The sequence below is a fragment of the Pseudactinotalea sp. HY158 genome (genome assembly GCF_009660225.1).
Lineage (GTDB): Bacteria > Actinomycetota > Actinomycetes > Actinomycetales > Beutenbergiaceae > HY158.
Genome location: NZ_CP045920.1, coordinates 3,440,271 through 3,555,613, shown reverse-complemented (window position 1 = coordinate 3,555,613; position 115,343 = coordinate 3,440,271). Strand labels below are relative to the sequence as shown.

Sequence of the window (115,343 nt, the reverse complement as noted above, 5' to 3'; positions counted from 1 at the left end):
GGATCGGCGACGAGGACTATATCCACCGCTTTCCCGAGGAATACGGTCGTGTTCTGGAGCCGGGCGAGATCATCTGGCTCGCGGGGCAGACGATGGTCAATCGTTGTGTCGACCTCGAGCCGGGCTACACGATGAAGACTTGGTCTTCCTTCACGCATGAGTACCGGTTCCAGGTCGGTCCGCGCGAAAATCTCCAGGAATTGAGTACACGGCTGCTCCAGGCGGCGACGCGGCGGCTCCATGACGCGCTTTACAGCACGCAGGCGATCCGTGCCGGGACGGCGCAAGGGTACTTCCGGGTGATCGACAACCTTCCGTACGCGCCGCTCGTCGAGCGTCAGTTGCAGCGAGGCCTCTACTACTTCGAGTGCCGCGAGATGGCCCATTATGAGATGGTTCGCAGCGACCTGGTCATCGATGGCGTCTTCGACTCGGAGGCCGCAGTGGACGACGCGATTGAGTCGATGCGTGCGGGGCTGCGAGAGACGAGGCTTCGAGAGTTCGTGGAGCCTCTCGGGCGGGGCGAGGAGTGGAAGCGTTCGCGGACGTGGTCCAAGGCTGGAACCGCCCGGTATGTGCGCGCGTCGCAGTGGCAGGTACTGCTGCGTGAGAGCGCGACGTCGACGTTACAACGTTCGATCGGCTGAGCGACCTTACGGGGGTGGTGAGCATGTCACACGATCCAGATGTCACTGGCGGGCCCGCACGGCTCGGACCGGAGTACTCGGACACGGCCGATGGTCAACTGGAGAGTTACCGCGACCAATTGGAGACTCCCGAGTACGTTGCGGACTTGACCAGTGCGGCCGCGACCTACCTGGCCGGAGCCGAACGGTTCGAGCCCGGCACGCCGGTCGAGTGGCGGGACCTCCTGCGGAGTATGAGGCTGCCCGACTACGGCGCGCCCGCCGTGTTCATCCGGTATCTGGACCAGACCGATTACGCGCGAGCGGGTGCCGGGATGTTCGGAGAGCTGCGAATGCTGGACGACTGCCTCATCGGGATCCTCGATGGCGAGCGGGACCTCGTGGTGATTCCCGTCGAAAGCCGCCGGTTGATGCCGTGGCGTGGCGCGGCCGGCGACGGGGATTGACACATGCCTGCGGTGGGCCGGAATCGGGCCCGAACCGGCCGCGCCCCAGGCCATACGGCTCGACGAGCAGAGCCCGACGGTCCGGGCGGAAGGAGCACGTGACCGAGACGACCAGCCGGCGCATGCTGGTCGAGCCGGTCCGTGAATGTCGCTCACGGCTGGATGGATCCAGGCGGCTCAACCCGGGCTCGCCCGGGTGCTTGTGGACGGCGCCCGGCCCGGCTTCGTGATCGCGTTCCGCATTCCTGGCTACCCTCGTCGGATGGAGACGGTCGGCTCGATCGCAGCAGCAGGGGCCGGTGAGGGATGAGCCTCGTGGCGCACCTGCCCGAGCTGTCGGCGCTCGCCTGGGCGGCGCTCGTGCTGGCCGCGGTCGCGACCGGGGTGAGCAAGGCGGCCGTGCCGGCGGTCGGCGCGATCGGGGTCGTGCTCGCCGCGGCGGTCATCCCGGCGCGTGAGTCGACGGGCACGATGCTCGTGCTCTTCCTGCTCGGCGACGTGTTCGCGCTCACGGCCTACGGCCGCCATGCCCACTGGTCGATGCTCGCGCGGATGGCGCCCAACGTCGTGCTCGGGATGGTGCTCGGCTTCGCCTTCCTCGCGGTCGCCGACGATCAGGGCACCGCGATCGCCATCGGGCTCATCCTCCTCGCGCTCATGGGCCTGGGCCTCGTGCAGCGGGCGGCGCAGCAGCGTGCGGGCCGGGCGAGCGCCGATGAAGCGATCGCCGCCGAGCGGCGTGGGGCGGTGGGAACCGGGCGTATGGACGACGCGGGGTCCGGTCCCCGGGGTGCGTCACCGGCCGTATCGGCGGGAGACGCCGGGTCGGCCGGCTCGGCGAGTGAGGCCGGAGGGCCGGAGGGCACGGCGAGCGGTGCCGAAGGCGGGGAACCGGCGGGGGCGAGCGCCGTCGTCCGTAGGCGACGACTATCGGCGGTGATCTACGGCTCGGCGGGCGGATTCACCTCGATGGTGGCGAATGCGGGCGGGCCGGTCATGAGCATGTACTTCCTCGTGATGCGGCTCGGGGCGCGCACGTTCCTCGGCACGGCGGCGTGGTTCTTCGCCGTCACGAACCTGATGAAGCTGCCGTTCTCGGTGGGCCTCGGGCTCATCTCGTGGCCGCACGTGCTGCTCAGCGTCGTGCTCGTGCCGGCGCTCGCGGCCGGGTTCTTCCTCGGGCGGTTCGTGATCACCCGGATCGCGCAGGGCGCGTTCGAGCGGGTGATCGTGGTCGCGACCCTCCTCGGGGCCGGCTACCTCGTGGTGCAGGGCTTCGCGGGTCTGTGAGGGCTCGCGCGACCGAGCCCGCCGCGCCGAACGCGGGATCGTGGGCAGCTCCGGGCCCGGCACCTCGCCATGATCCCGCGTTCGGGCTGCGATGAGGTGCTACCGCCGCAGGATCACGGCCCGGGCGGTGGCGGCCACGGCCGGGTCGGACCCGGTGAGGCCGCCGTGGCGGAGGCGACCGGCGAGCACCTCGAGCACGTCGAGGGTCGGGTTGTACACCGGGAGGCCGCCCAGGTACCCGTCGCCGCCCGCGCGCCAGCCCACGCCGGTGAGCAGGGCAGCGATCTCCTCGCGCCAGTCCTGGGCGGGGGTGCCCGCGGCGACGACCGCCAGCGAGAGCCAACCGGCCTCCCGATCGAAGTCGCTCGTGCCCTTGGGCAGCCGGGTGAGGAGATGACGCCACAGTTCGAGCGGGTTCTCGCGGTGCTTCCGGGCGATCGCGGTCGCGGAGAGCCGGCCCGAGCGCACCGTGACGAGCCCGAGCGAACGGGCCGCCTCGCGCAGCAGCGCCACGGGCCAGGTCTGATCCTCCCGGTTGACCTTGCCGATCCACCAGCCCGCGATGCCCGTCTCCTCGGCGAGCGCGGTGACCGTCGCCGGGGGGAGCTTGCCGGCCTTGGTCAACTGGATCCCGTCGCCGACGACGTCGAGCAGGGTCAGAAACGGGCCGATCATGCGGGCGGCGTCGTGCTCGCTCACGGCCGGGTCTGCCGCGCCCGTGCCGTCCGGGGCCTCCGCGACCGCGCCGGCCGCGGTGGCCGCGGCGAGCCGCGCGATGAGCCCGGTCGCCACCGGGTCGCCGCTCCGGCCGAGCTGCTCCAGGAGGTCGGCCAGCGGCCCGGCCACCGGCAGGGGCCGCGTGTGGGCGAGCGCCTCGTTCGCCTCCGCCACGTCGAACCGGTCGGGATGCCAGTGCGGCCCCAGCCAGGTGCGGGCGTGCTCGGCGTCGTCGAACACCGGCGGGACCGCGGCCGGGTCGCAGCCGCCCCGCACCCACTCGGCGAGCTCGGCATAGCCCCAGATCCCGCCGCAGTCCTCGGGCGGGCAGGCCATCCGCCCGCCGATGCACCTGGGTTCGGCGGGGGCGTCGTCCATGATCTGTTCCACGGTGAGCACATGCTCCCAGCCATCGCCGAAGTCGTACTCGTACCAGAGCCGGTCGCCCGCCGCCGCGACCACCTGATCGAGGCGGACGTCGCGCTCGGGCACGCCCTGCTCGCCCTCCTCGACGTCGTAGGAGGACAGGAAGTGGCCGGCCCGGTGATCGCTGCCCGTGCGGAACCGGTGCAGGTGGGTGTCGGTCCAGCCCATCGCGGCCTGCAGCACGCGGTGGAGCACGTCGAGCCGCAGGTCGCCCGGCAGTTCGAGCCGGCGCCACACGGGCGGCTTGGCGCCGACGAGGTCGAGGCGCACGCGCACGCCGCGCGTCCGGGCCGGCGGGGCGGTCATGGCGGGCGCGGGCGTGGCGAGCGCCTCGTCCACGATCCGGGTGGAGTGGCCGGTGACCAGGGCGTCGATGAGGGAGCGCTGCTGCTCGGGGGTCATCTCGCCCAGGACCTGCTCGGCCAGGCGGCGGGCGTCGTCGGGTGAGGGCATGCTACCCAGTCAATCATCGACCGGCTCCCGGCGGATCAGCGACACGAGCCCGACTCCGGCGGCGGCGCCGAGGGCGTCGATGAGCACGTCGGTCACGGCGGGCCCGCGGCCGGGTACGAAGGACTGGTGGAACTCGTCGCTCGCGGCGTAGGCGACCGTGATCAGGAACGGCCACAGGATCGCGCCGGCGCCTCGGGTGCCCGGCCGGGCGCGCCACGCCCACGCGACCAGCGCCCCGAGCACGAGGTACTCGGCCATGTGGGCGCCCTTGCGCACGAGGAATTGGAGGGTGTCGGCATCGATGGCGCCGGGCAACCACGCGAGGGTGCCGGAGAGCGCATCGGTGATCCGCAGGCTCAGCCCGCCTGAGCCGGTGCCGCTCTGGGAACTGAACGCGAAGATCACGGCCATCCAGGCGATCACGAGCAGCCACCGGGCGGCGGAGCGGGCGGTGGGAGCCATCGATCCTCACTCTCGGTGCGTGTCGCCGGGTCGCGGCGATGATACGCCCGCCCGAACGCAACTCGCGCCTGCGCGCGCGGGCGAGCGGGCGTCGTCCATTCGCGTGGCGGGCACCGTGGCGGCCACGCGCGCCCTGACCTGCCCGCGTGTGCTCGACGCATCGAGCCCGCGGGCGCTTTGCGATCGGCAGTCGTTCGCGATCAACCACTCCATCGATACGTCGCATCTACGCGAGCTGCTCGCGCGGAGCCTGACCGGATGAGCGTGGATTGCGACGTCGTGGTTCGTCGTCTCGCGGCGCGGGCCGGATTCATCACCGCGGACACGGCGCGCGCCCTGCGGGCGTCGGTGGGTCTGCGACACGTGTTGACCGTCGATATCGACCTCGCCCTCGTGGCCGGCGCGATCCCGATGGCGCCGGAGTATTACCGCAGCCATGTACGCGAGGTCGCCTCTGCGCTCGCGGCCCGGCGGCCTATGGACGGCGCCCCCGGGTGAACCTGAGCGCGCCTGTGCGGCGCCGGGCACGCGCCGTGGCGGATCGCGTGGCGAAGGTCGTGCCGTCTCCCGGGCGCAGCTGCGCGGTGGCCCTAGGCTGACGCCATGCTGACGAGACTTGCCGCCCGGGCGTTCTGGCGGTTGAGCCGCTGGACGATGGTCGCCGAGCCACTGCCTGCGGTCGGAACCGTGATCATCGGGGCGCCGCACACCTCGAACTGGGACTTCATCTTCATGCTCGCCACCGGCTGGCGAGCGGGCGTGCGGTTCAGTTGGCTGGGCAAGCAGCAGCTGTTCGCCGGGCCGCTCGGGCCGCTCATGCGGGGGCTCGGGGGGATCCCGGTCGATCGATCGGGGGCGCGCGGTCTCGTGGCCACGATCGTGGCGCGGGTGGAGGCGGGGGAGCGGCTCGCGCTCGTGGTCACGCCGGAGGGCACGCGCGGGCGCGGTGAGTACTGGCGGTCGGGCTTCTACCGGATCGCGACCGGGGCCGGCCTCCCGCTCACGCTCGGGTTCGTTGATCGCGACACGATGACGTGCGGGATCGGCCCGACCATCGACCTCTCCGGCGAGGTCCGTTCCGACATGGACGCGGTGCGGGCCTTCTATGCGGACAAGTCGGGCTTCCGGCCCGGGCTCGTCACGCCTCCGCGGCTGCGGGAAGAGGACGCCGGCGCCTGATCGGCTGGTGAGGCGGCCCGGACGCCGGAGGCGGACCGGGCGGCTTTCGAATGCCCTGCATGGACGTCCGTCTCACCCGCATCTCACCCTCCCTCACCCTATTTGGGCTGGAAGTTCACCCTGCGCTAGCTAAAAGTTGAGTGCGTGACGTCGAGACGTAGACCTATGGTTGTAAATCGTTAGTCGAACGTCGCGGGAGCCGTAGATCGGCGCGACGACACATGCTAGTCGAAGGGGAGTTGCCCATGTTTCGCCATGCGCTGAGGCCGAAAGGCTCGACGACCGCGCTCGGTGGCGGGGGTCGACCTGGACGGTCCTCTCGGCACGTGACGCGCAGGAGCCGGGCCGCGCTCGGTGGCCTGGCCGCCGCCGTGCTCACCCTCGGACTCGCCGGTGCCGCCGTGCCCGCGCTCGCCGGCGATGCCGACGAGGAGCCCCTCGACCAGCTCGTGACCGACGCGCCCACGGAGGGTGCGACGGTCGACAACGCGGACGCCACGGGCGACGCGACCACGAACAGCCCCGTCACCGATGGGACGGAATCCGCCGACAATGACGATCCCGAGGATCCCGCCCAGGGATCGTCGGTCGGACAGGTCGGTGGCGGGGCCTCAACCCCCGGCGAGGTCGGTGCGGGTGAGTCGCCGACCGCGACCGGCGATCACGATTCCCGCCGGCCCGACCGGTTGGGCGCTGGCGTAGCGCCCGTGATTCCGGCAGCACCCGCCGGCGCAGAGCCATCCGCACAAGCGGTCACCGCGGCACCGGCGTCGAGCTCCGCACTTCCCTCGCGCCTCGCGCCGGTCCCATTCGGCAACGTGACCACCGGAACGATCGACGCCCAAGTGTCGAGCCTGACTAATGGAGTCAGCAACCGTCTCTACGCAAATTACAACGGATCGAACTACTCGTATTCAAGCTCCGGACCGAGTGGGTGGGTGGACCAAAATGGTGAGGCGTTCGGAGGGCATGGAGCGTCGAGCGGTTACCACTCCGGCAACTATATTACCAGCAAAATGAGCGCCATCGGGGTGACGCCTTCAACCGGCGGAACTGTTGCCTCAGGCTCACCCTTCCTGCTGGCCAGCACGACTCATTACAACCACGTAATCTATCCACAGTGGTACGACAGTGAATACCTGAACGGAGAACTACAGCTCCGCCTCAACGGATTCGGTGGACAGGTGCTCAAATTCCCCTGGCGACTATGGGAGACAACCAACGATGGGACGTCGACCGGTGGAAGTGCCACGTGTGCCGACGGTAACCCCAGATATGGGACTGATAGTGGGCTGAACGATCGGGGATGCGCTGACCTGATCACGTTCACGAGCCAAATCAGCAATACCGTGCTGACGAAGGATGGCGTCGACTACCGGCTGGTCATCGACGGATTCTACCCAGCTGCGGGGGACGTGTGCCCCGCCGAAATGCCCAGTACTACGCAGAACTCATTCTGGACACGTGAGGATGACGAGACCACCGCCTGCATCTACGGGTCGCTCACCCAGGTGCGCTCCCTGACGGTCGTCAAGCAGGTGGTCGACGCCGCCGGTGTCAACATCCCGAACTTCCCGTTCAGCACGGCCTCCGATCTCGACGGGTCGGCCTGGGAGGACGACGGCACGCCGCTGACCTTCGGCCTCAAGCCGCCGTCGGCGACCGAGAGTGCTTCGCGCACGGGTGAGATCCTTCAGGGCGAGGCTGTGACGATCACCGAGAACCCGCCGACCGGCTGGGTCATCGACGATATCCAGTGTTCTGGCGCCGGCGTCACGTCGGATGACTACACGGTCTCGAACGGAACCGTCACCATTACCGCGCCGTTCGCCGATGGGGACAGCACAGACATCACGTGCACCTACACGAACAAGCCGCTCAAGGGCACAGTCACCTGGAGCAAGACCGATGCGGCGACGGACGTGCTGCTCGGTGGATCCACCTGGACCCTCGAACTGCCGGACAGCACAACGCGAACCATTACGGACTGCGTAGGCGGCACGTGTGGCACGGCCCTCTACACCGACCAGGACGCCGCTGTGGGCAAGTTCAAGCTGACAGGGCTTCCGCTCGGAACCTATTCGCTCACCGAGCAGGCAGCGCCGAACGGATACGTCGCGGACACGCAGACCAGGACCTTCACGATCGGCGCCGGCGATCTCGACGAGGCGTTCGGAGAGATCAAGAACATTGCCAAGGCGAGCCTCGTCGTCCAGAAGGAGTGGGTGATCAACGGCGGCGCCCCTGTTCCCAACGGTGAGCAGCCCGCAGGCCTGAGTGCAGCTCTCCAGCTCGCCGGCGCAGACCACAACTGGGACACCGCGTTGGCGGGGCTGCAGGGTGACGTGATCACCCTCGCCGAGACCACGACGATCGCGACGAACGACCCCACCGTCACGGGCTGCACCGTCGACTCCCAGGCGATCACTGAGATCAACGGAGCGGCAGCGACAGGAGACCTCTCCGGCGGCGGCACCGTCGATGTGACCCTCACCGAGATCGAGAACACGGCAACCGTCACGAACACGGTCTCCTGCCAGACGCTGACGATCATCAAGAGCGTCGATGCCGGTGACTTCGGCACCGACGTAGCAGCGGGATCCGCGTGGGATGGCTACCTGTTCGCCGAGCGTGACGGCTCGATGCTGACCTTCGACAGCGGAGATACCAAGCATGTCGTCAGCGGTACGTACGTCGTGAGTGAGGATGTCACGGCGGTTCCGGGCTATGAATTCGAGAGTCTCGCGTGTACGGCCGGTGGCGACCCGGTTGCCAGTGACTATGGCAATGTCCAGGTTGCATCGGGCGAGGATGTCACGTGCGTGCTCACCAACCGCGCCCTGCCCGGATCGGTCAGCTGGTCGAAGGTCAACCGGAACGATGACCTGCTCGCCGGTTCGGTCTGGACCTTGACGGGCCCGGGCTTGGCGTCGGGCGTCTCCGTCACCGATTGCACCAAGGCGCTGTGCTCGACGGATCCGTTCACGGATCAGAATCCCGACGCCGGAGAGTTCCTCATCGAGGGTCTCAAGTGGGGCGACTACACTCTGGTCGAGACGACTGCCCCTCCTGGCTACCAGCTCGACGAGACAGAGCGCACCTTCACGATTACCGCAGCGAATCTCGACTATGGGTTTGCTGAGGCGTTCGTCAACGACCAGCAGGGCGGTCCCGCCCTTCCCCTGACCGGCGGATTCGGACGTGACCACGTCTACATCGCGGGAGCGGCGACCCTGCTGCTCTCCCTCATGGCCTACGGCGCGACCAAGGTCCAGCGCCGCCGGAGCCGGCGGAGCGCCTGATGAGGCGCCGCGCACACCCCCATCTGACCGGCGCCCCCGCCGTGTTGGTACCAACCGAAAGAAGGAATGGAATGAAAACGAGGACGACGTCGCTCAAGCGACTCGCCGCCGGCGCGGGGGCCCTTTCCCTCGCGATGGTCGGCCTCATCAGCACCGCGGCCACCGCGGCCCCCGGTGATGACCCTGTGGTCGGCAACATCGACTCCGGTGCGACCGGCTCGATCATGGTGCATAAGCACGAAGAACACAGCGCCAGCGAGGATGGCAACCCGGCAGGCGATCCGATCGGGGGCGTCGAGTTCACGGTCCAGGAGGTTCTCCTGGGTGGCAGTTCGGTGCCCCTGGCCACTGCCGAGGGCTGGGACGCCATCGATGGGCTCTCTCCCGGGGACGTTCCTGGTAATGGCTTCACCCTTGACACCGGCACCACAGCTGTGACCGACGGTGACGGTGAAGCTCCCTTCACGGGACTCAACGTCGGATTTTATCTCGTGACGGAGACCGCTTCCGGACCGAACCTCATTGCAACGCCCGCCGCTCCGTTCTTCGTCGCGATCCCGATGCCCACGGACACCGGCGCGTGGGACTACGACGTAGACGCCTACCCCAAGAACATCCTCGGCGACTTCACGCCGACGAAGACGGCCGGCGACCACAGCCAGGAGATCCGCGAGGGTGCCACCGCGCTGTGGACCATCGGCGTACCGGTGCCTGCTGCTGAGTTCGACTACGAGTCGCTCACCATCAGCGACGTCATCGGAGCCGGCATGACGTTCGACAGCTGGGTCAGCGTGAGCATCGATAATGTGGCGCTGGACCCTGACACCGACTACGAGGTCTCGGCCGACAACAGCACCGTGACGCTTCTCGGGCCGGGACTCGACCAGCTCAACGCGATCACCGATGCTCAGACGAGTGCCAACGTGACCGCCGTGATCCGGACGACGATCGATGACATCGGCGTCCTCGAGAACACGGCGACGGTCACGCTGAACGGCAAGCCGGTTGACACCCCGTCCGTGAGCACGAACTGGGGTGCCCTCCACCTCACCAAGGTCGATGACGGGAACAACGACGTCACCCTCCCGGGCGCGGTGTTCGAGCTCCGTGCGGCCGATTCGGATGGCCTGTGCAACAACCCGGGTGACCTGATCGAGAAGTCGGCCCCGACCGCTGACGATGGCGTGGCGAACTTCGAGTTCTTCGTCGGTAACAACGAAGACACCACGCGGAAGGTCTGTGTCGTCGAAACGGTGGCCCCGGCTGGCTACGTGCTGCCGGCCAACGCCGTGTTCGGTCCGTTCACCATTGACGCAGCTTCGACTGCAGAGGGTGACGTGCCCGCCGCCACGTGGGCCGCAGACATCGAGAACCACAAGGCGGAGGGCCCGAACCTGCCGCTCACCGGTTCCACCGGAACCCTGCTGTTCACGATCGTGGGCATTGCCCTCATCGCGACCGGCGGAACGATCGCGGCCGTGCGCCACTCCCGCTCGAAGGCCTGAGCCTTCGCAGCACACGGTGACTAGCCGTTAAGCCCGAAGGGGCGAGGAGGTTCACCCCTCCTCGCCCCTTCGGCTCACTGAAGGGATCCCAGTGATTACGCTCGACACGCCCCCGCAACACACCCCCGAGCCCGCCCCGCCCGCCCGCTGGCGGATGCCCTGGGCCACCGCCGGCGTCGCCCTCCTGGCCGTCATCGGGGTACTCGCCATCCTCTACCCGAGCACCGCCTCCTGGTTCTCCCAGTACAACCAGTCGAAGGTCGTCGAGGGGCTCGACTCCGTCGTCGACGAGGGCCCGCCCGCCCGGCTCATGAACGAACTCGACGAGGCCCGCGCCTACAACGACGCACTCGTCGGCGGCGAGCTCGGCACCGGTGCCCTGCTCGACCCGTCGAGTAACGTGCCCACCTCCGACGGCGTCTCCCCCGGCGGATTCGACTACAACGAGCTGCTGCGCGCGACCAACGACGGCGTCATGGCCCGCCTGCGCATCCCCGCCATCAAGGTCGACCTGCCGATCTACCACGGCACCTCCGACGACGTGCTCGCCAAGGGCGTCGGCCACCTCGAGGGCACGTCCCTGCCCGTCGGCGGCCTCTCCCAGCACTCGGTGCTCACGGCCCACCGCGGCCTTCCCGAGGCCAGCCTCTTCAACGACCTGAACAAGCTGGCCATCGGCGACACGTTCACGATCGAGGTCTTCGGCGAGGTGCTCACCTACCAGGTCAACAGCACCCAGACGATCCTCCCCGACGAGACCCAGTCCCTCCTGCCCGAGTACGGCGAGGACCTCGTCACCCTCGTCACCTGCACCCCGCTCGGCATCAACACCCACCGTTACCTCGTGACCGGCGAGCGCATCCTGCCCACCCCCGCCGCCGACATCGCCGCCGCGGGCACGCGCCCCGACATCCCCGGCTTCCCCTGGTGGGCCCTCTCCCTCGGCGGAGTCGTGGTCACCTACGCCGCGATCATCGTGATCGCCGGCCGTCCCAAGAAGACCGACAAGCCTATGGACGACGCCCGCTCGCCTCGGGCGTGAACGGCCACCGGCCGCGCAACTCGTCCCACTCCTCCCGGACCACGCCCATGACGACGGCGTCGTGCACGCCGCCCGCCCAGCGCCGCGCCCGGCGGTAGCGGCCCTCCTCGACGAAGCCGAGCCGCCGGCCCACGGCGATCATGCCGGGATTGCCCGAATAGGTGGCGAAGTCGAGGCGCAGGGCGTCGGTGTGATCGAAGAGGTAGGAGGTCCACAGGGCAATCGCCTCGGTGCCGAGCCCGCGCCCCCAATACGCCTCGTCGTGGATCGCGATCCCCATCCGGCGCCAGTCCGTCACGTGCGATTCCCAGTACCAGGAGACGAGCCCGATGAGCACGGCGGCTCCCGGCCCGCCCTCCGAGTCGGCTCCGGGACCGCTCTCCGCGGCGGGGCCGGGCACGCAGATCGCGAGCATCGAGCGCGGGTCGGGAAGCCGGGCGTGGTCCGTGCCGGCGAGCTCCCGGAACCGCCGGTCATCGTCGGCGAGCTCCGCCCGGCTCGGCTGACCGAAATAGGGGCCGTTCGTGCGGCGCCACGGGCGGTCGAGCGCCGTGAGATCGGCGAGCCGGTCGCCGTCCGCAGGTTCCAGATCCCGCAGCAGCACGCCCCGCCCGCGCAGCAGCATCAGCGCAGGCGCCCGATCCGGGCCACGATCTGCGCGCCCACGCGGCCGAACGCGGCCAGGTCGTCGGGGGAGGCGGCGTCCACCACGAGCTCGCGGGCGTGGGCGACGTGCCCCGGCGCCGCCTGCTCCACGCGCTCCCGGCCGGCGTCGGTGAGGATCGCGACCGTGGCGCGCCGGTCCGCCGGGTCGGGCTCGCGGGTCACGAGGCCGGAGTTCTCGAGCCGGCGGGCCACGTGGGAGAGCCGGGAGAGCGACCCGTTCGTGGTCGCGGCCAGCTCCGACATGCGCAGCCGCTGCTCCGGGGCCTCGGCGAGCATCCCGAGCACCATGTACTCGAAGAACGTGAGGCCGGCGTCCCGCTCGAGCTGCGAATCGAGCGCTCCAGGAAGCTTCGTGAGCAGGGCGGTGAGCGCCAGCCAGGCCGACTTCTCCTGCTCGCTGAGCCACTGCACGTCGTCCGGACCCACCGCTGCCTCACATACTTTCCGCTAGCCGCGGGCCGCTCCACACGGCCTCGCCTGCGCCAATGTACCCGCCCGGGCGGTCATGGCGCACCGAACTTTCGTCGGCCGCGGCCCGGATGGTGACGGCGCGTGTCGATCTGATTAGGTTGAGCCATGGTCTCCACCTTCTCCCGTCGCGCCCACGCGGCCGTCGAGGTGGCCCGCGCCGACCCGATGCGCTTCGTGGACCGGGTGTTCTTCGTCTACGGAACGGCCGCGGCGACCTGGCTCGCGTTCCTGCTCATCCACCAGCTCCTCACCTCCGGCTGGCGACACATCTGGGCGTTCATCCCGTTCTGGCTGATCGTCACCTACCTGCTGCTGCCGCGGGTGCACTCGGTGCTCTCGCGGATCTACCTGCCGGACTACTTCATCGGCCGCTCCCGCACCCGGGAGGGCCTGCTCGGCGACCCGGTCAACCTCGTGCTGCTCGGCAGCGAGGACCACGTGCACACGGCGATGCTGCGTGCCGGCTGGCACCGGGCCGACGAGCTCAACCTGACCTCCGGATGGCGGCTCGTGGCGGCCACGCTCCGGCGCACCACGTACCCGGACGCCCCGGTGAGCTCGCTGTTCCTGTTCGGGAGGCGGCAGGCGTTCACGTACCAGCAGGAGGAGCAGGGGAATCCGGCTCAGCGCCACCATGTGCGCTTCTGGCCCGCGCCCGAGGGCTGGCTGCTGCCCGGCGGGCGGCGGGTCGACTGGCTCGCCGCGGGCACCTACGACCGGGCGGTGGGGCTGTCGCTGTTCACGGGCCAGGTCACCCACCGGATCGCGGCCGATATCGACGTGGAGCGCGACCACATCGTGGCCACCCTGACCCGGCCCGAATCGGGGAACGAGCGCATCGGGGTCGAGGTGCTCGCAAGTTTCTCCTCCGGCTACCACCACCGCAACGGCGGGGGCGACCGGATCCGCACCGACGGGGATCTGCCGATCGTGGACCTGCGCCCGCTGCCGCCCGCGTCCACGGCGGTCCGGGAGCAGATCGAGGCGGACCGGGCCGAGGCGGGTCAACGCCGCCGCGTCCCCCTGACCCTGGCGTTCGGCGTGCTCGTCATGCTGCTGCGGGTCGTGGCGGGGGTGGTCTCGGTCAACTGGCTCATCGGCCTCGGCTCCGCGACGCTCGCGACCCTGCCGATCGTGCGGCCCGTCGCCGACCTGCTCGGCCTGAGCGACGCCGCCACCTATGCCACCGTGATCGTCATCGTGGGCACCTTCCTGGCCACCTATCTCGTGCTGGCCGGATTCGTCTACGCCGGCTACGGGTGGGCGCGCACGTCGGTGCTCGGCCTGTCGGTGGCAAGCACGTCACTGTGGACGGTCATGTGGTTCATCGAGGTCTCCGAGCGCACCCTCGCCCTCAACCTCGTGGGCACCGCCGCCGAGATCATGGTGGTGCTCGTACTCTCGGGCGACATCGCGCGCCTCTACGTCGCCAGACGCCGCATCGCCCGCCAGCAGCTCCGGGCCACCCGGCCCACCCGGCCCACCCGGTTCCTCGCCCGCCGCTGACCCGCGCGCGCACTCGGGCCCCGTCGGTCCCACGCCCGTCGCTGACCCGCGCTGTGGCCCTGTCGGTCCCACGCCCGTCGCTGACCCGCGCTGTGGCCCTGTCGGTCCCACGCCCGTCGCTGACCCCGCGCTCGGGCCTCGTCGGTTCCGCCCCACGGCCCCGGCGGTCTCACGGCCCCGGCGGTTCTCCCCGTCGCCGTCGGCCTTACGGCCCCGGCGGTCTCATGGCCCGGCGGTTCTCCTCGTCGTCGATTCGCCGACCAGGGTGAAATCGTGGCTATCCGGCTCTGGATCCGCGGTTCCGCCCTGGTCGCGGGCAAGATCCCGGGTTCCACCCTGGTCGCGGGCACGATCCCGGGCTTCGCCCTGGTCGAGGGCTCGATCCGGGGTTCCACCCTGGTCGTCGCCTCGCGGCGGGCCGTGCTGCCGCCCTTGGCTTCGTTAGCTCGCCGACCAGGGTGAAGTCGTGGCTATCGGGCTCTGGATCCGGGGATTCGCCCTGGTCGCGGGGGAGATCCCGGGTCTCGCCCTGGTCGCGGGGGAGATCCCGGGTTCCACCCTGGTCGCGGGCACGATCCCGGGTTTCGCCGTGGTCGAGGGCTTGATCCGGGGTTCCACCCTGGTCGTCGCCTCGCGGCGGGTCCGTGCTGCCGCCCTCGGCTTCGTCAGTTCGCCGACCAGGGCGGAATCGTGGGTATCCGGCTCTGGATCCGGGCTTTGGCCCTGGTCGTGCGCAAGATCCGGGGTTTCGCCCTGGTCGCGGGCGGGATCCGGAGTTTGGCCCTGGTGGCGGGCGAGATCCCGGGTTTGGCCCTGGTCGGGCCGGGAGGGGGCGAGGATCGGGCGGGCCGGGAGGAGTGACCGGCTCCTCAGAGCAGGGCGACGAACGCCGCGCCGAGGATGAGGATCGCCACCGCGGCGAGCACGCCGGCAACCGGGATCCCGGACCGAGGGGGCGGCGGGGCCGGCACCTGCGCGCTGATCGGGGTCGCGGCCTCGGGATACGGGGAGGTGTCACCCGTGCCCGGAGCACCCTGGGCATCGGCGCGCTCACCCCGACCGGAACCGCCGAAGACACCGGGCTCCGCCGACTCGGTGGACTCGATGGACTCGGTCGCCCCGAGGGATCCAGAGCCCGCAGCCGCTTCAGCGGGAACAGTCTCCCCCGAGGGCACGGCCGCCCCGGGCTCGGCCGTCTCAGCGGACTGCCCGGCCCCAGGAGTCTGGACCGCTGCATCGGCCGCTGACTCGGCGGCTACATCGGCCGGAGCGCCGGTCGCGTCGGCTGCGTCGTCGCGGTCGTGGCCTCGGTCGGCGCGGATGCCGGGATCGCCGGCGTGGGCGCGGCCGGCTTGGCCGGCGTCGACATCGGTGTCGTCGGCTGGGGCGCCGGTGTCGGTGCCGACGGAATCCCCGGCGTCGATGAACGCGTCTCCGCGAGCATCGGCGATACCCGCACCTGCGTCACTCTCGCCGGCACCGACACCGACACCGGCACCTGCGCCATCACCGGCATCGGCCCCGGCGCCATCACCGGCGCCATCACCGGCGTCGTCGCCCGACCCGGTGAGCAGTTCGGGCATGACCGCGCCGAGCGCACCGGCCGCCTCCGGGCTGAGCACGAGCGGATCCGCAGCCGCTCCGCCCGCGGCGGCGACGTCGTCCACAGGCCCCTGCTCGACGTCCGCCACGACCACGGTGACGTTGTCGCGGGTGCCGTCGGCGAGCGCCCGTGCCACGAGCGCGGCCGCGGCCTGATCCGGCGTGCCGGCGGCGAGGAGCCGGCCGATCACGGGCACGGCCACGTAGTCCGAGAGACCGTCGGAGCACAGCAGCAGCCGGTCGCCGGCCGAGGCGTCGACCTCGATGAGATCGAGATCGGTGCCGCCCGGCTGATCGTCGAGCGAGCGCAGCAGCATCGCCCGGTACGGGTGGGTGGCGACCTGCTCGGGGTGGATCTGGCCGGAGTCCACCAGGTACTGCACGTGGGTGTGATCGGTGGTCACCTGGAAGAGTTCCTCGCCGCGCAGCAGATACAGGCGGGAGTCGCCGATGTGCCCGGCGAGCAGCCGCGCCCCGTCGCTCACGAGCGCGATCGCAGTCGTGCCCATCGTCTCGAGGGAGGGATCGGCCACCGACATGGCGTGCAGCGCCGCGCGCGTCTCCCGGCCCGCGCCGGTGAGCTGCGCCGGAAGGTCGCCGCCGCCCGGGTCGATCCGGGCGAACCGGTTCGTGGCCACCACGGAGGCGACCTCACCGCCGGCGTGACCGCCCATGCCGTCCGCGAGCACGAGCACCCCGGGGGACGCGAAGGCGGAATCCTCGTTGTTCGTGCGCACGGTTCCGACGTCGCTCTGCACGGCCCAGCGGAACCCTAAAGGCATATCACTGGCTCCCATGCACGCGTCTCCACCCGCACAACTCTAATGCCGCCGGACCGGGGCCTGAAACCGAAGGTCCCACGGTGTGGACGGCCGCGCCGGTGTACACGCGGGCCGGGCCCTCAGACCTCGCCGCGCTTCTGCAGGTGCCGCAGCGCGACCCAGCCGATCGGCACCCGCAGCCAGAACGTGAGCACGCGGAAGACCACGGCGGTCGACAGGGCGACGGCCGTGCCGATCCCGGCTGCCCCGAGCCCGGTCGAGAGCGCCGCCTCGATCGCGCCGATCCCGCCCGGGGTCGGCACCGCGGCACCGACCGTGTTCCCGGTGAGGAAGACGATCGCCAGGGTCGTCAGCGGCAGCGTGAAGCCGAACGCCTTGAGAGTGAAGCCGAACGCGGCGAGGTAGCCCACGCTCATGAGCAGGTTCCCGCCGATGCCCATCGCGAGTCGGCCGGGCTGGCCCACGACCCACAGCACCCGCGGCCACACCTGCCGCAGCGTGGGCATGATCTTGGCCGCCAGGAAGCGCCGCAGCGCCGGGATCGACACGACCACCCCGGCGATGAGCGCGAGCGCGATGAGCACCACCACGATCGTGCGCGAGGGCAGCTGACTCAGCGCCCCCGCCGACCCGGTGAACAGCGCGATCGCCACGAGCAGCAGCACGGTGGTCACGATCTGCGACACCTGCAGCAGGGCCACGGTCGCGACCGCCATCGGGGTGTCGATCCGGCGCCGCTGCATGAACCGCAGGTTGAGCGCGGCCGGCCCCACGCCCGCCGGGGCGACGAGCACGACGACCGAGGCGGCCACCTGCACGAGCGCGGTGCGCCACAGGCCCAGCCTGGTCGGGGAGAAGGCCACGAGCCCCATCGCCGCGCCGAGGAAGGTGAGCATGCCGAGCACGAACGCCACGACGAGCCAGCCCGGCTCCGCCTCGCCCATGCGCTCGGCGATGTCGCGGAAGTTCAGGGTGGTGAGCAGCACCCAGCCCGCCACGAGCGCGATCGTGGTCATGACCACGGTCCGCGCGGAGAACCGGGTGAGCTTGAGCGGCTCGACCACGTCGGACTGCTCGGGCAGGTACCCGGCGAGTGTCGTGCGCAGCTCCCGCAGCACGTGCTTGTGGCTGCGGGCCGCGGACTGCAGCTCCGGGGGGAGCACCACCCGCTGCACCACGGGCGCGAGCGCGGCGAGCTCCTCGGGCGTGAGCAGCTCGGCCGCCACCGCCACGGCCCGCTCCACGCCGATGCGCAGCGCGAACGTGGCGAGCAGCTGGAACTGGTCGATGCGGCGGGTGAGGGAGGGGCTGGCGATCTCGCCCTGCTCCCAGCCGGAGAGCCACACCTGCGGCCGCGCGCCCGGCACCACGAGCACCGACTCGCCCGAGAGGTTCCGGTGGCTCAGCCCGGCCGCGTGGGCCGTGAGCAGCTGGTGCCACGCGGCGGTCATCACCTCGTCGGTCAGCTCCTCCGCGGCGAGCGAGTCGGCCGCCTGCGCCCCCCGCACGTGCTCCCCGACGAGCACGACCGAGGCCCGGCTCTCGGCGACCCCGTGCAGGCGCGGGGTGTTCACCCCGGCCGCGACCGCCGCGTACGACATGAGCGCGGCTCGGTCCGCGGCCTGGCGCAGGTTCGTGGCCGAACGCCGGCCCATCCCGCGCAGCTGCAGCGCCGTCCACACCTGGCTGAGCATCCCGATGACCTGCCGGTCCTCGTCGAGCACCACGACGTCCCAGCGGCGCCCGTCGAAGGCGTCCACCGCATAGACCCGGTTCCAGCCCTCGCGTTCCATCGTCACCGTGGCGGGCTCCGGGATCGCCGCGACGATGCGCTGCACCGTCGTCTCCGTGGGCGGCTCGTCGCCCACGAGCTCCCACACGCCCCGCCATTGACCGCCGTCGCTCGAGGACGACGCAGCTCGCCCCGGCGCCCGGGCGTCACCCGGCCGGGGCTCACCCGCCCGGGTCCCGTCTGCCCGAGGCTCGTCGGCTTGGGTCCCGCCTGCCTGGGCGTCGTCTGCCCGGGCGTCGTCGGCTTGGGTCCCGTCTGCCTGGGCGTCGGTCCCACCGCCGCGGGGCTGCCCGCCGTCCGGGCCGTCCGAGTCACCCGGGCCGTGTGAGCCACCCGAGTCGCCCGAGTCGCTCGCGTGCCCGCCGTCCGAGCCGCCCGGCCGCCCGTCACCCGGCCGGCCGCCACCCCCGGCCCGCGCCGCCCGCGCCGCGATGAGGGAATAACCGATCGCGCCCTGCGGCGTGGCCACCTCGAGCCGGAGCTCGGCGGCGTTCGTCTCGTCGCCGATCCGCACGACGTTGAGCGGGTCGATGCCGGCGCGCCGGATCGCATCGACGAGGTCGGCCCCGTGCACCCGCTCCGAGAGCACCCCCATCGCATAGCGCACCGCGAGCCCGAACGCCCGCCCGAGCAGGGCCGCCACGATCGCCCCGATGATCGTCGTGTCCCCGGTGATCACGCTCACCGCCAGCGCCACCCACAGCAACGTCCACGACACGGCCACGGCGCGATTCGTCGCCCGGGTGCCCGTCGTCGTCAATAATGCCGCGAGAGCGGCCACGGACGGCGAGATCGACAGGATGAGGGCGCCGTCCTGCCAGATCTGCAGCGACCGGACCAGCCGGTCGGGCGCGACATGCGAGAGCAGCCACACGAAGCCGACGGTGGCGACGAAGGCCACCGCGGCGGAGGCGATCGCCTCGACCACGGCCCGCGGATTGCGGCGCACGAGCCGCTCCACGATCACGATGACCGGCAACACGATCGTCAGCAGCCCCTCGATCACGGTGATCGGCACGAGCAGGATCCCGCGCACGACGGAGGAGAACGCGGACTGCACGTCGTGGGTCACGCCGGAGGTCGTGCCGCGCGCGTACACCGACAGCGCGAGCATCGCGACGATCGCCACGAGGCAGCCGACCATGAGCACGAGGTCGACGGGCCGGTGCACCCGCTCCAGCGGGATGTCGACGACTCGAACGCTGCGGCGGGGGCCGTCGGGCTCGGGCCGGTGCTGGGACATATGCACGATCCTAAAGTGGACCGGCGCGCCCGGGGGTCAGCCTCGCTGGTGACCCGGGCCCGGGCGGGTCATCCCCGGGTCGGAGTCGCCGCTCAGACGAGCCCGAGCGCATGCAGCCACGACTCGGGCAGGTACGTGTACCCCACGAAGGCCGCCACGTCGATGAACGTGTGCGCGAGCACGAGCGGCCACACCCGCCGCCGCCCCCAGCGCGACAGGTAGAACGAGGCGAACACGACGCCCATCGCGACGTTGGCCACGAACGGGCCCCAGCCCTGATATAGGTGGTAGGAGCCGCGCAGCAGCGCCGAGGCGGCGACGATCGACCACGCACGCCAGCCGAGCTCGTCGAGGCGCTCCCGCAGGTAGCCGACCACGAGGATCTCCTCGAGCAGCCCGTTCTTCAGGGCGGCGAGCACGAGCACCGGCACGGTCCACCAGTACGGCGGGATCCCGGCCGCGCTCACGTGCAACGTCAGCCCGAGCGCGCGCCCGGCCAGGTAGACCCCGAGCCCGGGGATCCCGATCCCCGCGCCGAGCGCGAGCCCCCAACCGAGGTCGCGCAGCGGCCGGGTGCCGTCGAGGCCGATCCGGCGCCGCGCTCGCCGCCCGTTCTCGCTCAGCAGGTAGAGCGCGAGCACCACGGGCACGAGCGCGAACGCGACCGAGAGCAGCTGGTAGGTGAGGTCGAAGAGCTCCCGCGGGTTCTCGGAGGTGTTGAGGCTGGCGGTCTGATCCCCGATCGGGCCGCGCGTGTAGGCGTCGATGAGCGCGACGATCGCGTAAACCGCCGACTTGCCCAGGCTCAGCCCGAACACGATCGCCAGCTCCCAGTGGAGGCGCCGGCGCCGCTGCGGAGCCGGGCGTGGGGACGGCGCCCGGTCGCCTTCGCTCGTGTGTGCCGCGGGCATGGGGCCGGTCAGGAGCGCGGGGTCGCGGGGCCGGGCGGGATGGGGGAGGCCATGTAGTGGGCGCGGATCTCGGGCACCGGGTCGGCGGCGACCTCCGTGCCGGGGCGGGGCCAGGAGGGCCGCTCGCCCGTGATGGCCCAGGCGGCCTGCACCGCGGCGCCGAGGGCCACGTACTCCCCGGGCTCGGGTACCTCGATCGGGATGCCGAAGATCTGGGCGGCGGCCCGCTGCAGGGCCTCGTTGCGGGCGCCGCCGCCGATGAGCAGCGCCCGGCGCACGTCGACGCCGGTGCCGGCCACGGCGTCGCGGCCGTCGGCGAGCCCGCACAGCACGCCGTTGACGGCGGCCCGGGCGAGGTTCTCCCGGGACGTGGCCCGGTGGGTCATCCCGGTGAGCGCCGCGGCGGTGTGGGGCAGGTTCGGGGTGCGTTCGCCGTCGAAGTAGGGGCGCAGGACCAGCCCGCCCGCGCCCGGGTCCGCGGCGAGGGCGAGCCGGGAGAACTCGGCGTGGCCCACGCCGAGCAGGGCGGCGGTCGTGTCGAGCACGCGGCCCGCGTTCAGGGTGGCGATGAGGGGCAGCCAGCCCCCGCTCGCGTCGCGGAATCCGGCGACGACCCCGCTCGTGTCGGGCCGCAGGCTCTCGCTCACGGCGCACACCACCCCGCTCGTGCCGATGGAGACGATGAGGTCCCCGGCGTGGGCGTCGAGGCCGAGCGCCGAGCCGGCGTTGTCGCCGCAGCCCACCCCGATCGGCAACCCGGCCGGGATCCCGGGCGCCTCGGGCAGGGCCGCGGTCGTGCCGGCGACGTGGCCGGGCGGGAGGATCGTCGGGAGCACGAGGTGGCCGGAGTCGCCGCGGACGGCGCGGTCGAGCAGGTCGCCGTCGCGTTCCAGGTCGGTGGTGACGTAGCCCGTGCCGGAGGCGTCGGAGGCGTCCGTCGTGAGGGCGGACAGGTCCGGGTTGCCCGGACCGTAGCCGCGCAGGCGCCACGTGAGCCAGTCGTGGGGGAGGGCGATCGCGGCGAGCCGGCGGGCGAGTTCCGGCTCGTTGTCCACGAACCAGCGCAGCTTCGTGATCGTGAAGGAGGGCACGGGCACGACGCCGGTGCGGTGGGCGTACTCGGCCGCGCCGACCTCGGCGCGCAGCTCCTCGGCGGCGGCGGCCGACCGGGTGTCGTTCCACAGCAGCGCCTCGCGGATCACCTCGCCGCGGTCGTCCAGGGGAACGAAGCCGTGCTGCTGGCCGGCCACGGAGATCGCCTCGACGTCGGCCAGGCCGCCGACGTCCACGACGGCGGCGAGGAACGCGTCCCACCAGGCGTCCGGGTGGACCGACGTGCCCTCGGGGTGGGGGGCGCGGCCGATGCGCACCACCTCGCGGGTGCTCGAATCGACGATGACGATCTTGCACGACTGCGTCGAGGTGTCGACCCCGGCGACGAGCCTTCCGTACTGGTGTGCGGCCACGCGTTCTCCTTCGGATTCGTGCACCTGAAACCTCTCCGGTGAGGATAGCCGCTGGCGCCGGGGGGCGGGCTCGGGGGCGACGATCTACTATCCGCAGCCCACTATCGACCAGCGCCTTTCGGCTTTCTGGCGCCGACTTCCCGCCCGTCGGGCAACGGAACGATCACGATTCGACCCGCCCCGATCACTATTCGGTCTCACCGGCTCCCGGGCCCGGTCCGGCGCCGGTTCGTCGTCTTAGGGTGGGACACCATGAGGATGGCGCGCTTCGGAACCCTGGTCGGTGCCGGTGCACTCGTCGCCACCCTCTCCCTCACGGCCATGCCGGCCCAGGCCTGCGCCTGCGGCGCGTTCCTCGCCCCGGAGGGCGCGGAGCTGGAGGTCGAGGCCGAGCAGGCGGCGATCGCGTGGGACGGCGAGACCGAACGGATCGTGTTCAGCGTCAACGCGGTGAGCGACGTCGACAGCGGCGCGATCCTCATCCCCACCCCGAGCAAGGCCACGGTCGAGGAGGCGGGCCCGGGCCTGTTCGCCGAACTCGGGCACCTCACCCGGCCCGAGATCGACCGCGTGAGCCAGTGGTGGCCCGACTTCCTCAATCGGATCGAGACGCAGGTCGCCACCGAGCATCCGGTCGAGGTGCTCGACCAGATCGACGTCGGCCCGCTCGATGCCACGGTGCTCGCCGCCAAGGACGCCGACCTGCTCGCCGACTGGCTCGAGGAGCACGACGTGGTCATGTCCGACGACCTCGCCTCCGCCCTCGTGCCGTACGTGCAGGAGAAGTGGTACTTCGTGATGATCGATCTCGACTCCCAGTCGGGGCCGATCGACGGCGCGGTGCCGCCGGTGAGCATGACCTTCGCCTCGAACCAGCTCATCTATCCGATGCGGCTGTCGGCCACGGCCTCCGACCCCCAGCTCGTGCGCACCTACACCTTCGCCGACCACCGCATGGAACGCTCCGATGCCACGGACGACTCCCGGGTGCTGTGGGCCGGGCCCGTGAGCCCGACGGACTTCGTGGACCAGACCGCGGTCGAGCTGGCCCAGGCCGGCGGGTTCCTCACGCTCTCCGAGCACTACATCTCGCGGCCCTCGAGCATCAGCGCCGACTTCACCTTCGCCGCCGCCGGCACGGACGCCGATTACCGCGGCGTCACCACCGTGATCGACGACAAGCGGATCCTCGGGGTGCCGGCCGGCCCCGTGCTCATCTTCGGGGGCCTCGTCTTCATCGGGGTCGCCGGCTCGGTGTGGTCCTACCGCTCCCGCCGCGCCGGACTCCGCCTCGGCCGATAGGCGGCCGCTCGGTCACGCGCTCGGCGCGATCGATCGGCCCGCTGGCCGGCTGGGCGGCTGGCTGGCTGGGCGGTTGGCTGGCTGGGCGGTTGGCTGGGCGGCTGGGCGGCTGCGCCCCACGCGGTGGGGAAAGTTTTTGGTGTCCGGCACCGGCTAGTCTCCCCGCGCAGGAGGCGCCCCATCGGGTGGGGAGACTTTCTGGTCTCCGGCACCAAGAAGTTTCCCCAGCATGGGGGCATCGCGGGGCTGGGGAGCCTTTCTGTTCTCCGGCACCACCGATGTTCCCCGCGCAAGGGGCGCCCCGCGGGGTGAGGAAACTCTTTGGTGTCCGGCGCCGAGTAGTTTCCCCGCGCAGGAGGCGCCCCATCGGGTGGGGAAACTTTCTGGTCTCCGGCACCAACGATTTTCCCCGCGCAAGGGCGCCCCATCGGGTGGGGCAACTTTCTGGTCTCCGGCACCAAGGAGTTTCCCCAGCACGGGGGCATCGCGGGGCCGGGGAAATTTCTTGGGCGCCGGCACCGATGAGTCTCCCCGCGCAGGAGGGCACCCCAGGGGGACGCCGCTACGCCAGGTGCGCCACGAGCTGTGGCGCCAGGCCGACGTACGAGGCGGGAGTGAGGTCGAGCAGGCGAGCTGCGACGTCCGCAGGCAGTCCGAGGCCGGCGATGAACTCGCGCATGGCGGGACCGTCGACCCGGCGGCCGCGGGTGAGCTCCTTGAGCCGCTCGTACGGGTCGGCCATGCCCTCGACCCCGGCGACGGCCGCGGCGCGCATCGCCGACTGCACCGCCTCGCCGAGCACCTCCCAGTTCGCGTCGAGGTCGGCGGCCATGGCGGCGGCGTCCACGTCGAGGCCGGCGAGCCCGCGGCGCACGTTGTCCAGGGCGAGCATCGAGTGCCCGAACGCGACCCCGATATTGCGCTGCGTGGTGGAGTCGGTCAGGTCGCGCTGGAGCCGGGAGGTCACGAGCGTGGCGCCGAGCGAGTCGAGCAGGGCGCAGGAGATCTCGAGGTTCGCCTCGGCGTTCTCGAACCGGATCGGGTTGACCTTGTGCGGCATCGTGGAGGACCCGGTCGAGCCCTGCGCCGAGAGCCGCTGCCGGAAGTAGCCGAGCGAGATATAGGTCCACACGTCGGTGGCCAGGTTGTGCAGCACGCGGTTGAAGCGCGCGATGTCCGCGTACAGCTCCGCCTGCCAGTCGTGCGACTCGATCTGGGTCGTGAGCGGGTTCCACGTGAGCCCGAGCCCGGTCACGAACGACTCGGCCACCTGCTGCCAGTCCGTGCCCGGCACCGAGATCGTGTGCGCGCCGTACGTGCCGGTCGCCCCGGACATCTTCCCGAGGAACTCCGCCCCCTCGATCCGCCGGAGCTGGCGCCGCAGCCGGTGGGCGAGCACCGCGAGCTCCTTGCCGAGCGTGACGGGGGTGGCGGGCTGGCCGTGCGTGCGGGCGAGCATCGGCACCTCGGCGCTCGCGCGGGCCATGTCGGCCACGGCGTCGGCCACCGCCGTCGCCGCCGGGAGCCACTGCTTGTGGACGGCGTCGCGCACCGTGAGCGCATAGCTCAGGTTGTTGATGTCCTCGCTCGTGCAGAAGATGTGCACGATCTCGCTCACGGCGGGAAGGTTCGTGTGCTCGCCGTCGATGCCGCCATCGCTGCCGAGGGCCTGCGGGGCGGCGGCGAGGCGACGCTTGAGGAAGTACTCGATCGCCTTGACGTCGTGGCGGGTCTCGGCCTCGATCTCGGCGAGCTCGGCGATCTCGTCGGCGCCGAAGTCGTCGACGAGCCCGCGCAGGTACCCCTGCTCGGCCGCCGACAGCCGGGGCGCACCGGGCAGGGCGCCGGTGCTGGTCAGGTGGATGAGCCATTCGACCTCGACCTCGAGGCGGGCCCGGTTGAGCGCGGCCTCCGAGAGGTGGTCGACCAGCGGGGCCACCGCGCCGCGGTAGCGGCCGTCGAGGGGCCCGAGGGCAAGGGCAGGGGTGAGGGATGCCAGGTCCACGCGCGTCATGGGCCCGATTCTTCCAGACCCGGCCGGCTCCTCCGCCCCGGCGCCGCCCGGGCGGGGCCGCGCCGGCACCCGACCGCTCTCACCCCCTCGACACCCACCTCGCCGTCGATGGGCCCGCCTCGTTGTCGATGGGCCCACCTCGCCGTCGATGGGCCCAGCCCCGCCCCGGCCCGGGGCCGTGAGCAGTGGAGGGTGCGATGGGTCAGCGGGTGGCGTGCACGGCGAGGGCGGCCCGCACGTGCTCGAGGATTCCCGGCACCGCGGCCCGGAGCTGTTCGTAGGTGATCTCGAAGTCCCGGCGGTCCCCGAAGTAGGGGTCGGCGACCTCGAGGTCGTCGTCGGCGACCGAGACGGGGTCGAAGCTGCGCAGCAACCGCACCTTGTCCCGGTCGGCCGGGGACGGGGCGAGCCGGCGCAGGTAGGTCTCGTGGCCGGCGTCGAGGGCGAGCACGAGGTCGACGCGGGCGAAGTCCGCCGCGGTGAACTGGGCGGCATGGTGCTCGGCGAGACTCATCCCGTGGTCGGCCATGACGGCCGCGGCCCGGTGGTCGGCGCCGTCGCCGACGTGCCAGTCGCCGGTCCCGGCCGAGACCACGCGCACGTGGTCGGCCAGCCCCGCCGAGGCGACGGCCTCGCGGAGGATGACCTCGCCCATGGGGGAGCGGCAGATGTTTCCGGTGCAGACCACGCTGATCGCGTACAAGGAGGCCATGACCCATTGTCAGCACACTCCGCGCCCGGATGCACGCGCCGATGCCCACTCAGGCCGCATCCCGGCTGTACCCCGGCTGCACCTCGGCTGTACCCGCCCTGCACCCTGGCGGAACTCGCCCGACATCCGCCCGACACCCGCGCGGCACTCAGACCTTGCCGGCGTGGCCGGGCGGCCCGGGACGGGGCCGACCATCCCGGCCATCAGACCCGGGCCTCGCCCGCGCGGCCGGGCGAGGCTGCGTCGTCCACAGGCTGAGTCCGGATCCACAGCGGCGACGACGAGCGTGGCCGCGCCCCGGTCGCGACTCCTACTGTCGGCGAACACGTGCGGAACGGCTTGGGCGCGGGCCCGCCGGTGAGGAGGCGACGATGGCAGATCACCTGGGTTCGGCGGCGGTGTTCGCGGCCGCGGACGAGGTCGACGCCGTGGCCACCGACGTGGCCCGGATCGACCTGTCCGACTGGGTCGGAGTGGCCGGGGACGCCTGCCGCGACCGGCTCATCGGGCTGTGTGCGGAGCTCGTGCGGCTGCGGGGCGACCTGCGTCACGTCGGGCGGATCGCCTATGGCCACGAGCTGGCGCTCGCGCAGGCGGCGGCGGCGCTGTCGGGAGGGATCCGCTGATGCCGGACGATCACGGGGGCCTCATCGTCTACGGCGCGCCGATCGGCACGAGCGCCTACGGCGTCGACACCGAACTCGTCCACCGGCGGGCCGACCAGATCGACGAGGTCGTCGCCCGCCTGGCGACCGTCACGGCCTCCCTCCAGCGGGCCCGGGCGATCCTGACGCCGCGAGCGCACCTGGCCCCGGGCGGGTCGACCGTGCTGGCGGCGCTGTCCGAGGCCTGCGGGCGGATCCTCGCCCACCGGCACGAGGCGGCGAAGATCGCGAGCAGCGCGCGGATCGCCGTGGCACGCTACGAATGGGCCGAGGCCGCGGCGCGGGCGCGGATCCCCGGGCCCGGCGTCTTCGGCCTGCGGGGGCCGCTCGTGCCTAATCCGATCCGCCCGCTGCGCGTGATCTCGGAGCGCATGCACAGCCCCGAACTCGACCACGCACCCTGGGCGCAGGCCGGGCGGATCCTGTTTCCGGGTGGAGGCCGGCTCGACCCGGCGGCGATGCTGCCAGGGCCACTCCTGCCCTTCGGACACGTGCTCGGCCTCGCCGAGGGGGTCGTCGGCGGGCAGGCGGAGGGAATGGCGATGGGCCAGGTCCATCCCGGCGGCGCCGGGAGCGGGAAGATCCTGCGGGAGGTCACCCGCGCCGTCTTCCCGTTCCACCCCGATCCCGAGGCCCAGGCCGCGCGGACGATTGCGCTCGCGCTCGGCCCGTCGACGACCGTGGCCGTGCGCGAGTGGACCGGCCCGGCGGCGGCCCCCGTGTCCACGGTCGCCGGCGCCGTGGCGGCGATTCAGCCCCTCTACCCGGGGTCGGGCGGTGTCTCCGGGCAGTTCCGCATCGACAAGCTCACGGCTCCGGACGGCTCGGTCGCCTGGGAGGTGTTCGTGCCGGGCAGCCAGGACGGCATCAGCCTGACGAACCCGCTCAGCTGGCGCAACAACCCGGCGGCCCTGATCGGGATGGACTCGGCGGCGACCCGGATGGTGCTCACCGGGATGCGGAGGGCGGGGGTGGGGCCGACGGACCCGGTGGTCATCGCCGGCCACTCCCAGGGCGGGATGGTCGCGGTCAACGTGGCCAACCATCCCGAGGCGAGGAACTTCAACATCGCCGGCGTGATCACCGCCGGGAGCCCGATCTCGGACCTGGCGGCGCCCGACGCGCAGACCCTCGCCCTCGAGCACACGGAGGATCCCGTGCCCGGCCTCGACGACGACTCGAACAGCGTGGAGCCCGGGATGGTCACGGTGGAGCGCTCGCTGCACGAGTCGGCCGATCCGCTCGATCGGGCGATCACGGACGCGCGCGGTTCACACGACCTGCCCGCGTATCTGCGCACCGCCGAACGGGTGGACGCCTCCGACGACCCGCTCCTGGGAGGCGTGAAGGACCTGCTCGAGGAGATCGCGCCCGCCGGCGTCGCCGTGGAGACGCGCTACTTCCAGGGGGTGGAGTGGGCCGGGTGAGCTGGGTGAGCGGGGGTCAGCGTTGCCGCCGCCGGCGGCGGTCGGGCAGGATCGCGATGATGATCGCCGACACGATCGAGATGATCAGGGCGCCGAGCACGGCCGTGCCGAAGTTGTCGATGCTCAGCCCGAACCGGGTGTGGGAGCTGATCCAGCTGGTCAGGAGGAGCATCGCGGCGTTGACGATCACGAAGAACAGGCCGAGCGTGAGGATGTAGAGCGGGAAGGTGACGATCTTGACCACCGGCTTCACGATGCTGTTGATCAGCGTGAAGATGAGGGAGATGATCCCGATCACGAGCACGGTCGACTGCCAGGTCTCGTCGGAGTTGACCGCGACACCGGCGAGGAGTTCGGAGGCGAGCCAGATGGCCACCCCGTTGGCAAGGACTCTCAACACGAACTGCATCGGGCGATTATTGCATCACCGCCCGTGCGGCATGCTTGCACCATGACCCCTGAGCAGCCCCCCGCCGGACATACCCGCGAGCACGTCCGACTCCGACCGGCGCTCGAGGGCCTGCCCGCCTACGTCGCCGGGAAGCGGGCCGAGGGGCCGCGCGTGTTCAAACTCTCCTCCAACGAGGTGGCCCATCCGCCGCTGCCCGCCGTCGTCGCCGCGATCGCCGACGCCGCCGTGGACGTCAATCGGTACGGTCAGATGGCGGCCGAGGACCTGAGCGCCGACCTCGCCGAGCGGCTCCGGGTCGACGCCGATGCGGTGCTCGCCGGCAACGGATCCGTGGCGCTCATCGAACTCGTGGTGCGCTCCGCGGCGGCCGACGGCGACGAGGTCGTCTATCCGTGGCGGTCCTTCGAGGCCTACCCGATCCTCGTGCAGGCGAGCGGCGCCACCGGCGTGCCGGTGCCGAACCGGCCCGACGGCGGACACGACCTCGAGGCGATGCTCGCGGCGATCACCCCGGCCACCCGGGTCGTCATGGTGTGCACCCCGAACAACCCGACCGGGGCCGCGCTCACACACACCGAGCTGGCCGCGTTCCTGCCGCGGGTGCCGAAGGACGTGCTCGTGCTGCTGGACGAGGCGTACGTGCACTTCGACCGCACCGCCGACCGGCTCGACGGGCGCGCGCTCCTCGCCGAGCACGCGAACCTCGTGCTCGCCCGCACCTTCTCCAAGGCGTACGGCCTGGCCGGGCTGCGGGTCGGCTACCTCGTGGGGCGCCCCCGGATCGTGCGCACGCTGCGGGCCGCCGCCACCCCCTTCGCGGTCAACGCCGTGGCCCAGCGCGCCGCCCGGGTGGCGCTCGCCCAGCAGCCGGCGATCGACGAGATCGTCGACGAGGTCGTGCGGGAGCGGGAACGGGTCGTGGCGGCCCTGCGCGGGCAGGGCTGGGACCTGGGCCATCCGCAGGGGAACTTCTACTGGCTCCGGCTGGGCGAGCGCGCCACGGCGTTCGCGAGCGCGGCCCTCGATGCCGGGATCACCGTGCGCCCCTTCGACGGCGACGGCGTGCGGGTGAGCATCGGCGAGCCCGAGGCCAACGACCTCGCCATCGCGCTCGCCGCCCGCTGGCGCTGAGGGACCTCCGCCGCCGCCCTCGGTGACCCGGTCGAGACGTGCCCCGGGGAGCACTGGGTGCCCTCTGGGTGTGTTGGACCCCTCCTGGTGGTGTTCGGGGCACCCAGTCCCGTGCTGCCCGTGCTGCACCGGCTCCATGTCGGCACTATTCGTCGCGCTTTGTGAGAACCCCACAAAGGTCGACGCCGACAAGTGTGAGATATTGCCCACCGAAACCTACGCTCCCGTAGCCTACGCTGGCGTAGGTTGCAGGTCGTCGCCTCGGCGGCCGCGGCACGAGGACAAGGAGTTCGGTGTGATCACCTCCGACGGCGACCGGGAGACCCCCGGGGCAACGGACATGGTTCAGCTGCTCACACCCACGGGCACGAGGCGAACCGATGGCGACTACGCGGACCGCGTGAGCCATCTGGGTCGGACCGAACTCGAGACCATGTATCGCGACATGGCGCTGGTGCGCCGGTTCGACGCCGAGGCGACCGCCCTGCAGCGACACGGGGAGCTGGGGCTGTGGCCGCCGAGCCAGGGGCAGGAGGCCGCCCAGGTCGGTTCGGCCCACGCGCTCTCCCCGCAGGACTTCGTGTTCCCCTCCTACCGCGAGCACGGGGTCGCCCGGGTCCGAGGCCTCGACCTCAACACGCTGCTTCTGCTCTACCGCGGGCAGCAGCACGGCGGCTGGGACCCCTTCGCGAACAACTTCGCCACGCCCTCGCTCGTGATCGGCTCCCACACGCTGCACGCCACCGGCTACGCACTCGGGATCCAGCGCGACGGCGACGTCGGCACCGGTGACCCGAGCCGCGACCGCTGCGTGATCACCTACTACGGCGACGGCGCCAGCTCCCAGGGCGATGTGAGCGAGGCGATGGTCTTCGCCGCCTCCGCGAACGCGCCGGTCATCTTCTTCTGCCAGAACAACCAGTGGGCGATCTCGGTGCCCACGGCCGTCCAGTCGCCCGGCCCGATCGTCGATCGCGGCACCGGATTCGGCATCCCCTCGATCCAGGTCGACGGCAACGACGTGCTGGCGAGCTACGCAGTGACGGCCGCGGCGGTCGAGCGCGCACACGGCGGCGGCGGCCCCACCTTCATCGAGGCGGTCACCTATCGCATGGGTGCCCACACCACCTCCGACGACCCGACGCGCTACCGCACGGCGCAGGAGGAGGAGAGCTGGCGCCGTCTCGACCCGCTCGAGCGGCTGCGCACCCATCTCGAGGCCGAGGGCACGGGAGCGGAGTTCTTCGCGGAGCTCGAACAGGAGGCCGACGAGCTCGGGGCGAGCGCCCGCGACTACTGCCGCTCCCTGCAGTCGCCCGCCCCGGAGTCGATGTTCGATCACGTCTATGCCGGCCGGCACTCCCTCGTGGAGGGCGAGCGGGCCTGGTTCCATGATTACGAGGCCGGCTTCGAGGAGGCGGAATGAGTGAACGGCTCGCCCTGGCCAAGGCGATCAACGCCGGCCTGCGCCGCTCGATGGAGCGCGATCCCACGGTCCTGCTCATGGGCGAGGACATCGGCGCCCTCGGCGGCGTCTTCCGCGTGACCGAGGGGCTCCAGCAGGACTTCGGGCCCGAGCGGGTGGTCGACACCCCGCTCGCCGAGTCCGGGATCGTCGGCACCGCGATCGGGCTGGCCTACGCCGGCTACCGTGCCGTGTGCGAGATCCAGTTCGACGGCTTCGTGTTCCCCGCGTACGACCAGATCACCACCCAGCTCGCCAAGCTCCACTACCGCACCGGCGGCGCGCTCGAGCTGCCCGTCGTCATCCGCATCCCCTACGGCGGCGGCATCGGCGCGATCGAGCACCACAGCGAGTCGCCCGAGGCGCTGTTCGCGCACACCGCCGGGCTGCGGATCCTCAGCCCGAGCAACGCCGCCGACGCCTACACGATGATCCAGCAGGCGATCGCCAGCCCGGATCCCGTCATCTTCTTCGAGCCCAAGGCTCGCTATTGGGACAAGGACGACGTCGCCACCTCGGCCACGGACGCGGACCTGGGCATCGCGCCGGTGAGCGGGCGGAGCGTGCTGTCGGAGGACGGGCAGGACGACCTCCAGCGGGCCCGGCTCCTGCGCCATGGCACCGATGTGACCGTCGTCGGCTATGGGCCGAGCGTCAAGCCGGCCCTCGCGGCCGCCGAGGTGGCCGAGGCCGAGGGGCGCAGCATCGAGGTGCTCGACCTGCGGTCGATCTCCCCGATCGACTTCGATTCCGTGGCCGAATCCGTGCGCCGCACCGGCCGGCTGGTCGTCGTGCACGAGGCGCCGATCTTCTTCGGGGCCGGCGCCGAGATCGCCGCCCGCATCGGTCAGGAGTGCTTCTACTCCCTCGAGGCCCCGGTGCACCGGGTGGGCGGGTTCCACATGCCCTACCCCGTGTCGAAGGTCGAGTCTCACTACTTGCCCAACCTCGACCGTATCCTGCAGGCGGTCGATAGTGTGCTGGCGTACTGAGCCGGTGGATTGAGAGGATCGAGCATGCCCACGTTCGTGTCGTTCCCCCTCCCCGACGTCGGCGAGGGCCTGACCGAGGCCGATATCGTCGAATGGAAGGTCGCCGTCGGTGACATCGTCACCGTGAACCAGCCGCTCGTCGACATCGAGACCGCGAAGTCGTTGGTGGAGCTGCCCAGCCCGCACGCGGGTCGCGTGACCGAGGTGCTCGCCGCGGTCGGCGACACGGTCGAGGTGGGCACACCGATCATCACCTTCGACGTCGACCCCGACGGCTCGGGAGCTCCGGCCGGCTCGACGGACTCGACGGGGTCGACGAACCCAGTCGGCACGGGCACGTCCGCGGACGAGGACGAGACCAGCGGCGACGTGCTCGTCGGCTACGGCACCGCGAAGGCGCCCGCGACCAGGCGCGCGCGGCGCGGCCCGGCCCAGTCGGCGGCCCAGTCGGCGGCCCAGCCGGCGGGACAGTCATCGATCCAGCCGGCCCGGCCCACTGGGACCACACGGCCTACCGGGTCCATGTCGCCCACGCCGCCCACGCCGTCCACATCGGCCACCGGGTCCACCCCGTCACCCGAGCCCACGGCGCCGGCCGGAACGCCTGCGCCCGCTGGGCCCGCTGCGCCCGCTGGGCCTGCAGGGCAGCCCACCTCGGCCACGCACCCGTCCCAGCCGGACCGGGCGACTCGGCCGGGCGTCGTCCATGACAAGCTCGCACCGCCGCAGGCGGTCGCGGTCGAGGTGGACGAGCCGGTCCACCCCACGGGGGTGCCGGTGCTGACCAAGCCGCCGGTGCGCAAGCTGGCGAAGGACCTGGGGGTCGACCTGACGCGGGTCCGCGGCACGGGGCCGGGCGATCTCGTCACCCGCGAGGACGTGCTCGACGCCGTCGAGACCTCCCGCGCCGAACGGCTCGTGGTCCACCCCGAGGACGACCGGCCCTGGCTCGACGGCGGCACGGTCTCCCGCGACGGCCGCCAGACCCGCGTGCCCGTGCGCAGCGTGCGCCGCCGCACCGCCGAGGCGATGGTCTCGAGCGCGTTCAGCGCCCCCCACGTCACGGTGTTCACCACGATCGACGTGACCAAGACGATGAAGCTCGTCGAGCGGCTGCGGGCCGATCGGGAGTTCGCCGACGTGCGCGTGACCCCGCTGCTCATCGCCGCCAAGGCGCTCATCCTCGCGATCCGCCGGCACCCGGAGATCAGCGCCGCCTGGGACGAGGCCACCCAGGAGATCGTCTACAAGCACTACATCAACCTCGGCATCGCGGCCGCCACGAACCGCGGCCTCGTGGTGCCGAACATCAAGGACGCCCACCGGATGAGCCTGCTCGAGCTCGCCGTCGCCCTGGGCGAGCTCACCCGGGTCGCGCGCTCCGGCCGCACGCCGGTGGCCTCCATGCAGGACGGCACGGTGACCATCACGAACGTCGGCGTGTTCGGCATCGACACGGGCACCCCGATCCTCAACCCCGGCGAGTCGGCGATCCTCGCCTTCGGCGCGGTCGAGCAGCGGCCGTGGGTGCACAAGGGCAAGGTCAAGCCCCGGTGGGTCACCCAGCTCGGCCTGGGCTTCGATCACCGGCTTGTGGACGGCGAACTCGGCTCGCGTGTGCTGGCCGACGTCGCCGCGATCATGTCCGACCCCTCGCGGGGCCTGGTCTGGGGCTGACCGGGAACGGTCGGGGCCGGCCGGCCCGCGTAGGACCGTTGGACCGGGATCGGGGCCGCCGGGCGCCGTAGCATGACGGTGCCGGGCACGAGCCGGGCGATCTGGACGATGTCGATGATCGAGACGATCTGGGCGATACGAACGACGCGGGTGGGCAGCATGGAACAGGTGGACGAGGTCACCCGCTACGAGCGGGCCGTGGCGGAGCGGGAGCGGGAGCTCGGACCCGATCATCCCGACACGCTCACCGGCCGCAGCGCGCTCGCCGGGGTGTACGAGTCCGCGGGTCGCTACGACGAGGCGATCGCGCTGTACGAGCGCACCCTCGCCGATCGGGAGCGGGTGCTCGGCCCGGACGATCCGGCGACCCTGACGACGTGCAACAACCTGGCATACACCTACGAGTCGGCCGAGCGCCCGGAGGCGGCGATCGACCTGTACGAGCGGGTCGTGTCCGCCCGGGAGCGGGTGCTGGGCCCGAACGATCCGGCCACCCTCATGAGCCGGCACAATCTCGCCCACGCCTATGAGACCGCGCGCCGGCTGCACGAGGCGATCACCTCCTACGAGCAGGCGCTCGCGGACCGGGAGCAGGCGCTCGGCGCCGACCACCCCGACACCCTGACGAGTCGGAACAACCTCGCCTACGCCTATCAGGCCGTCGGCCGGGTGGACGAGGCGATCGAGCAGTACGAGCTCACGCTCATCGGCGCGGAGCGCAGCCTCGGGCCCGACCATGCGAACACCCTCACGTGTCGGAACAACCTCGCCGGTGCCTTCGAGTCCGCGAACCGGCTCGACGACGCCATCGAGATGTACAGCCGGCTCACCACTGACGCCGAACGCGCCCTCGGCCCGGACCATCCCACGACCCAGGTCGCCCGGGACAACCTCGCCAACGCCCTCGTGCGGCGCGAGTCCTGAGCCGGCGCCGGCTCGAACGCGGGATTGTGTCGAGGCCCCGGCGACCGACCTCCACAGGGTCCCGTGTTCGGCGACTCGACGCGAGGAACCCTGGCGCCGCCGACCCCCGCCAGGCATGCTGGCATACATGAGGTGAACGCCCGTTGCGGCAGCGGACTGGCTACGCATCGCCGAGTTGGTCGCGCGCTACCGGGATCTACCGCTGGGCACCGTCGACGCGTCGGTCGTGGCCACTGCCGAACGCCTCGACATCAGCGAGATCGCGACCGTCGATCGACGCCACTTCACCGTGGTACGACCGGCCCATGTCGACGCGTTCACGCTCCTCCCGTGAGGCACGCGCACCCGGCTCAGTTTGTGTGGCGCTGCACCCGGGGGCCATCCCACTCGGTAGGCACCCGTAGCCCGGCCCCGGCAAAGACGCCGTGCCCTCGGCTCGGCCGGGCTCGGCCTGTTCCCGGCCCGGTCCGCTACCAGTTCTGTCCGCTGCCCAGCCCGCTGCCGGTCTCCTGCTCGCCGGTCTCGTTCGCCTCGTCGTTGCGGTCCTGGAGCTCCTGCTCCTTCGGATCGGTCGGCCGCCCGCTCGGCTCCGCCGACGGGGTGCCCTCACCCGGGCCGCCCTCGGACGGCGTCGGGGAGGGGTCCTGGCCACCGGATTCACCCTCGCTCGGACTCTCGGAGGGATCGCCGCCGTCATCGCCCGGGGTCGGCGACTCCTCACCCGGGGTCGGATCGCCCGCACTGGGAGAGTCCGAGGGGTTGGCAGGGCTGTCAGGGTTCGCAGGGTTCTCAGGGCTGTCCGGGTCGCCGCCCTGCTGCTGTTCCTGCTGGTTCTGAGCCTCCTCCTGGCGCTGCTGCTGACGCTCCTCGGCCTGTTCGGCCGCCTCGCCCCCGCCGCCGGAGGTGCCGCAGTCGGCGAGCATCTCCTGGGCCTGGTCGTAGTAGTTCGTGGCCATGCCCGGATCGTTCGCGGCGAGGCTCTCGTCGCCCAGCCCCTCGAGGGAGAGGGAGTAGTTCGTGCGGACCGCGCACTCGAGCGGCTCCCGCGGCTCACCCTCCAGGGCCCGGGGAACGAGGTCGAGGGCGGGATCGAACTGCTGGGTGGCGAGGAAGAACTCCCCGGCCGCGTACCGGGCCGTGCCCTCGTTGAAGTACGCCTTCCACGGTTCGATCACGTTGAAGAACTTGAGGTCCTCGTAGCGGTCCTGTGCGGTGGCGTAGCTCGCGCTCGAATAGGCGCTCGACCCCGCCATGTTGATGAGGGTGGCCGAGAGCAGCTTCGCGCTCGCGAGCAGCGCGAGGAGCACGAGCGGGGCCGACCACAGCAGCAGGCGCCTGCGGCGGGCGGCCAGCCTGCTCGCGAAGAGCGCGTCCCGGCGTTCGGCCGGGGTGGTGAACGTGCCCGGCTCGGGCAGCCAGGCCGGTGGTGTGAGCGTCGAACTCATGGTCGTCTCCCCGCCATCTGCCGCGACTCGCCCACGAGGTGGGACGCCGCCGCGGACGGTGCGGTGTCGAGACCGCCGGACGGTCCGGAGCCGATCCCGCCGCCGTCCGTGCTGCGACCGGCACCGCCGTGGCCACCGGCACCGCCGGACGCGGCCCGGGACCGCGCGGCCCGGCCCCGCATCCACGAGCGCTTGGGCACCTCCCGCACGAGGCTCCACGCTTCCCACCCGAGCAGCCCGGCCACCGCGAGGGCGGCGATCCAGTAGAAGCCCTCGTAGGTGAGGATGTCGCGGCGCCCGTCGCCGGTGATCGTCGAGAGGTCGACGTCGTCGGCGAGCGAGTCGAGCGAGGAGTCGTCGATGCGGTGCAGGTACTCGATGCCCAGTTCGGCGGCCACGGTCCGCAGGGCGTTCTCGTCGATCCGGGAGATCGCCGGTTCGCCGGTGGCGGGGTCGATGATCCGCTCGCTGCTCGAGCTCCCGCTGCCGGTCACGAGCGGCATCTGCCCGCCCTCGCTCGTGCCGTAGCCGAGCACGGCGCCACCGTCCACGAGGGGCGCGAGCGGGGCGAAGGAGGCCACGGTGTCCGGATTGGACCCGGAGGCGCGGGTGTTCTCCCCGTCGCTCAGCAGGAACACGAGCCGCACGTTCTCCGGCCGCTCGGTCGCGGCCCGCTCGAGCGTGGTGGTGAGCGCCTCGAGCGGCCGGTCGATCGAGGACCCGGCCGAATAGGCGGAGAGCTCGGGCGTCACGGTCTCGGCCCAGCTGCGCACCGCGCGGGCATCCGTCGTGAGCGGCAACTGCTGGGTGGCGGTCGAATCGAACGCGAGGATCGAGTAGCTCGCCGCGGGGAACACGTCGGTGAGCGCCTCCATGTCGGCCCGGACCCCGGCCAGCCGCGGCTCGTCGCCCGAATAGTCGAGCGCGCCCATCGAACCGGTCCGGTCCACCACGAAGTACAGCTCCGCATTCGAGGTGAGCCCGTCCGGGATGCGCGCCTGCGTCGAGGGGCCGAGCCCGATGAACACCACGACGGCGAGGAGCGCGCACCGCCGGATCCAGTCCATTCGGCGCGGGCCCCGGCTGCGCGCGAGCTGCCACACCGCCAGTGCCGCCAGCGGCACGAACACCACCGCGAGGAGCCAGATCGGCCACAACGGTTGCAGGCTCATGAGCGCAACCTCCACATCACGATCAGGTAGCCGCCGAGCAGCACCGCCAGCCAGCCGAACGCGTTCGTGGCGCGGTCGGTCGTGATCACCTTCTCGGTGGCGTCCAGGTCCGCGGCCTGCTGGGCCGCGATCTGATCGACCACGTCGTCGGCCAGGTCCGGGTTGCTCGCCTCGTAGAACGAGCCGCCGTGGGCGGTGAACACCCGCTGGAACTCGTCGCGCAGGCCCTCGGAGTAGGCGGTCGTCTCGCCGGCGTAGAGCCCGAACAGCTTCACGCCCTGGTCCGAGACCTTGTCGGTGGCCTCGGTCAGCGTGTACAGCGGCTCGCCCTGCACGTCGTTGTCCGTGGCGAAGATGATCGAGCGCGAGCGCTCCGTGTCCGACTCGTCGAACAGCAGCCCGCAGCTGGCCAGCCCGTCGCCCACGAGCGAGGCGGAGTCGAGCGACTCGAGGTAGGTGCCCTGGATGAAGTCGAGCAGCCGCTCGTACTTGTGCTGATCCATCCCGAGCCCGAAGGAGTCGAGGTCGAAGGAGAGCACGTAGCGTGCCTCCTCCAGCTGCTCGCGCACCATCTCGTAGTCGTTCGTCAGCGGGAACACCGTGCGCGACGTGGAGTTCCAGATCGACAGCGCCACCCGTTCCCCGTGGAACGAGGGCAGCAGTTCGAGGAACCGGTCGACGATCTCCTCGTCGTAGCCGATCATCGAGCCGGACACGTCGAGGCAGAGCACGATGTCGCGGGTCGCAAGCTCGTCGGATCGGACCGCCTGCTCCACCGGCCGGGAGGCCACGACCCCCGCCGCGAGCGTCGTGGCCACGACCAGGACCGCCGCCGAGACCATTCCCGTGCGGTAGACCCGCAGCTGGCTCTGGAAGCTCCGCAGGCCCGGGACGTACTCGGCGTTCGCGATCCAGGTGACGTGGGCGTCGTCCATGCGCGGACGACGCGCCCACCAGCCCGCCACGCCCAGGGCGACCACGAGCGCGACCGCGGCCGCGAGGGCCCACGGCTGGAGCAGCACCTGGCTCACCATGCCGTGATCACCTCCCGGGCGCGGCCGGTGGCGGTCAGGGCCTCGGTGTCGCTGTCGAACGCGAAGGCGGGCTCCTCGTAGCCCCGCAGCAGCCCGGCGAGCCGGTCGGTGCCGTCGAGGTCGGCGATCTCCGAGACGGTGAGGGAGGTCGTGTCCTGGCCGAGCCGGGCGGTCGAGAACTCGCGCATGATCCGGTTGAGCCCGAGGGCGAGGCCACGCAGGTCCGACTCGCCGTCGCGGAACCGCTGCTCGGCCTCGTCCACGCGGGCCAGCGTGGTTGCGCGCAGCGAGGTCCACTGGGCCGGGTCGGCGTGCGGATCGGGGGCGGGGCGGCGCCTGGTCCACCACAGCACCCACCCGTACCAGGCGGCCACGGCCACGACGAGCGCGAGGCCCACCACCCACACCCAGGTCGAGTAGCTCGCGGGAATCACCGGCTCGTGGATGTCGACCGCAAGCGTATGGACGACGGCGCTCGCCCCCGCGGGCGCCTCGCCGAGGGCGGGGGGCGGCACGCTCGGGCCGGCCGAGTCGACAGGGTTGATCAGGTTGACTGGGTTGACCAGGTCGATCAGGGCGGCGAGGCGGGCGGGAAGGTCAGTGATGGACACGCTTCTGCCTCCCCAATAGGTCGATGAGCTGGTTGATCAGGTCGTCGATGCTCGTGGCGGTGACCGATTCGATGCCCCGGCGCCGCAGCAGCGCCTGGGTGCGGGCGCGGCGCTCGGCCACGTACGCCGCCGCCTGCTCCGCCAGCCCGGGGCTCGCGCGCAGGAACTGGGGGATGTCGAGGTGATGGTCCACATCGTCCACGGCGAGATGCTCGTCGATGGTCGGCAGCGCGTCCGCGACCTGCACGAACATGACCTCGTGTCGGGTGCGCAGCCGGCGCAGCGCCGCCTCGTGCTCGTCGGTGGGCCGGGCCTCGTCGGTGATGACCACCACGAGCGAGCGGCGCGTGAACCACGCGAGGGTGCGGTCGAGCACGCGCACGAGGTCGGAGGCGGGCGCCTGCCGCGTCCACATCGCCTCCGCCCGGGAGAGCAGCATCTCCATGTGCGAGAGGCCCCCGCGGGCGGGCAGCTGGATGAGCCGCTCGGCGTCCCCGGCCACGAGTGCGACCGTGTCGCCGCGGGCCCGGGCGAGGTAGCAGATGAGTTCCGCGGCGAACAGGGCCACGGCGCTCTTCGGGTCGCCGTCGCGGGCGGTGGCGCTCATGTTCCGGCCCGTGTCGAGGGCGAGGACCATCGCGAGGTTCGACTCGCGCACGAACCGGCGGATCACGGGGATGCCCGAGGCGGCCGAGGCCTTCCAGTCGATGTCGGAGATGGCGTCGCCGTACTGGTAGAGGGCCATCTCGTCGAAGTCCTGGCCGTGCCCGGAGTAGATCGAGCGGTGCCGTCCCGAGAGCAGGCCGGAGGCGCGGCGGACCGTGGGCAGGTCCAGCCGCGCGCGGACCTTCGCGAGCCGCGAGGGGGAGTTCGGCGTCATGGGGGAGGGGGTCGTCACCGCTGCGGGGGCGTCACGGGCTCGGAACGGCCGCGAAGATCGCGTCGATCAGGGCCTCGGGGGCGACGTTGTTGGCGAGGGCGTCGTAGGTGCGCACGAGGCGGTGGCGCAGGATCGCGTGCCGGAACGACTTGACGTCGTCGGGCACCACGTACGAGCGGCCCTCCTGTAGCGCGACGGCCTGCGCGATCCGCATGAGCGCGATGCCCCCGCGCGGGGAGGAGCCGACGCGCACGTGCTTGGTGAAGTCCGGCAGCGGGCGGGGTCCGCCGCCGCGGGTCGTGTTGATGATCGCCACGATGTACTGCTTGATCGCCGTGTCGACGTAGACCTTGGTGGTCAGGTGCTGCAGGAACGAGACGTCCGCCAGCGTGATCGGGGATCCCGTCAGGGGCGCCTCCATCGACCCGGTGTAGATGCGGTCGAGGATCGTCACCTCGTTCTCGGGGCTGGGGTAGGAGAGCACCTCCTTCATGAGGAACCGGTCCATCTGGGCCTCGGGCAGCACGTAGGTGCCCTCCTCCTCGATGGGGTTCTGGGTCGCCATGACCATGAACGGCTTCGGCAGCGGATAGTTGGTGCCGCCGATCGAGGTCTGGCGCTCCTGCATCGCCTCGAGCATCGCCGCCTGGGTCTTGGCCGAGGACCGGTTGATCTCGTCGAGCAGCACGAGGTTGGCGTGCACCGGGCCGAGTTGGGTCGAGAACTCGCCCGTGCCGTAGTTGTAGATCTGAGTGCCGACGATGTCGTTGGGCATGAGGTCGGGCGTGCACTGGATGCGGTGGAACTTCCCGCCGACCGAGGCGGCGAGGATCTCCGCGGCGGTGGTCTTGGCGAGGCCGGGCACCGATTCGAGGAGCACGTGCCCGCCGGCGACGAGCGAGCTGATGAGCGCGGTGCGCAGGGCCTCCTGGCCCACGATGCGCTGATCGAACACCCGCACCATCCGGCCGAGCAGGTCGGTTGCCCGCTGCCCCTCGTCGAACGAGATCGGGGAGGTGCGCGGCGCCAGACGGCTGGGTGCGGCGGTGGTCATACTCGGGAGTCTCCTCGGTGTCATGGGTGCCGTGCCAGTGCGGTGGCTGCAATGACTCAGCGATTATGCCTCATCGATCTGACACCGGCCTGAACGGCCGGTCGGGGTCACAGGTCACAGGGGCCGGAGGGGGCCGGTGTCGGCGCGGCCGGTTAGGCTCGAGGCGTGGCGCGAACGCAGTGGCAACGAATGGTGTGGTGGGTGGCCGGGATCGCCGGCACCCTCGTGGTCGCGGCCGCGCTCGCGCTGGCCCTCTCGGGCAGCGCCGAGGCGACGTTGCTGGCCGACCCCGGCGTACTCGTGCGATGGGGCCGTGCGATCATCAACGGCCTGGCGGACCTGGCCGCATCCGTCACGATCGGCGGCTCGATGCTCCTGGTCTTCGTGCTCGCCGTGCGCACCCCCGCCTGGGAGCGGGCGCGCACGGTGGTCGCGGCGGCCGCCACGGTCTGGACGATCGCGCTCACCGCTCAACTCGTGTTCACCTACGCGGCCGTGTCCGGGAGGCCGATCGGCGAACCCGGATTCGGGAACGAGCTGGCCTACTACCTGACCGAGCTCGGGGCCGGCAAGGCCCGGCTCGTCACGCTCATCCTCGCCGCCCTCACCTCCGTCGCCGCCGTCGCCATCGCCGGCTGGGGCAGTGCGCTGCTCACGCTCGTCATGTCGGTCTCGGTGATCATCCCGATCGCCGTGCTCGGGCACGCCGCCGGCGCCCAGAACCACGACCTCGCGATGAACGCCGGATTCATCCACATCGTCACCGTCGGAATCTGGGTCGGGGCACTCCTCGTGCTCATGCTCGTGCGTCCGGTGCTCTCGGCGGGCCGGGCGGCCGGAGCCGTGGCCGGAGCCGCGGCCCGGGCCGGCAGCGACCGGGGGGAGCGTCGCCGGGGCGGCAACGATCCCGCTGCCACGGAGCGATCCGGTCACGACCGGGGCGGGAGGCCGCGGGGTGGGCGGGAGTCGTCGACCGCGGGCCCCGACGTCACGGGCGCCGCCGCCCGATTCTCCACGATCGCCGCGTGGTGCTACGTGGGCGTCGCCGTCTCCGGGATCGCGAACGCCGTGCTGCGCCTGGGCGATCTGAGCGGCCTGGGCACCACGTACGGGTCCCTGCTCATCGCGAAGATCGTCGCCTTCGGGCTGCTCGGCTTCGCCGGGGCCTGGCACCGCCGTTCGACCATCGCGGCGCTGGCCGAGCGGCCGCGCGCCTTCTGGCGCCTCGCCGGCGGCGAACTGTTCGTCATGGCCGCCGCGATGGGGCTGGCCGTCGTGCTCGCCTCGACCGCCCCGCCCGTTCCGCAGGACCCGATCGAGGCTCCGAGTCCGGCCCAGGTGCTCTCCCAGCGCGACGTGCCGCTGCCGCCGACCTTCGGTCGCTGGTTCAGTGAGTTCTACCCGGACCTGCTGTTCGGTGCCCTGACGGTGGTCATGGCCGTCGTCTACATCCGATGGGTGCTGCGACTGCGTCGGCGCGGGGACTCCTGGCCCCTCGGCCGCACCGTTCCCTGGCTGCTCGGAGTGCTCGGATTCGGCTACCTCAACCTCGGCGGAGCCGCCGTATACGGGCACATCCTCTTCAGCGCACACATGATCGCGCACATGAGCCTCGTCATGATCCTGCCGATCCTGCTCGTGCTCGGGGCACCGGTGACCCTGGCGGTGCGCGCCCTGCCCGCGCGTCGCGACGGCTCCCGCGGGCCGCGCGAATGGCTGCTCGCGATCGTGCACTCCAGATGGGCGGGCTTCCTGTCGAACCCGATCGTCGCGGCCGGGAACGTCATCGTGTCGATGGCCGTCTTCTACTTCACCCCGCTCATCGTGTTCGCGATGACCACCCATATCGGGCACGTGCTCATGATCGTGCACTTCACCCTCATCGGGTATCTGTTCGTCAACGTGCTCATCGGCATCGACCCGGGCCCGACCCGGCCCGGATACCCGCTACGGCTCGTGCTGCTGCTCGCCACGATGGCCTTCCACGCCTTCTTCGCGCTCGCGATCATGTCGATGACCGACCTCATCGGCGCCGACTACTTCGGGCGGCTCGGGCTCCCGTGGGGTGTCGACGCGCTCGCCGACCAGTACACCGGCGGGCAGATCACGTGGGGTATCGGGGAACTCCCCTCCCTCGCGCTCGCCGTGACGCTCGCCCTCATGTGGGCCAAGACCGACGAACGCACCGCCCGCCGCACGGACCGCCAGGCGGACCGCGACGGCGGGGCCGAACTCGCCGAGTACAACGCGATGCTCGCCCGCCTCGCCGACGAGGAGCCCGAGGACTCCTCGCACTCGCCCACCCGGTGACGGCCGCCGGCTCCTGAGCGGGGACCTCCACCCACGCCGGAGATGTCTCCTGTATCGGGCCATGGGTGACAGTTCCGCATCGGGACATCGGTGACGCGTGCTGTCTCAGGACGCCGGCGAGCGCGGCCGAGCGGTGCTCGGGGCCTCACCGAGCCCGACGGGACTCAGATCCTGATCCGCAGCCCCAGGTCGACGATCCTGTCGCTGGGAATCTGATACCGCGTCGTCGGATCCAGGGCGTTGCGCTTGAGCACGGCGTAGAGACGTTCGCGCCAGGCGGCCAGCCCGCGGCGGCGGCCGTGGCCCTGCAGCGGCTGCTCGTGCTCGATGTAGTAGGTCACCTCGTCGAGGTCGATGCCCAGGCGGTCCCGGCACCGGTTGAGCTCGGAGGGCACGTTGACCCGCTGCAGGTAGCCGTAGTGCAGCACGACCCGGGCGAATCCCTCGCCGAGGTCGTCGACGTGGATCCGCTCGTCCGCGGTGGTGCGCGGGACGTCCTCGACGAGCACACCGAGGAGCACGACCCGGCGCTGCAGCGCGCGCGTGCGCTGCACGTGATGGATGAGCGAGGGCGGCGTGCCGGTGAGCCACGGCGTGAGGAACACGGCCGCGCCGGGCACCCGGGCGACGTCCTCCTCCCGCAGCCGGGTGTGCACGGTCTCGATCGGGTGGGAGTCCGCGGTCGTCCTGCCGGCGAGCAGCTCCCCGCCCCGGCGCCAGGTGGACAGGACGGCGAAGAACCCGGCGCCGACCAGCACCGGGAACCAGCCACCGTGGGGAACCCGCAGCAGATTCGAGCCGAGGAAGGCCAGCTCCGCCACGAGGAACGCTCCGAACACCACACCCGCCCGCCACCTCGGCCAACCGAGCCGCTCCCGGGTGATCACGAACGCGAGGACCGTGGTCACGACCATCGTGGTGTTCACGCTGATCCCGTACGCGCTGGCCAGGCGCTCGGAGGTCTGGAAGGTGAGCACGAGCACGATCGCCGCACTCATGAGGATCCGGTTGATCGCCGGCACATACACCTGGCCCGGACTCTCCGCGGAGGTCTGCACGACCCGCAGCGGCGGCATCATCCCGAGCCGTCCGGCCGCGCGCGTGAGCGAGAACGCTCCGGTGATGGCCGCCTGGGAGGCGATGATCGTGGCGACCGTGGCCAGCACCACCATCGGAACGAGCAGGGCGGTCGGCACGAGGCGGAAGAACGGGGACTCGGACGAGGAGGGATCGCGGAGCAGCCCCGCCCCCTGCCCGAGGTAGCTGAGCAGAAGCGCGGGGAGCACGAACGCGAACCAGAGCCGGCGGATCGATCGGGTCCCGAAGTGGCCCAGGTCGGCGTACAGGGCCTCGGCGCCCGTGGTCACGAGGAACACGGCGAAGAGGACGACGAGGCCGGTCACCGGTGCCTGGGCGAGGAAGCCCGCGGCGCGGCGCGGATCGATCGCGGCGAGCACCTGCGGTGCCCGGGTGATCCCGTACAGCCCGAGCGCTCCGATCGAGGCGAACCACAGCGCCATGACCGGCCCGAACGCCGCCCCGATCCGCGCCGTACCGAATCGCTGCACGAGGAAGAGCGCGACCAGGATGGCGATCGTGATCGGCACGACGAGCCGGCCCGTCCCCGGTGCGGCGATCTCGAGACCCTCGACGGCGCTGAGGATCGAGATCGCCGGGGTGATCATGACGCCGGCGTAGAGCATCGCCGCGCCGGCCAGCCCGAGCAGGACCAGGGCTCGCCGCCGAATCCGCCCGAGTGCCCGCCACGGCCGCAGCAGCGCGATGAGTGCGAACAATCCGCCCTCACCGCGGTTGTCGAGACGCAGGATCACGCCCATGTACTTGATCGAGACCACGAGGATGAGGGTCCACAGCACGAGCGAGAGGATGCCGAGCACGTTCGCCGCGGTGGCCTCGAGCGTCACCACCCTCCCGGAGAACGCGGTGCGCAGGGCGTAGATCGTGCTCGTGCCCAGGTCGCCGTAGACCACCCCGAGCACGGCCAGCAGGAACAGGACCCGCCGGGAGCCGCCCGCGCGGGTGGCCCTGTCCTCGGCGGATGTCGGCCGGGCGCGGTCCGGGCGATCCTGGGAGGCGACCTCCGGGGGCTCGCTCATCTCCGCGGTGCTCCCGGGCCCCTGGTCACAGTCGCCATCGGACACCTCCGCTGCCTCGCCGCGTCGCTCTCAAACTAGCGCGCGCAGCGCCACGGGAACATGGCGATGCCCCCGCAGGAACTCCTGCGGGGGCATCGCCGTGACGGCCTCGGGGGCCTCAGCGCGTCACTCGTACAGGACGGCCGCGATCTCCGGGTCGTCGATGTTGCTCGCGTCGTACCAGTAGAAGCCGGTGTCGATCGTCTCGGGCAGCTCCTCGCCGGCGATCGCCTTGAGCGCGGCCTTGACCACCTCGGCACCCATGCCGACCGGGTTCTGCGTGATCGCCCCGGCCATGAGTCCGGAGCGGATCGCGTCGATCTGCGCCTTGCCGGAGTCGAAGCCGACGACCACGACGTCGCCGCCGGCACCCGCCTCCTCGACGCCCTTGACCACGCCGATCGCCGAGCCCTCGTTCGAGCCGTAGATGCCGGCCACGTCCGGGTTCGCGGTGAGGATCGACTTGGTGATGTTCGCCGACTTGTTCTGGTCGCCGTCGCCGTACTGCGGCTCCATGAGCTCGACGTCGGGGGCGTTGGCCTCCATCCACTCGATGAAGCCGTCGCGGCGGTCCTGACCGGAACCGGAGGTCTGGTCGTGCACGACCATCGCGACCTTGCCCTTGTTGCCGATGAGCTCGGCCATGTGCTTGGCGGCCTCCGCGGCGGCGGCCTTGTTGTCGGTCGAGGCGGTGGTCAGCGGCACATCCGAGTCCACGCCGGAGTCGAACGCGATGACCGGGATGTCCTGGGTCTGCGCCTGCTGCAGCAGCCCCTCGGCGGCCTTGGAGTCGAGGGCGGCGAAGCCGATCGCGGCCGGGCTCTTGGCCAGCGCGGTCTGGAGCATGTTGATCTGGTCCTCGACGTCGGCCTCGGTGGCCGGGCCCTCGAACGTGATCGTCGCCTTGCCCTCGGCCTCGTCCTCGGCGCCGTTCTTGACGGCCTGCCAGAACTGGTGCTGGAAGCCCTTGGAGACGATCGCGATGTAGGGCAGGTCGTCGCCGCCGCCCTCGCCGCCGTCGTTGTTGCCGCCGTCGGCGCTACCCGTGTCGTCGCCGCTCGAGCAGGCGGCCAGTCCGACGGTGACGGCGGAGGCGGCAGCGCCCATCAGCAGAGTCCGTCTGCGCATGGTGATACTCCTTCATTGTGGCTCTCACCCGTGAGAGCGGGGTGTGATCTGACGTGGGTTCATCGATTTCGGACGGCGTAGCTCGCCCGGGTCCCGCAGGCTCGGCTGCGGGGGGTCTCAGGTGGTGGTGCGTTGGCGCACGGTGTCGGCGAACACGGCCGCGAGGATGACGGCGCCGAGGATGACGTTCTGCCATTCCTGCGGCACCGACATGAGCTGGAGGCCGTTGTTGATCACGGAGATGATCAGCGCGCCGATGACGGTGCCGACGATCGAGCCCTTCCCGCCCATGAGGGAGGTGCCGCCGATGACCACGGCGGCGATCGCCTGGAGCTCGTACCCCATGCCGATCGCGGGCTGGGCCGAGCCGAGCCGGGCGGCGATCATCACGCCGGCGAGGCCGGTGAACAGGCCTGCGAACGTGTAGATGAGGATCTTCCACTTGGTCACGTTGACCCCGGAGATCGCCGTGGCCTCCTCGTTCGAGCCGATCGCGTAGGTGTAGCGCCCGAGCACGGTGCGGTTGAGCACGATCCCGGCGATGATCGCGGCACCGATGAGCACGAGCACGGCGTTGGGCACCTGCGGGATGAGGGTGCCGGTGGACAGGTCCATGAAGCCGCCGTCGGTGTCCCGGTCGACGTAGATCGGGGCGCTGTCGGAGAACACGAGGGCGAGGCCCTCGGCGACCATCATCATCGCGAGGGTCGCGATGAACGGCGGGAGCTTCGCCACGGCGATGAAGACCCCGTTGACGAGCCCGACGAGCCCGCCGAACGCGATCGCGAGCACGACCCCGAGCTGCCAGGACAGGCCGATGTTCGTGATGAAGTTGCCGGCCATGACGGCGCACAGCGCCATCCCGGTGCCGATCGACAGGTCGATCCCGGCCGTGATGATGACGAAGGTCGTGCCCAGGGCGAGGGTGCCGATGACCACCGCGGAGAACAGCATGTTCCCCACGATGTTGTCGAACGTGAAGAACACCGGCGAGGCCAGCGAGAACACGATCATGATGACGATGAGTCCGGCGAAGGCGAGCATCTGCTGCAGGCCGGTGCGCAGGTGGCCCATGAGTCCCGCGCCGGTGCCGGCCGTCGAGGAGCGCACCTCGGTCGTGGTGGGTGTGGTCATGCTAGTCCTGCCTCGGTAGTGACGGATCCGCGACTGCTCTCGGATTCGGGGCGGAGGGTGGCCAGGTGCATCACGTTCTCCTGCGTGACGTCGCCGGACTCGAGCTCGCCGGTGACCCGGCCCTCGCTCATGACGACCACTCGGTGGGCCATCCGCAGCACCTCCGGGAGCTCGGAGGAGATCATGATGATCGACTTGCCGGCGGCGGCCAGCTCGTTGAGGAGCCGGTAGATCTCGTCCTTCGCCCCGACGTCGATCCCCCGGGTGGGCTCATCGAAGATGAGCACGTCGCAGTCCTTGGCGAGCCATTTCGCGATGACCACCTTCTGTTGGTTCCCGCCCGAGAGGTTCCCCACGACCTGCTTGATGGACGGGGTGCGCACGCCGAGGGTGTCCACGTGCGTGCGCGAGACCCGGTTGATGTCGCGGTCGCGCACGAAGCCGGCGGCGCTGAAGTGCTCCGAGAGGGAGGACAGGGCGATGTTGTTCGAGACCGCGAGGTTGAGCATGAGCCCGAACCGCTTGCGGTCCTCCGAGAGGTAGCCGATCCCGTACTCGGCGGCCCGCGCCGGGTGGGGGATCCGCACGGGCTTGCCGTGCAGGGTGATCGTGCCGTCGGTGATCGGGTCGGCGCCGACGATCGCGCGGGCGACCTCGGTCCGGCCGGCGCCCATGAGCCCGGCGAAGCCGAGGATCTCACCCTTGCGCAGCTCGAAGGAGACGTCCTGGAGCAGTTCCTTCGTGTGCAGCCCCTCGACCGCGAGAATCACCTCACGGTCGGCGCGGACGTTCTGGGGGCCGACGCTCGTGTCGATCTCGCGCCCGACCATGTGGGCGATGACCTCCGGCATCGACGTCGTGGCGGTCTCCACGGTCGTGACGTACAGTCCGTCGCGGATCACGGTGATGCGATCGGAGATGGCGCTCAGCTCGTCCATCCGGTGGGAGATGTAGATGACGGCCGTGCTCGGGCTGATGAACCGGCGGATGAGCTCGTGCAGCGTCGCCACCTCGGCGTCGTTGAGGGCCGCGGTCGGCTCGTCCATGATGAGGACCTTGGTGGAGGAGCTGCTCAGCGCCTTGGCGATCTCGACCATCTGCTGCTTGGCCACGGTGAGCCGGTGGACCGGCTCGCGGGGATCGAGGTCGAGTCCGAGCCGGTCGAGGAGTTCGCGCGCCATCTCGTTCAGGCGCCGGTCGTCGGTGAACAGCCCGGCCCGGCGGGGCTCGCGGCCGATGAAGATGTTCTGCGCGACCGAGAGGTCGGGCATGAGGTGGAACTCCTGGTGGATGATGCTGATGCCGAGTTCCTCGGCGTGCCGGGGGCCGGAGGGCGTGTAGTCCTCGCCGTCGAGCGTGAACGTGCCGGAGTCGGGGGTGTACAGGCCCGAGAGCAGCTTCATGAGGGTCGACTTGCCCGCGCCGTTCTCGCCGACGAGCGCGAGCACCTCGCCGTAGCGCACGTCGAGACGCATGTTGTCGAGTGCCTGCACGCCGGGGAATCCCTTGGAGACTCCCTCGAGGCTGAGCAGTGTGTCGGTCCCGGTCATGCTCGCGGCTCCGGCCCGGCCGCACGGGCACGCCGGGTCCGCGACGACGGCCGTGCGGGGGATACGCGAGCGGGCATGAGACCACTTCCTTGGGATCGGGACGAGCTACCAATGTCGACCATCAAACATCGGACGTTTCGGCGCTGTCAAGTTCGCTCAGGTCACGATTGCGCATAGTAACCGGAAGCGCTGGGAGCGGATCGGGTCCGCGTCCCCGTCATCCCGTGACCGACGCCCGACGCGCCGTCGGCGACCAGCCGGTCGGCGGTGAGCGTGACGCGCAGTCCGTCGGGGGTGACCTCGGCGGACCGGAGCTCGATCCCCGGGGGAGCGTCGTCGAGACCGATCCGCACGTCGAGTGCGGCCGGATCGATCCCCCACTCGGCCAGCCGGGGCGACGTGAGCCCGACGTCGGCGCCGGCGATGGTCATGCGGGTGGGAACGAGGCGAAGTTCCCGCTCCCGCGCCTCGGGGCGCAGGGCGATCTCGACGGGCAGGGCGCCGGCGACCCGGGCCGACACGGTGAGCTCCCCGGCCCCGCCGGAGACGCGGAGGTCGCCGAGCACGCCCCCGTGGCCGAGGCGCGCGGCGGCCAGGGTCGAGAGATCGGACATCGGCACGGTCGCGCTCGCCGTGACGTCGTGCACGGTCATGGGCGAGGTCAGACTCGCCGAGCCGATCCGCACGTCGACCGCGGTGACGCTCAACGGCTCGGCCAGGACCGACTCGAGCGGCACGCGATCGGCATGGATCTCCAGGTCGGTCAGCCGGCCCCGCACGAGGTCGATGAGGATCGGGTGGGCGGGAAGTGAGGTGGAGACGCCCGTAGACCCCGGAAGCTCGCTGTCGATGGCGCCGGCCACGCGGGCGTGCACCTGCGCCCGGGCGATCGCCTCCCCGGCGACGGCCACGGCGACCACGAGAACGACGAGCACGAGCGGGAGGAGCAATCGGCGGCGCGTCGCTCGGGCGCGGGTCCGTGCCATGGCGAGCTACGCCGTCCGCACGCGATCGAGGAACACGAGCGTGCGGCGCCATGCCTCGGCGGAGGCTCGGGCGTGGTGGAAGCGGGGGATCGGATTGTCGAAGGCGTGCCCCGCGCCGTCATACAGGTGGAACTCGACCGGGGCGCGGGCGGCCGTGACGCGCTCGCGGATCGCGCGGACCGCCTCGAGGGGGACGTAGGCGTCGGCCGTCCCGAAGTGATGCAGGCTCGGGCGCTCGACGCGGAGGGTGGGCTCGGCCGTGAGCGCGGGCAGGGCCGAGCCGTAATAGGACACGAGGGCCGAGGCCGGGGGCTCCGTGTGCTCAGCGGGCTCTCTGGGCCCTCTGGGATCTGGCGCTGCGGGCTCTCGGGGGGCGGGCGTCTCGGCGGTCTCGGCCGCGGCGGCATAGGCGAGTCCGCCCCCGTAGCAGAAGCCCAGCAACGTCACCGGCGGAGAGCCGGGACCCGCGGCCGCGAGGTCGCGGGTCAGGCGCGCGACGGTGGCGCGGGTATCGGCGACGGCGGTGTCCCAGTCGGTCGCGGCGGCGAGCGCCAGGCCGCGCTCGAGGAGGTCGGGGGCGTCCTCGGGCACGGGCTCGCTCGACTCGCGGAAGAAGAGGACCGGCACGTCGACCGTGTAGCCGGCCCGGGCCAGATCCGCCGCCCGGGCGCGGATGTAGTCGGTGACGCCGAAGATCTCCTGCACGAGCACGACCCCGGCGGCCGGGCCCGTGTCGAGGCCGGCGGGGTGCCACCGCAGCACGGGCAGGTCCCCGCCGGGGCGGGGAAGGACGTGGCTGGTGGGCTGGGACATGGGGCTCGCTCGCTCGGCTGGGCGCCGTCTCGGACCGGGGCGCCGCTCGTGCCGATTCTAGGCCGCGGTGACCTCCCGCGCCCCGACCGCGCGCAGCACGAAGGCGGTGATCGTCTCGATCGCCTGCTCGCGCTCGACCGGGTTGAGCGGCAGGGTGCGGGACTGCAGGCACGAGTGGATGAGGGGTACGACGGCGGACACGTCCTGCTCGGGCAGGCCGCCGTGCTCGATCCCGGCGCTGAGGATGCTCCGGAGCAGCTGGGCGACCTCGCGCACGTGCTCGCCGAGCCGGGCCACGGTGTCCCGGGAGACGACGGAGGCGAGGGAGGGGCCGGGCGCGAAGTGGTAGGGGTGCTGGAGGAGGAGCTGGGCGCGGACGTAGACCCGCAGCTGCTCCTCCGGGTCCTCCACGCCGACGAGGGCCGCCCGCATATTCGTCACGAACTCACCGGTCTCGTGCTCGATGAACGCGAGCAGGAGCGCCTCCTTGTCGGGGAAGTGGTTGTAGACCGACGTCCGCCCGACCTTCGCCCGCGCGGCGATCTGGGCGAGCGTGACCGAGTCGAAACCGCGTTCGCCCATGAGTTCGGCCAGGGCCGTGAAGAGCTTCTGGCGGACCTGCTGTCGATGTTCTGCGAGGGTGGAACCGATGATCTTGGGCACGCGTCCACTATGCCAGTTCCTGACGAAAATGCCGAATAAGTCGTGATCTAGACGACAGGCTGGTGCGCGGAGGCGACCGAGCCCCCCGTGGTCGGACCGTCGTCGGGTCGTCGTCGGCCCTGGGTCAGGGGCAGTCGTGGGTGTCAGGCCGAGAGCTCGTCGAGCAGGGCGGTGACGATGGGCACGTCGGGCTCGAGCCAGGGCACGGAGAAGGCCTCCGGCAGGGTGAGCCAGCGCAGTTCGTCGTGATCCTGCAGGGGTGCGGGCACCCCGGAGGTGATCCGCGCGAACCACACGTGCATGCGGTAGCCGTTGGCCACGGGCCAGCCGGACTCCGGGCCGGGCAGCCGGTCGCCCAGGCTCACCTCGACGCCCAGTTCCTCGGCCAGTTCGCGATGAAGGGCGGCCTGCGGGGTCTCGCCGGCCTCGATCTTGCCACCGGGGAACTCCCAGCGTCCCGCGAGGGACTTGGGCGCGCTGCGGCGGGCGGCGAGGATCGTCCGCGGCCGCTCGAGGTGGTCGACGATCGCGGCGGCGACGATGAGGCGCGGGGCATCGGGCGAGATCACGCCTGCATCATAGGGGCCGGGATCCACCCGGTCGCGGCGAACGGGGTCGACACATGCAGCCGCGGGTGCGCGGACGGCCGGACGGGGACACGGCGTCGAATCCAGCGTGCGAACACGCAGCCGCGGGTGCGCGGACGGCCGCCTGCTCATCCGCGGCCGTGACGGGGCGGTGCGAATGTGGTGAATCGGGGCGTCCGGCAGCGGGGCCGGGGCGTCGGCGCCGTCCGGTCGGCACGATGCGATCGGACCGAGCCCGGCAGTGCCGGCAGTGTCGACAGGCCTCGGCGGGGCCAACAGGCGTCGGCGGGCAGGGCGCTCTTGATCGACAACGGCCCGACCCGGTTGTGGATAAACGAACGGAACGCGGCCGACTCGTCGATGACAGGAGGCGGCGCGGCCCGCCTGGTGCGGGTGGCCGGCCCCAGTGCGTCACGCCGTGGGCAGCGTGGCGGAATCGTCGACCCGGGCGCGGCAGATTCTGTCGAATCGGCGAATTCCCGCGCGAAAATGCCCACGGCCATTTTCTGGTATATCGATCGGTGACCGGCGGGGGCCGCGGAGCGCCGGCCGGACCGGCGCGGCGGCGGTGGCGGCGGGCGGCACGAGGGCGGGCTGTCCACATCCTCCACAGGGTTATCCCCAGGCCTGTGGACACGCCCTGTGGATGGAGCCCGCCTGGTCGATCGTCGAGTCACGGGAGCCCCTGCCTCCCCAGTCGCCCCACCGGTCCCCCGGGTGCGGCCTGGATCGAACAGCAACGCCCACCGTCGAACACCGACGGCCCTGGCCGGGACCGGTCACGCCCGGGTCGACCGGTCCGGCGCATCCGGTGGGGCCCGCCGGTCCGTGGGGTCCGGGGCCGGCCCTGAGCGCTGCGTCGACCCACTCCCGGATACAGTGGTGCGGTGATCGAACTCAAGACCCCGGCCGAAATCGACGAGATGCGCCCCGCGGGGGCGTTCGTGGCCTCCGTGCTGGACGCCCTCCTGAAGAAGGCCGCCGTCGGGGTCGGGCTGTTCGAGCTCGATGCGCTGGCGCACCGGATGATCCGCGAGGCGGGCGCGGAGTCCTGCTATATCGACTACCACCCCTCCTTCGGCGCCAGCCCGTTCGGCAAGGTGCTGTGCACCTCCGTCAACGACGCCGTGCTCCACGGGCTGCCCCACGACTACACGCTCGCCGACGGCGACCTGCTCTCGGTCGACTTCGCGGCCAAGCTGAACGGCTGGGTCGCCGATTCGGCCGTGAGCATGATCGTGGGCGCGCCGCGGGCCGAGGACCAGCGCGTGATCACAGCGACCGAGGAGGCACTGCAGGCGGCGATCGAGGCCGCCCGGGTGGGCAGGCGGGTCGGCGACATCTCCGCCGCGATCGGTGCGGTGGCCGCGGACTACGGCTACGGCGTCAACACCGACTTCGGGGGCCACGGCGTCGGGCGCACGATGCACGGCGAGCCGCACATCCCCAATAACGGGCGTGCCGGGCGCGGCCTGCCGCTCCGGCCCGGCCTGACGATCGCGATCGAGCCCTGGTTCATGATCGGCACGGCGGAGCTCTTCACCGACGCCGACGGCTGGACCCTGCGGAGCGCCGATGGGTCGCGCGGCGCGCACAGCGAGCACACGATCGCCATCACCCACGACGGACCCGTCGTGCTGACCGCCCGCGACTGAGTCCGAAGGGCGCTGCTCGAGACGGTCCGCTACCCCCGCGCGTCCGGGCGCGGGATTCCGTGCAGATGTGCTGCGCTGACCCGTGCAGAATCTCGCGCTCGGCTCGCTCGGCTCGCTCGGCTCGCTCGGCTCGCTCGGCTCGCTCGGCTCGCTCGGCCCACTGTGCTCACTGGGCCGGCCGTGTTCACCTGCACGCGTAGCGCCGGGCGGCAGCTTCACCTGTACGCGTAGCGCCGGGCGGCGGCGCCCGGCGCTACGCGTGCGGCGTGGGCGAATCAGAGATTCGCGGGGCCCGCCTCCTCGGCGAGCTGCTCCGCGATCCCGAGCCGGTCGTCACGCAGCTGCTCGAGCGCGTCCCGCTCGGCCGAGGCGTCGCCGCGCTCGAGGGTCGGTGCCGCGTCGAGCTGCATCCGCATCATGGGCCGGGCCGCCTGCTCGGCGAACTGGCCCTTGAGGTCGCCGCGCACACGGTTGTCGCTCGCGGTGACCGAGTCGTTTCCGGTGCCGTCGAGGTTGCCCCGGATGATGTTGTCCGAGACCTGCACGGCACCGGTCGTGCCGGAGACGAGCACGTTCCCGCCCCAGACGCTCGGGCCGAGATCGCAGTCGGCGAGTGCGCCGCCGGCTCCGAGCTGGACGCCCACGCCCGTGCTCGCGAAGGTCGCGTGGCGGTCGACCTCGCTGCCGCAGACCATCGCCCCGAACTCGGCGCCGGTGACCGTCAGGGTGCCGCCCACGACGGAGTCGATGATGTCGGTGTACTGCGTGTCCGTGGTCTGCACGGCGCGATCGGCGGTGGAGCTCTCCAGCAGGAACGAACCTCCGGTGGCGGCGATGCGGCCGGAGAACTCGGCCTCGTCGGTCCACAGGAACGTGTCGGGGTTGACGTTCGCGGTGGCCGTGTAGGCCCTCACGTCGGTGTCGTCGAGGTAGACCCCGAACGATCCGCGGTTGACCACATTGCCCGCCACCGTGGATCCCGTCAGGTCGAGGTAGCCGTCGCTCTGCACGACGATCCTGCCCTCGACGGTGAGGCCGTCGGCGACGAGGTCGGCACCGGCGGCGACGCGCACGTCACCCGTGACGGTGATGTCGGTCAGCGAGCACGCCTTCCCGCGGGGAATGAGCAGGTCGCCGGGGACGGTCACCCCGTCGGCCTCGCCCACGCAGTGGGTGGTGAGCGCGGCCTGGGCGGGCGCGGGCCCGACGGCGCCGAACCCGGCGATCGCCATTCCTCCGATGAGCACCGTGGTCAGTCTCTTCTTCATGTCTACTCCTTGTGTCGAGGCGGAATGCCCGGACGCGCACCGTCGATCACGCGCGCGCTGGGGGCGGACGGGGGGTGCCGCCGTGCACGAGGCCGCTCATCGACGAGCTGCGCCGGACCGATGCGCACCGTGCGCGCCATGCGCATCGTGCGCACGCTCGCTGCTCGCATCTGCGACTTCTTCCATGGACGACGACTCTGTCAGGGCAACCCCCGGGAGAGAGTCAAGCGCCTATTACGAAAAACATCAAGCCCTTTCGGTATAACAGCGAACAGAAGACGAAGGAGTGATTCCCGTGTTCGGATGGCTCGAGGCTTAGATACCTTCGTATATTTGTTGGGTTTTGCTTGACCGATCTCAGAAGTGTGTCTAACGTAGCGACCAATCAGTGAACCCCCTCACACGCTCACGCGCCGATGCCTCTGAGCCGAGTGAGCCGTGCCGACGTCGTCCTCAGCGGCGCCGCAGGCGGGAGCGCGTCAGGCGTGGGGAGTTCTGGTGTGCAAGCCGGACGGAGAACCATGACCGAAGACAGCGCGAGTCCACGCCCCCTCCCGGGCGGATTGCCTCGCCGGACGATGCTGGCCGGGGCCGCGGCGGCAGTGCTCACCCCCGCGGCGGTGGCGCTGACCGGGACGTCGGCCCTCGGCGCACCGGGCGGCCGCGGCGCCGGCGAGACCCACCGGATCACGATGTACGCGGAGGACCTGGGCGATGGTCGGGTCGGCTACGGCCTGGCGCCCGGGGAGGCGACGATCCCCGGCCCCGTGCTCGAGATGTACGAGGGCGACACGATGGAGATCACGCTGGTCAACACGACCGACCGGTCGCTCTCGATCCATCCGCACGGCGTGCTGTACGAGACCACGTCGGACGGCTCCCCGTTCAACGACTCCTTCAACGGGCCCGGCGAGACCCGCACCTACGTCTGGCGGACCACCACCGAGACGTCGATGGGCCGGGTGAGCCGCCCCGGCAGCGCGGGCTACTGGCATTATCACGACCACGCAATGGGCACCCCGCACGGCACGGGAGGCCTGCAGGCGGGACTCTACGGCGCGCTCATCGTGCGCCGGCGCGGGGACGTCCTGCCCGACCGGCAGTTCACGGTCGTGTTCAACGGCATGCTCATCAACAACGCGTCGGCGCCGCACACCCCGATGTTCGAGGCGCGCCTCGGCGAGACGGTCGAGTTCATCTGCATCGGCCACGGCGACATGTTCCACACGTTCCACCTGCACGCCCACCGGTGGGCGAATACCCGCACGGGATATCTCGAGGGCCCGCGGGACTCGAGCGAGGTCATCGACAACAAGGACCTCAACCCCGGCTCGTCCTTCGGATTCCAGGTCGTGGCCGGCGAGGGCGTCGGAGCCGGCGCGTGGATGTACCACTGCCACGTCCAGTTCCATTCCGACGGCGGGATGGCCGGGGTCTTCCTCGTGCGCAACGAGGACGGAAGCATGCCCGCGGGCGCCCAGGCCGCCATCGACCGATTCCACGAACACGAGGGGGGCCACGGCAACTGACGAGCTCGGCCTCCGGCCACCCGGCCGGCGATGACCTACTCCAAAGGGGGAGAAGTGAGCACGACACCACGACCACCCGCCAGCAGCCCTGCTGGCCGAGCCCGCCGGCTCAAGCAGGCCGGCATATTCACCGCGAGCGCCGCGCTCATGGCCACCATGAACGTCGCCCCCGCCATCGCCGGCCCGCCCGGTCAGGCCGAGGCGGCCCGGTCCGGCGACGCCGTCGTCACCGCGAACGAGGAGGCGACGCCGACCGGTGACGTCGAGGTCCTCGTCTTCCACGGGGACCCCGCCGAGCAGGACGACCCCGTCCTCGAAGCGGCGAACACGATCGCCGAGCTCGGTGCCGCGAACGGCTTCTCCGTGACCTCCACGAGCGACCCGGCGGACTTCACCGACGAGAACCTCGACGGCTACCGCGGCGTCGTCTTCCTCTCGGCCGTGGGCAGCGAACTCGACGGCGACCAGGAGGGCGCGCTGGAGGAGTTCATCAACGACGGCGGCGGCTTCCTCGGCATCCGCGACGCCGCCAAGGCCCAGGAGAGCTCGCAGTGGTTCACCGGCCTCGTCGGTGCCCGCCCCGCGGGCATCCGGCCGACCCCGGAGGAGGTCGCCGACGTCACGGCCACCGGCGAGAACCCGCCGCGGGAGACCGCCGCGAACCTCACCGACGGGGACGAGAACACCAAGTGGCTCGCGTTCGACGACGTCGCGACCGTCACCTACGAGCTCGTCGAGCCCGCCGTCATCACCGAGTATGCGATGGTCTCCGCCAACGACTTCCCCGGTCGCGACCCGGGGGCCTGGACGGTGCGCGGCTCCACCGACGGTGAGAGCTGGACCGACCTCGACACCCGCAGCGACGACTTCTCCCAACGCTTCCTGCGCAAGAGCTACGAGATCGACAACAGCACGGAATACCAGTACTTCCAGCTCGAGGTGCGCGAGAACGGCGGGGAGTCGGCGACCCAGCTCGCCGACTGGCTCCTGTTCACCGAGGAGGCCGTCAACCCGCCCGACGTCGAGGTGCCCACCCAGGAGGCGACGGTCAACGTCGTCGACCGCCTGCACGTGGCCAACGAGGGCCTTCCCCTCAACTGGACCCGTTCCGACAAGTGGTACAACTGGGAGACGAACCCGATCGGCCGGGTGCACACGATCGCCCAGGTGCAGGAATGGGACTACGACGCCGGCGACACCGCCAACGGCGCGTTCCACCCGATCTCCTGGTGCCGCGACTACGACGGCGGCCGGTCCTTCTACACGGGGATGGGCGGCACGGCGGAGAGCTACTCCGAGGACGGCTTCCGCAGCCACCTGCTCGGTGCCATCCAGTGGTCGACCGGGATCGTCCGCGCCGACTGCCAGGCGACCATCGGCTCGAACTACGAGATCGAGCGACTGACGACGCAGAACAGCCCGGGCGAGCTCGACCAGATCGGTGAGCCCCACGGCCTCGTCACGACGGACGACGGCACGGTCTTCTACGTCGGCCGCGGCGCCTGCGCCACGGGGGCGATCCCGTCCTGGGACGCGGAGAACGTGGGCCTCGGCTGTGGAACCATCCACCAATGGGACCCGGACACGGGCGAGGCCACGCTGCTCACGGTGCTCGACGTGTTCGGCAACCGCGGCAGCGGGGGCGAGCTCGTCAAGACCGAGGAGGGTCTGTTCGGGATCGAACCCGACCCGGACTTCGCGGAGAACGACTGGCTCTACGTCTACTGGATGCCCTACGACTCGATCGACACCGAGAACCGCACCGGAATGCGGACCGTCTCGCGGTTCACCTACGACCGTGAGAACGTGACAATCGACCAGGACACCCGGGTGGACCTGCTCGAATGGCAGACGCAGATCCACAGCTGCTGCCACGCGGGCGGCGGCATGGCGTTCGACGACGACGGCAACCTGTACGTCTCCACGGGGGACAACAACTCCTCCCAGGGCTCGAGCGGCTACTCGGGCAACAACTGGACCCAGGAGTACGCCGGCATCTCCTTCCAGGACGCCCGCCGCACCGCCGGCAACACGAACAACCTCAACGGGAAGATCCTGCGGATCCACCCCGAGGAGGACGGCACGTACACGATCCCCGAGGGCAACCTGTTCACGGGCGAGGAGGGCGGGGGCGACAAGGCCCGCGCCGAGATCTACGTCATGGGTGTGCGCAATCCCTCCCGCATCCAGATCGACGCGGACACCGACTGGCTCACGGCGGCCTGGGTCGGACCCGACGCCTTCCTGCCGGATCCGGAACTGGGACCCGCGAAGTACGAGACGGCGACGATCATCACCTCGGCAGGAAACCAGGGATGGCCCTACTGCATGGGCAATCGTCAGCCGTACCGCGACCGCAGCAACGAGGACGCGAGCATCCTGACCGACTGGTACGACTGCGACGACCTCGAGAACAACTCGCCCCGCAACACCGGCCTCGTCGACATCCCCGACGCGCGCGACAACATGATCTGGTACTCCCCGAGCGGGGGCGGCCCGGACTTCCCCCGGGACGAGAACGGCATCCCCAGCTACGAGGAGGACGAGGCCACCTACAGCGAGCCCTACCTGCGTGGTGGGGGCCAGGCCGTCATGTCCGGCCCGACCTACCGGTCCTCGCAGGTGGACTCCGGCAGCGACATCGCCTGGCCCGAGTACTGGGAGGGCAAGTGGCTCATCGGCGACCAGTCCAACCCGAACAACCGCATGGCGATCACGGTCGACCCGGACGCGGTCGACGAGGCCGCACCGCCGGTCTTCGCCGAGGACCTGCGCCAGATCATCCGCGCCGGCGGAGGCGACAACCAGCTGCAGAGCTGGATGGACGCCGAGTTCGGGCCGGACGGTGCCCTGTACATGCTCGACTACGGCAGCGGATTCTTCACCCTGCACCAGAACCAGAAGCTCATCCGCATCGTCTACACGGGCGGCCCGGCGACCCCGGCGCCCGCGGCGACGGCCACGAGCATCCAGAGCAGCCCCCTCACGGTGCAGTTCAACGGATCCCGCTCCGGCGGCGTGGCCTGGGAATGGGACTTCGGCGACGGCACCACCTCGACCGAGGCCGACCCGCGCCACACCTACGACCGAGTCGACTCCTACGAGGCCACCCTCACCGTGACCTATGCGGACGGGACCGTCGAGACCGTCGGGACGGACGCCGTGATCGAGTGCGCCGTGCCCGACTCGCGGGACACGGTGTGGATCGGCGACGAGGACACGGGCGTGACGAACACGGACCTCGGCGGCTGCACCATCGCCGACCTCATCGACGACGAGGGCGAATGGGACAACCACGGGGCGTTCATCCGCCACGTCAACGACGTGATCCGGCAGCTGCGGGACAACGACGTGATCAGCGGCCGCGACATCGGCCGGCTGACCAACGGCGCCGCCCGCTCCGACGTCGGCACCCCCGGCGACGCCGGCTACCGCTGGCTCTTCGACGGGACCTCGGCCTCGCTCGACGGCTGGCGGCAGGCACCGGGCGGCCACTTCGAGCTGCTCCCGGGCGGATCGCTGCTGTCACAGGGCGGCCTGGGGATGCTCTGGTACGAGGCGGAGGAGTTCGAGGACTTCTCGCTCAAGCTGCAGTTCCGAGACGTCTCCGAGGGCACGACCTACGCCAACAGCGGGGTGTTCGTGCGCTTCCCCGATCCGACCGCGCAGGACCAGCCCGAATGCGGTCGGGGGCAGTCCCAGGCCTGGGTGGCCATCAGCTGTGGCCACGAGATCCAGCTCTACGACGGACCGACCGGGGAACCGCAGAAGACGGGATCGGTGTACAACTTCGAGCCCGTCGCGCGGGAGGACGCCGGTCTGACCGAGAAGGGCGTGTGGAACGACTACGAGATCCGCGTCGTGGACCAGCACTACACGATCGTTCGGAACGGGGTGGTGATCAACGAGTTCGAGAACGCTCCGGGCAAGGAGTCCTCGCGCGCCGGTGACCCGCCCACGGATCTGCGCCAGTTCGAGCGTGGCTTCATCGGGCTGCAGAACCACAGCAACAGCGACCGGATGGAGTTCCGCAACATCCGCGTACAGGACCTGTCCTAGGTCATCGCCCCACGCCGGGGCGCCATCTCGGGCCGGTGCGGCGCGCAGCAACTGTCGCCGCACCGGCCCCCTGCCTCTGAGCACGCCGCAATCTGAAAGGTGCACCGCTCTCATGTTCCACCACGTGACCTCTTTCCGTCCCCGGGCCAGGAGCTGGGGAGTGCTTCGGCGACTCGTCATCGGCCTCCTGAGTGCGATGATCGGCCTGTTCATCGTGCCCACGGCCGCGACCGCTCAGCAGCAGGTCCTCACCTGGACCGCGGGCAACAGCGTGACGCAGTACCTCTCCGCACCCGCCACGGCGGTCGCCGGCACCGCCACGGTCATCTTCGACAACAGCCGGGCGGCGGGGAACACCACCGGGATGCCGCACACGTTGACCTTCGACACGACCACGCCCGGCTACAACCACGACGTCGACCTGAACATCACCGCCAATCCCTATGACGAGAATGGCGGCTACTACGAGGCGGAGATCACGCTCACCCCGGGGACGTACCGATATCACTGCGTGATCCCGGGCCACGGCATGATGGTGGGGGAGCTCGTCGTCACCGCCGACGGAGGCGACCCGGACCCGGACACGACCGCTCCGGAGGTCGCCGCGGCGGTGACCGGTCAGCAGGACGACGACGGCGACTACCTCGGCTCGGCCGAGGTGGCCATCACGGCCACGGATGCGGGCTCGGGGGTCGACGCGGTCGAGTACAGCCTCGACGGCGGGGAGTTCCTCGCCTACGACGGACCGGTGGCGGTCACCGAGATCGGCGGGCACACGGTGGACTATCGGGCCACGGACGTCGCGGGCAACACCGCCGAGGGCAGCGTCTCCTTCGCGATCGTCGAGGACGCCGACCCGGACACGACCGCTCCGGAGGTCGCCGCGGCGGTGACCGGTGAGCAGGACGACGACGGCGATTACGTCGGCTCGGCCGAGGTGGCCATCACGGCCACGGACGCGGACTCCGGGGTCGCGGCGATCGAGTACAGCCTCGACGGCGGCGAATACACGCACTACCACATGGCGGTCGTCGTCGCCGAGGTCGGCGGGCACACGGTGGACTACCGGGCCACGGACGTCGCGGGCAACACCGCCGAGGGCAGCGTCTCGTTCACGATCGTCGAGGAGGCCGGGCCGGACCCGGACACGACCGCTCCGGAGGTCGGTGCCGAGGTGGCCGGTGAACGGAACGACGACGGCGATTACGTCGGTTCGGTCGAGGTGGCCATCACGGCCACGGACGCGGGCTCGGGGGTCGACGTGGTCGAGTACAGCCTCGACGGCGGGGAGTTCCTCGCGTATGACGGGCCGGTGGCGGTCGCCGAGGTCGGCGGGCACACGGTGGACTACCGGGCCACGGACCTCGCGGGCAACACCGCCGAGGGCGGCGTCTCGTTCACGATCGTCGAGGAGGCCGGGCCGGACCCGGACACGACCGCTCCGGAGGTCGGTGCCGAGGTGGCCGGTGAGCGGAACGACGACGGCGATTACGTCGGTTCGGTCGAGGTGGCCGTCACGGCCACGGACGCGGGCTCCGGGGTCGACGTGGTCGAGTACAGCCTCGACGGCGGGGAGTTCGTCGCCTATGACGGGCCGGTGGCGGTCACCGAGGTCGGCGGGCACACGGTGGACTACCGGGCCACGGACGTCGCGGGCAACACCGCCGAGGGCGGCGTCTCCTTCACCATCGTCCAGGAGGGCGAGCCCGGCGACTGCCCGGACGGCCGCGCGACCGTGACGATCGACGGCATCGACACCGGGGTGGCCAACGCCGACCTCGGCGACGGGTGCACGATCAACGATCTCATCGACGAGGCCGGCGACTATGAGAACCACGGCCAGTTCGTGCGTCATGTCGGTGACGTCGTTCGGCCGCTCGCCGACGACGGGATCCTCACCCAGCGGGAGGTCGGTGCGATCCTGCGGGCCGCCGCCCGCTCGCAGATCGGCCGCTAGGCCCCTGGCTCACCCGGGCTCACCCTGGCTCACCTGAATCGCCCTGAGCGGGCCGTGACGACGGGGTGGCAGCGGAGCGCCGCTGCCACCCCGTCGCCATGCCCGGAGTCTCGACCCGGAGTCTCGACCCGGAGTCTCGACCCGGACCCATGCCCGGGCCGGCGGTCTCGAGGTCCGTGCCGGGCGACCTCACCGCGATCCCGTGCGCACCCCGACGGCGAGCTCGGCCGCCTCCTCCGGGCTGAGGGATCGCATGGTCACCTCGACCTCGGGGCGGCCCGCGAGCTCCGACCCGTAGGCCACCCCCCGCAGCGGCAGCACGTCCCAGGCGTCCCGACCCCAGCCGAGCGCCACGTAGTCGAGGTCGACGAACCCGCCTCGGCTCGGATCCACGTGGATCCAGCCGCCCCCGGGCACCCACAGCGACGCCCAGGCGTGCAGCTCGCCGGCGCCCGAGGCCTGATCGAAGCGATAGCCCGTGAGATACCGGGCCGCGAGCCCCATCGACCGCGCCGCGGCGAGGAGCAGATGGGCGGCGTCGTTCACCGTGCCCGTCGCCTCCCGCAGCGCGGTCGAGGCACCCTGCGGGCCGGCGCGGGCCGTGGGGACGATCCGCACCGAGCCCGCCACCCGCATGCTCAGCTCCCCCGCGACGTCGACCAGCGGGCGCCCGGGCCGGAACGAGGGCGCCGCGAACTCCCGGAACTCCTCGCTCGGCGTCACGAGCGGGGAGCCGAGTCGTGATTCGGCGACGGCGAGCGCCGCGCTCACGCTGCCCGCATGGCCGGTCCCCTCCGCGTCGAGCACGGTGCGCACCGCCTGGGCCGTGTGCTCCCAGCTCAGCCGCGGCAGCGAGGCGGGGTCGGGTGGGCGCCGGGTCAGCTCGACGATCGATTCGGCCGAGATGGTCAGCCGGTCGTACGGCTGGGTCAGCTGGATGAACGTGGACATGTTGCCGTGGAAGTCCCGGCGCACCTGCCGCCGGTCGGGCTCCGGATCGATCGTCACCGCGGCGGCATGCACCCGCTGCCCGCCGCCCGCCCGGGGCGTGAGCAGCAACCGCCCGTACGCCGAGGTGACCGGCCGCCGATACCGCTGATCCGCACGGTGGGTGATGGCGAAGAAGACGCCCTCAGTCATCGTCGCCTCCCCCGGACCACAGCACCGCATCCGCGGGCGACCAGCGGTCGAGCGTGCTCATGAGCGCACCCACCCGCCAGCGCACCGACTCGGTCAGGTCCTCCAGGTGGCGCAGCCGCCCCGTGGAGTCCGCCTCCGCGAGCCAGGCGCCGTCGATCTCCCGGGTGAGCTCGCGCAGGATGCTCGAGAGCTGCTCCTGGACGACGCCGCTCGCCTCGTGCGGTCGCGGCAGCCGCTCGAGGTCCTCGCCGAACCGTTCGAGCGAATACGTGAGCGAGCGCGGATTCGTGCGGTCCGCCAGCAGCAGGTCGAGCAGCGCCGGCAGCGGCGGGTGCTCGTGACTCTGACGCCGATGCGACAGGGCGATGTCGTGCATCCGCGCGAGGGCCGCGATCCGGTCCGCCTCGAGCGAGTAGTCGGCGGGCGTGACGAGCACGGCCGCGACGGAGGTGACGAGGAATTCGGAGCGAGCCAGGCGCCGTCCCATATCGAGCGCGCGCCAGCCGTCGTCGCGGACGACGGATTCGGCGAGCACCCCGGAGAAGGCGGCCATGGCGACGAGCCGGTCGGCGATCGCGCCCGGCTCGTCGAGCATGGTGAGGGTGCGCCAGGCCTCGGGGGTGAGGTGCTCCCGCACGGCCTGGGCGGCCCGGCCGAGGCGCCCGAGGGCGGCGGCGGTCGCCTCCGGGGCGGCGTCGATGAGCCCGGTCAGGGCGGCCTCGTCCTCGACGGCGGCCCGCTGGCGCCGCAGCTGGGCCTCGGTGCGCTCGAGCAGCACGCCGAACCGGAAGAGGCTCCCGGCCGAGGCGGCGCTGAGCGGGATCGGGCCGGTGAGCAGCCCGGGTTCGAGGGCGTCGTCGGGCGGGGTGGCGGACAGGACCCACACGTCCTTCGCATGCCCCGAGCCCGTGAGCCGGCCGGGCAGCGGCCCCGTCGTGGCCACGCCCCCGGGCAGCACCTCGAACCCGGCGGCGGTGGCCACGGTGAAGGTGCGGATGCTCGTGACGGCCGGGGTGAGCCCGAGCGGACCGAGCATCGGGGTGGTCGCGAGCTCGACCGGCTCCTGGCCCACCCAGTCGTGGGGCATGGCCGCGATCCGCACGGCGAGATCGGTGCGCTCGGCGGTGCTCAGCTCCCAGCCCCGGTACTGGTGCCCGGTCGAGGTGCACGTGACCACGAGCTCGTGCAGGTGCGCGATCACGTGCGAACCCATCTCCCGCTCCCCGCACCAGTGCGTGGGCACCGAGGGCAGCAGCAGCTCCTGGGAGAGGAGGGTGCGGGCGGCGGCCGGCAGGTAGCTGAGCAGCGCCGGGTTCTCCAGCACGGCCGATCCGATCGGGTTGACCACGCTCACGGCCCCGTGATGGGCCGCCTCGAGCAGGCCGGGCACCCCGGAGACCGACTGGCTGTACAGGTCGACCGGGTCGCTGCGGGCGGAGTCGACCTGGCGCAGCAACACGTCCACCGGCTCCATGTCGCCGACCGAGCGCATCCACACCCGCCCGTCGGCCATGTGCAGGTCGCCGGCGTCGACCACGGGCAGGCCGAGGGCGTCCGCCAGGTGCAACTGGTCGAGCCCGGGCGGCTGGGGCACGAGCATCGCCATCCGGGGCCGCTTCGCGCCGTGCGGGGCGAGGGCGCCGAGGGAGTCGCGGACCGTACGGAAGAACGGCCCGACGCGGCGGATCGGCATGTGCCGGTAGCCCTCGGCGAGCACCCGCGAGACCGCCCGCCGGGTCGTCAGGGCGAATCCGAGGCCCCGGGGCAGGTCGGTCCCGATCTCGGTGACGAGCCAGGTGCCGTCGTCGCGCCGGGCGATCTCGCTGCCGGTCATGAACAGCTGGTGCGGGCCGGGCACCCTGATCCCGTCGGCCGCCCGCAGGAACCCGGGGTGGCCGAGCACGAGCTCGGCCGGCAGCACCCCCTCGGTGAGCAGCCGGCGCTCGCGGTACAGGTCGGTCAGGATCGCGTCGAGCAGCTCGGCGCGCTGGGCCAGGCCCGCGGCCAGGTGCTGCCACTCCTGCTCGTCGAGGATGACCGGGAGCGGGTCGAGGGTCCAGTCGCGGATGTCGGCGACCCCGGCCCGCACCCCCTCCTCCACGAGGATCCCCGTCAGGTCGGCCTGCCGTTGGGCGAGCGCGGCCGGGGAGGAGAGCCCGGGGTCGGTGGCGAGCAGGTCCCAGGCGGACCGGGCCGCGGCACTGGCGTCGAGCAGTTCGTCGTGCGCGGCCGCCGGCGGCCGGGTGCCGGCCTGATATGCGGCCAGAAGGTTGGTCATGGCCTCCCCTTCGCGTGGCTGCGACGACGCCGCCTCTCCTGCCCGCATTTTACGCTCCGAGCGGTGGAACCGCAGCCGAGTGGCGATCGGCCTCCACCGCTCGGGGCGGGTCACTCGGCCAGCGGCGGATGCACCGTGAGCAGTGACCACGTGCGTTTGCGGGCGACGAGCAGCGCCCCGGCGGCGAAGACCACCGCGGCCAGGCCGGCGAGGATCGCCAGGTCCTGGGCGAGCTTGGCCCCGGAGCCGCCCGTGAACACGATCCGGAACGCGTCCACCACGTAGCTCATCGGCAGGTAGGGATGGATCGCCTGGAGCAGCCCGGGCAGGGTCTCCACGGGATAGATCCCTGCGGAGGAGATGAGCTGCAGCATGAGCAGCACGAGCAGCACGGCGGATCCCACGAGCCCGAGGGCGTTGCGGGCCAGGTGGGCGATGAGGGTGAACAGCGCCACGGTCACGGTGACCACGAGCACCGATCCGGCCGGGTCGACCGGATCGAGGCCGAGCGCGAACCACGAGATCGCCAGCAGCAGATAGGAGCCGACGAGCCCCAGTCCGAGGATCGGCAGCCAGCCCACGAGCTGGATCCGCACCGGGTTCGCCGGGCTCGCCAGCGCCCGCCCGGTGGTCGGACGCAGCACGAGGAACACGACGATCCCGAACACCCACAGCGCGATCGCGAAGAAGAACGGCGCGAGCCCGCGCCCGTACACGTGCGCCGGGTTGTCCACGGCCAGGTTCACCTCGGTCGGGTTCCCCAGGATCTGGGCGTTCGCCTCCCGGGTCTGCGGATCGAGCGCGGGCACGGCGGCCACGAGGTGGTCCACCCCCGCGGCCAGGTCGGCCGAGCCCGGACCGGCGCCCGCGAGCCCGGCGGCGAGCTCGCCCGCGCCGTCGCGTGCGGGCCGGAGCTGCGAGGCGAGTTCGGCGGCCCCGTCGGCGACCTGGTGGGCGCCGTCGTTGAGGTCGTTGATCCGCGCCCGGCCGTCGGTCACCTCGGCCTGCAGGTTCGGGGCGGCGGCCACGATCTCGCGGGTCGCGTCGTGGATCGTCCGGGCCCCCTCGTCCACGTCGTCCGCGACGCCGGCGATCTCGCCGGTGCGCTCCTCCACCCGGGTGGCCGCATCGGTGACGGCGGCGAAGAGCGGGTCCTCGCCCGCCTCCGGATGGGCGGCGAGGTAGTCGGTCAGGGCGCCGGTCACGGCCTCGGTGCGGGAGTGGAGCGTGTCACCGGCACCGGAGACGAGGCCGGTCAGCTCCGCGGCACTGCCCGCGAGGTCCTCGGACTCGGCGGCGATCCCCGGGATCGCGGGGGCGATGACGTCGGCGACCGGGTTGATCACGTCCGCGATCTGTTGGGTGCCGTCGGCGACCTGGGCCGCCCCGTCGGCGAGCTGCGCCGAGCCGTCGACGGCGTCGGTGAGCCCGCCGGCCAACTCCGCCGAGCCGTCCACGGCGTCGGTAAGGCCCGCGGCCAGGTCGTGGGCGCCGTCCTGAAGCTGCACGAGGCCGCCGCGGAGCGCGTCGAGATCGCCGTAGACCGACTCGAAATAGGCCTGGGTGGCGGCCGAGTTGATCTGGTCGTGCAGCTGCTTCTGCACGGTCTCGGCCATGATGCCGACCACGAAGCCGTTCGCGTCGTCGCGGCGCATGTCGACGACCGCCCGGCGCGGGGTGCCCTCGGCCCCGGAGGCCAGGTCCGCGGAGAACGTGGCCGGGATCGTGATCGTCAGGTAGTAGTCGCCCCGGGCGAGCCCGTCGGCGGCGCTTGCCTCGTCGGTCAGCTCCCACCCGAAGACCGGGTCGGCGAACAGGTTCTCGACCAGCTGGTCCCCGGCAGCGACCTCGGTGCCGTCGACGGTCACCGGCACGTCGTGGTTGACCACGGCGACCGGCACATCGTCGAGGCGCCCGTACGGGTCCCAGTTCGACCACAGGTACAGCGCGCCGTACAGGCTCGGCACGATGAGCAGGAAGAGCACCGCGAGGCGGTGGAGCGGGCGGTGATGGCGCGTGATCTCGGTCATCGCCAGGCGCAGGGTTCTCATGCGGCTGCTCCGTTCGCGTCGCCGAGGTGGATCACTCGTTCGCCGGCCGGCGGCAGCGCGGCCACCGTGCTCACGATCACGGCCACCGGCGCGCTCACGCGGCCCGCGGCGACCCGAGCCGTGAGCTTCCACAGGCGCGCGATCTGGGGGATCGTCAGGTTGGCGTCGAAGTCGTCGAGCACGATCGCCCGCGGGTTCCCGAGCGTGGCGCACAGCAGGTGCAGCAGCGTGAGTTCGTCGGCGGCGAGCTCGCCGGCCGGGAGCCGCGAGGGCAACTGCAGGTCGAGGCGGCTGCGCCAGGTGGCGAGCAGATCCCGGGCCTGCGTCCGTCGCAACCGGGCCCAGTCGGCGGCGTCGTTCACGTTGTCGGCGACGCTCAGCTGCGGATCCAGCCCGATCACGCCCGCGATCCGGGCCACGTTCACGTGGTCGCGCACCCGCCGCCTCGGCGGATGGACGGCGGCGCTCCCCGTTGTCAGGTCGAGTCGCCCCGCGCACGCGAGCAGCGCGGTGGAGCGGCCACTGCCCGAGGGGCCGGTCAGGGTCGTGGTCGTGCCCGTGTGCGCCGTGAACGAGACGTCTCGGAACACCCAGCCGCGGCCGCTGCGCAGTCCGGCCCCCTCGAGCCGGACGGCGGGCTGCGGCTCGACCGGCGCCTCCGGTTCGGCCGGTTCGGCCGGTTCCTCCGGCTCGGTGGGCGCATCCGGCCCGGCCGGCTCATCCGCCTCGGTCGGGTCGGTGGGCTCGGCCGGCGCATCCGCTTCGGTCGGCGCACTCGCCTCGGTCGGCGCACTCGCCTCGATCGGCGAATCCGGCCCGATCGCCTCGGTGGGCTCGGCGGGCTCGGCGGGAGACTCGGGGGACATGGGCACACTCCTCGAACGGCGCGCCGGCGCCGGTTGAGCACTACGGACCGCGCGAATCTACGCCGGGAGCACGCGAGTGTGGGCCGGGTCGGGGCCCGGAGCGGTGTGGTTCCGGGCACAGTTCCCCGTACCGACGGTACCGGGTAGCTGCCGGATGCGGCCGATGGGACCTTCCGCCCGGTCGCGCGTGCACGGGCGCCGTAGCCTGAGGGGCATGGTCGAGAAGTCGCGCTGGGAGACGATGGTCACCGAGAACCCCGATCACTCCCGGTGGTTCGTCGAGCGGTTCCGCGCCAAGGCGGCCGCGGGGGAGGACGTCTCCGGCGAGGCCCGGCTCGTGGACGCCCTCGTGCCGCGGGCCGCGCGGATCCTCGACGCCGGCTGCGGCTCGGGCCGGCTCGCCCCGCACCTCCTCGCCCAGGGGCACACGGTCGTCGGCGTCGACGTCGACCCGGTCCTCATCGAGGCGGCCCGCGCCGACCACCCCGGCGGCACCTGGATCGTCGGCGACCTGGCCGAGCTCGACCTGCCGGCCGCCGGCGTCCCGGCGGGCTTCGACGCGATCGTTGCGGCCGGGAACGTCATGCCCTTCCTCGCGCCGAGCACCCGCGTGGGCGTGCTCTCCCGGCTGCGCGACCATCTCGCCCCCGGCGGACGGATCGCCACCGGCTTCGGTGCCGGCCGCGGCTACCTGATCGAGGACTTCCTCACCGACGTCGGCGCCGCCGGCCTCGACGTCGAGAGCCGCTACGAGAGCTGGGACCTACGCCCGTTCACGCCCGAGAGCGGCTTCCTGGTCGCCGTCCTCACGCGCGGGCGGAGCGGCCGACCCCGCTGACATGGTGGGCCCGACGGGACGTGTGAGCCGGTCAGGACTCGTGATACCGGCGGGCGTCAGCTCGGATCCGCGGCCTCGGCGAGCACACGATCGATCCGCGGTGGAAAGTAGTCCGGTCCCTTGAGAACCTTCCCGTCCGCGCGCAGGATCGGCTCGCCGCCGGCTCCGCGCTTCGACAGGTTCGAGGCCTGGATCTCCGCGAGCACACGGTCCATCGGGATCCCGCACTCGAGCGCCATCCCGTAGATCACGTACACGAGATCGCCGAGTGCGTCCGCGGTGGCGACCACGTCGCGCGTGCCCGCGTCCGCCGCCCGCGCGCGCTCGAACGCCTCGACCATCCCGGCCTCGGCCGCCTCGCCGTACACGGCCCCCACGAGCTCGGCGAACTCCTCCGCGACGAGCGCCATGCGCAGGTGGATCCGCTCGAGGTCGGCCGTCGGCGGGCCCTGCCGCACCGGCAGCGAGTAGGTGGCGTGGAAGCGGCTCACGAGATCGGCGGGATCGGTCATGGTGCCAGCCTAGGGGGACCGTGAGACCATGTCCGGGTGGCCGACCCCCTGCCCCTGATCGACGTCGACGCGGTGCGCGCCCGGGTCGACCGCGGCAGCTTCGACCGCGGCGAGCAGTACGCCGGCCAGGGCGCCGTCGCGGGCCTGACCTGGTCCTCGGAGCACGGCGTGCTCACCTCGGTCGTCCTCGGCAACTCGGCCGCGCCGTACCGCTGCCGCGTCGATCTCGAGCGTGGGGACGGCGCCTGGTCGCCCGCGTTCATGGCCTGCAGCTGCCCGGTGGGTTCCGCCTGCAAGCACGCCGTGGCCACGATGCTCAGCTGCCACTGGCGCGCGCTCGAGTCGGGCCCGGGCCCCGACTCGAATGCTGCCGGTGGGGAGGGGGCGATCGCCGACTCCTGGCGCGGCCGGCTCGCGGGCATCGGCGGGGCGGAGGCGCGCGACCGCTCCCCGCTCGCGCTCGGATTCGCGCTGCGCGCCGACCGGTTCGCCTCGGTCCGCCCGGTGCGCGAGCTCGTCGCCGCGGGGGAGGCCCTCGCGCTCACGGTGCGCCCGCTGCGCCGGGGCAAGTCCGGCGCCTGGATCAAGGGCAACCTCACCTGGCGCACGCTCGCCCACCAGATCCACCGGCTCTCCCTCGATCCCGACCAGCTGCTGTGGTTCAGCCAGCTGCTCGGCCTCTACGACGCGACCCGCACGAGCTATGCCGGGGTCGACACCGAGGGCCTGCCGCTGGCGGACTTCCGCAGCCCGCTGCTGTGGACCCTCCTCGCCGACGCCGAGCAGCTCGGGATCGAGCTCGTGGGCCTGGACCGCGCCGTGACCGTTTCCGTCGCCGCCGGGGCCGGCGCGGTGGTCGAATGGACGGCGCTGCCCGGCTCCCACGGCGGCCTGCGCCTCGAGCCTCGGGTCGGCGTCGAGGGGCGCGAACTCGCGACCTGGTCGCCCATCGGCGACCACGGCCTGTGGGCGGCGCGGCTCGAGGACCGCTCCGTCCGCGTCGTCCTCACGCCCACGGCGACCCCCTTCGGTGCCGAGCAGCGCCGGCTCGTCGAGGCCGGCGCCCTGGAGATCCCGCCGGCGGACGTCCCGGAGTTCTACGCCACCTACTATCCGCGGCTGCGGTCGGCCATGCCCGTGCGCTCCGGCGACGACGCGGTGACGCTGCCGCCGATCGAGCCCGCGACCCTCCGGCTCGCCGCCGCCTTCCGCTCCCGCAACCGGGTGACCCTCACGTGGCAGTGGCACTATCACGACCCGCCCCGGCTGCTGCCCTTCGAGCCGGAGCCCGGGCCTGCACCGGGGCCCGCGCCGGGGTCCGCGCTCGCGGGGCCGCGCGACCGTGCCCGCGAGGCCGAACTCGTGGCCGTGGCCGAGTCGCTGTGGCCCGGGGGCACCGGGCGCGCCACCCACGAGCTGACGGACGTGTCCACGGCCGAGTTCACCACACGCATCCTGCCCGCCCTCGAACGACAGGCCGGCCTCGAGGTGGAGGTGCTCGGGCGGCGCCCGGCCTTCGAGGAGCTGACGGGCGCGCCGAGCGTCACGGTGACGACGGTCGAGACCGAGCGCACCGACTGGTTCGACCTCGGCTTCCTCATCACGGTCGAGGGCCGGGAGATCCCGTTCGTGCGGCTGTTCGAGGCACTGAGCCGGGGCCGCAAGAAGCTCCTGCTCGTCGACCGCAGCTACTTCTCACTCGAGCATCCCGCCTTCGACCAGCTCCGCGAGCTCCTCGCCGAGGCCGAGGCGCTGCCCGAATGGGAGCCCGACCGGCCCCGCCTCTCCCGCTACCAGGTGGACCTGTGGGCGGACTTCGAGGACCTGGCCGACGAGACCGTCGAGGCCCGGAGCTGGCGCGAGTCGGTCGCCGGCCTGCGCGACCTCGACTCGATCGAGGCCCGGCCGCAGCCGGATTCGGTCCGGGCCGTGCTGCGGCCCTATCAGCTCGACGGCTTCCGGTGGCTCGCCTTCCTGTGGCGGCACCGCCTCGGCGGGATCCTCGCCGACGACATGGGCCTGGGCAAGACCCTGCAGACCCTCAGCCTCATCGCCCACGCGCGCACCGGCGGCGACGCTGCCGCCGGCGGGCAGGTGGATCCGCCGTTCCTGGTCATCGCCCCGACCTCGGTCGTGAGCACGTGGCTGAACGAATCGGCGCGCTTCACCCCGCAGCTGCACGCGCTGGCCATCACCGCCACCCGGGGGAAGCGGGGCACCTCGCTCGCCCAGGAGGTCGCGGGCGCGGACCTCGTGGTCACCTCCTATGCGATCGCCCGGCTCGACGCCGAGGAGTTCACGGCCGCCGACTGGAGCGGCCTCGTGCTCGACGAGGCCCAGTTCGTGAAGAACCCCGCCACCCGCGCCCACCGCGAGATCGCCCGGATCCGGGCACCCTTCCGGCTGGCGATCACCGGCACCCCGCTGGAGAACTCCCTGACCGATCTGTGGGCGCTCGCCTCCCTCACCGCCCCGGGCCTGTTCCCGTCGGCGCGCCGGTTCCGGGAGGAGTACGTGCGCCCGATCGAATCGGGCGCGATGCCGGAGCGGCTCGACCGGCTGCGCCGCCGGCTGCGCCCGTTCATGCTGCGCCGCGCGAAGGAGGCCGTCGCCCGGGAGCTGCCCCCGAAGCAGGAGCAGGTGATCCGGGTGGACCTGTCCGCCCGGCATCGTCAGCTCTACGACACGACGCTCCAGCGGGAACGGCAGAAGGTGCTCGACCTGGTCGAGGACCTCGATCGCAACCGCTTCATTGTGTTCCGATCGATCTCGCTGCTGCGCATGCTCGCCCTCGCGCCGGAGCTCATCGCCCCGGAGCATGCCGGCCTGGGGTCGAGCAAGCTCGACGCCCTGGCCGAGGTGCTCCCCGGGATCGTCGCCGAGGGACACCGGACACTGGTCTTCAGCCAGTTCACGTCCTTCCTGCGGATGGCCGCGGACCGCTGCGAGGCGCTCGGGATCGACTACGTCTACCTCGACGGATCCACGCGCTCGCGGCCGAAGGTGATCGAGGGGTTCCGCTCGGGGGCCGCGCCGGTCTTCCTCATCAGCCTCAAGGCCGGCGGCTTCGGGCTCACGCTGACCGAGGCCGACTACGTGTTCATGCTCGACCCGTGGTGGAACCCCGCGACCGAGGCCCAGGCCGTCGACCGCACGCACCGCATCGGCCAGACGAAGAACGTCATGGTCTACCGGCTCGTGGCAGAGGACACGATCGAGGAGAAGGTCATGGCCCTCCAGCGCAGGAAGGCGGCCCTGTTCTCCGCCGTCATGGACTCGGAGGAGCCCTTCGCCCGGGCACTCACGGCCGAGGACGTGCGCGGGCTCTTCGACTGACGCCGCTCGCCGGACCGGAGCGCACCCGGCCCACCATCGCGCGGCGGCGAGGCGTAGCATGGCGGCGTCGCGTCCCGACGACATGCGGCGCGTGACCGTTCCCCACTGGAGGCCTCATGCCCGGCACGTTCTCCTCGGGAGGCGGGCTTCCCGCCGAGGAATCCATCGAGGTCAACGAGGCGCCCCTGCCCGGGATCGGCCTGCGTGACGACTTCCGCACGGTCGCGGGCCGCCGGATCGGCGTCGTCTCCCATCACACGGGCCGACGCGACCTGGTGATCTATGCCGAGGACGATCCCGACGCCTGCGTCGAGACCGTCGCGCTCACCCCGGCGGAGGCCGACACCCTCGCCGAGTTCCTCGCCACCCGGCGCGTGACCGAGCGCCTCGCCCGGCTGACCGAGCAGGTCGCGGGCCTGCAGACCGCCAAGGTGCCGATCTCGGCCGGTTCCCGCTTCGGGGGCGACACCCTCGGCGGCACCGAGGTGCGTACCCGCACGGGCGCCTCGATCGTGGCGGTGCTGCGCGATCGCGAGGCGATCCCCTCGCCCACCCCCGACTTCGAGCTCGCCGCAGGCGACCAGCTCATCGTCGTGGGAACACAGGAGGCGATCGCCGCCGTCGACGAGATCATCAACGGGTAGGCATGAGTTCGGCGAGGGGTCTGCTCGAACTGGGCGCGATCATCCTCGGACTGGGTCTGCTCGGGCGGCTCGCCGCCCTCGTGCGCATCTCGCCCATCCCGCTCTACCTGCTCGCCGGCCTCGTGTTCGGGGTCGGCGGACTGTTGCCGCTCGCCACGAGCGAGGCCTTCGTCTCCGTGGGCGCCGACGTCGGCATCATTCTGCTGCTTCTCATGCTCGGTCTGGAGTACTCCGCCGACGAGCTGCTGGCGAACCTGCGGACCCAGTCGCCCGCCGGCGTCGTCGACTTCGTGGTCAACGCCGCCCCGGGGGCACTCGTGGGGATGCTGCTCGGCTGGCCGGCCGCCGGGATCGTGGCGATGGCGGGCGTCACCTACGCGACCTCCTCGGGCATCGTGGCCAAGCTGCTCACCGACCTCGGACGGCTCGGGAACCGGGAGACTCCGGTCGTGCTCTCCCTCATGGTCTTCGAGGACCTGCTCATGGCGATCTACCTGCCGGTGCTCACCGCGCTCCTGCTCGGGGTCGGCGTGGTCGGCGGCACGATCAGCGTCGTCGGCGCCGTGGTCGCCGTGGCCCTGGTCATGTTCGTGGCGCTGCGCTGGGGCCGCTTCATCAACAGGCTGCTGTTCTCCGCCAGCGATGAGCTCCTCCTGCTCGGCCTGCTCGGATTCGTGCTCATCGTCGCGGGCTTCGCCGAGGAGCTGCACGTGTCCACGGCGGTCGGGGCCTTCCTCGTGGGAATCGCGCTGTCGGGGCAGGTCGCCGAGAGCGCCCGGCTCGTGCTCTCCCCGCTGCGGGACCTGTTCGCGGCCGTGTTCTTCGTCTTCTTCGGCCTGCGCACGGATCCGGCCGAGATCCCGGACGTGCTGGGGGTCGCCCTCGCGCTCGCCCTCGTCACGATCCTGACGAAGGTCGGGGTAGGTGGCTGGGCGGCCCGCCGTGCCGGCATCGCCCGGCCCGGGCAGCTGCGCGCGGGCGCGATGATGGTCCCCCGGGGGGAGTTCAGCATCGTCATCGCCGGCCTGGCCACCTCCGCGGGGATCGCGGGCATCGGTCCGCTCGCGGCCACGTACGTCATGATCATGGCTGTCGTCGGGCCGATCCTGGCCCGACTCGCCGAGCCGGTCGCGCGCCGCATCGCCGTCGTGGCCAAGCGGCGCGAGGCCCGGCGGGCCGATCCCGGCGAACCGGGGGCGGCCCGCGAGGAGGCCTGAGTCGCCGCCGGCCCGTCTGCCCGGTCGCGTCGCGCGCCGTCGACTCAGGGTTCGAGCAGCCGGCGCACGGCGTCCAGCTGCGCCTCGGCGAGCGCCCCCGCGCCCACGACCTCCTCGAGGTGCTCGAGGCTCCACCGGTCGAGCGCGCGCAGCGCGGCGAGCGCGAGCCGGTACTGCAGATCCGTGGGCAGGTCCGTCCGGACGGCGCCGCTCGCCCGGCCGAGCTCCAGCGCCCGGCCGACCCAGGCGTCGATGGCGCGGTCCAACTCGGTGAGCCGGCTGCCCGTCGGCGCGTCGGAGACGTAGAACAGCGCACCGAGTGCGGCGAAGGTGGGCACCCGCGTGGCGGCCTCGACGAGCGTTCCCATGAGGGCCCGCGCGCCGCCCCAGAAGTCCCCGCCCGGTGCCCCCGCCGGCGAGTCCGCCGAGCCCAGGGACTCCGGGGTGGGCAGCGGCACGGCTGCGGACACCGCCGCGGCGAGGTCGTCGACCACGAGGTCGAAGAGCTCCCGCTTGGAGGAGATCGCGTGATAGAAGGAGCTCTTGCTCAGCCCGCACTCCCGGATGATCCGGTTGAGGGAGGCGGCCTCGTACCCGGCGGCGAACTCCGTGGCGGCCACCCGCACGAGCCGCGCGCGCCGCTCGGGCGGCATCCGGTCGCTCGACATGCCGGAAGCCTACCCGGGCCTGGACCGGGCGGTCCAATCGCTGCTACGCTTCTGGACCACCCGGTCCAAACGCTCGTCGGAAGGAGTGGAGATGATCGTCGAGACCCCCGCCGCGGACCAGCTGGACCGCGCCGATCCGGGGGAACCACGCATCCTCGTCGTCGGCGCCGGGATCGCCGGCACGACCCTGGCCCAATTGCTCCGCCGGGCCGGGCGCCACCCCGTGCTCATCGAGCGCCACGACGCCGACGCCCACGCCGACCGGGGCTACATGCTCGCGCTCATGTCCATGGTCGACCCGGCCCTGGACGAGCTCGGCGCGGGCGCCGACTACCGCCGGCGCTCCCAGCGGTTCGACCGTTACCGCATCCACTCCCACCGCGGCCGCGTGCTGCGCACCGACCCGATCGCCGGCCTCCTCGACCGCTACGGCGACTACCGCGGCATCGACCGCGGCGCGCTACTCGACTGCCTCGCCGGGGCCACCGTCACGTGCGAGGTCGCCCACGGCACCACCGTGAGCGCCGTCGAGCGCGGGGACGACGCAGCTCCCCTCCGCGTGTGCCTCGCCGGCGCACGGCCCGCCGAACTCGAGGTCGACCTCATCGTCGCCGCCGATGGCATCGGCTCGACCACCCGCGGCCTCCTCCACGACGGGGAGCCGGTGGATTCCGTCGACACCGGCTGGGGTGGCTGGGTGGTCTGGGCGCGGCCGGACGCCGACCCGGGCCTGGGGAGTGAACTGTGGGGAGACGGCTTCCTCGTCGGCGCCTACCCCGTGCTCGGCGCGCTCGGCGCCTTCCTCGGCGGCCCCCGCGCCATCCGCGACGCCGGCCCCGCCGCCTACGCCGAACGGGTGCGGCGGGCCCTGCGCGTGGTGCCGGAACGGATCGACCGCGTGCTCACGGCGCTGGTGGACGACCCCGATCCGTTCTGGTGGCCGCTGGTCGACGCGCGCGCCGGCAGCTGGGTGCGTGGCCGGTCGGTCCTCCTCGGTGACGCGGCCGCCGGCTTCCTGCCCACGGCCGGCATCGGGGCCGGGATGGCGATCGAATCCGCCTGGGTGCTGGCCCGCCACCTCACCCATGCCCACGCCCACGCCCCCGGCGCCGCCGACCTCGACGGCCGGCTCGCCGCCTACGAGCGTGCCCAGCGCCCCCGCGTCACCGCCGCCCACGACACGTCCCGGCGGCTCGCCACCCTCATGTGCCGCACGAGCCTGCCCCTCGCCGTGGCGCGCGACGTCGTCATGCGGTTCGTGAGCATCGACCTCGCGCTCCGTCCGATCCAGCAGCTGCTCGCCCACCCGCCCGACCTGCCCGCCCCGAGGTGACCGACGTCCGCGCGGCCCCTCCTCGTGCCGGCACGACGAGTCTCCCGATCGCCCTGTGCGCTGCGTCTCCCCGATCCCAAGACGCGCCCGGGCCGACTTGCCAAGGCCGGGCGGCGTGCCGAAGCATGTCGACTCATGGGAGCAGCTGCGGGCCGCCGCGACGTGGACACGATCCGCGCCGTCGTGCTGCTCGGATGCGCCATGGCGCTCGTGGGCGTGGCCTACGGTGCGATGACGGTCGGCGTCGGCCTGCCCGTGTGGGTCGCGCCCGTGCTCGGCGTCATCGTGCTCGCCGGATCCTCGGAGATGCTCTACGTGGGCCTGGCGACCGCGACCTCGCCGTGGCTCGCCCTGCCCGCCGCGCTCCTCGTGAACGTGCGGCACGTGCCCTACGGCATGGCGGTGCGCCGCTACCTCGGCCACGGCCGCACCCGTGCGTGGCGTTCACACGTGATGAACGACGAGTCCGTGGCCTTCGCGCTCGCCGAGCGTGAGCCGGAGCGGGCGAAGCGCACCTACGGTCTCGCCGGGATCGCCGTGCTCATATCCTGGCCGACCGGGGCGTTCGTCGGGGGCCTCCTCGGCCGCGGGATCGACCAGGAGGCCTTCGGTCTCGACGCCATCTTCCCGGCCGTCATCCTCGCGCTCGTGCTGCCCGCGCTCAAGCGCGCCCGGATGCGCCCGGCGATCGTCGTGGCCGTGCTCGTCTCGGTGCCCGCGGCGCTGCTGCTGCCCCAGGGGCTCGGACCGATCGCGGGCCTGCTCGCCCTGCCGCTCGCCGTGTGGCGCACCCGGGACGCGCTCGCCCAACGGGCGGGCGAGGAGGGCGCAGCGGGTACGGGTCCGGCCGTTCCGTCCGGTCGGGCCGAGGACGGCGCCGATGGGTGAGCTGACCCAGATCCTGCTCGGCGGCCTCCTGCTCGGCATCGGCACGTACGCGATGCGCGCCGGCGGTGGCGAGATCGGCGACCGGATCGCGGCCTATCCCAGGTTCCAGCTCGCCGTCGAGGACGCCGCGATGCTCATCCTCGCCTCGGTCATGGCCACGAGCGCGCTGACCGACGGTCAGTCCTTCGCCGGGTGGGCCCGTCCCGCCGGGGTCGCGCTCTCCGGTCTGCTCGCCTGGCGCGGCGCCCCGCTGCCGATCGTGCTGCTCGTGGCGGCGGCGGCCACCGCGGGACTGCGTGCCCTCGGGATCGCCTGATGCATGTGGGTGGCCGTGACTACCTGCCAGGTGGTCGGATGGCCCCGGTCGTCTGACGCGCACCCATGTGGGTGGCCGTGACTACCTGTGGGGTGGTCGGATCGCCCCGGTCGTCTCATGCGCACCCATGTGGGTGGCCGTGACTACCCGAGGACCTCGACCGGGTCGCCCACGCTGATCCGCCCGGGCCCGTCCGCAACGAGGAGGATCCCGAAGCTCGGCTGCGGCCGCCCGAGCACCCGGGTCAGGGTGGTGAGCACGGGCGCGTCCCGCTCGCCCGAGACCGGATTCGCGTGCGTGGCCAGGCACCGGTTGATCGGCGCATGGACGGCGAAGCGCACCTCCCCGAGGCGGACCCGCCGGCCGATGAGGTCGTCCTCCGCCCATGCGGGCAGCCCCGCGACCGAGACGTTCGATCGGAACCGCCGCTCGTCCAGGTCGGTGCGCATGGCCCCCGCGAGTGCGTCCCGGCTCGAGCGGGAGTGGGCGCTGACGAAACCCTGGGGGCGGTCCTGGAACCGGGCGGAGCGACCGTCGCCCACGAGCGTGAGCGGGCCGAAGCGTTCCAGCCGGTCGGCGTCCTCGGTCCCGGCGAGGAAACGCGTGACCGCAGCGGTCAGGCGGAGGCGACCGGCGTCGTCCACACGCTCCTCGGCGAGCACCTCGCCGCCGGCCTCGAGCCGGACTCGCCCGGCGGCGTGGCGCAGGCGCAGGCGCACGAGCGAGGGGAAGTCTCGCACGCACAGGCCACCGCCCTTGGGCCAGTAGTCGAGGCCGTCGCGGTCCTCGGGCGAGAGGGCGTCCGGGAAGCGGAATGCGAGCACGCGGTCGCCGGCGATGCGGCCGTCGGTCTGCACGTCGAGGTGGTCGGCGGACTCGGGCGTGAACCCCTTGATCGGGTGGCGGTAGAGCGCGGCGACGTGCGGCATGCGGCCATTGTGCCGTGTGGCGCCGGCCCGTGCCGTACCCCGCGGGTCGGACGGAGCCGGATAGAGGCGGACGGAGCCGGACCGGGAAGTCACCGACGTGGAGCGGGTGACGGGAATCGAACCCGCGCTATCAGCTTGGGAAGCTGAAGTTCTACCATTGAACTACACCCGCAGCGCCCGATGGAGCACCGGACACCGCCCAGCATACCGAATGATCCGCCGGGCCCTCGACCATCCGGGCCCTCGACCATCCGGTCGCGCCCCCGGCTGAGTGGGCCGCCGGAGTCCTCGCCCGTCCGGCACGCGCGCCACTAGGCTGAGCGGAGCCGCAGTGGCCCAGCCGAGTGCATCCGCGAGGGAGAAGCCGTGACCGCATCGATCGACCCGACCACCACGCCCGCCTGGGCCGCGTTGAGCGCCCATGCCGAGAACCTGCGTCCGGACCTGCGCGGCTGGTTCGCCGCCGACCCCGGTCGGGCCGCCCGATTCACCCGCGAGGCCGGCGATCTGTGGGTCGACCTGTCGAAGAACCTCCTCACGCCCGACACGCTGCGGCTCCTGCTCGACCTCGCCGAGCAGACCCGCGTGACCGCCCGCCGCGACGACATGTTCGCCGGTGCGCACATCAACACCACCGAGGACCGCGCGGTGCTGCACACCGCGCTGCGACGACCGGCCGGTGCGGGTGAGCCCCTCGTCGTGGACGGCCAGGACGTGGACGCCGACGTGCACGCCGTGCTCGGGCGGCTCTACGACTTCGCGGGCCGGGTGCGCTCGGGGGAGTGGACCGGAGTGACCGGCAAGCGGGTCGAGACCGTAGTGAACATCGGGATCGGCGGCTCCGACCTCGGGCCGGTCATGGCCTACGAGGCCCTCAAGCCCTCCGTGCAGCTCGGCCTCCAGTGCCGGTTCGTGTCGAATATCGACCCGACCGACATCTCCGAGGCGCTGTGGGACCTCGACCCCGAGACCACGCTGTTCATCGTCGCGTCCAAGACCTTCACCACGCTCGAGACCCTGACGAACGCCCGGCTCGCCCGCACGTGGCTGCTCGAGAAGCTGCACGAGCGCGGCGTGATCGAGGCGAACGAGGAGAGCTACACCGGCGCGGTCTCCCAGCACTTCGTGGCCACCTCCACCGCCCTGGACAAGGTGGCCGAGTTCGGCATCGACACCGCGAACGCCTTCGGCTTCTGGGATTGGGTCGGGGGCCGCTACTCGGTGGACTCCGCCGTCGGGCTCAGCCTCGCGATCGCGATCGGCCCGGAGAATTTCGCCGACTTCCTCGCGGGCTTCGCGACGATCGACGACCACTTCCGCACCGCCCCGCCGGCCGAGAACCTGCCGCTGCTCATGGGCCTGATCAACGTCTGGTACGTCAACTTCCTCGGCGCCCACACCCATGCCGTGCTGCCCTACTCCCAGTACCTGCACCGGTTCCCGGCATACCTGCAGCAGCTGACGATGGAGTCGAACGGCAAGGGCGTGCGTTATGACGGCGCCCCCGTGGCCGCCCACACCGGCGAGGTGTTCTGGGGGGAGCCGGGCACCAACGGCCAGCACGCGTTCTACCAGCTCATCCACCAGGGCACACGGATCGTGCCGGCCGACTTCATCGCCGTGGCCAATCCGGCCCACGCGCTCGCCGACGGCGATCAGGACGTCCACCACCTGTTCATGGCGAACTATTTCGCCCAGACCAAGGCCCTCGCATTCGGCAAGACCGCGGACGAGGTGCGGGCCGAGGGCACCGCCGAGGAGATCGTGCCCGCTCGGGTGTTCACCGGCAACCGGCCCACGACCTCGATCCTCGCCCCGGAGCTGAGCCCGGGCGTGCTCGGCCAGCTCATCGCCCTCTACGAGCACATCACGTTCGTCCAGGGGGCGGTCTGGGGCATCGACTCCTTCGACCAGTGGGGCGTCGAGCTCGGCAAGCAGCTCGCGCAGCAGATCACCCCCGCCCTCTCCGGCGATGCCGCGGCACTCGACGGGCAGGACGCCTCCACGAAGGCGGCGATCGAGCGATACCTGGCCGAGCGTCGTCCCTGATCGACGGCAAGTAGGCTGACTGCGTGCTGCTCTCAGATCGCGACATCCGGACCGAGATCGCGGCCGGGCGGATCCGGCTCGACCCGTTCGAGCCGGAGATGGTCCAGCCCGCGTCCGTCGACGTGCGCCTCGACCGCTACTTCCGGCTGTTCGACAACCACAAGTACTCGGTCATCGACCCTGCGGCCGAGCAGCCCGAGCTGACCCGGCTCGTCGAGGTCGACCCCGAGGAGTCGTTCACGCTCCACCCCGGGGAGTTCGTACTCGCCTCGACGCTCGAGGTCGTCACGCTGCCCGACGACCTCGCGGCGCGGCTCGAGGGGAAGTCCTCGCTCGGGCGGCTCGGCCTGCTCACGCACTCGACCGCCGGGTTCATCGACCCCGGATTCTCCGGGCACGTGACCCTCGAGCTGAGCAACGTGGCCACCCTGCCGATCACGCTCTGGCCCGGGATGAAGATCGGCCAGCTGTGCTATTTCCGGCTCACGAGCGCCTCGGAGCTCCCCTACGGGGCGGGCGCCACCGGCTCGCGCTACCTCGGCCAGCGCGGTCCGACCGCCTCCCGCTCCCACCTGAACTTCCACCGCACCCGGATCACACCCGACGAGTGATGCGATGACCGCGATCCACCTGCTCCTGCTCGCCGAGGACGTGAGCGCCGCGGAACTCGAGGCGCTCGCCCTCTCCCGCGTGCACCAGGTGTTCCGGCCCGATCCCCGCACGCTCGCCTGGTCCGGCGCGGTCACGTGCACGGGCCCGCGGCCGCCCGCGCCCGCGGACCACGTGCCCGGTTGGGTGCGCCACGTCGTGGAGTTCCGCGTGCCGGCCGAGCGGGGCGGCCCGATCCCACCCGAACTGCGCACGGCCGGGAGCATCCTCGCGGCGTTCCCCGACGGCGAGCCGATCGGCCTCGAACGCGACACGGTCGAGCTGATCATGGCCTTCGCGCGGCGTCTCGGCGGTGCCGTGCGCACGAGCACGGGCCGACTCGTGGGCGCCCCGCCGATCCCCGATCTGCTGCTCTTCTCCGACACTCGGCTCGAGCCGGCCGCGGCGCGGGCCGCGCTCGCTCCCTTCGTCACGGTCCGTGGGGACGACGCCGCGGGCCCCCCGCCGCGACCCACCGTTCCCGAGGTGGTCGAGCACGGGCTCGACGACGGTCACCGGCGCTGGCTGCACGCGGAGGCGGACGCCTTCGACGCCCACGCGCTGGCCGAGCCGGGGCCGGGGAGCGAGTCCTATTCCGTGCACGCGCCGCAGGCCGACGGCGGCCTCGTCGTGCTCACGGTCGACGAGGCACCGGTCACGCCGATCGTCGTGGCCGATGCCGCCTGGGCCGGGGCGACCGCGTACGTCTACGAGGTGCGGTACTACGCGCCCCCACCGGTCCCGGAGCTCGAGCCGCAGGAGCGGGCGGCGTGGCTCGCGGCCCAGGAGGAATCGCTCGCGAACCCGGCGGTCGTGGCCGTGATCGAGAACTGCGCCTGGGCCGTGCGCAGCGCCCTCGGCGGCGTGGAGCGGGCGATCGTGTGCGACGACGACGGGTTCCTCGTCACCCTGGGCTGATCGCCCGGACTGATCGCCTGGGCGAGCCGGCTCAATCGGCCCAGTGAGCCCAGTGAGCCCAGTGAGCCCAGTGGGCCCAGTTGCCCGGTTGCGCAGCGGGTTCAGCCGACTCGGCCACGAGCGCAATGATGCCGAGCATCGCTACAGCGCATGTGATGCGCCCGCTGCGCGTGCCACATCTCGCGCGATCACCCCATCCCGGTCCACGAGAATTCGCAGGCCCCGAGGGAGAACGGGGCTGATGGGATCCACGGTCGCGAAGCGCCCTTCGTGGGCCTCGGTGTCGCACCCACATGGCGTAGGCATCACGGCGGCCAGGCCGTGGCAACCGAGTCCGGCGCGCGGTGGCCGGCCAGATGAGCAGGAGACACCGTTGCGGGTGAAGGCGCGCTCCGGCCGAGTTGCTGCGCAATCGAGAGGCAAAGAGGGGCTTGACACATTGGTCGTAGTCCTGCAACATGTCACCCAAGTATCATCATGATGCACATCACATGGGCGTGAACGCGACGACGCGTGTGACGATCTCAAGGAGAGACTATGCAACGGAAGTTCCTGACCGTCGGGCACAGAACCCTCGCTGTGACCGCAGCAGTCTGCCTTCTGGGCCTTGGAGCCTGCTCCGTCGACGGAGCAGAGGCCGAGGCAGGGCCGGACGGACCTTCGGAAGGCGGGACGAGCGGCAGTGGTGAGAGTTCCTCAGAGCTCGCCGCGATGCTTCCGAGTGATGTGCGGGATGACGGCGTCATCTCATGGGGCGTCGAACCGTACTACCCACCCTTCACGATGTCGGAGGACGGCGGGACCGACGTCATCGGCATCAACGTCGATCTTGCCGAGGAGCTCTCCGCTCTCCTCGGCGTCGAGGCGGAGGTCCTGCCCGGAAGCTTCGACGGCCTGATTCCCGGGATCCAGTCGGAACGCTATGACGTAGGAATCGCGACCATGGCGGACACCGAAGAGCGCCGCGAGCAGGTCGACTTCATCGATTACTTCCAGAGCGGCTCCGCGATCTTCGTCAAGCCGGGGAACCCGCTCAACATCGAAGGCATGAACGACTTGTGCGGTCACTCGGTTGGCGTCGTCAAGGGCACCTTCCAGGTTATCGACGCGGAGACCCAGGCGGAACTCTGCGATACGGACGGGGCGGGGAAGCTGGACGTGCAGGTCTTCAACGAGCAGGCGGGAATGTTGCTTGCTCTGAGCAGCGGGCGCACCGAAGTCATGCTCATGGACTACGTCGCAGGCAGCTACGCAGCTACGACGGAAGGTGGTGAGCAGTTCGAGATGACGGGCGAGATCGAAACCCCTCAGCGTAAGGGCATGATCGTCTCGCCCGAGCGCTCCGAGTTGCGTGATGCAGTCCAGGCCGCCATGCAAGCTCGTCGAGAACGGTCGGTATTTGGAGATCCTCGAGGAGTGGGGTCAGGAGAGCGGCGCTCTCGAAACGATCACGATCAATGACGGAAACTGAGACGCAAGCAATGATGAAGTCGCAAGCCCCACCACACACCGCTAGAAGTGCTCAAGAGGCTGAGGAGTTGCGCGGTGGCCCTCCGGAAGCAGATGTCGGGACCTTCCAGATGATCCCACGCCGACGCTATGGTCGCTGGGTCGGTGCAGCACTGATCCTGTGGCTCTTCGTCCTGGTTGTCAACAGCCTCGCCCGTAATCCTCGTATGGAGTGGGGGGTGGTGCGCGAATACTTCTTCAGCACGTCCGTGGTCACGGGCCTCCTCCACACGCTCAACCTGACGTTCTGGATCATGGTGCTCGGGATCCTTCTCGGCACGGTGCTCGCGATCATGCGCCACTCCGGCAATCCGGTGCTTGTCGCAGTTGCATCATTTTACGTATGGGTCGTGCGAAGCCTGCCGCCGCTCGTGCAACTACTCATCTGGTATAACCTTGCCGCGGTATACCCTGAGATAACTGTCGACCTACCCATCGTTGGTCAGGTATTCTCAGGCAGTGCGAACGACTTCATTACGCCGTTCACGGCCGCGCTCCTTGCGTTGGGACTCAACGAGGGCGCCTATATGGGAGAAATTATCCGATCGGGGATATCCTCTGTCGATCCCGGCCAGGTAGAGGCGGCGAAGGGCCTTGGGTTCAGCGGAGCCAAGACGATGAGGCGGGTCATCCTCCCGCAGTCGCTGCGCGTCATCATCCCGCCGACCGGAAACGAACTGATCACCGTGCTCAAGGTGACCTCGCTGGTCAGCATCATCTCGATGACGGATCTTCTATACTCCGTGCAACTCATCTACTCGAAGACGTTCCAGACCATCCCGCTACTCGTTGTCGCCTGCATCTGGTACCTCATCGTCACATCGTTTCTAGCGGTATTCCAGGGGACGCTCGAGCGGCGTCTCGCCCCGGAGCGCACAGTCGGGACGACCACGTGGTCGCAGCGGATGTTGAGTGGCGTGAATCGGCTCACTGCGGTGAGTGGGCGTGCGGGACGACGGTCCGACGAGGGAGGTTCCAAATGAGCAATCTTATGGTGGACGCGCGAAAGGTTCGAAAGAGCTTCGGGTCCAACGAGGTACTCAAGGGAATAGACTTTCAGGTGGAGGCGGGCAAGGTCGTATGTTTGCTCGGAGCGTCCGGATCGGGTAAGAGCACATTCTTGCGTTGTATCAACCACCTTGAACGCATCAACGGTGGCGTCTTGTATGTCGACGGCTCTCCGGTCGGGTTTCGCCAGAAGGGAACCAAGCTCTACGAGCTCAAGGAGAAGGAGATCGCTCGCGACCGGGCCGAGATCGGAATGGTGTTTCAACGCTTCAACTTGTTTGAGCACCGCACCGCGCTCGAAAACGTGATCGAGGCGCCCATACAGGTTCGCAAGGTGGAGCGGGCGCAGGCTGTCGCGAGGGCAGAGGAGCTTCTTGCGCGGGTGGGTATGGCCGACAAGGCATCGTCCTACCCGCGACATCTCTCCGGAGGGCAGCAACAGCGGGTAGCCATTGCGCGGTCACTTGCGATGCAGCCGAAGCTCATGCTCTTCGACGAGGCCACCTCCGCGCTCGACCCCGAACTCGTGGGAGAGGTCCTCGACGTGATGCGCCAACTGGCTGCTGGTGGCATGACGATGATTGTGGTGACTCACGAGATCAATTTTGCACGTGAGGTAGCAGACGAAGTCGTGTTCATGGACGCCGGCGTCGTCGAGGAGCAAGGTCCCCCGGCCGAGGTGCTCGGAAACCCGCAGAGTCCACGAACCCAATCGTTCCTCGCGAAGGTTCTCTAGATCGACACCGTGTTCTATAGGAGTTGAGTTGCGCCTACGTGGGCGTGCCTACCTGGCCGGGAAGGCACTGCCCACGTGGGCGTCTCAGTTGTCGACGCCGAGGTGATGAGGGCGGAGAGGGTCTCGCCGAGGCCTCCTCGGCCGGGCCGACCTGGCCATACCCGATCCTGCGAAGGAGCAGCATGCGTCTAGAATCGATGAAGACCAAAGGCCGCAGAGCCACCCTGATGGTGGTCGTGGCGCTGGCAGCATCGGCCTGTGGGGGAGTGCCCGAGAGCGATCCAGTGGCGGACCGGACGGCTGCTGCACGTGGGCCATCCGCCTTACTCCCCGACGATGTTCGAGAAGATGGCGTGATCCACTGGGGTGTCGAACCGTATTTCCCGCCGTTCACGATGTCGGGGGATGATGATCAGACTGTGGTCGGCATCAACGTCGATCTTGCCGACGAGTTGTCTGCCGTACTCGGAGTCGAATCCGATGTGATCCCAGGCAGCTTCGACGGACTGATTCCCGGCATCCAGTCCGAACGCTATGACATAGGGATCGCGACGATGGCGGACACCGCCGAGCGACGTGAGCAGGTCGACTTCATCGACTACTTCGAGAATGGTTCCGGAATTTTTGTCCGGATCGATAGTCCGTTGGGTATCGAGCACTTGGCCGACCTGTGTGGTCATGTGGTTGGTGTGGTGAAGGGTACCTACCAGGTGGGCGACGCGGAGGATCAGGCCGATCGATGTGCCGATGACGGGCTCGGGCAACTCGAGGTTCAGGTCTTCAACGAACAAGCGGCGATGATCCTGGCGCTGACGAGTGGGCGCACCGAGGCGATGCTGATGGAGGACGTCGCAGGCCTCTATGCCGCGACCGCGGCCGGATCGGAATTCGAGATCACGGGGGAGGTCCAAGACCCGAAGCGCAGCGGAATGATCGTCTCGAAGGATCGGCCCGAGCTGCGTGCTGCCGTGCAAGCCGCGATGCAGCAGCTCATGGATCGCGGCCGGTACCTGGAGATCCTGGAGTCTTGGGGTCAAGAGGGCGGAGCCATCGGGGTGGCGACGCTCAACGACGCTCGGTGAGATCCCATTGGAGCGCGGCCCATAGCGGCGGGCTGCGCACCAATGGGACGTCCGCCTGCGCGAATGAGGTGCCCGAGCATGACGGGATGCTGATCAGAGCAGTCGCAACGAGGTCACCTGGTTCACGACGCTGCGCGGGAGGTCGCCCCGTAGGGCCGCGTCCAGCGATCGCAGCGCGCCGTCGAGCATCTGCTGCTTGCTTTCGTGAGTGGAGCCGGCCAGGTGCGGGGAGAGGAGGACGTTCTCGAGGTCTGCCCAGCGATGCGCGCCGATCAGAGGCTCGTCCGAGAAGACGTCGAGCGCGGCGGCCTTGATCGTGCCCGCCACCAATGCCGCGTGCAGGGCATCCTCATCCACCACCTGCCCGCGGGCAGTGTTGACGATGACTCCGTCGGTACCGATGCGCCGGAGGTTCTCGGCATCGACAATGTGTCGGGTCTCGGGAGTGAGCGGTAGGTGGATGCTCACCACATCGGCCCGTTCACACAGTTCCGCGACGCTCTGTACGCGTTCGACCGGTGCCCCGCCATCGATGGAGTCGACGTCGACGAACGCGTCGAAATAGAGGATGCGGTCGACTCCGAATGCGTGGAGACGGCGGGCCACTCCTTGCCCGATCGCACCGAAGCCGAGGATGCCGATCGTGCGGCCGCCGACATCGTAGACCCCTTCCGCCGACGCCTCGACCATCCGCCATTCCCCGGCCCGGGTGCGTTGATGATTGAGGGTGAGGTTCTTGAGGCAGGCGAGCGCGGCCATCACCGCCCACTCGGCCACACCGCGTGCATTCGCGCCGGGTGTATTCGCTACGGGCAAGCCGAGAGCAGCGGCATGGGTAACGTCGATCGAGTCATATCCTGCGGTCGGGTGCACGACGATCCTGCTGCGGTTCGCAGCATCCAGAGCGTGACGGTCGAGCTTGAGCTCAGCTGTCCAGTCCCCGAGAATGAGGTCGGCCTCGGCCAGATCTCGGGCGAGTTGCTTCGGATCGCGGGAGGAATAGCGGAGCTCGTGCGGACTCATCGACGCGTGGCGCCGCTGGTACGGCCCTTCGACGATGCTTCGGGGGCTCGTACTCAAGATGACAGGCAGCGGCATTGCCAACTCCGTTGTTCGTGGACGGCTCTGGCCTCTTCGGGCCGAGACCCTCAAGAGACCGGTCGGTAACATGTTAGGATTATGCGAAGCGCGGGTCAACCCTCGAAGGCGGCGGATCCGGGCTGGTCCTCATGTCAGAGCCACAGGATTCCGGTGATGTTGCCGGAGTGAGAGAGTAAGGGAGCACGTTGAAGATGACACCTCAGTTCCAGCCCGATAGGTACGGAACGCGCGCTCGGATCGGCCTGGTGTACATGGCTTCCAGCGTTGTGATGGAGCCGGAAATGTACGCGATGGCAGCCGATGACGTGTCGATCCACACCAGTCGACTCACTCTTCCCAGCGTGACGGTCGATGGCATCGATGCGATGATGCGGTCGCCCGAACTCGAATCAGCAGTGCGACTCTGCGGGCAGGCGCCGCTCGACTCGATGGTCTTCGGAGGTACGAGCGCCTCGTTTCTCCATGGGACCGCCTGGGATCAGGCACTCATCGAGAAGATGACCGAATGGAGCCCGGTCAGGTCGACGACCACCAGCACGGCCAGTCTCGCCGCGTTGGCAGAGGTGGGTGCCTCCAAGATCGCGCTCGTGACACCGTACGTGCCCGAGGTGGTCCACCGTGCCGAGAAGTTCTTCGGAAGTAACGGCTTCCCGGTCCAGCGAAGCCTCGGCTTGGGGATCACCAGCGATTGGGAGCTCGCCGAGGTTCCCCTGGAGCAGGTTTACGACATGTGCCTCGAAGTCGACGGCGATGACATCTCCGCTATCTTCATCAGCTGCACCAACCTGCGGAGTGTCGGTGCGATCGCTGCGATCGAACAGGCGATCGGCAAGCCGGTGGTCAGTGCTATCCAGGCTTCCTTCTGGCACTGTCTCAACGTGGCCGGCGTCGAGGGGGGAGCAGCGCCGGGCTACGGTCGGCTGTTCGACGCCAAGATGGAGCAGGTCCGGCAGTAGCCCTTCTGAGCCGCGTGGCGTGCCCGGCCCGGTGTCCTCGCGCCGGACGTGGTGCGCGGGCACCGCAGCGGGTGCGACATGGAACGATCGAGGGGCGTCAGCGTAGCGGGTCGAACGGGGAGAGTTGCGGTGAAGGGCGCCCGGTCACGATCATCTCTGCCAGGAGGCTCGCTGTCGCAGGAGCTTGCGTGACTCCCCACATGCCATGGCCGCCGTGCGCATAGATACCGCGCGGTCCGAGCCCACCGATCACGGGAAGGCCATCGGCCGTGCACGGGCGTGAGCCCATCCACTCATCACGCCGGTCGTCGAAGTCGAGGCCGGTGAGCAGACTCCGGGCTGAATCTATGATTGCCTGGATCCGTCGCCGGCTGCTCGGCGCGTCTGGATTCTGGATCTCCATCATTCCGGAGATGCGTGCGCGGCCGTTGAGCGGCGTACACACGACCCGCTGCTCGGGCAGGTAGACGGCTTGTCCCGGCATCCGCCGACCAGTGACCGAGAAGCTGTAGCCACGTCCGCCATGGATGGGTACTCTCACTCCGAACGGTCGGACCAGTCTGTCGAGCCAGGCACCTGTGGCGATCACGACGGCGTCGAAGGAGTGGTCCTCGCCGTTGGTCAGGACGAGTCGGTGAGGTGAGTCGACTACTACGTGCTCAACGGCCGTACCCCGCAGGATCCGGCCGCCATGATCGATGATCGTGGCTGCGAGTTCGTGGGCGAACGCTCCTGGGTCGATGAACCGTTCGCCCACGACTTCGGCAGCGGCGCGAATCTCGGATGACAGTGCTGGTTCACGTTCACGCGCTTCGTCGTCGTCGAGGAGGGTCAGTTCGATGTCCTGGCCCATTGTGCGAGCCTGCTCGAGGTCTGAGACGAGGGCCTGTCTCTCCGCGTCCGAGCGGAACCCGGCCAGGTAGGACCCGCGCGCGGCGAACCCGACCCCCGAATCGGCCAATTGGTCGTACGCTGCGACGGCCGCGAGGTTGATTGGAGCGAGCGCGCGCATCCCCGATCGCCATCGCCGGGACGTGCAGTTGCGCGCGAACGCGGCGAGGAAGTGCAGCGTGCGTGGGTTCGCCGTCGGGGGGATGAAGACCGGCGAGGTGGGCTTGAGTACAGCGCGCAGACCGTAGCGCAGCACGGCCGGGGAGGGCAGCGGTGTCGCCATGCTCGGGGTGACCCAGCCGGCATTGCCCTGAGTGGCACCGGCTGCCACGCCGCTGCGATCGATGACCGTGACGCTGATGCCACGGCGCTGGAGAGCCCACGCGGTGGCCAAGCCGACGACGCCCGCGCCGATGATGCCGACCGAGCTCGGGGGTGTGAAATGTGCAGCCATAGCGCGCCTTCCTTGGGGACGGTTCGGTCGGACGGGGCACGGTCAGCCCTGTTCAACACTTAAAGCCATGTGATATGTTACTCATGTAGGCATGGCAGTGCGCAACCGAGAGCGTGCTGCTGGCCGCTTCGCGACGAGGCGACCAGATCTTCCAGCCTCACGGCGCCTCTGCGCCACGCGTCGCGCTCAGCAGCGCAAGGCACGCATCCCGACAACCCAATTGAAGAGGAAACATGTCCGTCATTCCCCACGAGCCTCAGGACACTGGAACCGCCAAGCCGATCACGCTCAAGGGCCACGGTGGTGAACTGGTCTCCTTGCGAGGTGCCGTCGACCTGCACCTGCACACGTATCCCGATCTTTTCCCGCGGCTCGTCGACGACATCGAGCTGGCGCGATTCGCTGCGCAGTCCGACATGCGAGCCGTTGTCATCAAGTCCCACATCGAGAGCTCCGTCTCCCGGGCGTACCTGGCGCAGCAAGTCGTGCCCGAAGTGCTCGTCTTCGGTGGGATCGTGCTCAACTCCTACGTGGGCGGGATCAACCCGGCGGCCGTGGATACCTGCCTCAAGCTTGGCGGCAAGATCGTGTGGATGCCCACGATCGATTCGGCGTACCACGCACTCAAGCACGGCGGAACCGGCAAGTACGACTCCCAGGCCGGAGGACGCGTGTTCAGTGATGGCATATCGATCATCGACGACAACGACAAGCTCATCCCGGACATGTCTGAGGTCATCGAGATCACCGCCGAGTACGGTGCAGCGATGGCGACCTCGCATCTCTCGCCCAAGGAGATCAAGATCCTCGTGCCGGAGGCGCTCAAGCGCGGAGTCGAGAAGGTCATTATCACCCACCCGTACTTCAAAGTGCCGATGCTCGAGCATGAGGACGTCGTGGAGTTGGCCAAGCTCGGGGCGATGCCCGAGTTCGAGTACTGCGGGATGTCACCGGCGTGGCAGTACCAGTCGCCCGAGCGTGTGGTCAAGACCATCCAGGCCGTCGGCGCCTCCCGCTGCCTGCTCGTTTCGGACTCAGGCCAGCGCCACAACCCTCCGGGTCCAGAGGCATTGCGTGTCCTCGCCCAGACGCTGTACGAAAAGGGCATCCCGCTCGACGATGTGGTCGGAATGCTGGTGGACAACCCCGCATACGTGCTTGGCCTCGACGGGTACACCGGTCAGCGCACGACACCCGTGGAGGGATGAGGAGCCGCGATTGAGCGAGGGGTGACGAGCCGCCGTCCTGATCGCACACCGAGCCGGCCGGCTCGTCTCCCCTCCGGAGCGAGCCGGCCGGCTTGCGCCTGGTACTCCGGACGTTCGCTGCGCAGCCGAAGCCTCCTGTGTGCGCGGGCCTCAACCGCGTTGCTCGTGCGGCCCGACGCCGCCTGGTGGCGAGGCACCCCCAGGCGCGCGCCCAGACCCGAATGGCGCCCCGCTTCTAGAACGACGACACCCAGCTGGTCAGTGCGCGTTCCCGCACCAGATCCAGGTGTTCGGCCATTCGCTTACTCGCCAGCGCTCCATCGCCGTTGTCGAGGGCGTCGACGATGTGCAGGTGTTCCTCGTGGATCAGGTCCGGCCGGGGCGTGCCGATCCCGGCGTACTGCATCCGGCGCACGTCGTTATACAACTCGTCGAACGTGGCGAGGAGGCGGGGGCTTCCCGCAGCGACGAGGATGGTGCGGTGGAATGAGCGCGACACGTTGTCGTACTCGAGGGTCATCTCGTCGGCATCGGGGAGCTTGAGGCCCCGCAGTTCGAGTAGGTCGCTCCTCGACAAGCGCTTCGCGGCGAGTTCGATGCCCGCTGTCTCCAGCAGCCGGCGCATGAAGAAGATGTCATGGACGTCGCGCGGCTCGATCGGACGAACCAGGTACCCCTTGTAGGCGATCGCGGAGACGACGCCCTCATGCTCGAGCAGGGCGAGCGCTTCTCGTACCGGCGTGCGAGACACCTCGTACTGATTCGCGAGCGCCGTGAGCTGGACCATCTCCCCGGGGCGAAGCCGAGCTCGAATGATGTCTTCGAGGATCCTGCTACGCACGTGCTCGACGAGCGTCTCCGACCTCTCGCCTCGGGTCTTGCGGCCGTCCGGCTTGGCCGGCGGCTGCTCTTCGCTGATGTTCGTCATGGTTCTCCTCAGTTGGGCAGGCGCCCGAACGACTCGCCTTGCCTTCCGTGGCTAAAGGCAATATGTTACATGTATCTAGATCGTGCGTACCTAACGATGGGACACAGTAGACATGGATCTTGGCCTGAAGAACAAGGGAGTGCTCGTCACTGCGGCATCTCGCGGTCTTGGTCGGGCCTCTGCGCTCGCGCTGGGTGCGGAGGGTGCGCGAGTGGCACTGGCGGCACGGAGCGTGGACACTCTGCACGACTTGGCGGAGGAGATCAATGCGGGGCCGGGCGAGGCGATCGTCCTTCCGTTCGACCTGTCCGCCCCCGACTCGTCAGAGCGCCTGGTCGATGACGTCACTGCCGCCTGGGGGCGGCTGGACGCGGTCGTTGTGAACGCGCCCGGGCCGCGCTCGGGCCCGGCGCACACGCTGAGCGACGCGGACTGGTCGTCCGCCATCGACCTGGTGCTCATGTCCGCGGTACGTCTCAGCCGTGCGGCTGCCCGCGTGATGATCCCGCAGGGAGAAGGACGTATCACGTATATCAGCACGATCGGTGTGCGCACCGTGCAGCCGGAAATGGTGCTCTCGAACGCGACCAGGCTCGCAATCATGGGCCTGGCAAAGACGATGTCCCTCGAACTGGCGGAGCACGGGATCATCGTGAACCAGGTGGCCCCCGGCCCTATCGAAACGGACCGCATGGATGAACTCTTCGCGCAGACCGCCGAGCGCGCCGGCATCGACCTCGAGGCCGCCAGGAAGCTGTGGACAGATGAGGTGCCACTGCGTCGAATGGGCCGAGCGGAGGACGTCGCTGCATTCGTTGCCTACCTCTCGTCCCCGGTCTGCGGCTTCACTACGGGCGCCGTCATCCCCGTGGATGGCGGCAAGTCACGAGCCTACTGAATTTCACCAACATGCATGCTGCAAACGGGAGGCAATACTCAATGAACCGGGGTAACACACGGCCCAGAGAGGGTGGGGACGCGCTGATCGCGGCGCTCGCACGGCACGGCATCACGAGCTTGTTCTCGGTTTCCGGTGGTCCGATCAACTCGGCCTACTACGCGACCACACGACACGACATGCGTATCGTGCACGTGCGCCACGAGGCGGCGGGCGGCTTCATGGCGGACTCTGTCTACCGGTCCACCGGCGTACCTGGCGCCGTGCTCGCAACGCTGGGACCCGGCGTGGCCAACACGGTGACCCCGGCCGCCTGCGCAATGTCGGCCGGCGTGCCCATGCTCATCATCGGCGGCCAGGCAGGCACCCGCGTGTTGCATCGTGGCGCGGGCATGGAGATGGACACGATGAGCATCATGCGTCCGGTCACCAAATGGGCCGCGCAGGTGCTCCATGCCGACCGGATCCCAGAGTTCGTGGACGAGGCGTACCGCCGGATGATGGCGGGAACACCCGGGCCGGTCTACCTCGAGATCCCCACGGACGTGCTCTCATCCCAGCTCGACGACGACACGCCACCGTCGCCGTGGACGGACCCGGCCCCGGCCGCGCCGGATGAGCGTGTCATGACGCAGGTCCGCGGGCTGATCGAACATGCGAAGCGACCCGTCCTCATCGCCGGTGACGGCGTATTCCATTCCGGTGCGCACGAGGGGCTGCGCGAGTTCGTGGCCCGAGCAGAGATCCCGGTGGCGACGCTGCGACTCGGCCGCGGAGCGATCGACGAGCGGCACGACCCATGGTGGTTCGGCCCCGCCTACATCCCCTGCAACCCCGTACTCTCAGACTCCCTCGAGGAGGCCGACCTCGTGGTGCTCCTCGGGCACCACTGGGAATTCGACCTCGAGTTCGGATCCGGTCTGGGAGCGGCGACAACCGTCGTCCAGGTGCACCGTGATCCCGCAGCACTGGGACGTAACGGACGCGCAGACGTGGCTGTGAACGCGGACTCGGGACCGTTCATCGCAGCCTTGGCCGAGCTGACCGCCGGTGATCGCGACGGCGAATGGACCCGTGGCCGAGCCACCGCGTGGCAACAGGAACAGGCCCGCCTGACGACGCAGACCCGGCAGGCGCCCGAGGGCGAGGAACGCCCTCACCCGCTCGCCGTCATCGACGCGGTGATCGCCGCGGCCCCGGCCGATGCGCGCTTCATCACGTCGCACGGCAATGTGGACTTCTGGGCGGACCCACGAATCCCGGTGAGTGCGCCACAGACCTACCTGCGCAGCGGCCAGAGCGGCGCCCTCGGTGCGGAGCTGCCGTACGCGGTGGGTTCGGCGCTCGAGAATCCGGACAGCCCGTCGATCCTCTTCGTCGGTGACGGAGCCGTGGGGTATCACCTGGTCGAGATCGAGACCGCTGCACGATTCGGTGCACCCGTCATCGTCGTCGTACTCGATGACAACAGCTGGGGCGCCATCGCGATGCCGCAGCGCATGTCGTACGACGTGGAGGTCGCACTCGAACTCCCCCCGCGCGACTGGGCGGCCGTGGCGACGGGCCTGGGAGCCCGCGGCTACGACGCCACGGTCGACACGGTCGGGGCGATCCTCCAGCAAGCCGTCGCAAGCGGCGGGCCGGCCATCGTCCATGTACCCATCCGGCCCACGCTGAGCCCGTACATGGCGCACATCTCCTGACCAGGCTCAGAAAGAGCGGCGTCACACACTTCAGAAAGGGGCACCAGTGCACATCTACCGACCTGCCGACGCAGATCGATTCGAGCCGACGGGCCATTACGGCCACCTCGAAGTCTCCAACATCGTGACCCGGGACATCGCCCAGTTCGCGACCCAGTTCTCGTTCTGCCCCCCGGGCGGGGGCGGGCACATGCATCACCACGACGACGACGACCAGCTGTTCGTCGTCGTCAAGGGCGAGTTGACATTCGACACAGGCGAGGAGCGCTTCACGCTCCAGGAAGGAGAGGCCGTGCTCTTCCATGCCGGCGATCCGCACTTCACCGTGAACGAGTCGCAGGACGACAGCATCTCCCTAGTCGTCACGGTCGGTGCCAAATGAGCGGCTACGTGATCACCCCGAAAACCGTCGCGCAGGTCGACGTGACCGATCCGGGTCGCCCCCGCGACTTCCACTCGCGCCTGCCCGACTACCGCCCCAGCAATCTAGTGGAACTTCCCACGGTGGCTGCCAAGCTGGGGATCGCCGAGGCGTGGGTCAAGGATGAATCCGCCCGTATGGGCCTCCCCTCCTTCAAGGTGCTCGGAGCCTCCTGGGCGACGTATCGAGCACTGGAAGAGGCCGCTGGCGGCACCTTCGACGGCTGGCGTAGCACCGATGAACTTGCGCGGATGGTCCAGGAACGCACGAAGGTGCGACGGCTGTCGGCCGCCACGGACGGGAACCACGGACGCGCGGTCGCACGGATGGCCACCTGGCTGGGCATGACTTCGGACATCTTCGTGCCCCTCGGAACGGTCGACGCCCGGATCAGGGCCATCGAATCCGAGGGGGCGACGGTGACCGTCGTCGACGGCAGCTACGATCAGGCCGTCGCCCGGGCCGCCGAAGAGGCGGGCGAAGACTGCTTCGTCATCTCGGACACGTCATGGGAGGGCTACCGCGACATCCCGGGCTGGGTCATCGACGGTTACTCTTCGATCTTTGACGAGGCCGAGGAGCAGTTCGCGCAGAGCGGTCGGGACTACCCCGACGCCGTGGTCGTCCAGATCGGCGTCGGCGCCTTGGCCGCGGCCGTCGTCCGGTACCACCGCGGACCGGGCGGGCCCGGATCGAAGATCCTCGGCGTCGAGCCCGAGTCGGCCGCGTGCGTGCTCGCATCGGTGCGGGGAGGGGAGATGACGTCCGTACCGGGACCGCATCCGTCGATCATCGCCGGGCTGAACTGCGATTCGCCGTCCGTCATCGCCTGGCCGCACCTGTCCACGGGCATCGACGCCTATGTAGCGATCAGCGACGACGACGCTCGCCAAGCGATGCGGGATCTTGCGGCCGAAGGAATCGTGAGCGGTGAGACGGGCGCAGCCGGGCTCGCCGGTCTGACCGTCGCCGCGAGCATCGACGAGATCGTCGAGACACTCGCTCTCGACCACAGCAGTCGCGTGTTGATCATCTCCACCGAGGGCGCGACCGACGAAGCAGCATTTGCAACCATCGTGGGCCGATCTGCATCAGCAGTGGCCGCACAGTAGTGACCAGGAGGCCCAGCATGGCAACAATCCACGCCCCGTTGTTCATCGGGGGAGAAGAACTGGAAGCGGGCCGGGAAGGCACCGCCACGACGTACGATCCGGCGACGGGCAAGGAATTCGCAACCTACGCCGTCGGTGGAATCGAGGACGTCGACCAGGCCGTCGCCGCAGCCCGGGACGCATTCGACTCGGGACCATGGCGCAGACTCAAGCCCTTCGAGCGTGGACGGATCCTTCATCGGATCGGTGAGGGGCTGCTCGCTCGCCGGGAGGAGATCGCTCGCAATCTCGTGCTCGACAGCGGTAAGCCACTCCGGGACGCATACTGGGAGGTGGACTGCTCGGCTCGGTTCTTCGAGTTCTATGCCGGTGCATGCGACAAGCTCCAGGGCACTTCGGTACCGCTGGGACCGGGTGTCATGGATTGGACCATCCGTGAACCGATCGGTGTGAGTGCCCAGATTGTCCCGTGGAACTATCCGCTGCAGGTAGCCGTGCGTGGCGTGGCCCCGGCGCTGGCGACCGGATGCACCGTGGTGATCAAACCCGCCTCGGAGACCCCGCTGGCGCTCCGCGAGCTCGCCCAGATCTGCCGGGAGGTGGGGCTCCCGAAGGGTGTGCTCAATATCGTCGCCGGCTCCGGGTCTGTCGTCGGGGACCGGCTCGCACGCCACCCCGGCGTCGACCAGGTCACGTTCACCGGCTCGGTCCAGGTCGGCCGTCGAGTTTCGGAGGCGGCCGCCGTGAACGCCGTGCCGGCGAACATGGAACTGGGCGGCAAGAGCCCACAGCTACTCTTTGCCGATGCCGACCTCGATACCTCGCTACCGATCGTGCACTCCGGCATGTACCTTCACGCGGGTCAGGTGTGCAATGCCGGAACCCGCCTGCTCGTCGAGCGCAGCCGCCACGACGAGGTCGTCGAACGCCTGCACCGCATGAACACGGCCATGACACTCGGGCGCGGCCTGGACGACCCCGACATGGGGCCCGTCGTCAGCGCAGGGCAGAAGCGCACGGTCGAGGAGTACATGGCCATCGCCAGAAGCGAGGGTCAGCTCCTCGAGGGTGCTGAACTACCCGGGGACTCCTCGCTGAGCGATGGCTATTTCGTGCGTCCGTCGCTCGTGGTGGCTGCCGGCGCCACCGCCCGCGTCACCCAGGAAGAGATCTTCGGGCCCGTGCTGTCGGTCGTGCCGTTCGACACCGCGGAGGAGGGAATCACGATCGCCAACGACTCCGAGTTCGGGCTGGTCGCCGGTGTGCACACGACGAACATCTCTACCGCCATGTTGGCTGCTCAGGAACTGGCCGCCGGCCAGGTGTGGATCAACAGCTTCGGCGTCGGCCTCGACGTCGAGTTCCCGTTCAGTGGCTACAAGCGCTCTGGATTCGGCCGGGAGAAGGGCCTGGAGGCCCTCGACGGCTACCAGCAGGTGAAGAACGTCGCTGTGGCGTTCTGATGGCGGCTCGTCGAATCGGCGTCATCGTTCCGTCGTCCAACACGGTTGTCGAGCAGGACTTTGCGGCCTCGCAGATACCGGGCGTGAGCGTGCACACGGCTCGGATGTACCTCGCCGAGACGACGGCGGAGAAGGAGAGGGAGATGATCTCGATCCACGCTCCGCGCGCGGCCCGTGACCTGGGCACGGCCGCGTGCGATGTCGCCGTCTTCGCCTGCACTTCGGCGGGGGCTCTCATCGGGCTCGATGGCGAAGCGCGTCTCGTCGCGGAACTCGCCGAGGTCGCCGGCTGTCCGGTGATCAGTACGAATGAGGCAGTCGCGCGAAAGCTCAAGGAGATCGGCGCCGAGCGGGTGGCCGTCGTGACGGCCTACATCGACGAACTCAACATCGGCATCCGCCGCACGCTCGAGGAGCGTGGCGTGCACGTGACCGAGATCCACGGGATGGGCATCACCGACAACGTGGCGATCGCAGACGTCGGTCCAGCACAGATCGTCGAGTTCGCGCGCCGACACATCGACGATCGAGACATCGACGCGCTCTTCGTCTCCTGCACGAACCTGCCGGCGATGGAGTCGCTCGATGCCCTGACCGCCGAGTTCGGCGTCCCGGTGATCACCAGCAACTCGGCCACGATCGATGCCGTGCGAGAGTCAACGTTCAGAAGGGTCAAGTAGCCGATATGAAACCCCCCGTATTCGAGTACGAGCGACCCGAGACGGTCGAGGAGGCCGTCTCCCTCCTCGCCCGTCACGGTGAGGACGCGAAAGTGCTCGCCGGTGGACAGAGCTTCGTCCCGATGCTCAACCTCCGCCTCGCGCGCCCCGGCGTGGTGATCGACATCGGCCGCCTCGACCTGCGGCACGTCGAGGTCTCCGGTGACGGCCTGCGGCTGGGTGCCCTCGTGCGCCACAGGCAGGTCGAGACCGATCCGCTCGTGGCGACGGCAACACCCCTGCTCGCGCAGGCCGCGCCGCACATCGGTCACCTCTCCATCCGCAATCGGGGGACCGTCGGCGGCAGCGTCGCCCACGCGGATTCGACCGCCGAAGTGTCCCTGTGCGCGCTGGCCGCCGGCGCCGAGATCATCGTCGCCAACAGTCAGGGGCGGCGTGCCATCGCTGCCGACGGCTTCTTCCTCGGGCCGTTCACGACGGTGCTCGAGCCCGAGGATCTCCTTGTCCAATTGCGGTTCCCGCGGGCGAGGGCCGGGGATCGTCATGGTTTCGCGGAGGTCTCACGCCGCTCCGGAGACTTCGCCCTCGCGGCCGCTGGGTTTGTCGTGGGGGCTCCGGGTGCCGGGGCGTCGGTGCGGGTGGCTGTCGTGGGTGCCGGACCGGTGCCGACCCTGGTGACACTACCGGGCCCCCCGCCAGAGACCGCTGAGGACCTTGATGACCTGGCCGACGGCATCGTGGTCCGGCTGGCCGGCGACGGCCGGAGCGCACTTCCCCCGTTCCGGCGACGGCTGCTTCGATCCGTGATTGTCGATGCGGGTGTCCGGGCAATGAACTTTCAGAAGGAGGATGTGGCATGAAGGTGAGGCTGACCGTCAACGGCGAGGATCGCGAGGTCGAGGTCGAGCCGCGCAGGCTGCTCTCGGACGTGCTTCGGCACGAGTTGGACTGCCAAGGGGTTCACCTCGGCTGCGAACACGGCGTGTGCGGTGCCTGCACCGTGATCATGGACGGCGTCGCGGTGCGTTCGTGTCTGACGCTTGCCCCGCAGGCCGAGGGCACAACGGTGCTGACCACCGAAGGCCTCGGCACGCCCGAACATCCGTCGGTGGTGCAGCGCGCGTTCAAGACCGAGCACGGTCTGCAATGCGGATTCTGCACGCCGGGGTTCGTGTGCGCCATCACGGCGATGTTGGACGATGTCGACGAGATGGACGACGGGGAACTGCGTGAGGCGCTCGCCGGGAACATCTGCCGCTGCACCGGCTACGCGAACATCGTCAAGGCCGCCCGACGTGCGGCGGCAGAACGAGACGAGTCCGACTCGGTTATACGGCAGGGAGGCGGCTGTTGTGGAGAGCAGCGGGGGTGCTGCAATGGCTGAGGCGCCCAAGGGCCTCATCGGGGAGAGGATTCCCCGGCTCGAGGACGATCGGCTGACCACGGGGCGAGGCCGCTATCTCGATGACCTCACCCCCGTGGGCACCCTGCACCTGCGGTTTGTCCGCAGCCAGCGGGCCCATGCCAGGCTCACCGCCGTCGTGCCCGGTGAATACGAGCCGCTTCCGCCTGAGGCGATCGTCATCACCGGCAAGGACGTACTCGGGCTGGGTATCCAGGCAGACGCACGAGTGGTGCCGAAGGTGATCGAGCCGCACCAGCGTTACGACGACAACCGCCCGACGGAGCTGGACCCGGCCTGGCAAAGCTCCTTGCAGCCCGCGCTCGCCCATGAGGTGGTGCGCTATGTGGGGGAACCGATCGCAGCGGTGCTCCATCCTGACCCATACGTGGTCGAGGACGCCGCTGAGGCGGTGAGCGTCCATTACGAGGACCTTGAGCCGGTGATCGATATGCGCGGGGCTCTTGCCGCAGATGCGCCGATCGTGCACGAAGGCTGGCGCGACAATGTCTTCATTCGCCGCCACCGCACCTACGGCGACCTCAAGGCAGCCCGTGAACGCGGCAAGCACACGGTGCGGATCACCACCCGCACGAACCGGCAGGCCGGGGTGCCGTTGGAGAACCGCGGCTGCCTCGCCATGCCCGATGCCACCGGGCGGGGCGTGGTGCTGTGGACCTCTTCGCAAATGCCGCACCTGGTGCGCACCTATGTCTCCAGGGCCCTGGGTATTCCCGAGAACCTCCTGCGCGTCATCGCCCCGGAGGTCGGGGGCGGCTTCGGCGTCAAGGGGCACGTCTTCCCCGATGAGGTGCTCGTCAGTGAACTTGCGCGCCGTCTCCAACGGCCTGTCAAGTGGACCGAGGATCGGGTCGAGCACCTGCTCAGTTCGATCCATGCCCGCGACCACGCACATCGGCTCGAGGCATTCGTCGACGACGATGGACGAGTGCACGGCATCCGAGCCCAGATCGTGGTGGATGCCGGCGCGTACTCGGTCTTCCCATGGACGGCCGGAAGTGATTCCGGCATGGTCCCCAAGGTGATGATCGGCCCATACGACATCCAGGATGTCGAGTTCGAAGACATCGCGATCGCGACCAACAAGAGCCCGCTCGGAACGTACCGAGGCGTGGGCCGGCCGTCAGCGACCTTCTCGATCGAGCGACTCATGGACACCGTCGCGGAGCAGCTGGGATTGGATGCGGTCGAGGTGCGGCGGCGCAACTTGATCACCGAGTTTCCCTACCGGGCCGCAAACGGTCTGCTGTATGACTCGGGCTCGTACCTGGACACGCTCAATAAGGTGAGTGAGGAGCTCGACTGGGAGGTAGCACGGGCCACCGACCAGGGAGGGCAGCGCTACCGGCGTGGGGTCGGTGTCTCTGTGTTCAACGAGCAGACGGCGCACGGTACGCCCGACTTCGAGGTACGCGGTACCCCGATCGAGACCGGCTACCAGGGTATGCGGGTGGAGATCAACCCCGATGGCACCTCTGTCATCTTCATGGGGCTGCAGTCGCACGGCCAGGGCCTGGAGACCACGCTCGCACAGGTCATGGCCAGTGAGCTCGGCGTGCTCCCCAGCACGGTCAAGGTCGTTCACGGTGACACCGGCAACAGCCCGTATAGCGTCGGAACATGGGGTAGCCGCGGTGCGGTCCTCGGCGGTGGGGCCGTGGCTCGCGCAGCCCGTGAGCTGCGAGCCAAGGTGCTGAAGATCGCCGCGTTCCGGCTCGACGTTGCCGAGGACGACCTCGAGATCGAGCGCGGTGTCGTCCGGGTGAAGAAGAATCCGAGTCAGTTGCGCACGATTGCGCAGATCGCGGAGATCGCCATCCGGCGAGCCGCGAAGATGCCGCCGGGGCTCGCTCCGGGTCTCGATGCCCTGGCATATGTCGACGGTCCGGACCGGGGCACGTTCTCCAACGCCTGCCATGGCGCTCAAGTGGTGTTGGATACGTGGACCGGGCGAGTGCGGATCGAGCGGTACGTCGTGGCCGAGGACTGCGGCACGATGCTCAATCCCACGATTGTCGAAGGGCAGGTTCAGGGTGGGGTTGCACAGGGAATCGGGAACGCGCTTCTTGAGGAATTCAACTACTCGGACGACGGTCAGCCCATGAGCGCAACCTTCATGGACTACCTCATGCCGACGGCCACGGACGTGCCCGCCCTGGAGATCCACCACTTCGACTCGCCCTCGCCGTGGACGGAGAACGGAGTCAAGGGGATGGGCGAGGCAGGGGCGATCGGCCCCCTCGCGGCCGTTGCTGCGGCGGTCAGCCATGCTGTCGGAGCCCAGCTGTACGAGACTCCGATGCAGATGGAGCGGGTGTTCGCGATCCAGGAGGGTGACGTACCCGAGCACCTCACGTGGGAGTACTGGCATGAATGCCCGCGCCTTCGGGGCTTCTGGGACGACTTCTGAGGCACACGATGGCAGCAGGCAGCACCCGCTTGGAACGGGCCGATCGTCGGATCGGCGACATCTGGTAACGCGCCTGCAGGCGCCAGGAAGGGAACAGCAATGGACCTCACACACGACTTCACAGTCGGGGCCCCCATCACGCAGACATGGGCCGCGCTGACCGACGTGCCGCGGGTGGCCCGCTGCATGCCGGGCGCCGCTGTCGACGAATCGACCACGGATCCCTACGTAGGCACGGTCACCGTGCGAGTGGGTGCGGTGACTCAGAAGTTCCGCGGAACGATCTCGTTCGCCGAATGCGATGAATCCGCTCGGCGTCTCCGTATGGACCTCGAGGGCCGGGATGTCCGAGGAGCCTCGGGAGCGAGTGCGACGCTCACGATGCAGCTGGGGGACGAGGGGGCGCACTCCACTCGCGTGTCGGTGGTCACGTCGCTCCAGTTGAGCGGCAAGGTCGCGCAGTTCGGCCGAGCAATGCTCGAAGACGTCTCGAACGCGATCCTGACGAAATTCGTCGCAAACCTGGAGGCAGATCTGCGTGGTGCGCCTGCCCCGTCGACGCAGCGACCGGGCGATGTTCACGCCACTCCGAGGCCGCACGAGTCGCCGTCTTCCCTCGAAACGGCCGACGTGCAGTCGACTCGGCCGGGGCAGACCGACCACGCCGGTCCCCCAGCGGCCGCGCGGGCGAAGGACGACGTGCTGGACCTGGGCGGAGCCGTCGGTCCAGTGCTGGTGCGGCGGTACGGCACTGTGGTCTTGGGCGCGGCCGGTCTCCTCGTCGGCCTCTGGGCGCTCATTCGAACTTTCGGTGACCCGAGCGCGCGCCGACGGCGCAAGGAGATCATTCGTCACCTCGAAGCGGGCTGGGAGCGGGCTTAGCCGAGACCTGGACGCTCCTTCACGTCGGTATTGAGCACGCAGGATACGGGAGGCATGTGATGCGGGAGTTGCTGGCCGAGATCGCCGGGTGGGCGGAACCGTTCGCCCTTGCGACCGTCGTCGAGACCTGGCGCTCGGCGCCGCGACTGCCCGGTGCCGCGCTCGCGGTCGATGCTGCCGGCCACGTCATCGGGAGTGTGTCGGTCGGCTGCATTGAAGCCGATGTCTACGAACGCTGCCGTGACACGCTGGCGACCGGTACGCCTCAGTTGGCGAGATATGGTGTCAGCGATGACGAGGCCTTCGCCGTCGGGATGACATGCGGGGGTGAGATCGAGGTGTTCATCGAGCGGATGGTTCCCGGAGTCAGCGACCTGAGGTGGCTGAGGGAGCAAGTCTCCAGCCATCGCCCGGCAGCCCTTGTGACGGTCCTTGAAGGCCCGCAGGCGGGTAGGCACGTGCTGCTGTCCGGAGGGACGCCGGTGGGAGAGGAGCTCCCGCCGGTTCTGCTCGCTCAGATCGGTGAGGCGCTCGGGCGTGCCGGTCGCGACGAGGTGCCTCGTACGTTCCTGCTCGGCGGGAGCGGTGGGGGGCGCAGCCGTGCTCTGATCGAGCCGTTCCTTCCGCCGCCGCAGCTGCTCGTCTTCGGAGGGGTCGACTTCGCTGCATCGCTGGCGACGATCGGCAAGGTCCTCGGATACCACGTCGTGGTCTGTGATGCGAGACCGGTATTCGCCACGAGGGAACGTTTTCCGGATGCCGACGAAGTCGTGGTCGACTGGCCGCATCGGTACTTGGGCAACGCCGCTGTCGATGAGCGAACTGCGATCTGCGTGCTCACGCACGACGCCAAGTTCGATGAACCGCTGCTGGAGTTGGCGGTTGAACTGCCGGCGGGGTACATAGGCGCCATGGGGAGTCGGCGAACTCATCGCGAACGGTCTGCTCGGCTGCGCGCGAGGGGAGTGACCGACGCTGCCCAGGCGCGTATCCATTCACCGATCGGGCTGGATCTGGGTGGCCACACCCCCGCCGAGACGGCGGTCTCGATCATGGCGGAGGTTGTGGCGACTCGACGTGGCGGGCAAGCCGGCGCGTTGAGTGGTCGAGACGGTGCCATCCATGCACACCGCGATGGTGGCGCCGCAAGTGTCCTCCTCAGTGAGTTGGCTGTTGTCGGGGTGGCGTGCTCCGCGCGAGGGTGACGACGCAGTCGTGCCCGGGCGGGGTTGACAACCTTGAACGATTATAGCTAACATTTTACTGTAACGCGGATCCGCGACGACGATGTCGAGAGAGGCCTCACTATGCGCACGAAACTGATCACGGCTACGTTTGCGGGCTCGCTTGTCCTGGCACTAGGTGCCTGCGGCTCGTCCGACTCGTCCGGAGCGGACGGGCTCACCCCTGTTGATATCGGCCTTGCTGTGGAAAAGGACGGTGCGAACATGGCGCTGGTGATCGCCGACGAGCAAGGCATCTACGAGAAGTGCGGACTGGATGCCACCATCACCTTCTTCCAGGGTGGCGGTGCGCTCATGCCCGCACTCGCTGCCGGTGAGGTGGGATACGGCTGGGTGGCAACCACCGCCGTGGTCTCCGCAGTCGAAGAGGGCGCTGACATCAGTACGATCGCCGAGGTGAACCGTACTGCGGCCGGCTGGGGACTCGTGGTCGCAGAGGACTCGCCCATACAGACGCTGGACGACCTCCAGTCGGGTGCGACCATCTCGTTCACTTCCGAGGGTGCACTCTCGCAGTGGTTCGCGCTGTGGTCCATGCAGCAGGCCGGCCTCTCCGCGGACGACATGACAGGTGTGCCCCTCGGCGGCTCCGTGCCCGCCATCGGTAGCGCCTTGGACAAGGGAGACATCGACGCAGCGGTCGTGCTCCTGCCGTGGGGTCACATGCTCGAGGACGACGGCAAGCGCTGGGTCTCGAGATATGACGAGGAACTCCCCGACTTCAGCTTCACGGGCATTCACGCCGGGGCCGACGCGCTCGAAGACGAAGCCACGGCCGCGAAGGTGGTCGGGGCCTATGTCGAGGCGGTCGCATGGCTCGAGGAGAACCCAGGGGAAGCAAAGGAGTTCATATCCCGGTTCTACGACCTGGACGCAGAGAAGGCACAGGTGGTCTACGACCTCGTAGTGCCGGACTACAACCCGACGGGGCAACTCGACCCGCAGCGGCTTCAGTCGATGCTCGACACGGTGGGCGAGATTCCGGGATTTGTCGAGGGAACTCTCGCGGCAGACCAGATTCTGCACCAGGTGGAGCCCGCAACCTGCTCATGACTGGCCGGGTCCCGACTGCTGCGCAGCAGGTCGGGCCGCGCACCTCGCATGCGAAGGAGAACCAATGACGGACAACGACGTGGCACTACCCCTCAAGGAATGCAGGCGGGATCCCGGCACAGACCCGGGCCACGGCGCCGACCGGAAGCAGCTCGGTCGGATCGTGGTCGAGAACGTCTCGAAGACCTACGTCACGAAGACCGATCGAATCACCGCTCTCGACGACGTGTCCTTCAGTATCGAGCCCGGTGAACTGGTGTCACTCGTGGGCGCCTCAGGCTGTGGAAAGTCGACGTTGCTGCGCATCATCGCCGGGCTCTCCCGGGCCTCCGAGGGCAGCGTATCTGTCGCCGGTACCACGGTGACCAAGCCGAACCCGGGATCGGTCGCGGTGGTGTTCCAGGAGGACGCACTGCTGCCCTGGTACACGATCGAAGAGAACGTGGGGCTGGGCCTCCTGGCGCGCGGCGACCGTCGGGCAGACATCCGCAGGGCCGTCGCGATGGCCATGGATCAGGTCGGTCTCGGACAGTTCGCTCGGGCCTACCCGAGGGAGTTGTCAGGGGGGATGCGCCAGCGCGCGGCGCTCGCGCGGGGCCTCGTGATGGAACCGGAGGTCATGCTGCTGGACGAACCCTTCGCGGCACTGGATGAACAGACCCGGAATCTCATGGGCCAGGAGCTGCGCGCACTGCACTCTCGGATCGGTGGAACCATGATCATGGTGACGCACTCGCTCACCGAGGCCGTCCTCCTCTCGGACAGGGTGGTCGCCCTGTCGTCCCGGCCGGGACGAGTGCGCACGGTGCTGCCCATCGACCTGCCTGCGCTGAGGCCGGTGGAGTTGATCGACGAACCCGAGTTCGGCGTCCTTCGAAATGAGCTCTGGCAGCAGCTCGAGGGTGACTGGCGCAGAAGCGAGCGGTCATGAGTCGAACCCTGGATGTCGGGCACGGGGCGCGGCCGCTCGAGGATCAGTCGATCCGCACGCGGCGGACGGTCCCACTCTCAGCGCAGATCGGCGTGGTGCTCCTCGCAGTTCTGGGCCTATGGGAGCTGCTCTCTCGGACGGAGGTCATCGACCCGCGGCTGTTCTCCTCGCCGACGGGGATCGTGCAGGCGTTCTTGGAACTGCAGGCTGCAGGCGAGATATGGCACCACGTGGGCGTCACAGTCGTGGAGCTGCTGCTGGCCACCGTGATCTTCACGGTGGCGGGCACGCTCCTGGGGATCGTGCTCGGGCTGAGCCCGCTAGCGTTCGAGGTGACCTACGGGCCGATCGCCACGCTGTTCGCGTTCCCGAAGGTGACCCTGTTCCCGATCTTCATCATGGCAGTCGGCCTGGGAACGACATCCAAGGTTCTCTTCGGTGCGGTCTTCGGCGTGTTCCCACTCCTCATGGGGATGATGGTGGCCGTGCGCGGGATCCGGGCGCTGCATCTACAGCTCTTCGACGCCATCGGGGCGTCGTTCTGGTTCCGGTGTTCGCGGCTGTTCGTGCCCTCGACGCTGCCCGCCATGGTCTCTGCCCTCCGGATCGGCTTCGTCTACGCGGGCATCGGCGTCCTCCTGGCGGAGATGTTCGCCGCCGTCAGCGGTCTCGGAAATCGGATTGTCGGTGCCGGCTATCAGAGCACGCTCGATCAGTTCTGGGTGTACGTCGTGCTCACGTCCGTGATCCTCCTCGCCGGGGCCGGTGCGCTCCGCGCCCTAGAGATGCGGCTCAGCCGCTGGAGTGATTGAAATGACCGAAGGATTCGTCAGCCCGACACGCAAGCTGTTGTGGCAGGCCGGGCTGCTCGCGCTGATTGCGGCCTTCTGGCAGTTCGGCCCTGCAATGTTCGACATCAGCCCTTTGACGTTGCCCCGTCTCTCGGACTCTCTCGCTGCGGCCGCCGGCCCCCTCACCGGCGATGGCACCCTTGTCGGCAATGCGCTCGTCACGCTTGTCGAGGTGACTGCAGCATTCGTCATCGCCGGGGTCCTGGGCATCGCGGTCGGCCTGGTCATCGGCAGCATCGAACCTGTTCGGCGGGTGGCCACCCCGCTGCTCATGGCAGCGTTCGCCGTGCCGCTGATGGTCCTGATACCGCTGTTCCTCGTGGGCATGGGCCTGGGCATCTCATCCAAGATTGCCTTCGGCGCCGTCTACGCATTCTTTCCGGCGGTATTCAACACGGTCGTCGGTGTCGGTAGCGTTCAGGAGACGCACCTCTCGGTGGCACGGGCGTTCGGCCTGTCACGACTCGACACGATGCGCAAGGTCGTGGTGCGGTCCGCGGCGCGGAACATCATGAACGGCCTACAAATGTCGATCTCGATGGCCATCATCGCCGTACTGAGCATCGAGATGTTCGGTTCCGTCGCGGGTCTGGGGTACCTGATCCAGCGGGCGGGGCACCGCATGCGTATCGACGAGGTGTACGGCCTGATACTCGTGGTCCTGGTCATCGCCATCGCATTGCTGGCGGTGGTCAAACTCCTCGGACGGGCCGTCAACGTCCGGCTCGAGGCGTCGATCGATTGAGTACCTGCTCCCGTCGACGACGTTGACGTGGAGGGGCCGCGTCTCGAGCACGTGAGTCCCGAGATCGACATGTGGAACGACGAAGGGGTCGGCAGGATGCACTACGTCTACAGGTTCAGCGAAGGCAGCAAGGAGCTGCGCGATGTGCTCGGCGGTAAGGGAGCCAACCTGGCCGAGATGACCAACCTCGGCCTGCCGGTCCCACCGGGGTTCACGATTTCCACGGCCGCCTCGCGTGCCTACCTCACGGACGGGATTCTGCCGCCGGAATTGCGAGTCGAGGTGACGACGGCGCTCCGGGCCGTCGAGGACGCGATGAGCCGTCGGCTCGGCGACTTCCACGATCCGCTGCTGGTCTCCGTGCGCTCCGGCGCGCAGCACTCGATGCCCGGCATGATGGACACGGTCCTGAACGTCGGGTTGAACGACGCGGCGGTTCAAGGACTCGCCGAATCCTCCGGGGACGAACGTTTCGCGTGGGACTCCTACCGACGCCTGATCCAGATGTTCGGTAAGACTGTTCTCGGCGTACCCGACGCGGTCTTCGTGGATGAATCGAACCGGATGAAGGCACTGCATGGGATGGACGGCGAGGCGGACCTCGACGCAGGCGCGTTGCGGGAACTCGTGCATCGGTACAAGGAGCTGGTACGCGGGGAGTGTGGCCGCGAATTTCCGCAACATCCGCGGGAGCAACTCGACTTGGCGATCGAAGCGGTGTTCAAGTCCTGGAACTCTGAACGCGCGCAACTGTACAGGCGTCGCGAACGAATCCCGCACGATCTGGGCACCGCGGTCAATATTCAGGCGATGGTGTTCGGGAATCTGGGTGCCACCTCGGGTACGGGGGTCGCGTTCACACGCGATCCGTCGTCCGGCCGGCCGGGAGGATATGGGGACTATCTGCCCAATGCGCAAGGTGAGGACGTCGTCTCCGGGGTTCGCAACACCCTCGCTCTCGAGGAACTTGCGGAGCTGGACGAGGAGGCGTATCGCGAACTGCTCACCGCCATGCGCCGGCTGGAGACTCACTATCGGGACCTGTGCGACATCGAATTCACGATCGAGCGCGGGAAGCTCTGGCTCCTGCAGACCAGGGTGGGTAAGCGCACGCCCTCGGCCGCCTTCCGGATCGCCACGCAGCTCGTCGACGAGAGCCTCATCACGATGGACGAGGCCCTGACACGCGTCAGTGGTGCGCAGTTGTCACAACTCTTGTTCCCCCAGTTCGATTCCCTGCTGCCGCGTACGCCATTGACCGTGGGGATGGGCGCCTCCCCGGGGGCGGCCGTCGGAGAGATCGCGTTCACGAACGACGTCGCGATACGGAGGGCGGGGGAGGGGGCATCGGTGATTCTGGTCCGGCGCGAAACCAATCCGGACGACCTGCATGGCATGCTCGCAGCCCGCGGGGTACTCACCGCCCGTGGTGGCAAGACCTCCCATGCCGCAGTCGTCGCCCGGGGCATGGGCACCTGCGCAGTCGTCGGCGCCGAGGAACTGCAGATCGATCCGGTGGGACGCACGATGAGGGTCGCCGACATGGTTCTGTCCGAAGGGGACACGATCTCCATCGACGGGACGACGGGTGAGGTCTTCGCCGGACAGGTCGACGTCGTCGACTCCGCCGCCATGGTCTATGTGGAGCAGGGCTTGGAGAGCGCCCTGGTTGCGGCAGACTCGAACAGTGCCGAGCTCGTCACGTCGCTACACCGGCTGCTCGACCACGCGGATGCCCGGCGCCGAATGGGTGTGCGGGCTAATGCGGACAACCGCGTGGATGCTCTCAAGGCGCGCGATCGGGGAGCCGAGGGCATTGGCCTGTGCCGCACGGAGCATCAGTTCCTCGGGGACCGCCGCGGCCTGGTCGAGGCGCTCGTGCTCGCGGGGTCCCCGGCGGCAGAGGAGGCGGCACTCGAGGCGCTGCTGCCCGTGCAGCGAGACGCCGTCGTCGAGGTCTTGGAGGCCATGGACGGCCTGCCCGTCACGATCCGGCTACTGGATCCCCCACTGCATGAGTTCCTCCCAGACCTGGTCGACGTCGCGGCCGCAGCGGCCGTGGCCGCAGAGCGCGGTGACGACGATCGGGATCGCGCTGCGCTCGTCTCCGTCCTGCGAGAGCACCGGGAGCTGAATCCGATGCTCGGCATGCGAGGTGTGCGCCTCGGGCTCAAGATCGAGGGACTGCTGCGTATGCAGATCCGCGCCATCTGCGAGGCGACGGATATCCGGCTGGATGCAGCCGGAGACCCACGCCCGGAGATCATGGTCCCACTGGTCGGCTCCGTGCGTGAGCAGCAGATCGTTCGCGACATCTGCCGCGAACTGTTTCCGAGCATCAGAGGCAGGTCGGTACCGATCGGCTGCATGATCGAGCTACCGCGCGCCGCGCTGACGGCCTACCGCATCGCGGAGGAAGCCGACTTCTTCTCCTTCGGAACCAATGACCTGACCCAGACCACCTGGGGCTTCAGCCGCGATGATGTGGAGGCAACGTTCTTCCCGACCTATCTGCGCAACGGGGTGCTGACGATCTCCCCGTTCGAGACGATCGACGCCGATGGTGTGGGCGTGCTCGTCGAGGCAGGCGTCGCCGGGGGCCGCCGCACGAAGCCGACACTTCCGATGGGCGTGTGCGGCGAACATGGTGGTGACCCGGAGTCGATCCGCTTCTTCCACGATATCGGGCTCGACTATGTCTCCTGCTCCCCCTACCGAGTGCCGATCGCGCGGCTGGAGGCGGGGCGAGCGGCGGTGCTCAGCCCGAGAGGCGAGCGGGAGGCGTAGTCATGCGCGGCCACGCATGGATGATGCTCGGCCGAGGCCATGCGCGCATGGGGCAGTCGGTGCACGGCTGGGGGCGATCAATTGGAGCCGGGGTGTATTCCTGTGGTGGCGCTCAGCAACGAGCGTCGGCCAGCGTATGCGCCGGTCAGAACGACACCCGCACTCGCTATGGCGATGACGCCGAGGACTGCCAGCGGGTCCCACGCCTGCACGAGTCCCGCTATGAACAACGCAAGTGCTGAGACCCCGTATCCGACGCCTTGAGCCATGGCGGATACGTGCTTGGCGGTGGCTATATCCGAGGCCCGTCCGGCGATCAGGGTCAAAGCTACGACGAACGCGACGCCGGTGCCGAGGCCGGTCAGCGCGACCCAGGGCACGACGATGCCGGGTGCCAGCAGTAACCCGATCGCGGCAGTGCCATACAGTATCCCGGGGAGTACGGCCGCGACGCGCTGGTCCCCACCGATCCGCATGAGGGCGGGGGCCGCGAGGTTGCCGACCACGCCGGCGACCTGGAGGATGAACATGTGCCAGCCGGCGGCCACCGGGTCCACGCCGAGCTCCTGCTCCACGGTCGGCAGCCACGTGAGGGCCACGTAGAACACGCTCGACTGCACGCCCATGTAGACCGAGATCTGCCAGGCCGTCGCGCGTCGCCACACGCCCGCCCCACCCGCCTTCTGCGCCTTCTGGGCCCGCTGCTCCTTCTGCGCAGGGTGCGCTGGGCGCTCTGCACTCGCGGTACCCGCCGCGCCGACCGGCAGCACGCCGCCGGCGCCGGGTGACCGGGCGCGGAGGGCGCGCGCCGTCCAGAAGCACAGCCCGGCGAACGTGAGGATCGCCCACACGCCGAGCGAGAATCGCCAACTCAGCCGCGAGCCCTCCGCGAGCGGCACGGCCAGCGCCGCGGCGAGCCCGGCGAAGATCCCCAGCACGGCCACGTAGACGGCGGTCACGAGGGCCGTGGACCGCGGGAAGGAGGTCTTGACGATCACCGGCACGACGACGTTCCCGACCGCGATCGCCGCCCCGATGAGCACGGTCCCGATCCACAGGTTCGCGCTCGGGCCGGGCCAGGAGCGCAGCACGGTCGCCACGGTCAGGAGGGCGAGGGCCCCGGCCGTGGTGCGTTCCACCCCGAAGCGCTGCACGAGCGGGGCCACGACCACCGCGACGATCCCGAACACGGCCACCGGCAGCGCGCCGAGCAGCCCGAGCGCGGAGGCGTCGAGCGCGAGGTCGTCCCCGAGCAGTGGCAGCACGGGCCCGACCGAGGTGATCGCGGGCCGCAGGTTGATCGCCACGAGGAGGATCCCGAGCAACGGCAGGACCATGCCGGCACGACGGCGTTGTTCAGGCATAATGGCCCGATCCTAACGGGCCGCCGCCGCGGAGCGCCTCCGGGAGGGACCGCGGCGACCGGATAGACTGAAACCGCTTCGTTGCGGGTGAACACGGGTTGGCCCGCGGCATTCGGCCACCCACATTCACGCCCACCCCGGAGCGGACGTGCTGCAGCTTCTCATCGCACACCTCGTCGCGGCTCTTGTCGCGCCGTGGCTGATGGGGCGGCTGGGGCGCAAGGGGTTCCTCGTGCTGGCGCTCGTGCCGGGTTCGGTGGCGATCTGGGCGCTCGCGAACACGGCCCGCGTGCTCGACGGGCGCGGGCCCGCGGTCCAGGTCGAGTGGGTCTCCTCCCTCGGGATGAACCTCGACTTCCGCCTCGACGTGCTCTCCTGGCTCATGATGCTGCTCGTCGGCGGCATCGGCTTCTTCGTGCTCGCCTACTGCGCCTGGTACTTCGCCTCCGGCGCCAAGGCGCTGGGCCGATTCGCGGCGATCTTCGTGGCCTTCGCCGGCACGATGCTCGGGCTGGTCACCACGGACAACACGATCGTGCTCTACGTGTTCTGGGAACTGACCACGGTGTTCTCCTACCTGCTCGTGGGGCATTATTTCGAGCGCAAGGGCTCGCGCCGCGCGGCCATGCAGGCGATCATCGTGACGACCTTCGGCGGCCTGGCCATGCTCGCCGGCATCGCGATCCTCGGCGAGGCCGAGGGCGGCTCGTACTCGATCAGCGAGCTCGTGGCGAACCCCGTGGACTCCCCGCTCGTGCCGGTGGCGCTCGCGTGCCTGCTCCTCGGGGCGCTGAGCAAGTCGGCGCAGGTGCCGTTCCACTTCTGGCTGCCGTCGGCGATGGCCGCCCCGACGCCCGTCTCCGCGTACCTGCACGCGGCCGCGATGGTCAAGGCGGGCGTGTACCTGGTGGCCCGGTTCGCGCCCGGCTACGCCGACGATCCCGTGTGGCGCTGGCTCGTGCTCGGCCTCGGCGCGACCACCCTGATCATCGGGGGGTACCGGGCCCTGCGCCAGGACGACCTCAAGCTCCTGCTCGCCTTCGGCACGGTCTCCCAGCTCGGCTTCCTCATCCTCCTCGTGGGTCAGGGCGACCGCGCCGTGGCCCTCGCCGGCCTCGCCCTCATCGGCGCCCACGCGATGTTCAAGGCCGCCCTGTTCCTCACGGTCGGGGCGATCGACGCCGCCGCCGGCACCCGGGACGTGCGCGAGCTGTCCGGCCTCGCCCGGCGACTGCCGTGGGCCACGATCCCGGGGGTGCTCGCCGTCTGTTCGATGGTCGGGTTGCCGCCGACCGCCGGCTACGTGGCCAAGGAGGCCGTGCTCGAGGCGCTCGCGGGCACCGCCGATCCCGCGGGGATCGTGCTCCTCGTCGCCGTGGTCGTCGGCTCGGTCCTCACCTTCGCCTACGGCATGCGGTTCCTGTGGGGTGCCTTCGCCGCGAAGCCGGGCATCGCGCCGACCCCGCTCACCCCGGAGGCACCCGGGCTGTTCGTCTCGCCGAACGTCCTCGCCGTGGCCGGGCTCGTCGCGGGCCTCCTGCCCGGGCTCGGCGAGCGCCTCCTCGGGCCCTACGCCGCCACCTACGCGGCCGGGGAGCCGGGCCACCTCACGCTCTGGGGCGGGTTCGGCCTGCCGCTCGCGCTCACGGCGGTCGTCATCGGCGTGGGGACGGCGCTCGCGGCCGGGCGTAGGCACGTCGAGCGGGCGCAGGGCGCCGTCGCGGGCGGGCCCGACGCGGACCTGACCTATCGCGGCCTCATGCGCCGCCTCGACCGGGTGGCCGTGACGATCACCGCGCGCACTCAACGCGGTTCCCTGCCGCTGTACCTCGCGCTCATCCTCATCACGACGGTCGCGCTCGCCGCCGGGACCCTCCTGGCCGGCGGGGTCCGCCCGGACGAGGTCCGGCCGTGGGACAACCTGCCCCAGGCCGTCATCGTCGTCGTCATCGCGATCGGTGCGATCCTCACCGCCCGGTCCCGGCGCCGGCTCAAGGCGGCGGTGCTGCTCGGGATCACGGGCTACGGGGTGGTGAGCCTGTTCGCCCTCCACGGTGCGCCGGACCTCGCGCTCACGCAGGCGCTCGTGGAGACCGTCACCCTCGTGGTGTTCATCCTCGTGCTGCGGCGCCTGCCCCCCTACTTCTCCCACCGGTGGCTCCGCGGGGACCGGTGGTGGCGCGTGCTCGTGGCCGTCTCGGTCGCGCTGCTGGTCATGTACCTGGCCCTGACCGTGCCGGCGTTCCGGATCG

Annotated in this window: 94 protein-coding genes, 1 tRNA gene and 1 pseudogene (2 of these 96 cut by a window edge); 58 read left to right on the top strand and 38 right to left on the bottom strand. The window is 70.3% G+C overall.

Translation table 11 applies throughout. The features are described 5' to 3' along the window. The 3 genes from GCE65_RS15695 to GCE65_RS15685 all read left to right on the top strand — a co-directional run. Positions 1 to 647, top strand: partial view of a hypothetical protein gene (locus GCE65_RS15695; protein WP_153879040.1) — the 3' end only. 895 nt of this gene lie to the left of the window's left edge; the window shows 647 of its 1,542 coding nt (coding positions 896-1,542); its start codon lies off the left edge, out of view; its stop codon occupies positions 645 to 647. Positions 648 to 793: 146 nt separating this feature from the next. After that, positions 794 to 1,093, top strand: coding sequence for a hypothetical protein (locus GCE65_RS15690; RefSeq protein WP_153879039.1), 300 nt, complete (start codon positions 794 to 796; stop codon positions 1,091 to 1,093). Positions 1,094 to 1,399: 306 nt separating this feature from the next. Then, positions 1,400 to 2,383 carry a TSUP family transporter gene (locus GCE65_RS15685; RefSeq protein ID WP_153879038.1) on the top strand — a complete coding sequence of 328 codons (984 nt, stop codon included), beginning with the start codon at positions 1,400 to 1,402 and terminating at the stop codon, positions 2,381 to 2,383. 99 nt (positions 2,384 to 2,482) lie between these two features. Here the strand turns inward: GCE65_RS15685 and GCE65_RS15680 are convergent, their stop codons facing one another. Both GCE65_RS15680 and GCE65_RS15675 read right to left on the bottom strand, forming a co-directional pair. Further along, positions 2,483 to 3,979, bottom strand: a complete 1,497-nt coding sequence (locus GCE65_RS15680) for a plasmid pRiA4b ORF-3 family protein (RefSeq protein ID WP_153879037.1) — start codon at positions 3,977 to 3,979, stop codon at positions 2,483 to 2,485. Positions 3,980 to 3,988: 9 nt separating this feature from the next. Continuing rightward, entirely contained in the window at positions 3,989 to 4,441 is a 453-nt protein-coding gene (locus tag GCE65_RS15675) for a VanZ family protein (protein WP_153879036.1), read from the bottom strand. 19 nt (positions 4,442 to 4,460) lie between these two features. Here GCE65_RS15675 and GCE65_RS15670 point away from each other — a divergent pair, with 19 nt between their 5' ends. The 6 genes from GCE65_RS15670 to GCE65_RS15645 all read left to right on the top strand — a co-directional run bounded on the left by GCE65_RS15670 (position 4,461) and on the right by GCE65_RS15645 (position 11,469). Continuing rightward, positions 4,461 to 4,703 (top strand): hypothetical protein, encoded by a 243-nt coding sequence (locus GCE65_RS15670; RefSeq protein ID WP_153879035.1) that lies wholly within the window; start codon positions 4,461 to 4,463, stop codon positions 4,701 to 4,703. Beyond that, positions 4,700 to 4,939 carry a hypothetical protein gene (locus tag GCE65_RS15665; RefSeq protein ID WP_153879034.1) on the top strand — a complete coding sequence of 80 codons (240 nt, stop codon included), beginning with the start codon at positions 4,700 to 4,702 and terminating at the stop codon, positions 4,937 to 4,939. The genes GCE65_RS15670 and GCE65_RS15665 overlap by 4 nt, the downstream gene beginning before the upstream one ends. Positions 4,940 to 5,044: 105 nt before the next feature. Next, complete coding sequence (locus GCE65_RS15660) at positions 5,045 to 5,620, top strand: 1-acyl-sn-glycerol-3-phosphate acyltransferase (protein WP_194928747.1); 576 nt, start codon at positions 5,045 to 5,047, stop codon at positions 5,618 to 5,620. Positions 5,621 to 5,946: 326 nt separating this feature from the next. Further along, entirely contained in the window at positions 5,947 to 8,922 is a 2,976-nt protein-coding gene (locus GCE65_RS15655; protein WP_153879033.1) for a SpaA isopeptide-forming pilin-related protein, read from the top strand. 71 nt (positions 8,923 to 8,993) lie between these two features. Continuing rightward, a complete protein-coding gene (locus GCE65_RS15650; protein ID WP_194928746.1) occupies positions 8,994 to 10,427 on the top strand; it encodes a SpaH/EbpB family LPXTG-anchored major pilin in 1,434 nt (477 codons plus the stop codon). Between the two features lie 91 nt (positions 10,428 to 10,518). Further along, the gene (locus tag GCE65_RS15645; protein ID WP_228760008.1) at positions 10,519 to 11,469 is read left to right on the top strand and encodes a class C sortase; all 951 of its coding nucleotides are present in this window, start codon (positions 10,519 to 10,521) and stop codon (positions 11,467 to 11,469) included. On the opposite strand, the gene GCE65_RS15640 is transcribed toward GCE65_RS15645, so the two are convergent. Both GCE65_RS15640 and GCE65_RS15635 read right to left on the bottom strand, forming a co-directional pair. Beyond that, positions 11,438 to 12,094, bottom strand: a complete 657-nt coding sequence (locus GCE65_RS15640; protein ID WP_153879031.1) for a GNAT family N-acetyltransferase — start codon at positions 12,092 to 12,094, stop codon at positions 11,438 to 11,440. The two genes, GCE65_RS15645 and GCE65_RS15640, sit on opposite strands and share 32 nt — an antisense overlap. After that, entirely contained in the window at positions 12,094 to 12,561 is a 468-nt protein-coding gene (locus GCE65_RS15635) for a MarR family winged helix-turn-helix transcriptional regulator (protein ID WP_153879030.1), read from the bottom strand. Before GCE65_RS15635 ends, GCE65_RS15640 begins: the two co-directional genes overlap by 1 nt. Before the next feature lie 150 nt (positions 12,562 to 12,711). Between GCE65_RS15635 and GCE65_RS15630 the strand changes: the two genes are divergently transcribed. After that, entirely contained in the window at positions 12,712 to 14,112 is a 1,401-nt protein-coding gene (locus GCE65_RS15630; protein ID WP_153879029.1) for an LssY C-terminal domain-containing protein, read from the top strand. A 273-nt stretch (positions 14,113 to 14,385) separates the two neighbouring features. After that, positions 14,386 to 14,574 (top strand): hypothetical protein, encoded by a 189-nt coding sequence (locus GCE65_RS15625; RefSeq protein WP_153879028.1) that lies wholly within the window; start codon positions 14,386 to 14,388, stop codon positions 14,572 to 14,574. Positions 14,575 to 14,981: 407 nt separating this feature from the next. On the opposite strand, the gene GCE65_RS15620 is transcribed toward GCE65_RS15625, so the two are convergent. The 4 genes from GCE65_RS15620 to xylB all read right to left on the bottom strand — a co-directional run bounded on the left by GCE65_RS15620 (position 14,982) and on the right by xylB (position 21,908). Next, on the bottom strand, positions 14,982 to 16,496 hold the full coding sequence (locus GCE65_RS15620) for a protein phosphatase 2C domain-containing protein (RefSeq protein ID WP_194928745.1): 1,515 nt from the start codon (positions 16,494 to 16,496) through the stop codon (positions 14,982 to 14,984). Between the two features lie 119 nt (positions 16,497 to 16,615). Further along, positions 16,616 to 19,531 carry a lysylphosphatidylglycerol synthase transmembrane domain-containing protein gene (locus tag GCE65_RS16750; protein WP_153879026.1) on the bottom strand — a complete coding sequence of 972 codons (2,916 nt, stop codon included), beginning with the start codon at positions 19,529 to 19,531 and terminating at the stop codon, positions 16,616 to 16,618. 92 nt (positions 19,532 to 19,623) lie between these two features. Beyond that, complete coding sequence (locus tag GCE65_RS15610) at positions 19,624 to 20,442, bottom strand: CPBP family intramembrane glutamic endopeptidase (RefSeq protein WP_153879025.1); 819 nt, start codon at positions 20,440 to 20,442, stop codon at positions 19,624 to 19,626. An 8-nt stretch (positions 20,443 to 20,450) separates the two neighbouring features. Continuing rightward, positions 20,451 to 21,908, bottom strand: a complete 1,458-nt coding sequence (xylB, locus tag GCE65_RS15605) for a xylulokinase (protein ID WP_153879024.1) — start codon at positions 21,906 to 21,908, stop codon at positions 20,451 to 20,453. A 252-nt stretch (positions 21,909 to 22,160) separates the two neighbouring features. Here xylB and GCE65_RS15600 point away from each other — a divergent pair, with 252 nt between their 5' ends. Further along, the gene (locus tag GCE65_RS15600) at positions 22,161 to 23,210 is read left to right on the top strand and encodes a DUF2330 domain-containing protein (RefSeq protein ID WP_153879023.1); all 1,050 of its coding nucleotides are present in this window, start codon (positions 22,161 to 22,163) and stop codon (positions 23,208 to 23,210) included. 562 nt (positions 23,211 to 23,772) lie between these two features. On the opposite strand, the gene purB is transcribed toward GCE65_RS15600, so the two are convergent. Both purB and GCE65_RS15590 read right to left on the bottom strand, forming a co-directional pair. Beyond that, the gene (purB, locus tag GCE65_RS15595; protein ID WP_152909806.1) at positions 23,773 to 25,224 is read right to left on the bottom strand and encodes an adenylosuccinate lyase; all 1,452 of its coding nucleotides are present in this window, start codon (positions 25,222 to 25,224) and stop codon (positions 23,773 to 23,775) included. A 202-nt stretch (positions 25,225 to 25,426) separates the two neighbouring features. Then, positions 25,427 to 25,936 carry a low molecular weight protein-tyrosine-phosphatase gene (locus tag GCE65_RS15590; protein WP_152909805.1) on the bottom strand — a complete coding sequence of 170 codons (510 nt, stop codon included), beginning with the start codon at positions 25,934 to 25,936 and terminating at the stop codon, positions 25,427 to 25,429. 371 nt (positions 25,937 to 26,307) lie between these two features. Between GCE65_RS15590 and GCE65_RS15585 the strand changes: the two genes are divergently transcribed. After that, the gene (locus tag GCE65_RS15585) at positions 26,308 to 26,562 is read left to right on the top strand and encodes a hypothetical protein (RefSeq protein ID WP_153879022.1); all 255 of its coding nucleotides are present in this window, start codon (positions 26,308 to 26,310) and stop codon (positions 26,560 to 26,562) included. Next, entirely contained in the window at positions 26,562 to 28,028 is a 1,467-nt protein-coding gene (locus tag GCE65_RS15580) for a hypothetical protein (RefSeq protein ID WP_153879021.1), read from the top strand. The genes GCE65_RS15585 and GCE65_RS15580 overlap by 1 nt, the downstream gene beginning before the upstream one ends. 16 nt (positions 28,029 to 28,044) lie before the next feature. Here GCE65_RS15580 and GCE65_RS15575 read toward each other — a convergent pair whose 3' ends face one another. Further along, positions 28,045 to 28,437, bottom strand: a complete 393-nt coding sequence (locus tag GCE65_RS15575; protein WP_152909802.1) for a phage holin family protein — start codon at positions 28,435 to 28,437, stop codon at positions 28,045 to 28,047. A gap of 42 nt (positions 28,438 to 28,479) precedes the next feature. Between GCE65_RS15575 and GCE65_RS15570 the strand changes: the two genes are divergently transcribed. The 6 genes and pseudogenes from GCE65_RS15570 to GCE65_RS15545 all read left to right on the top strand — a co-directional run. Beyond that, on the top strand, positions 28,480 to 29,571 hold the full coding sequence (locus GCE65_RS15570; RefSeq protein WP_153879020.1) for a histidinol-phosphate transaminase: 1,092 nt from the start codon (positions 28,480 to 28,482) through the stop codon (positions 29,569 to 29,571). 340 nt (positions 29,572 to 29,911) lie between these two features. Next, complete coding sequence (gene pdhA, locus GCE65_RS15565) at positions 29,912 to 30,997, top strand: pyruvate dehydrogenase (acetyl-transferring) E1 component subunit alpha (RefSeq protein WP_153879318.1); 1,086 nt, start codon at positions 29,912 to 29,914, stop codon at positions 30,995 to 30,997. Further along, on the top strand, positions 30,994 to 32,028 hold the full coding sequence (locus tag GCE65_RS15560; protein ID WP_152909800.1) for an alpha-ketoacid dehydrogenase subunit beta: 1,035 nt from the start codon (positions 30,994 to 30,996) through the stop codon (positions 32,026 to 32,028). The genes pdhA and GCE65_RS15560 overlap by 4 nt, the downstream gene beginning before the upstream one ends. 24 nt (positions 32,029 to 32,052) lie before the next feature. Next, complete coding sequence (locus GCE65_RS15555; RefSeq protein WP_153879019.1) at positions 32,053 to 33,705, top strand: dihydrolipoamide acetyltransferase family protein; 1,653 nt, start codon at positions 32,053 to 32,055, stop codon at positions 33,703 to 33,705. Positions 33,706 to 33,777: 72 nt separating this feature from the next. After that, positions 33,778 to 34,629, top strand: coding sequence for a tetratricopeptide repeat protein (locus tag GCE65_RS15550; RefSeq protein WP_153879018.1), 852 nt, complete (start codon positions 33,778 to 33,780; stop codon positions 34,627 to 34,629). 151 nt (positions 34,630 to 34,780) lie between these two features. After that, positions 34,781 to 34,963, top strand: a pseudogene (locus GCE65_RS15545) (PIN domain-containing protein); the annotation flags it as partial. Positions 34,964 to 35,099: 136 nt separating this feature from the next. Here the strand turns inward: GCE65_RS15545 and GCE65_RS15540 are convergent. The 6 genes from GCE65_RS15540 to GCE65_RS15515 are packed head-to-tail and all read right to left on the bottom strand — an operon-like array spanning position 35,100 to position 40,825. Further along, complete coding sequence (locus GCE65_RS15540; protein ID WP_153879016.1) at positions 35,100 to 36,074, bottom strand: hypothetical protein; 975 nt, start codon at positions 36,072 to 36,074, stop codon at positions 35,100 to 35,102. Further along, positions 36,071 to 37,246 carry a VWA domain-containing protein gene (locus GCE65_RS15535; RefSeq protein WP_153879015.1) on the bottom strand — a complete coding sequence of 392 codons (1,176 nt, stop codon included), beginning with the start codon at positions 37,244 to 37,246 and terminating at the stop codon, positions 36,071 to 36,073. Before GCE65_RS15535 ends, GCE65_RS15540 begins: the two co-directional genes overlap by 4 nt. Further along, on the bottom strand, positions 37,243 to 38,280 hold the full coding sequence (locus tag GCE65_RS15530) for a hypothetical protein (RefSeq protein ID WP_152909794.1): 1,038 nt from the start codon (positions 38,278 to 38,280) through the stop codon (positions 37,243 to 37,245). Before GCE65_RS15530 ends, GCE65_RS15535 begins: the two co-directional genes overlap by 4 nt. Continuing rightward, positions 38,274 to 38,891, bottom strand: a complete 618-nt coding sequence (locus GCE65_RS15525; protein WP_153879014.1) for a DUF4381 family protein — start codon at positions 38,889 to 38,891, stop codon at positions 38,274 to 38,276. The genes GCE65_RS15530 and GCE65_RS15525 overlap by 7 nt, the downstream gene beginning before the upstream one ends. After that, the gene (locus GCE65_RS15520) at positions 38,878 to 39,771 is read right to left on the bottom strand and encodes a DUF58 domain-containing protein (protein ID WP_153879013.1); all 894 of its coding nucleotides are present in this window, start codon (positions 39,769 to 39,771) and stop codon (positions 38,878 to 38,880) included. Before GCE65_RS15520 ends, GCE65_RS15525 begins: the two co-directional genes overlap by 14 nt. Positions 39,772 to 39,802: 31 nt before the next feature. Continuing rightward, positions 39,803 to 40,825 (bottom strand): AAA family ATPase, encoded by a 1,023-nt coding sequence (locus GCE65_RS15515; RefSeq protein ID WP_370460150.1) that lies wholly within the window; start codon positions 40,823 to 40,825, stop codon positions 39,803 to 39,805. Positions 40,826 to 40,990: 165 nt separating this feature from the next. Between GCE65_RS15515 and GCE65_RS15510 the strand changes: the two genes are divergently transcribed. Next, complete coding sequence (locus GCE65_RS15510) at positions 40,991 to 43,135, top strand: cytochrome c oxidase assembly protein (RefSeq protein ID WP_228760007.1); 2,145 nt, start codon at positions 40,991 to 40,993, stop codon at positions 43,133 to 43,135. A gap of 164 nt (positions 43,136 to 43,299) precedes the next feature. Here the strand turns inward: GCE65_RS15510 and GCE65_RS15505 are convergent, their stop codons facing one another. The 8 genes from GCE65_RS15505 to GCE65_RS15470 form a co-directional block, all read right to left on the bottom strand. After that, positions 43,300 to 45,252, bottom strand: coding sequence for a potassium transporter Kup (locus GCE65_RS15505; RefSeq protein WP_153879011.1), 1,953 nt, complete (start codon positions 45,250 to 45,252; stop codon positions 43,300 to 43,302). Between the two features lie 165 nt (positions 45,253 to 45,417). Beyond that, entirely contained in the window at positions 45,418 to 46,419 is a 1,002-nt protein-coding gene (locus GCE65_RS15500) for an ABC transporter substrate-binding protein (protein WP_153879010.1), read from the bottom strand. A 117-nt stretch (positions 46,420 to 46,536) separates the two neighbouring features. After that, positions 46,537 to 47,553 (bottom strand): ABC transporter permease, encoded by a 1,017-nt coding sequence (locus GCE65_RS15495; protein WP_152909788.1) that lies wholly within the window; start codon positions 47,551 to 47,553, stop codon positions 46,537 to 46,539. Beyond that, positions 47,550 to 49,103 (bottom strand): sugar ABC transporter ATP-binding protein, encoded by a 1,554-nt coding sequence (locus GCE65_RS15490; RefSeq protein ID WP_152909787.1) that lies wholly within the window; start codon positions 49,101 to 49,103, stop codon positions 47,550 to 47,552. Before GCE65_RS15490 ends, GCE65_RS15495 begins: the two co-directional genes overlap by 4 nt. Positions 49,104 to 49,264: 161 nt before the next feature. Beyond that, complete coding sequence (locus GCE65_RS15485) at positions 49,265 to 50,089, bottom strand: DUF2993 domain-containing protein (RefSeq protein ID WP_153879009.1); 825 nt, start codon at positions 50,087 to 50,089, stop codon at positions 49,265 to 49,267. A 6-nt stretch (positions 50,090 to 50,095) separates the two neighbouring features. Then, positions 50,096 to 50,902 carry a dienelactone hydrolase family protein gene (locus tag GCE65_RS15480; protein WP_153879008.1) on the bottom strand — a complete coding sequence of 269 codons (807 nt, stop codon included), beginning with the start codon at positions 50,900 to 50,902 and terminating at the stop codon, positions 50,096 to 50,098. 57 nt (positions 50,903 to 50,959) lie between these two features. Further along, positions 50,960 to 51,565 carry a TetR/AcrR family transcriptional regulator gene (locus tag GCE65_RS15475; RefSeq protein WP_153879007.1) on the bottom strand — a complete coding sequence of 202 codons (606 nt, stop codon included), beginning with the start codon at positions 51,563 to 51,565 and terminating at the stop codon, positions 50,960 to 50,962. A 143-nt stretch (positions 51,566 to 51,708) separates the two neighbouring features. Then, entirely contained in the window at positions 51,709 to 52,134 is a 426-nt protein-coding gene (locus tag GCE65_RS15470; protein ID WP_305071545.1) for a (deoxy)nucleoside triphosphate pyrophosphohydrolase, read from the bottom strand. Positions 52,135 to 53,039: 905 nt separating this feature from the next. Between GCE65_RS15470 and map the strand changes: the two genes are divergently transcribed. After that, the gene (gene map, locus GCE65_RS15465) at positions 53,040 to 53,807 is read left to right on the top strand and encodes a type I methionyl aminopeptidase (protein WP_153879005.1); all 768 of its coding nucleotides are present in this window, start codon (positions 53,040 to 53,042) and stop codon (positions 53,805 to 53,807) included. A 275-nt stretch (positions 53,808 to 54,082) separates the two neighbouring features. On the opposite strand, the gene GCE65_RS15460 is transcribed toward map, so the two are convergent. Beyond that, entirely contained in the window at positions 54,083 to 55,075 is a 993-nt protein-coding gene (locus GCE65_RS15460) for a hypothetical protein (RefSeq protein ID WP_153879004.1), read from the bottom strand. A gap of 521 nt (positions 55,076 to 55,596) precedes the next feature. Between GCE65_RS15460 and GCE65_RS15455 the strand changes: the two genes are divergently transcribed. From GCE65_RS15455 to GCE65_RS15445, 3 genes are all read left to right on the top strand, one after another. Then, positions 55,597 to 56,604: a multicopper oxidase domain-containing protein gene (locus tag GCE65_RS15455; protein ID WP_228760006.1), complete on the top strand. Its 1,008-nt coding sequence runs from the start codon at positions 55,597 to 55,599 to the stop codon at positions 56,602 to 56,604. A gap of 54 nt (positions 56,605 to 56,658) precedes the next feature. After that, a complete protein-coding gene (locus GCE65_RS15450; protein WP_228760005.1) occupies positions 56,659 to 60,663 on the top strand; it encodes a ThuA domain-containing protein in 4,005 nt (1,334 codons plus the stop codon). Positions 60,664 to 60,823: 160 nt separating this feature from the next. Beyond that, positions 60,824 to 62,620 carry a copper-binding protein gene (locus tag GCE65_RS15445; RefSeq protein ID WP_153879003.1) on the top strand — a complete coding sequence of 599 codons (1,797 nt, stop codon included), beginning with the start codon at positions 60,824 to 60,826 and terminating at the stop codon, positions 62,618 to 62,620. Between the two features lie 189 nt (positions 62,621 to 62,809). Here GCE65_RS15445 and GCE65_RS15440 read toward each other — a convergent pair whose 3' ends face one another. The 4 genes from GCE65_RS15440 to GCE65_RS15425 all read right to left on the bottom strand — a co-directional run bounded on the left by GCE65_RS15440 (position 62,810) and on the right by GCE65_RS15425 (position 68,955). Next, positions 62,810 to 63,760 (bottom strand): transglutaminase family protein, encoded by a 951-nt coding sequence (locus tag GCE65_RS15440; protein WP_194928744.1) that lies wholly within the window; start codon positions 63,758 to 63,760, stop codon positions 62,810 to 62,812. Next, the gene (locus GCE65_RS15435) at positions 63,753 to 66,038 is read right to left on the bottom strand and encodes a circularly permuted type 2 ATP-grasp protein (RefSeq protein ID WP_153879001.1); all 2,286 of its coding nucleotides are present in this window, start codon (positions 66,036 to 66,038) and stop codon (positions 63,753 to 63,755) included. The genes GCE65_RS15440 and GCE65_RS15435 overlap by 8 nt, the downstream gene beginning before the upstream one ends. Positions 66,039 to 66,148: 110 nt before the next feature. Next, the gene (locus GCE65_RS15430; RefSeq protein WP_153879000.1) at positions 66,149 to 68,089 is read right to left on the bottom strand and encodes a YhgE/Pip domain-containing protein; all 1,941 of its coding nucleotides are present in this window, start codon (positions 68,087 to 68,089) and stop codon (positions 66,149 to 66,151) included. Then, positions 68,086 to 68,955: an ATP-binding cassette domain-containing protein gene (locus tag GCE65_RS15425; RefSeq protein WP_153878999.1), complete on the bottom strand. Its 870-nt coding sequence runs from the start codon at positions 68,953 to 68,955 to the stop codon at positions 68,086 to 68,088. The genes GCE65_RS15430 and GCE65_RS15425 overlap by 4 nt, the downstream gene beginning before the upstream one ends. A 214-nt stretch (positions 68,956 to 69,169) precedes the next feature. Here GCE65_RS15425 and GCE65_RS15420 point away from each other — a divergent pair, with 214 nt between their 5' ends. Next, a complete protein-coding gene (locus GCE65_RS15420) occupies positions 69,170 to 69,793 on the top strand; it encodes a trans-aconitate 2-methyltransferase (RefSeq protein WP_153878998.1) in 624 nt (207 codons plus the stop codon). 56 nt (positions 69,794 to 69,849) lie between these two features. Here the strand turns inward: GCE65_RS15420 and GCE65_RS15415 are convergent, their stop codons facing one another. After that, positions 69,850 to 70,305 (bottom strand): nucleoside triphosphate pyrophosphohydrolase family protein, encoded by a 456-nt coding sequence (locus GCE65_RS15415; RefSeq protein WP_153878997.1) that lies wholly within the window; start codon positions 70,303 to 70,305, stop codon positions 69,850 to 69,852. 36 nt (positions 70,306 to 70,341) lie between these two features. Here GCE65_RS15415 and GCE65_RS15410 point away from each other — a divergent pair, with 36 nt between their 5' ends. The 3 genes from GCE65_RS15410 (at position 70,342) to GCE65_RS15400 (ending at position 75,502) form a co-directional block, all read left to right on the top strand. Then, on the top strand, positions 70,342 to 73,641 hold the full coding sequence (locus GCE65_RS15410) for a DEAD/DEAH box helicase (protein WP_153878996.1): 3,300 nt from the start codon (positions 70,342 to 70,344) through the stop codon (positions 73,639 to 73,641). A gap of 116 nt (positions 73,642 to 73,757) precedes the next feature. Then, positions 73,758 to 74,285: a cation:proton antiporter regulatory subunit gene (locus GCE65_RS15405; RefSeq protein ID WP_228760004.1), complete on the top strand. Its 528-nt coding sequence runs from the start codon at positions 73,758 to 73,760 to the stop codon at positions 74,283 to 74,285. Between the two features lie 2 nt (positions 74,286 to 74,287). After that, the gene (locus GCE65_RS15400; RefSeq protein ID WP_152909775.1) at positions 74,288 to 75,502 is read left to right on the top strand and encodes a cation:proton antiporter; all 1,215 of its coding nucleotides are present in this window, start codon (positions 74,288 to 74,290) and stop codon (positions 75,500 to 75,502) included. A 44-nt stretch (positions 75,503 to 75,546) separates the two neighbouring features. Here GCE65_RS15400 and GCE65_RS15395 read toward each other — a convergent pair whose 3' ends face one another. Further along, the gene (locus GCE65_RS15395; protein ID WP_153878995.1) at positions 75,547 to 76,170 is read right to left on the bottom strand and encodes a TetR/AcrR family transcriptional regulator; all 624 of its coding nucleotides are present in this window, start codon (positions 76,168 to 76,170) and stop codon (positions 75,547 to 75,549) included. A gap of 91 nt (positions 76,171 to 76,261) precedes the next feature. On the opposite strand from GCE65_RS15395, the gene GCE65_RS15390 reads away from it, so the two are divergent. The 3 genes from GCE65_RS15390 (at position 76,262) to GCE65_RS15380 (ending at position 78,707) form a co-directional block, all read left to right on the top strand. Next, on the top strand, positions 76,262 to 77,503 hold the full coding sequence (locus GCE65_RS15390; protein WP_153878994.1) for an NAD(P)/FAD-dependent oxidoreductase: 1,242 nt from the start codon (positions 76,262 to 76,264) through the stop codon (positions 77,501 to 77,503). 135 nt (positions 77,504 to 77,638) lie between these two features. After that, a complete protein-coding gene (locus GCE65_RS15385; RefSeq protein ID WP_153878993.1) occupies positions 77,639 to 78,391 on the top strand; it encodes an AzlC family ABC transporter permease in 753 nt (250 codons plus the stop codon). After that, positions 78,384 to 78,707 (top strand): AzlD domain-containing protein, encoded by a 324-nt coding sequence (locus GCE65_RS15380; protein WP_153878992.1) that lies wholly within the window; start codon positions 78,384 to 78,386, stop codon positions 78,705 to 78,707. Before GCE65_RS15385 ends, GCE65_RS15380 begins: the two co-directional genes overlap by 8 nt. Positions 78,708 to 78,850: 143 nt before the next feature. Here the strand turns inward: GCE65_RS15380 and GCE65_RS15375 are convergent, their stop codons facing one another. Continuing rightward, the gene (locus GCE65_RS15375) at positions 78,851 to 79,636 is read right to left on the bottom strand and encodes an MOSC domain-containing protein (RefSeq protein ID WP_153878991.1); all 786 of its coding nucleotides are present in this window, start codon (positions 79,634 to 79,636) and stop codon (positions 78,851 to 78,853) included. Between the two features lie 98 nt (positions 79,637 to 79,734). Next, positions 79,735 to 79,808, bottom strand: a tRNA-Gly gene (locus tag GCE65_RS15370). Between the two features lie 194 nt (positions 79,809 to 80,002). Between GCE65_RS15370 and pgi the strand changes: the two genes are divergently transcribed. The 7 genes from pgi (at position 80,003) to GCE65_RS15335 (ending at position 87,586) form a co-directional block, all read left to right on the top strand. Continuing rightward, positions 80,003 to 81,685 (top strand): glucose-6-phosphate isomerase, encoded by a 1,683-nt coding sequence (gene pgi, locus GCE65_RS15365; RefSeq protein ID WP_153878990.1) that lies wholly within the window; start codon positions 80,003 to 80,005, stop codon positions 81,683 to 81,685. 23 nt (positions 81,686 to 81,708) lie between these two features. After that, positions 81,709 to 82,296, top strand: a complete 588-nt coding sequence (gene dcd, locus GCE65_RS15360) for a dCTP deaminase (RefSeq protein WP_153878989.1) — start codon at positions 81,709 to 81,711, stop codon at positions 82,294 to 82,296. Between the two features lie 4 nt (positions 82,297 to 82,300). Then, positions 82,301 to 83,251, top strand: a complete 951-nt coding sequence (locus GCE65_RS15355; protein WP_153878988.1) for a hypothetical protein — start codon at positions 82,301 to 82,303, stop codon at positions 83,249 to 83,251. Between the two features lie 537 nt (positions 83,252 to 83,788). Next, positions 83,789 to 84,712 (top strand): ABC transporter substrate-binding protein, encoded by a 924-nt coding sequence (locus GCE65_RS15350; protein ID WP_153878987.1) that lies wholly within the window; start codon positions 83,789 to 83,791, stop codon positions 84,710 to 84,712. Continuing rightward, positions 84,709 to 85,743: an amino acid ABC transporter permease gene (locus tag GCE65_RS15345; protein WP_153878986.1), complete on the top strand. Its 1,035-nt coding sequence runs from the start codon at positions 84,709 to 84,711 to the stop codon at positions 85,741 to 85,743. Before GCE65_RS15350 ends, GCE65_RS15345 begins: the two co-directional genes overlap by 4 nt. Next, complete coding sequence (locus tag GCE65_RS15340) at positions 85,740 to 86,504, top strand: amino acid ABC transporter ATP-binding protein (protein WP_305071544.1); 765 nt, start codon at positions 85,740 to 85,742, stop codon at positions 86,502 to 86,504. The genes GCE65_RS15345 and GCE65_RS15340 overlap by 4 nt, the downstream gene beginning before the upstream one ends. Positions 86,505 to 86,701: 197 nt before the next feature. Continuing rightward, positions 86,702 to 87,586, top strand: a complete 885-nt coding sequence (locus tag GCE65_RS15335) for an ABC transporter substrate-binding protein (RefSeq protein ID WP_194928743.1) — start codon at positions 86,702 to 86,704, stop codon at positions 87,584 to 87,586. Positions 87,587 to 87,679: 93 nt separating this feature from the next. On the opposite strand, the gene GCE65_RS15330 is transcribed toward GCE65_RS15335, so the two are convergent. Then, positions 87,680 to 88,684 (bottom strand): D-isomer specific 2-hydroxyacid dehydrogenase family protein, encoded by a 1,005-nt coding sequence (locus GCE65_RS15330; protein WP_194928742.1) that lies wholly within the window; start codon positions 88,682 to 88,684, stop codon positions 87,680 to 87,682. A gap of 194 nt (positions 88,685 to 88,878) precedes the next feature. Here GCE65_RS15330 and GCE65_RS15325 point away from each other — a divergent pair, with 194 nt between their 5' ends. Next, on the top strand, positions 88,879 to 89,643 hold the full coding sequence (locus GCE65_RS15325) for an Asp/Glu racemase (RefSeq protein ID WP_153878983.1): 765 nt from the start codon (positions 88,879 to 88,881) through the stop codon (positions 89,641 to 89,643). 97 nt (positions 89,644 to 89,740) lie between these two features. On the opposite strand, the gene GCE65_RS15320 is transcribed toward GCE65_RS15325, so the two are convergent. Further along, positions 89,741 to 90,988 carry an FAD-binding oxidoreductase gene (locus tag GCE65_RS15320; RefSeq protein WP_153878982.1) on the bottom strand — a complete coding sequence of 416 codons (1,248 nt, stop codon included), beginning with the start codon at positions 90,986 to 90,988 and terminating at the stop codon, positions 89,741 to 89,743. Between the two features lie 233 nt (positions 90,989 to 91,221). Here GCE65_RS15320 and GCE65_RS15315 point away from each other — a divergent pair, with 233 nt between their 5' ends. Then, positions 91,222 to 92,196, top strand: coding sequence for a DUF6282 family protein (locus tag GCE65_RS15315; protein WP_153878981.1), 975 nt, complete (start codon positions 91,222 to 91,224; stop codon positions 92,194 to 92,196). Positions 92,197 to 92,431: 235 nt separating this feature from the next. Here GCE65_RS15315 and GCE65_RS15310 read toward each other — a convergent pair whose 3' ends face one another. Then, positions 92,432 to 93,124: a GntR family transcriptional regulator gene (locus tag GCE65_RS15310; RefSeq protein WP_153878980.1), complete on the bottom strand. Its 693-nt coding sequence runs from the start codon at positions 93,122 to 93,124 to the stop codon at positions 92,432 to 92,434. Between the two features lie 112 nt (positions 93,125 to 93,236). On the opposite strand from GCE65_RS15310, the gene GCE65_RS15305 reads away from it, so the two are divergent. From GCE65_RS15305 to ppdK, 16 genes are all read left to right on the top strand, one after another. After that, complete coding sequence (locus tag GCE65_RS15305; protein ID WP_153878979.1) at positions 93,237 to 94,022, top strand: SDR family oxidoreductase; 786 nt, start codon at positions 93,237 to 93,239, stop codon at positions 94,020 to 94,022. Between the two features lie 11 nt (positions 94,023 to 94,033). Then, positions 94,034 to 95,725 (top strand): thiamine pyrophosphate-binding protein, encoded by a 1,692-nt coding sequence (locus GCE65_RS15300; RefSeq protein ID WP_153878978.1) that lies wholly within the window; start codon positions 94,034 to 94,036, stop codon positions 95,723 to 95,725. Positions 95,726 to 95,849: 124 nt separating this feature from the next. Further along, complete coding sequence (locus GCE65_RS15295; protein ID WP_153878977.1) at positions 95,850 to 96,107, top strand: cupin domain-containing protein; 258 nt, start codon at positions 95,850 to 95,852, stop codon at positions 96,105 to 96,107. 8 nt (positions 96,108 to 96,115) lie between these two features. Then, the gene (locus tag GCE65_RS15290) at positions 96,116 to 97,258 is read left to right on the top strand and encodes a diaminopropionate ammonia-lyase (RefSeq protein WP_228760002.1); all 1,143 of its coding nucleotides are present in this window, start codon (positions 96,116 to 96,118) and stop codon (positions 97,256 to 97,258) included. A 17-nt stretch (positions 97,259 to 97,275) separates the two neighbouring features. Next, on the top strand, positions 97,276 to 98,721 hold the full coding sequence (locus GCE65_RS15285) for an aldehyde dehydrogenase family protein (RefSeq protein WP_153878975.1): 1,446 nt from the start codon (positions 97,276 to 97,278) through the stop codon (positions 98,719 to 98,721). After that, on the top strand, positions 98,721 to 99,401 hold the full coding sequence (locus tag GCE65_RS15280; protein ID WP_153878974.1) for an aspartate/glutamate racemase family protein: 681 nt from the start codon (positions 98,721 to 98,723) through the stop codon (positions 99,399 to 99,401). Before GCE65_RS15285 ends, GCE65_RS15280 begins: the two co-directional genes overlap by 1 nt. Positions 99,402 to 99,406: 5 nt before the next feature. Beyond that, on the top strand, positions 99,407 to 100,261 hold the full coding sequence (locus tag GCE65_RS15275; protein WP_153878973.1) for a xanthine dehydrogenase family protein subunit M: 855 nt from the start codon (positions 99,407 to 99,409) through the stop codon (positions 100,259 to 100,261). Further along, positions 100,258 to 100,785 carry a (2Fe-2S)-binding protein gene (locus tag GCE65_RS15270; RefSeq protein ID WP_153878972.1) on the top strand — a complete coding sequence of 176 codons (528 nt, stop codon included), beginning with the start codon at positions 100,258 to 100,260 and terminating at the stop codon, positions 100,783 to 100,785. Before GCE65_RS15275 ends, GCE65_RS15270 begins: the two co-directional genes overlap by 4 nt. Beyond that, complete coding sequence (locus tag GCE65_RS15265) at positions 100,778 to 103,234, top strand: xanthine dehydrogenase family protein molybdopterin-binding subunit (protein ID WP_194928740.1); 2,457 nt, start codon at positions 100,778 to 100,780, stop codon at positions 103,232 to 103,234. Before GCE65_RS15270 ends, GCE65_RS15265 begins: the two co-directional genes overlap by 8 nt. Positions 103,235 to 103,333: 99 nt before the next feature. Beyond that, a complete protein-coding gene (locus GCE65_RS15260) occupies positions 103,334 to 104,116 on the top strand; it encodes an SRPBCC family protein (RefSeq protein WP_153878970.1) in 783 nt (260 codons plus the stop codon). Between the two features lie 59 nt (positions 104,117 to 104,175). After that, positions 104,176 to 105,321: an XdhC family protein gene (locus GCE65_RS15255; RefSeq protein WP_153878969.1), complete on the top strand. Its 1,146-nt coding sequence runs from the start codon at positions 104,176 to 104,178 to the stop codon at positions 105,319 to 105,321. 102 nt (positions 105,322 to 105,423) lie between these two features. Beyond that, the gene (locus GCE65_RS15250; RefSeq protein WP_153878968.1) at positions 105,424 to 106,413 is read left to right on the top strand and encodes an ABC transporter substrate-binding protein; all 990 of its coding nucleotides are present in this window, start codon (positions 105,424 to 105,426) and stop codon (positions 106,411 to 106,413) included. A gap of 163 nt (positions 106,414 to 106,576) precedes the next feature. Continuing rightward, positions 106,577 to 107,344 (top strand): ABC transporter ATP-binding protein, encoded by a 768-nt coding sequence (locus GCE65_RS15245; protein WP_194928739.1) that lies wholly within the window; start codon positions 106,577 to 106,579, stop codon positions 107,342 to 107,344. Further along, positions 107,341 to 108,156, top strand: a complete 816-nt coding sequence (locus GCE65_RS15240) for an ABC transporter permease (protein ID WP_153878966.1) — start codon at positions 107,341 to 107,343, stop codon at positions 108,154 to 108,156. Before GCE65_RS15245 ends, GCE65_RS15240 begins: the two co-directional genes overlap by 4 nt. Position 108,157: 1 nt before the next feature. Further along, a complete protein-coding gene (locus GCE65_RS15235; protein WP_153878965.1) occupies positions 108,158 to 108,940 on the top strand; it encodes an ABC transporter permease in 783 nt (260 codons plus the stop codon). A gap of 96 nt (positions 108,941 to 109,036) precedes the next feature. Next, positions 109,037 to 111,727, top strand: a complete 2,691-nt coding sequence (ppdK, locus tag GCE65_RS15230; protein ID WP_153879312.1) for a pyruvate, phosphate dikinase — start codon at positions 109,037 to 109,039, stop codon at positions 111,725 to 111,727. Between the two features lie 77 nt (positions 111,728 to 111,804). Here the strand turns inward: ppdK and GCE65_RS15225 are convergent, their stop codons facing one another. Then, on the bottom strand, positions 111,805 to 113,091 hold the full coding sequence (locus tag GCE65_RS15225; protein ID WP_153878964.1) for an MFS transporter: 1,287 nt from the start codon (positions 113,089 to 113,091) through the stop codon (positions 111,805 to 111,807). A gap of 148 nt (positions 113,092 to 113,239) precedes the next feature. Between GCE65_RS15225 and GCE65_RS15220 the strand changes: the two genes are divergently transcribed. Then, a protein-coding gene (locus GCE65_RS15220; protein WP_153878963.1) for a Na+/H+ antiporter subunit A crosses the window boundary here: on the top strand, positions 113,240 to 115,343 show its 5' portion. It continues 908 nt past the right edge of the window; 2,104 of the gene's 3,012 nt are visible here — the first part of the coding sequence; it begins with the start codon at positions 113,240 to 113,242; its stop codon lies beyond the right edge, outside the window.

What these genes read in the sequence shown, in the direction of transcription:
- GCE65_RS15685 (WP_153879038.1), top strand. Translation starts at nt 1,400, where the DNA reads ATGAGCCTCGTGGCGCACCTGCCCGAGCTGTCGGCGCTCGCCTGGGCG.
- GCE65_RS15680 (WP_153879037.1), bottom strand. Translation starts at nt 3,979, where the DNA reads ATGCCCTCACCCGACGACGCCCGCCGCCTGGCCGAGCAGGTCCTGGGC.
- GCE65_RS15675 (WP_153879036.1), bottom strand. Translation starts at nt 4,441, where the DNA reads ATGGCTCCCACCGCCCGCTCCGCCGCCCGGTGGCTGCTCGTGATCGCC.
- GCE65_RS15665 (WP_153879034.1), top strand. Translation starts at nt 4,700, where the DNA reads ATGAGCGTGGATTGCGACGTCGTGGTTCGTCGTCTCGCGGCGCGGGCC.
- GCE65_RS15660 (WP_194928747.1), top strand. Translation starts at nt 5,045, where the DNA reads ATGCTGACGAGACTTGCCGCCCGGGCGTTCTGGCGGTTGAGCCGCTGG.
- GCE65_RS15650 (WP_194928746.1), top strand. Translation starts at nt 8,994, where the DNA reads ATGAAAACGAGGACGACGTCGCTCAAGCGACTCGCCGCCGGCGCGGGG.
- GCE65_RS15640 (WP_153879031.1), bottom strand. Translation starts at nt 12,094, where the DNA reads ATGCTGCTGCGCGGGCGGGGCGTGCTGCTGCGGGATCTGGAACCTGCG.
- GCE65_RS15630 (WP_153879029.1), top strand. Translation starts at nt 12,712, where the DNA reads ATGGTCTCCACCTTCTCCCGTCGCGCCCACGCGGCCGTCGAGGTGGCC.
- GCE65_RS15620 (WP_194928745.1), bottom strand. Translation starts at nt 16,496, where the DNA reads ATGCCTTTAGGGTTCCGCTGGGCCGTGCAGAGCGACGTCGGAACCGTG.
- GCE65_RS16750 (WP_153879026.1), bottom strand. Translation starts at nt 19,531, where the DNA reads ATGTCCCAGCACCGGCCCGAGCCCGACGGCCCCCGCCGCAGCGTTCGA.
- GCE65_RS15610 (WP_153879025.1), bottom strand. Translation starts at nt 20,442, where the DNA reads ATGCCCGCGGCACACACGAGCGAAGGCGACCGGGCGCCGTCCCCACGC.
- GCE65_RS15600 (WP_153879023.1), top strand. Translation starts at nt 22,161, where the DNA reads ATGAGGATGGCGCGCTTCGGAACCCTGGTCGGTGCCGGTGCACTCGTC.
- purB (WP_152909806.1), bottom strand. Translation starts at nt 25,224, where the DNA reads ATGACGCGCGTGGACCTGGCATCCCTCACCCCTGCCCTTGCCCTCGGG.
- GCE65_RS15590 (WP_152909805.1), bottom strand. Translation starts at nt 25,936, where the DNA reads ATGGCCTCCTTGTACGCGATCAGCGTGGTCTGCACCGGAAACATCTGC.
- GCE65_RS15585 (WP_153879022.1), top strand. Translation starts at nt 26,308, where the DNA reads ATGGCAGATCACCTGGGTTCGGCGGCGGTGTTCGCGGCCGCGGACGAG.
- GCE65_RS15580 (WP_153879021.1), top strand. Translation starts at nt 26,562, where the DNA reads ATGCCGGACGATCACGGGGGCCTCATCGTCTACGGCGCGCCGATCGGC.
- GCE65_RS15575 (WP_152909802.1), bottom strand. Translation starts at nt 28,437, where the DNA reads ATGCAGTTCGTGTTGAGAGTCCTTGCCAACGGGGTGGCCATCTGGCTC.
- GCE65_RS15570 (WP_153879020.1), top strand. Translation starts at nt 28,480, where the DNA reads ATGACCCCTGAGCAGCCCCCCGCCGGACATACCCGCGAGCACGTCCGA.
- pdhA (WP_153879318.1), top strand. Translation starts at nt 29,912, where the DNA reads ATGGTTCAGCTGCTCACACCCACGGGCACGAGGCGAACCGATGGCGAC.
- GCE65_RS15560 (WP_152909800.1), top strand. Translation starts at nt 30,994, where the DNA reads ATGAGTGAACGGCTCGCCCTGGCCAAGGCGATCAACGCCGGCCTGCGC.
- GCE65_RS15555 (WP_153879019.1), top strand. Translation starts at nt 32,053, where the DNA reads ATGCCCACGTTCGTGTCGTTCCCCCTCCCCGACGTCGGCGAGGGCCTG.
- GCE65_RS15550 (WP_153879018.1), top strand. Translation starts at nt 33,778, where the DNA reads ATGACGGTGCCGGGCACGAGCCGGGCGATCTGGACGATGTCGATGATC.
- GCE65_RS15540 (WP_153879016.1), bottom strand. Translation starts at nt 36,074, where the DNA reads ATGAGTTCGACGCTCACACCACCGGCCTGGCTGCCCGAGCCGGGCACG.
- GCE65_RS15535 (WP_153879015.1), bottom strand. Translation starts at nt 37,246, where the DNA reads ATGAGCCTGCAACCGTTGTGGCCGATCTGGCTCCTCGCGGTGGTGTTC.
- GCE65_RS15530 (WP_152909794.1), bottom strand. Translation starts at nt 38,280, where the DNA reads ATGGTGAGCCAGGTGCTGCTCCAGCCGTGGGCCCTCGCGGCCGCGGTC.
- GCE65_RS15520 (WP_153879013.1), bottom strand. Translation starts at nt 39,771, where the DNA reads ATGACGCCGAACTCCCCCTCGCGGCTCGCGAAGGTCCGCGCGCGGCTG.
- GCE65_RS15515 (WP_370460150.1), bottom strand. Translation starts at nt 40,825, where the DNA reads ATGACCACCGCCGCACCCAGCCGTCTGGCGCCGCGCACCTCCCCGATC.
- GCE65_RS15505 (WP_153879011.1), bottom strand. Translation starts at nt 45,252, where the DNA reads ATGAGCGAGCCCCCGGAGGTCGCCTCCCAGGATCGCCCGGACCGCGCC.
- GCE65_RS15500 (WP_153879010.1), bottom strand. Translation starts at nt 46,419, where the DNA reads ATGCGCAGACGGACTCTGCTGATGGGCGCTGCCGCCTCCGCCGTCACC.
- GCE65_RS15495 (WP_152909788.1), bottom strand. Translation starts at nt 47,553, where the DNA reads ATGACCACACCCACCACGACCGAGGTGCGCTCCTCGACGGCCGGCACC.
- GCE65_RS15490 (WP_152909787.1), bottom strand. Translation starts at nt 49,103, where the DNA reads ATGACCGGGACCGACACACTGCTCAGCCTCGAGGGAGTCTCCAAGGGA.
- GCE65_RS15485 (WP_153879009.1), bottom strand. Translation starts at nt 50,089, where the DNA reads ATGGCACGGACCCGCGCCCGAGCGACGCGCCGCCGATTGCTCCTCCCG.
- GCE65_RS15480 (WP_153879008.1), bottom strand. Translation starts at nt 50,902, where the DNA reads ATGTCCCAGCCCACCAGCCACGTCCTTCCCCGCCCCGGCGGGGACCTG.
- GCE65_RS15460 (WP_153879004.1), bottom strand. Translation starts at nt 55,075, where the DNA reads ATGAAGAAGAGACTGACCACGGTGCTCATCGGAGGAATGGCGATCGCC.
- GCE65_RS15455 (WP_228760006.1), top strand. Translation starts at nt 55,597, where the DNA reads ATGACCGAAGACAGCGCGAGTCCACGCCCCCTCCCGGGCGGATTGCCT.
- GCE65_RS15440 (WP_194928744.1), bottom strand. Translation starts at nt 63,760, where the DNA reads ATGACTGAGGGCGTCTTCTTCGCCATCACCCACCGTGCGGATCAGCGG.
- GCE65_RS15435 (WP_153879001.1), bottom strand. Translation starts at nt 66,038, where the DNA reads ATGACCAACCTTCTGGCCGCATATCAGGCCGGCACCCGGCCGCCGGCG.
- GCE65_RS15430 (WP_153879000.1), bottom strand. Translation starts at nt 68,089, where the DNA reads ATGAGAACCCTGCGCCTGGCGATGACCGAGATCACGCGCCATCACCGC.
- GCE65_RS15425 (WP_153878999.1), bottom strand. Translation starts at nt 68,955, where the DNA reads ATGTCCCCCGAGTCTCCCGCCGAGCCCGCCGAGCCCACCGAGGCGATC.
- GCE65_RS15420 (WP_153878998.1), top strand. Translation starts at nt 69,170, where the DNA reads ATGGTCGAGAAGTCGCGCTGGGAGACGATGGTCACCGAGAACCCCGAT.
- GCE65_RS15415 (WP_153878997.1), bottom strand. Translation starts at nt 70,305, where the DNA reads ATGACCGATCCCGCCGATCTCGTGAGCCGCTTCCACGCCACCTACTCG.
- GCE65_RS15405 (WP_228760004.1), top strand. Translation starts at nt 73,758, where the DNA reads ATGCCCGGCACGTTCTCCTCGGGAGGCGGGCTTCCCGCCGAGGAATCC.
- GCE65_RS15400 (WP_152909775.1), top strand. Translation starts at nt 74,288, where the DNA reads ATGAGTTCGGCGAGGGGTCTGCTCGAACTGGGCGCGATCATCCTCGGA.
- GCE65_RS15395 (WP_153878995.1), bottom strand. Translation starts at nt 76,170, where the DNA reads ATGTCGAGCGACCGGATGCCGCCCGAGCGGCGCGCGCGGCTCGTGCGG.
- GCE65_RS15390 (WP_153878994.1), top strand. Translation starts at nt 76,262, where the DNA reads ATGATCGTCGAGACCCCCGCCGCGGACCAGCTGGACCGCGCCGATCCG.
- GCE65_RS15385 (WP_153878993.1), top strand. Translation starts at nt 77,639, where the DNA reads ATGGGAGCAGCTGCGGGCCGCCGCGACGTGGACACGATCCGCGCCGTC.
- GCE65_RS15380 (WP_153878992.1), top strand. Translation starts at nt 78,384, where the DNA reads ATGGGTGAGCTGACCCAGATCCTGCTCGGCGGCCTCCTGCTCGGCATC.
- GCE65_RS15375 (WP_153878991.1), bottom strand. Translation starts at nt 79,636, where the DNA reads ATGCCGCACGTCGCCGCGCTCTACCGCCACCCGATCAAGGGGTTCACG.
- GCE65_RS15355 (WP_153878988.1), top strand. Translation starts at nt 82,301, where the DNA reads ATGACCGCGATCCACCTGCTCCTGCTCGCCGAGGACGTGAGCGCCGCG.
- GCE65_RS15350 (WP_153878987.1), top strand. Translation starts at nt 83,789, where the DNA reads ATGCAACGGAAGTTCCTGACCGTCGGGCACAGAACCCTCGCTGTGACC.
- GCE65_RS15345 (WP_153878986.1), top strand. Translation starts at nt 84,709, where the DNA reads ATGACGGAAACTGAGACGCAAGCAATGATGAAGTCGCAAGCCCCACCA.
- GCE65_RS15340 (WP_305071544.1), top strand. Translation starts at nt 85,740, where the DNA reads ATGAGCAATCTTATGGTGGACGCGCGAAAGGTTCGAAAGAGCTTCGGG.
- GCE65_RS15335 (WP_194928743.1), top strand. Translation starts at nt 86,702, where the DNA reads ATGAAGACCAAAGGCCGCAGAGCCACCCTGATGGTGGTCGTGGCGCTG.
- GCE65_RS15330 (WP_194928742.1), bottom strand. Translation starts at nt 88,684, where the DNA reads ATGCCGCTGCCTGTCATCTTGAGTACGAGCCCCCGAAGCATCGTCGAA.
- GCE65_RS15325 (WP_153878983.1), top strand. Translation starts at nt 88,879, where the DNA reads ATGACACCTCAGTTCCAGCCCGATAGGTACGGAACGCGCGCTCGGATC.
- GCE65_RS15320 (WP_153878982.1), bottom strand. Translation starts at nt 90,988, where the DNA reads ATGGCTGCACATTTCACACCCCCGAGCTCGGTCGGCATCATCGGCGCG.
- GCE65_RS15315 (WP_153878981.1), top strand. Translation starts at nt 91,222, where the DNA reads ATGTCCGTCATTCCCCACGAGCCTCAGGACACTGGAACCGCCAAGCCG.
- GCE65_RS15310 (WP_153878980.1), bottom strand. Translation starts at nt 93,124, where the DNA reads ATGACGAACATCAGCGAAGAGCAGCCGCCGGCCAAGCCGGACGGCCGC.
- GCE65_RS15305 (WP_153878979.1), top strand. Translation starts at nt 93,237, where the DNA reads ATGGATCTTGGCCTGAAGAACAAGGGAGTGCTCGTCACTGCGGCATCT.
- GCE65_RS15300 (WP_153878978.1), top strand. Translation starts at nt 94,034, where the DNA reads ATGCATGCTGCAAACGGGAGGCAATACTCAATGAACCGGGGTAACACA.
- GCE65_RS15285 (WP_153878975.1), top strand. Translation starts at nt 97,276, where the DNA reads ATGGCAACAATCCACGCCCCGTTGTTCATCGGGGGAGAAGAACTGGAA.
- GCE65_RS15280 (WP_153878974.1), top strand. Translation starts at nt 98,721, where the DNA reads ATGGCGGCTCGTCGAATCGGCGTCATCGTTCCGTCGTCCAACACGGTT.
- GCE65_RS15275 (WP_153878973.1), top strand. Translation starts at nt 99,407, where the DNA reads ATGAAACCCCCCGTATTCGAGTACGAGCGACCCGAGACGGTCGAGGAG.
- GCE65_RS15270 (WP_153878972.1), top strand. Translation starts at nt 100,258, where the DNA reads ATGAAGGTGAGGCTGACCGTCAACGGCGAGGATCGCGAGGTCGAGGTC.
- GCE65_RS15265 (WP_194928740.1), top strand. Translation starts at nt 100,778, where the DNA reads ATGGCTGAGGCGCCCAAGGGCCTCATCGGGGAGAGGATTCCCCGGCTC.
- GCE65_RS15260 (WP_153878970.1), top strand. Translation starts at nt 103,334, where the DNA reads ATGGACCTCACACACGACTTCACAGTCGGGGCCCCCATCACGCAGACA.
- GCE65_RS15255 (WP_153878969.1), top strand. Translation starts at nt 104,176, where the DNA reads ATGCGGGAGTTGCTGGCCGAGATCGCCGGGTGGGCGGAACCGTTCGCC.
- GCE65_RS15250 (WP_153878968.1), top strand. Translation starts at nt 105,424, where the DNA reads ATGCGCACGAAACTGATCACGGCTACGTTTGCGGGCTCGCTTGTCCTG.
- GCE65_RS15240 (WP_153878966.1), top strand. Translation starts at nt 107,341, where the DNA reads ATGAGTCGAACCCTGGATGTCGGGCACGGGGCGCGGCCGCTCGAGGAT.
- GCE65_RS15235 (WP_153878965.1), top strand. Translation starts at nt 108,158, where the DNA reads ATGACCGAAGGATTCGTCAGCCCGACACGCAAGCTGTTGTGGCAGGCC.
- ppdK (WP_153879312.1), top strand. Translation starts at nt 109,037, where the DNA reads ATGCACTACGTCTACAGGTTCAGCGAAGGCAGCAAGGAGCTGCGCGAT.
- GCE65_RS15225 (WP_153878964.1), bottom strand. Translation starts at nt 113,091, where the DNA reads ATGCCTGAACAACGCCGTCGTGCCGGCATGGTCCTGCCGTTGCTCGGG.